Source organism: Paraburkholderia sp. GAS82 (assembly GCF_050436285.1).
GTDB classification, from domain to species: domain Bacteria; phylum Pseudomonadota; class Gammaproteobacteria; order Burkholderiales; family Burkholderiaceae; genus Paraburkholderia; species Paraburkholderia phenazinium_B.
On sequence record NZ_JBNDLX010000010.1, the window covers coordinates 115,344 to 230,284 of the forward strand.

The following is a 114,941-nucleotide window of genomic DNA, read 5'->3' on the forward strand; positions in this document are numbered from 1 at the left end:
CAAACGCGCCGGCTTTAGTGACGACCGTGAGATGCTCATGTCCATGCGGACGCGCAACCGCCACACCCGGTTCGATTTCCGAGAGCAAGCGAAGGCTTTCGATCCCAACCGCACCGAGCATGGCGCGCGCGGTCTCGCCGCCGGTGACGATCAGGCCGCCGAGATGCTCAAAGCACGGAGCGACGAGTGCCGCGAGCGCCGCGGACAATTGGGCGCCTTCGGCCGGATCAAACGCGTCGTCGCGGCCAATTCGCGCCAGCAGATCGGTGCGGCCAGCGAGGTATCCGGCAATGCGGCTCTGCCACGCTGCCCACTGCGGGTGGAGCGCGCCATCGCGCAACACCGCGGGCGGCACGATCACCTCGTCGACACCCGCGCGTTCGCGCAGCATCGCACACTGTTGCGCGGACACCGCCGACAGGCTGCCGACCAGAATCAGCACGGCGCCATCACGAGCGTGCGTGGTGGGCTGCGCTTCGGTATCGTCAACGGGTACAGCGGAGAAGAGCTCGTCCAATGCAGCAAGCTCACGCGCAAGACCACCTGAGCCAACCCAGAAGCACGGCGCTTCCAGCGCGAGCGTCGCTTGTGCAAGCGCTCTCAGGTCCGCTTCGGTGTGCGCGTCGACGATCAGTGCGTTCGTGCCGCTCTGCGCCACACTGGCGATCGCGGCACGCAAGGACTCCTGCTCACTGCGTAATCCATCGACGCCCAGCAATGCGGTAGTGAGGCCAGCCGACTCCAGCATCGCCCATAGATCGGCTGACTGGCCGGCGTGCTCGAGTTTCCAGGTCTCCGTGTCGCCGAGCGGCACGCCGCGCACGAACACTCTGCCGCCGTCTACCGTGCGGCCGGTGGCCGGAAAAGCGGGCGCCACGATCGCGAGACCGGCGAGCGGCTGCAAGGCCGCGACTTCGGCAGCCCAGTTGCCGCGCAAGGTGGAGTCGATCTTCTTGTACAAACGGCGCCCCGGCGCGCGCTGCGCCTGCCAGGCCGCACCGGCGCAATGCGCGGCCTCGGCTGGCGGCATCCGGCGCGTGTCGGTATCCACGGCGACCACGTCCGCGCCGCTCATCGCGCGCGTGGCCGTCAGCGTGACAGCAGTGTGCCTTCCTGCGCCCGCAAAGGCGATCGCGCAGTCCGCGGCGCCGGACAGGTCATCAGCAAGAATCAGAAGACTCGTATGACTCACCGCCTGGCTCCTGCTGTCGAATGGTTCGTGTCCTTGCTCTCACTCGTGCCTTTTGCTGCCCGCTTTGCTACGCGCTTTGCGACGGCCGCGGTCAGGATCGGCGAGAGGATCGCCGTCACCACCACGCAGGCGGCCACCAGCAGCGTTGCGCTTTTCGCAGCCTCCGCATAGACCGGATTGGCCGCGGCGATCAAGGCCGGCACCGCCGCCCCATTGCCGGCCGTATTCGCAGCGGCGACGCCTGCCACCCCGGTGCCGCCTGTCAGGCGATCAGTCAGGTACAGCGGAATACCCGTTACGACCACCACGGCGACGCCCAGACCAATGCCCAGCAAACCGGCCTGCCAGACCTTGTGCAGATCGAGACTGGCGCCGAGTGCGAGCGCAAAGAACGGAATCATGACCGGCACCGCACGCCCGAGAAATTCGCGCATTTCGCGGTCGAGATTGCCGAGCAGCATGCCCGCCACGAGCGGCAGGATGCTGCCCACCAGCGTTTGCCATGGAAACGCCGAGAGTCCCGCCACGCCCAGGGTGACCATGGTGAGGAACGGCCCCGATTCGAGCGACATGATGGTGTACGCGCCCACGTCTTCAGATTTGCCATATTGACCCATTAGCGCCATATAGAGGCCGCCGTTCGTGTCGTTCATTGCCGCCACCACGGCAAGCGTCGACATGCCGGCGAACAGTCCGGACGGCACCGGCTGCTCGCCAAGGAAATGCCCCAGCACCATACCCACCACGATCGCCGACCCCACCTTCGCCACAAATAGCGCCCCGCCCTTCTTGAGCAGGTATGGTGTGGCCTTGATGTCGATCGCCGCGCCCATGCAGACGTAGAACACTGCAAGGATAGGCAACGCGCCGGTAAACAAGGCACTGGTGAACGAGCCGAAGAACTTCGGCATGCCTGGAAGAAAGGTCGCGACGACTGCGCCGAGCAGCAGTGGGACGATCATCATTCCGCCGGGGACGCGTTCAATTGCGCGCTTGATAGGTATCTGGGCCATGGGTGTCTCCTGTCCGTGTTTGACCGATTCAATCATTTATTTTGACTACATCGATCAGTCAGAGTGTACGGCACAGCTCCATCGTCTGCAATCCGGATGCAAATAACCCTTCAATCCAGTAAGATTTTGCTGATACGCCCGCATGGCCGGGCAAAGACTAGAATGACCGAATCGATCATTTTTGTGGCGAAGACATGAAAGTTACCAACCGCCGCGAGGCGATGCTGCAGGCTGTCCTGTCCGGCATGACCGATGTCGGCGCGCTGTGCGAACACTTCGGGATGTCCGAAGCAACGGTGCGGCGCGATCTGCGCGCGCTTGCAGAAGAGCGGCGCATCGTGCGCACGTACGGTGGCGCTGCCGCTTCGATCGGCATGCACGAGCCGGAGGAATCGCTCGACAGCCGGCGCGAAAGTTTTCGCGAGCAAAAGGCTGCGATCGCCCAGCTCGCAGCGAACCACGTTCACGACGGCGACACGATTTTTCTCGACGGCGGCACCACCACCGCCGAAGTGGCGCGACTGCTGGCCGGCCGCCGCAGCATCCGCGTCGTCACCAATAACCTGCTGGCAGTCAACCTGCTGGCGGCAAGCGAGGTGCCTGTCACGCTGATAGGCGGCGATCTGCGCCCCACCAGCATGAGCACGCTGGGGCCGCTTGCGCAGCTCGCCTTGAGCCGCGTCTCGGTAGACAAGGCGTTTCTCGGGGCCGACGGCGTCGTCGCCGGTCGCGGATTGTGTGAGGCGAGCGCCGAGCAGGCTTATCTGAAGGAGTGCATCATCAGGCAGGCCGCCCATGTCTTCGTGCTGGTGACGTCGAACAAACTGGACCGCGCGAACCAGCAGCACTGGACTCCCCTCGAGCGCGACTGGACGCTCGTCACCGATGCCCGGCCCGACGCGCCGGTGTTGGAACAGTTCGCGTTGCGCGGCGAAGTGACTATCGAAACAGCGGCACCGCAAAAAGGCTAAGCGTTTTCTTGCCGTTTCGTGCATGACTGTTTTGCGAAAACCGTCTCTTATATAACGCCTTCTCGCCCGGTACTCTGCGTCGGCTCTCCGGCGCGCAGGGGGAAAGGTGCTGGTCTGCGCCGGTCATCGCGGCATTTTTGCGCGACAGGCCGGCGAGAGCAATGGCCCGGTTAGCGGCGTTCAGAAACCTGCAATGCGTTTTTGACGTTCAGCAGAATTCCCGGGCCTTGTGTACATTCGCGCTTTAGGTTTCATTGCGCAAGCGCTTAATAAATTGCAAACCACCTCTACGTTTTTCCAAGTCCTGGAATTGTCATGCTCGGCCTAGTCCGCATTGCCCTTAGGCGACCCTACACTTTCGTCGTACTCGCGATCTTTATCCTGATCATCGGTCCGTTGTCGGCCGTCAAGACGCCGACCGACATCTTCCCCGACATCAGGATTCCGGTCATCAGCGTGGTGTGGCAATACACGGGCCTGCCGCCGGACCAGATGGTCGGCCGCATCACCTCGCCATTCGAGCGCACGTTGACGACCACCGTGAACGACGTCCAGCACATCGAGGCGGAATCGGTCGCAGGCTTTGGGATCATCAAGATCTTCTTCCAGCCGGGCGTCAATATCAGTACGGCCAATGCGCAGGTGACCGCGGTTGCGCAAACGCAGTTGCGGCAGTTGCCGCCAGGCACCACGCCGCCGCTGATCCTGAACTACAACGCTTCGACGGTGCCGATCATCCAGCTCGCGCTGTCGGGTAAAGGACTGACCGAACAGAATCTCGGCGACCTCGGTTTGAATGCGGTGCGCCCGGTCCTCACCACGGTTGCAGGGGCCGCCATCCCCTACCCGTTCGGCGGCAAGACACGTGAAGTGCAGATCGACGTCGACCCGGCCGCCATGCAGGCGCGCGGCCTGTCTGCCCAGGACGTGGCCAATGCGCTGGCTGGCCAGAATCTGATCACGCCGGTCGGTACGGAGAAAATCGGCGACTACGAATACACGCTGCAACTGAACGACGCGCCATCGCAGATCAAGGCCCTGGGCGATCTGCCGATCAAGGCCGTCAACGGCACGACCGTCTATATACGCGATGTGGCGAACGTGCGTGATGGCAACCCGCCGCAGACCAATATCGTGCACGTGAACGGCAAACGTTCGGTGCTGATGTCGGTGCTCAAGAACGGCTCGGTGTCGACGCTGGGGATCATCTCCGGCATCAAGGCACAGGTCGCCGCAGGCAAGGCCTCGTGGCCCGACAACCTGCAGATCGATGCGATCGGCGACCAGTCGATCTTCGTGCGCGCCGCCATCAGCGGCGTGGCGCGCGAAGGCGTGATTGCCGCCGTGCTGACGAGCCTGATGATTCTGCTGTTTCTCGGCAGCTGGCGCTCGACGATCATCATCGCCACCTCGATTCCGCTCGCCATTCTCGGTTCCATCGCCACCCTGTCCGCGCTCGGCGAGACGCTGAACATCATGACGCTAGGCGGCCTCGCACTCGCCGTGGGGATTCTCGTCGACGATGCGACCGTTACCATCGAAAACATCAACTGGCACCTCGAGCATGGCAAAGAGGTGGAGACCGCGATTCTCGACGGCGCCGCGCAGATCGTGACGCCCGCGTTCGTCTCGCTGCTCTGTATCTGCATTGTGTTCGTGCCGATGTTCTTCCTCGATGGTGTCGCACGCTTCCTGTTCGTGCCGATGGCCGAAGCGGTGATCTTCGCGATGATCTCGTCGTTCATCCTGTCGAGAACGCTGGTGCCGACCATGGCCAAGTACCTGCTCAAGCAGCACGTGCAAGGCGAACATGGCCATGAGGCGAAGAGTCCAGGTCCGCTCGGACGTTTCCAGCGCGGCTTCGAAGCGCGCTTCGAAAAGGTGCGTTCCGGTTATCACGGCCTGCTCGAACTCGCGCTGAACCATCGGCGTCCGTTCGTCATCGGCTTCCTCGGCTTTGTGCTGGTGTCGTTCGCGCTGGTGCCGTTTCTCGGCCGCAATTTTTTCCCGTCGGTGGATGCCGGACAGATCCTCATGCACGTGCGCGCGCCGGTCGGGGTTCGGGTCGAAAAGACTGCGCAGATCTTTGCCAATGTCGAAGGGGCCGTCCGCCAGATCATTCCGCCGGCTGACCTCGGCGCGGTCGTCGACAACATGGGCCTGCCGGTGAGCGGTATCAATACCGCCTACAACAACACCGGCACGGTCGGCTCGCAGGACGGCGACATCCAGATCGCGCTCAACGAAGGCCACGCGCCGACCGCCGAGTACGTCCGCCTCATGCGCGAGCGCTTGCCGCGCGAATTTCCCGGCGTGACGTTCTCGTTCCCGCCGGCCGACATCATCAGCCAGATTCTGAACTTCGGCTCGCCCGCACCTATCGATCTGCAGGTCCGAGGCAATAACCTGGACGCCAACTTCGCGTACGCGGACCATCTGCTGCGCCTCGTGCGTGACGTGCCGGGCGTGGTCGATGCGCGTATTGCGCAGTCGCATGCCAATCCGACCTTCAACGTCGACGTGGACCGTACGCGCGCGCAACTGGTCGGCATCAGCGAGAGCGATGTGACCAACAGCATGGTGGTGAACCTTGCCGGCTCGAGCCAGGTCGCGCCGACGTTCTGGTTGAACAACGCGAACGGGATTTCGTATCCGATCGTGATGCAAACGCCGCAATACAGCCTCGATTCGCTTGCCGCGCTGCAAAACCTGCCGATCACCGCGCGCGGCGGCAGCACCTCGCAGATCCTCGGCGGCCTGGCGACGGTGCAACGCACCAGCACCAACGAAGTGGTCAGCCAGTACAACATCCAGCCGATGGTCGAGATCTTCGCGACCACCCAGGACCGCGATCTCGGCGCCGTGGCGGCCGACATCCAGAAGATCGTGCACGACAACGCCAGCACCTTGCCCAAAGGCTCGTCGGTCGCGCTGCTCGGTCAGGTGCAGACCATGAACAGCGCCTTCACCGGCATGCTGTTCGGGCTGCTGGGTGCGGTGGTGCTGATTTATCTGCTGATCGTCATCAACTTCCAGTCGTGGGCCGACCCGTTCGTGATCGTCACGGCATTGCCGGCCGCACTGGCCGGCATTGTCTGGATGCTGTTTGCGACCCACACCACGCTCTCGGTGCCCGCGCTAACCGGCGCCATCATGTGTATGGGGGTGGCGACAGCCAACTCGATCCTCGTGGTCAGTTTCTGCCGCGAACGTCTCGCCGAGCACGGCGATCCGTTCAAGGCCGCGCTCGAAGCGGGCTTCACACGTTTCCGTCCGGTGCTGATGACCGCACTGTCGATGATCATCGGCATGGCGCCGATGGCACTCGCACTCGGCGAAGGCGGCGAACAGAACGCGCCGCTTGGCCGCGCCGTGATCGGTGGGCTGCTGTTCGCTACCACCGCATCGCTGTTCCTCGTCCCCGTCATTTTTTGTATCGTGCACGCGCGCCCAGGGCGTGCGTCCAACCCGGCACCCGCCTCGGGAGATCCTGCTCATGTCGTCTGATTCCGCTTTCCCCGTTAATCCGCCCTCGCGCCGTCCGCTGCGCATAGCCGGCGTGGTCGCGCTGCTGGTTGCGCTCGGCATTGTCGCCGCCGGTCTCGTGCTGAGAGCCGACGACGCTCACAAGCTGAAGACCTGGACCGATGCCCAGGCCGTACCGAGCGTGAGCGTCATCCAGCCGATCCGCGATGCCAACGGTCCGTCGCTGCAACTGCCCTCGCGCCTCGAAGCGTTTACCCGGGCGCCGATTTTCGCGCAGGTAAGCGGGTATCTGAAATCGTGGAATGTGGATATCGGCACACGCGTCAAAGCTGGCCAGCAACTCGCCGAAATCGAAACGCCCGAACTCGATCAGCAATTGCTGCAGGCGCGCGCGGATCTGCAGAGCGCGCAGGCGAATGCCGTAGTCGCCGGCACTACTGCAAAGCGCTGGGAAGCACTGCGCGGCACGGATTCCGTTGCGCAGCAGGACGTCGATCAACGCACGGCCGACTACACGGCGAAGGCCGCGATTGTCGCCGCGGCGAAGGCCAACGTCGATCGCCTCGTCGCCACCAAGGCCTTCGCACGCATCGTGGCGCCGTTCGACGGCGTGGTGACCGCGCGCGATACCGACGTCGGCGCACTGATCAATGCAGGCAGCGGGGGCGTAGGCCAGGAGCTGTTCGAGGTTTCCGAAGTCAAGCAGTTGCGCGTGTACGTGCAGGTGCCGCAGAACTATGCACCGGCCATCCACAACGGCACCACCGCAACGCTGACCGTTCCCGAGTATCCGGACCAGCAGTTCACCGCGCACGTGATCGCCGCGGCGGACTCGGTCAACTCGAATTCCGGCACGACGCTGGTTCAGCTACTGGTGGACAATGCCGACGGCAAGCTGTTGCCGGGCGGCTTCGCCAGCCTCAAGTTCACCTTGCCGGTTGCCTCGGATGCGGTACGCGTGCCGGCCAGCGCAGTGGTCTTCGACAGCCGCGGCGTGGTGATCGCCACGCTCGACCAGGACAATCACGTGCACTTCAAGCCGGTGAAGATCGCCCGCGATCTGGGCGACTCCGTGGAAATCGGCTCGGGTCTCGCTGCGACCGATCGCATCATCGATACCCCGCCCGACGGCCTCAGCGACGGCGACAGCGTGCAGGTCGTAACGGTTGCGGACAAGAAGGCGGCAGCACATGGTTAAAGTTCGACGCAGCGTCCGGCTTCCCGCGCTTCCTCCAATGCGTCTTCCCGCGGTACTGGCGAGCGTCGCCGCGCTCGCCGCCTGCTCGCTCGCGCCGAAGTACGATGTTCCAGCCACCCCAGTCGCCGCGCAGTACAAAACGTATGGCCCCTGGACGAGTGCGCAGCCCGCCGACCAGATCGACCGCAACGGCTGGTGGAAGATGTACGGCGACACGCAGCTCGACGATCTGGAAACGCGCCTGCTCGCCAACAACACGGATTTGCGCGCGGCCTACGCACACTACGCGCAGGCGCAGGCATTCGTGGCGCAAGTCGAGTCCGGGCTGTACCCGACCGTGAGCGCGAACGCCGTACCGCTGCGCGAACGCCAGTCCGACACCGCGCCGTTGCGCGGTAACGGGCCCGCCGACTACAACTCCGTGACGCTCGGTGCGCAGGTCAACTACAACCTCGACCTCTGGGGCCGCGTGCGCGACTCCGTGCTGGCCGGCAAGGACGAGGCGCAGGCAACCAAGGCCGATCTGGCGTCGGTGAAGCTGAGCCTCGAGGTCGAACTGGCGGACAGCTATATCCGCCTGCGTGGTCTCGACCAGCAAACCGATCTGCTGAACGCGACCGAGACGGCCTTCGCGAAGGCCCTGCAACTCACGCAGACCCTGCATAGCCACGGCATCGTCTCGGGTCTCGACGTTTCGCGCGCGCAGACGCAGTTGTCCTCGGCACAGTCGCAGTTGTCGCAGAACCTTGCGCAGCGCGCGCTGATGGAGCATGCGATCGCGGTGCTGGTGGGCACCTCCGCGGCCGAATTCAGCCTGCCGCAACAGACCGCCGCCATCGCATTGCCGGCGATTCCGACCGACCTGCCCTCCACGCTGCTGCAACGGCGCCCTGACGTGGCCGCTGCGGAACGCCGGGTCGCCGAAGCCAACGCAAAAATTGGCGTCGCACGTGCCGCTTACTTCCCGAACATCGGGCTGACCTTGCAAGGCGGTGTGCAAAGCGCCGCCTACTCGGGACTGGTTAGTGCACCGAATCTGTTCTGGGCCATCGGGCCGCAGCTCGTGCAATACGTCTTCGACGGCGGCTTGCGCCGTGCGCAACTGGATGCCGCCAAGGCCGCCACCGAAGAGGCCGGCGACCGTTATCGCGGCGTAGTGCTGACCGCCTTCGAGCAGGTCGAGGACAACCTGGCGCTGCTGTCGTATCTGGGAACGGCGCTTGGCCAGCAACGGGACGCCGCGGCCGCCGCGCAGACCTCAGTGGACCTCGCGCTGCAACAGTACAAACAGGGCACCGTGGGCTACCTCGACGTGGTGCAGGCGCAGACGGTTCAACTCGACGCACAGCGCAGCGTGCTCGACATCCAGACGCGCCAGCTAAGCGCCAACGTGCAACTGCTCGATGCGCTCGGCGGCGGGTGGTCGAGCGATGAACTCGCTCAGGTGGCGGCTACGCCGGAACTCGTCGCAACGACAGGCCAACCCGGCAAAACGCAGTAAAAACAGCGGACCAATGGCAGCCCCTTGCTGCTCCGATGCCGCGTCGCCCGCTGTGATCAGCCCCGATCCTGCTCGATAGCCTGCGCTTCAGCAGCCAGGCTGTCGATCAGCGTCGCGATCGGCTGCCGGTTCATCGCCGCCAGCCTGACGAGAATGCCGATCTCGCGCGCGAGCGGCCTGCCCGGCAGGGGGATCACCATGATCCCCGCGGTGTGCGCCACGGGCACCAGTTCGCCCGGAATGATCGAACATCCCAATCCTTCGCTCACCATCTTCAGGATTGCGGCCGGTTCATCCACTTCCATGCTGTCCATAGTCCACAAACCTTGACGCTTCAGAAACTGGTCCACCAGATGGCCGCCGTGCGAACGGCGGTCATAGCGGATGAAGGGCCGTTCGCGAAAGAGCTTGGCCAGGTCCTCCGGCGAGCCTTCTGGCGCCACGCCCACGTAGCGTTCCTGTATCAACGGAAGCCACTTCAGGTCAGCCGGCAAGCCAAGCCGGGGCTTGACCATCACCGCGACATCCAGTTCGTGCGAGTCGATCCGCGTCAGCAACTGGATCGACGTGCCGGGGATGATATTGATCTGCGCCACCGGTTGCTCCTGCCGGAAGCGCAGCAGCGCCTTCGGCAGGAAGCTGTGTTGAACCGTGGCGATCGCCCCCAGGCTGACAGGCCCTCTTCCCGCACTACGCGGGGTCTGCTTCAGGCCCTCGAACGATTCAAGAATGTGCGCCGCCTGTTCGAGCACTTCGCGGCCCTCATCGCTTAGCGTGACCGACTTGCCCGTGCGATCGAACAGCGCATAGCCCAACTCCTCCTCGAGGCGCCGGATCTGCGTGCTGACAGCCGATTGCGTCAGGCCAAGCCGGTTGCCGGCCGCCGAAAACGATTCGGTTTCCGCCGCAACGACGAAGGTTCGGAGGTAGCGAATCATGTATCGAACTTTTCCATGCTCAGGTCAAAAATTCTCCGTTTCATATCGAACTTCTAGTTGCCTATACTAACCCGGCATCGGGCCGTCCGCTATCAAGCCGACCGCTCCATCATTGCCCCTCTTTTGGAGTCGAATTTTGGATCTGGGAATTGCTGGAAAGACCGCGCTCGTGTTCGGCGCGGCAGGAGGATTGGGCAGCGGCATTGCGCGAGCGCTTGCCGCTGAAGGCGCCCGTATCGCCGTCGCCGATATCAATGCAGACGCGTTGTCGCAAACCGTGGCGGACATCGAGGCGGCAGGCGCCACGGCACTGCCCCTGCAATGGGACCTGTCCGACCTGAGTGTGATCGAGAGCCGGATGCAGGCCATTGACGACACCTTTGGCGGTGTCGACATTCTCGTCAACAACACAGGCGGACCGCCGCCCACGCCGGCGGCAGGACAGTCCGTGGAGTTGTGGAGCAAAAGCTTCGAATCGATGGTGCTGTCGGTGATCGCGATCACCGACAAGGTGTTGCCAGGCATGCGTCATCGCAAATGGGGGCGCGTGATCACCAGTACCTCGTCCGGCGTAGTTGCGCCGATTGCGGGGCTTGGTATTTCGAATGCGCTGCGCATGTCGCTGGTGGGCTGGTCCAAGACGCTGGCACGCGAAGTGGGCCGCGATGGCATCACCACGAACATCGTGCTGCCGGGCCGTATCGCCACACCGCGCATCACCTTCCTCGACGAGCAGAAAGCGAAGCGCGAAGGCCGCAGCGTCGACGAAGTGAGCGCCGAGAGCGTCGCAACGATCCCCGTTGGACGTTACGGCGATCCCCGCGAATATGCCGCGGTAGTGACGTTTCTCGCGAGCGTGCAAGCTGCTTACGTCACCGGTTCGGTGATTCGCGTCGATGGCGGCCTGATCGCCAGTATCTAACCCGCCTCACGAGCCTGATTACGGATTAATTTTCATGACTACCGAAACACTCCCTCTGCATCCCGACATTGCCAGCGCCCTAGCCGGCATCACCACCGCGACCCTGTCGACGGTTCTGCTGGAAAAAGGCATACGCAAGATCTGGATGCGCGGTCCCGCACCGCTGACCGGCAACCAGAAGCGCCAGGTGGGACGCGCGTTCACGCTGCGTTTCGTGCCGGCGCGCGAAGACCTCGCGACACCCGCGTCGTGGGCCTCGCCAATTTCGACGCGTGCTGCCATTGAAGCGATGCCGGCGGGGTGCATTACCGTGGTCGACGCAATGGGCGTCACGGATGCGGGGATTTTTGGCGACATCCTGTGCGCCCGGATGCACAAGCGCGGGGTCGCAGCGCTGATCACGGATGGCGTGGTGCGCGACGTGGTCGGCGTGGTCGACACTGGCCTGCCGGTCTGGTGCCGCGGCACGGCTGCCCCCGCGTCGGTAGCCGCGCTGACCTTTGTCGGTTGGCAAGACCCGGTCGCTTGCGGCGGCGTAGCGGTATTTCCCAATGACGTCGTGGTGGCCGATACCGACGGCGCCGTTCTGATTCCCGCGGCATTGCTCGAAGAAGTGGTCGAACTCGCCGCGCGTAAAGAACGCTTTGAGGAATGGGTGCTGCAAGAGGTCAACAGCGGCGCCGCACTACCCGGCCTCTATCCGCCCAACGCCGAAACGAAGGCCCGTTACGAAGCGGAAATTGCCAGATCGAGCGGACAGTGACACGCTGAGATTCGATTAATGGCGCTCTATAGGAATCCTCAATAGAGGCAATCGAAACATCCAACTATACCTGCGCTGGGGACCTCGGAAATAATGAATCTCCCCCCGTCTCCAGCGCAAGATATCCCATGCCATGCATTACCCCCTCGAAGCGGTCCGCCCGCCCGCATGACCGGCAAGGTCACCCGCTCCGTCGCATCGCCAATGTGCTTTCGTACGCTGTCTGGCCGCATGCGGAGTCAACGCGCAAGACATCTGCAGTATCCGTTCGCGCGTTTGCTGCGATCACGCTAGTCGCAGGCCTGAATCTGCTCGGCGCCCCGCGCGCCTTCGCAGCATCTACGCCCCCTTCCGATCCCCACAGCGGCCTCGTAGCGACATGTGCCGCGTGCCACGGCGCCGCGGGAGAAGGCTCGCCGGCATCTGCAATCCCCAGACTCGCAGGACAGAACGCCGACTACATGGCGCACGCGTTAGCAATGTTCAAGGATGGCACCCGTGCAAGCCCGGTCATGCAAGCCGTCGCGCACAATCTGTCCGACAGCGACATGCACGACCTGGCCCAATACTTTGCTGCACAGAAGCCGCCGCTCGCGCATGCCGCGGAGCCTCCACAAGCCGCGCAGGTGGAAGCTGGACGACAACTCGCGCAAATGGGTGGCGGCACTGGCCTCGCCGCCTGTTTCTCTTGCCACGCAGCCGGTGGAACCGGCATTGGCGCGCGCTTTCCCAGCATTGCGGGTCAGCCTGCGAGTTTCACAGTCGCGCGTTTGCATGAGTTTCAGGCGCGCGCGAAGAGCGGCGCCGCCAAGCCTGGGTCAATGACTGCGGTCGCGGCGCATTTGACTGATGCGCAGATCGAAGCCGCAGCTGCGTATCTGTCGACGCTGCCTCGTTAAGCGCAGGTCAATCGCGCAATCAATACGCGTGCAGCACATTGATGACGCGGCTCGCGAGCAGCGAGCGAGTCTTGCCTGCATATTCGGCCATGTGCGGCGCGGCCGCGTGCGCCTTCAACGCTTCCGCGCTTTCCCACCGTTCGACGACAGCAAACGTGTCGTTGCCGAGCGGTGTCTGAAATCCGCCGAAGTCGGGGACGTCGACGACCGCCTCGTAACTGATGCATCCCGCTTCCGCCAGCACCGCCGGACGGTTCGCGTTAAAGAGTGCCAGCACGGCTTCACGCTGGCCGGGGTGGGCGGTGATCGTAGCAAAGACATGGATCATGTGGGTAGTCTCCTGGAGGGTTTCGGCGCCGATCGCCGCATCAAATCATAGCCGCGATTGGGGAGATTTGCCGGCACACGTGCATCGTGCAGAGTGCCTTGGTATCGATTTGCCCCGCCCGTCTTACGCGGGACTTTTTTATGTCCGACTAGTGATAGTCTCAATGTTGAGTCCCACTACCCTGCGCGGATCGATATGAATACACCGTGGACCACCGCCGACATTGCATCGCAGGCCGGCAAACGCATTCTCATCACTGGAGCGAACAGCGGGATCGGCTACCACGCAGCATTGATGCTGGCTCGCAAAGGTGCGCAGGTAATGCTGGCATGCCGCGTCAAACAACGCGGTGAGGATGCGTTAGCCCGTCTGAACGCCGACGTACCCGGAGCGCACGCCGAACTGGCGCTTGTCGATCTCGCCAGCCTCGCGTCCGTGCATCAGTTCGCGCAGCAGGAACTCGCCGCGCAACGCCCGCTTCATATTCTCGTCAACAACGCGGGCGTCATGGCACCGCCGAAGCGCCTCGAAACCGCCGACGGTTTCGAGTTGCAGTTTGGCACCAACGTGCTCGGCCACTTCGCGTTGACCGCGCTCCTGATGCCCGCGCTGGAACAGGCCGCGACCGGATCGTCCGAGCGGCCGCGTGTGGTCACGATCGCTTCGATCGCACACAAACAAGGCCAGATCGACTTCAATGACCTGCAATCCACGAGGCAGTATTCGCCGATGCAAGCCTACCGGCAGTCCAAGCTCGCGGATCTGATGTTTGCTTTTGAACTCGACCGTCGTTTGCGCGCAGCAAACTCGCGCGTGATGTCAGTCGCCGCTCATCCCGGCGTCGCGAAGACGAACCTGTTTCGCGGTGGCGATCGCTCCGCCATCTCGAGAGCGGCGCGAGACCTCCTGGGGGTTGTCATCGGCGCCATGTTCAACACCGATGATGCAGGCGCCCTGCCAACTCTCTATGCGGCCACTGCAGCCAATGTCCGCGACGGCGGCTACTATGGTCCGCAAGGATGGCTGGAGGCACGCGGCAGCAGCGTCGGCGAAGCGAACGTTGCCGCCCAGGCAGGCAATACCGCCAACGCCGCGCGCTTGTGGCAGGTGTGCGAGGATCTCACCCACACTCGCTTCACCCTCTAGTACCCCTACCCCAAGTCATGCCTTTGGCAGCGCATCGGCAAGGGAAATAATGCAATGGTATGGTGGTGCGTCATTCAAGACAGCACCCCGGACGCCTGACGCCAGGCGTTTTCATCAGAACCCGATGATGCGTTGGATTTGCACCGCAAATCCGCATCACTTCAATCAGTGTCCGCAAGGGACAAACAATACTATGTTGGTAGAGAGCAATCTGCCGGCGGGCATGCCCGCGCCGGAGAACGGTGATTCGTCGTCTTTACGCCAATGGCTTTCCGTCGGGGCCGTAGCGCTTGGTGCATTTGCATTCGTCACCACGGAGTTTCTGCCGGTCGGTTTATTGCCGCACGTCGCCAAAGAACTGGACGTCCTGCCGGGCACCGCTGGACTGATGGTCACCGTACCTGGTGTCATTGCTGCTGTCTCCGCGCCAGGGCTCATGCTGGGAGCGGGACGTATGGACCGCCGTCATGTCTTCCTGTTGCTAACGGGACTGTTGCTGGCGTCCAATCTGTTATCGGCCTTCGCACCCAATTTCGCCGTCATGCTCATAGGTCGCGCGCTGCTGGGGGCCGCATTGGGAGGCTTCTGGACGCTGGCGATTGCCGCTGCTGGGCGGCTCGTACAGCCCAAAGATGCGGCCAAGGCAACCGCGATGATATTGACCGGCGTGACGTGCGCTACGGTGATTGGCGTGCCTCTTGGTACGTTCATCGCCGGCTTCTCATCCTGGCGCTTTTCCTTCATGGCCACCGGTGTGCTGGTTGCTGTCGCGTTCGTCGCGCAACTGTTGCTGGTACCGTCCTTGCCATCGAGTGCCGCGCTGCGGTTTGCCGACCTGGTCGCGCTGATACGGCGCCCTTATCCGCGTAGAAGCATGCTGATGGTGGCGCTCGTGTTCGGCGCTCACTTCTGTTCTTATACCTACATCACGCCGTTTCTGCTGCATAACGCCAGTTTCAGCATGTCGACCATTACCTGGTTGCTACTGGGGTTCGGCATCATTGGCTTCTTCTCCAACTTCGTCGTTTCGAGCACGGTCAACCGAAGTCTGAAGGCATCTCTTGCGACCATGGTGTCGCTGTTGATGTTCGCACTTTTGTCGATGCCTTTGCTAAGGCACTCGCAACTGGCGATCACGGTTGACGTGCTCGCCTGGGGAATTTCATTCGGCGCGCTGCCGCTTTGTTTCAGCGTGTGGATTCAGCGCGCGACCCCCGATCTGCCGGAGGCGGGCTCGGCGCTATTTGTCAGCATCATTCAGGTCGCCATCGCGGTGGGTTCTCTGGTGGGTGGGACCATCGTCGACTCGGTCGGTGTCCCCGACGATTTCCTGCTTGGCAGTGCGCTCGCCCTGCTCGGTCTGGCCGCGCTTGCAAGCTTTGGGCGAAGCACCGCCAATGCCGGCAACGATTGCATCGCAAGTCAGGCGACGCCTGAATGATCCCGCATCGCTGTTCAAGGTTGATCTGAATGGCGCGAACCCGTTTACGCACAACTGTTTTGCGTAACGGGTAACTTTCGCAATGCTTCGCCAACCCCTACTCTGCTTTGCTTTAGCGCGGTGCATGCCTGGCAATTCGGTCGGAGCATCTATACCTGTCAATGGCATTACTCGGTTCAAGGAAACAGCATGGTACGGGCTAACGGGATACTCGCGTCAGACGCAGCATCTTCGGCCATGGATGACGATTCGATATACGAAAAGGTGACGCGGCGTATCGTACCGTTGCTGTTCATGTGCTACGTGGTTGCCTATCTCGACCGCGTCAACGTCGGCTTTGCGAAGATCCAGATGCTCGCGGATCTGAAGTTTAGCGAAACGGTTTATGGGCTGGGCGCCGGAATCTTCTTTCTCGGATATTTCCTTTTCGAGGTGCCGAGCAACATACTGTTGCATCGCGTCGGGGCGCGACTCTGGATTGCGCGTGTGATGATCACCTGGTCCATCGTCTCGGCAGTGACCCTGTTCGTCAAAACGCCGACGATGTTCTACGCGCTGCGCTTCGTGTTGGGTCTCGCTGAAGCGGGTCTGTTCCCTGGCGTGATCCTGTATTTGACGTACTGGTACCCGGCGCGCCGGCGTGCAAACATTCTCGCGCTATTCATCACCGGAATTCCCATTGCTGGAGTGGTGGGTGCGCCCCTGTCCGGCTGGATCATGAATTCAGTTTCCGGCGCACACAATCTGGCCGGCTGGCAGTGGCTGTTCCTGATAGAAGCAATTCCATCACTGGTGATGGGGATTGTCGTGCTTCTCTTTCTGGATAACAACGTGGAGAGCGCACGCTGGCTCAGCGCTAATGAAAAAGCGCTGCTTGCGCGCAACCTGGCAGACGACCGCCAGGGCGTACGGTCGCACAGGACGCGCGACGGTTTCACCAACCCGCGTGTCTGGTTGATGTGCATGCTGTATTTTTTTAACATGATGGGCCTATACGGTGTGGGTTTCTATTTGCCGACGCTGATCAGGAACACCGGCGTCAGCAATCCACTCAGTGTGGGGCTACTTACGGCGCTGCCCTATGCCGTTGCGGTGGTTGCCATGCTGCTCGTGAGCCGCCACTCCGATGCACACCAGGAACGGCGTTGGCATATCACGATCCCGGCATTGGCAGGCACGCTAGGCTGGATCGCAAGCGCCGTATTCATGCACGAGGCAATGCTCGCCACAATCGCACTTACGGTAGCGACGGCAGCTGTGTTAGTCACCATGACACAGTTCTGGGTGCTGCCGACCGCAATGCTGACCGGTGCCGCGGCCGCTTCAGGAATCGCGGTGATCAATTCGGTGGGCAATCTTGCCGGGTTTGTCAGTCCGTACCTGATCGGCGGGATCATCGACGCGACTCATTCGACGCTACTGGCCGTAATCGCACTCGCGATCAGCATGTTTTTAGTGGGCGCCCTTGCCCTGACGCTGCCCAAGCAGATGGTCAACCGTTAAGCGCCAGAACAGACGGTTCGATAAAAACGCGTACCCCCGGGCAGCACAGTCAGCCGTGAAGCCGCTAGCAGGCACGCAGCCCACTTGACCGGCATCACACGCTTCTCGCCACGATCGTTTCATTGTCTTAATCACATAGGGTTACTTATCGTTGTTGGTCGACGCCCATTTTCCCCTCGAAACGAAGACGGCTGAGGGCTACACGGCGCTCATTCTCAGCGCCTACGACAATCGTGGCGCACGGTGCGAACGTCAACCACGTCGATGCGCGCGGAGGGACCGCGCTGCAAATGGCCCTCGCGCAACACAACACGTCTGCAGCGGACGCACTACGCCAGGCGGGCGCGATACAATGAGCGCACTTGCCGTCCCGGAGCGCGTCGCGTGGCGCAGTGCCAGCGGACCATGCCCGTTTCATTGAGCCACGCAATGGCGTGCGAACCGGGCCCGTTCCAGCAAGTTCGATTTGCACCCCAAAAAATGGACTATTTTTCAGCGGTACACGCTTTCGTCCGTGCAGCGGAACTGCAGAGCTTCAGCAAAGCTGCGCGTGAAATGACGGTCAAGACCTCGACCATCTCGCGGTATGTGAGCGACCTCGAAAAGGATCTCGGCATCGCCCTCTTCAATCGCTCGACACGGGGTCTGGTGCTGACAGAGGGCGGCAGGGTATTTCGCGAGCGCGCGATCCTGGCACTCGAAGCACTCGACGACGCCCGGCAGGCCACGTCGTCCTTGAATAGCACGCCGCAGGGCCTGCTGCGCGTGACGATGCCATCCGCATTCGGGCGGCGGCATGTCGTGCCGCACCTGCCAGCATTCATGACCCGGTACCCGGACATTGACCTCGACCTCGTGCTGACCGGCGAGACCCTGAACATGATCGATGCCGGGATTGACTTAGCCATTCGCATCGGCGTCTTGTCCGATTCTTCATTAATGGCCAGACGTCTCGCACCCCATCGGCGGATCGTCTGCGGCAGTCCGAAATATTTCGATCGAAACGGTATGCCGTCCGTCCCTGCTGATCTTGAGGCTCACGAATCACTCCGCCTGTCGCTGCCACCCGCTGACAAGTGGTTTCTCACCCGCACGGGAAGTCCCAAAGCTGCCCTGGAGCAGACACTCGTCGGATTGAAAGGCCGGTTGCGCGGAAACGACTCCGAGGCTGTGCTCGACCTCGCGCTTTCGGGATGCGGTATCGCCCTCCTGCCGACCTGGCTCGCGGGCACAGCCGTACGCGAAGGGAGGCTGATCCACGCCCTCCCCGAATGGGAAGCACGCACAGGCAAGGCCGAACCGGCTATCTGGGCGGTCTATCCGCCGAAGAAGATCGTGTCGTCGAAGGTGCGCTCGTTTGTCGACTTCTATGCAGAGGCGATCGGCGAGCCGCCGTACTGGGACGACGGACTCGCACTGGAGCTTCAGCCTTAACGCGCAAAGCGGATGTCGAGCGTGCGTAGCCAGGTCTGCAAACCGGCATCCTGGATCGGAATCACATAAGCGTTTTCGTTCGTTTCATTGAAATGCGCATGCCAGTATCCCGGCGGCGTGACGAAGGCCATCCCGGCTTCCCAATCGACGCGAGTCGGATCCACGATATTGCCGTTCTCGTCCAGTTCGGTACCCACCAGCGTATAGACGCCCGGGGCGCCCCCAGCGATGAAGTCGAGTGCGATCGACTGGTGGCGGTGCGGCTTCTGAATCGAGTTGGGTGGAACTATGCCGAACATGGCCCATAGCACGTGCGTGACCGTTCGCGTTTGCGGGAAGTTGACATTGCCCATCAGCACGCTGATGCGGTTGCGGCGCCCCGCATTGGCTTCTTCAGCGACCTTGCGCAATTCTGCCTGCGCCTGGGCGGCCGGATAGAGCGTCGGCGCAAAGCGCGCCTGGACGCCGGTCGTACCCAGATAGGTGAGCAGCGGCGCGTCGTTGACGTAATAGAGCGTGGCCGTCGCGTTGGCGGACAGCACAGCTTCATCGCCGCCCGGCAGGGTAAAGAAATCGCCTTGCGCGAACGGGAAGCGGGTCTCGCCCTGCGTCACGCTGCCGGCCCCGCTGATGACATAGCAAAGCTGCGAGGTGGCGTTCGGGGCGAGCGTCAATGCGTCTCCTGCGTTGATGCGCAGGAAATTGGCGCTCAGACCTGGACCGGTCGCGGGGCTGGGGCAACCCAGTTCCGCAGAGAGGTCGAGCGGCACAATCCGAGTGGCGCCCTCTGCGTACAGCGAAGGCGAAAAATTGCGGAATGGCACGCGCGAGATGAGCTTCGCGCCGATCGGATTGGCTGATGACGTGTACTCGAAGTACTCGGCGTCCTGGTTCGCGGCCGCGGTTTCGACAGAGTCCGGTGAGAGCGTTCTGGTCAACATGGTCTGCTCCTGAAAGTGAGGGAAGCTTCGTGCAGGTCCGATCGAAGCGATGTGACGTGCGTTCGAGAGCTGATCTGACTATAGGTGCGGAGCATTGGCGGCAGAAGTGCCCGGCATCGATATCACCTTTGCACAAATGGGCGTGTCCTGCGGCCGGTCCGTGGTGCACAGCAGAAACGGGGAGCCGAATCGCGGGCCGGCACTTCCCCTTTTTTAGAAACGATCTTTTGTGCATCGGGATCTTCATCCCCTGCTTGGGATCCTTTAGTGTGATTGGTCATCTATCGGAGTCGACGAATCGGCTTGCCCTGTTCGTCCCGCGACACTCATGACCTCCGCGACAAATCGCTACTCAAGGAAAAGCTCTTCATGGAACCCATCGACCTGAACCGCCGCCTGATTCTGCTAACGTCCATGGTCAGCGCATTCGCACCTGAGATGGCGCATGCCAGTCCGATCGACGCCCATGAGACATTCGTACTGCCGCGAGAACAGATCACTTTCAAGCCTTGGACAGCCGGCCCGCCACACAGCGGCGAGATGGCGCCGCTCTACGGCGATGTCAACAAACCTGGCTTGTATCTCGTGATGATGAAATGGAATCCCGGTTGGTTCAGCGCACCGCATACGTACGCGACCGATCGGATCCAGGTCGTAGTGTCAGGCACCTGGTGGGTCAACAGCGGTCCTGATTTTGCACCTCAAGACGCAGTACCGGTCCCGGCTGGTGGCTTTGTCAAACGTGCCGCGCGCACGCCGCACTACGATGGCGTGCCGCGGCATGTGAAAGAGCCGGTCGTCGTCGCGGTGTTCGGGATGGGCCCGGTTGACCTGCAACTTTCAGATCCGGACAAGCCTGCATGGCGCCGGGTCTGATCGGCGCTTCGCAGGCTTGTCCGGCGGCCTCACGCGCCGGGCTGCTGCTTGTTCAGGCCCGCGTCGGACAACGCGCACAGTGCGACCGCGGACCAGTCGCTCTCCGCACCGAGACCTTGCGACCGTAACGTGAGGAATCGGTCGTGGACGAGGCTGGCAAGCGGCAGGGGGACCCCGAGCGACTCGGCGGCCGCCAGCATCAGCCGGTTGTCTTTCTGACCAAGAGGCAACGCAAAGCCGGGCGGCTGGAAGCGCTGCGATGCAATCAGCGGGCCGTAGATCTTGTACGGCGCTGCGTTGAAATTTGCACTGGTCAGCAATTCAACGAGATGCATCGGGTCAAGGCCTGCCTTGCCCGCTACCGCGCACGCTTCGCCCAGCGTTTCGATGATCACGGACAGCATGAAATTGCCGATCAGCTTGACGAGGTTCGCTTGAGAAGGATCCGAGCCGACGATGCCGACCGACTGCCCAAGGCCCTCAAGAAGCGGAACGGCGACCTTGAGATGCTCGTCGGCGCCCGCGGCCATGATAAAGAGTTTGCGTGCCGCGGCGGCGTCGGGTCGGCCAAAAACGGGCGCCGACACGAAGCCCAGACCTGCTTCGCGATACTTCGTTGCGTGGTCCTGCGCCGTTGCGACACTGATCGTGCTCATCGAGATGTGTACCCCGCCCGGCTTCAGCGTCGTGGCGATACCCGCTTCGCCGAACGTCACGGCTGTGTGCGCAGCATCGTCGGCCACCATCGTAAACACGACGTCGGCCGACCGTGCTGCACCCGCGGGACTGGCCGCAACCCTTGCGCCCGCTTCGCGCAACCGTTCAGCGCGTGCCGGGGTACGGTTGAAAACATGTACTTCATGTCCTGACTCGATGAGGTTCGCTGCGATTGCGGCGCCCATGGAGCCAAGGCCAATAAATCCGATCTTCATAGTGACGTTCCAAAGTAATGCACCAGACGGACACGGGCCTGCTCAGACCGCAAGTTGATAGACTCGGCGGCTGACCTCGGGCGTCACATCGCCGCGTTCGCCCAACGCAGTCATCCCGTGTTCTTCCAGTTTCGCGATCAGCTTGGCGACGGTCTGGCCGCCAATTTTGTAATCACGCAGGCGGGTACCGACGGTCATTCTCTCGAAGAACACGCGGGTCGCTGTGATCGCCGCGCTGATGCGTTCTTCCTCGCTGCCTTCGGTGATGTTCCATACACGCTCGGCATACTGCAGCAACTTCGCGCGTTTCTGTTCCTTGCGCACGGTCAGCATTGCCGGAAGCACGATTGCCAGCGTTTGCGCATGATCGAGGCCATGCAGCGCGGTAATCTCGTGACCGAGCATATGCGTCGCCCAATCCTGCGGCACACCGGCCCCGATCAAGCCGTTCAACGCCAGCGTCGCGGTCCACATCAGGTTGGCGCGCACGGCATAGTTATTCGGCTCGGCCAGTGCTTGTGGACCCACTTCAGTCAACGTGAGCAACAAGCCCTCGGCAAAGCGATCCTGCACCTTTGCATCGACCGGATAGGTCAGGTATTGCTCGACGATATGCACGAACGCGTCGACCACACCGTTGGCGATTTGCCGGACTGGCAGCGAATAGGTCGTCGTCGGATCCAGCACCGAAAAGACCGGATACGTCGCTTCACTGCGAAACGGCAACTTGTCGCCTTTCGCGCGGTGGCTGATGACACCGCCATTGTTCATTTCAGAGCCGGTCGCGGGCAGCGTCAGAACACTACCGAACGGCATCGCCTCATGCACTTCGACCTGCCTCGCCAGGATGTCCCACGGCTCGCCATTGAACTTCAGTGCCGCTGCGATGAATTTGGTGCCATCAATCACGGAGCCACCCCCGACAGCCAGCAGAAAGTCGATGTTCCGTTCGCGTGCGACAGCAACCGCTTGCATCAAGGTTTCGTAGGTGGGATTGGGTTCGATACCTTCGAATACGAACGAGGCACGCTCCCCGAGCGCCGCCTGCACTTGCGCGAGCACACCATTGCTCTTGATGCTGCCGCCGCCACAAGTGATCAGCACACGCGCTTCGCGCGGTACATGGGCATCAAGTGCAGCAATCTGGCCTTCGCCGAAAATAATGCGGGTGGGGTTATGAAACGTAAAATTTTGCATTGGATCTCTGTTCCTTACATTGATACGGCTTTCGCCGGCTCGACCGAGTTCTCTCTCAAGTTTCATGCGCAACAGGCTTCGTCACGCGCTGACTTTCAGATATCTTCCAGGTGAGTCACAAAAGGTCGAATATGTGCGTCATCGGGATTCACATACACAACATCGGTCGGTACACGACGCGGGGCGTCCACGGTAAAAAAGACCGCTGGCGACTCCAGTATTTCCGTTATTGCGTGTACGGTGTTCCGCTCGAAGGTGACCAGCTGGCCCGCAGTAAGGACGCGAGGCGCCTCGTCCTCGATCGCAAAGGTGACCTTCCCGGTCAGGAGGTAAAGATGCTCTTCGCACGTTTCGTGGTAATGGCGAGGGATTGGATAATAAACACGAAAAAGTCTTGAGCTCGCGGATGGTTCGTCGGTGAGATAGGTGTCGACGATTGTGCTAGCTGCCTCGTCAGGGAATTGGCTGATAATTTTTTGAAGGTCAAAGAATTTAAACAATTTGCACTCCAGAACAGGATAGAAACAGGCGGCACACCACAGCCCCTGCGCTAAATGACCATGCTTCCTGCGGCGTCAACTGCCCGTTGGGCTTGTGGTAGCCAGTTTCGCCGACGCTTTCCGACAATCATCCTGCGCCGCGATGGATCACGTCGGGCCCGCTGACCGCCCAACGCTCTTTCCTGCTCGTCCATTACGATGTTCCCGCCACTTAGATTCGTTGTACCAATTATCGATACTCAAATCTTGCCATGAGGTGAGCAGCGGCAAAATGACCGCCTTCGCAAATGACATTTGCGGAAATGAGGCAGGGCGTCGGATATGCGTTAGTTCATGCCGCGAGTGCGCGCTGGGGCGGCGTCATGAATTCCGGACCAACGGGATCGCGAGCAACACGCCACCAGTCGGTGTTGCTTCACATACGGTAAGGCCTCGCCGTTGATCTGCGGCAACGACCGCTCAGGCAGCCTTCGTCTGCGTATCTTCCGCAGTGGCCGCCCCTCGCCGGCCGATGACCAGCAGCATTGCCAGCACGCCGACCAGATCGACCGCCGCGCCGAGCACGAAGCCGCTGCTGTAACCGCCGAAGTACTGGACCGCCAGACCCATCATGGTCGGACCGACGATGCCCGAAATATTGCTCATCAGGTGAACAAAGCCGCTTACGCCGCCCAGATGCCTGCCTGGCACAAGCTCGTGCATGGTGGCCCAGCACGCTTGCGACGAAGCCGTCAGGAACAGCACGGCGGACGCTACGAGCAGTACTGCGGGGATCACGGAATCGACCGCGCTAACACCGAGCAGAGCGAGACCCGACAGCGCGAGCGGCACAGTCGCCGAGAGCTTGCGCGCCAGCAGCTTGTTGCTCATACGCTTGAAACACGCATCGGCAAGCAGGCCGCCGCCAAAGTAGCCGATCCCGCCGCATGCCCACGGCACCGCGCTCAGGATACTCATGTGCTTCATGTCCAGATGCAGCGCGTTGGTGAAATAGCTCGGCATCCACGAGATGAACACGAACAGCGTGTAGTTCACCGCGAACAGGCCGACGCCAAGTGCGAGCGTGCTCGGACGAAACAGGTAGCTGCGCAACGGCGTGCTTTCGTCTCCGCCCTCTGCCGGATGCGCCGCGCCGCGGCTCGCTTCGACCATCTCGCGTTCGGCCGCGCCAACCCGCGCGCTTTGCGCCGGCTTGTCGGTCGCGAATATGCGCCATGCGACGATCCACGTCAGCCCGAGCGCCGCGATGATCACAAACGACGTACGCCAACCGTAAGCGATGGCAATCAGCCCGACCACCGGCCCGGCGATCGCACTGCCTACCGTCTGGCCCGAAAACGTAAAGCCGACCATGGTTGCGGTCTCATGCCGGGGAAACCAGTTGGTGATGGTCCGGTTGGTCGTCGAATTCATTGGACCTTCGCCGAAGCCGAACAGCGCCCGGGAAATGAGCAGCGTGCCGAAGCCGGTCGCGGCTGCGGTCAATCCGCAGAGAATCGACCACGTCCCCATCGCCCAGGAGAAAACGCGGCGCGGTCCGTACTTGTCGGCGAGTTGACCGCCGACAAATGCAAAGATGGAATAGCCGAAGAAGAAACTGCTGAACACCACGCCGAGTTGCGACGGAGAAAGGCCCAGCTGCTTGTTGATGATAGGTGCGACCACACCAAGCGCGGCGCGGTCCATGTAATTGATCGCACCCGCAATAAACAGCAGCAAGGCGACAACGTAGCGATACTTCCCAGTCTTCATGTTGTCTCTATTCCGTATAAGTCGGGGTGACGGATTTTGTTATCTGGCACTTCTAACGAATGCCATGGAGGTACGACTTGTTGGCAGGCCTGGCAGGAAGCCGATTGAAAAACTCAACTCATGATGCCGATCTGCCACGGCACGAATTCGTGGTCGCCTAGCCCGAGCATTTCGCTCTTTGTTCGCTCGCCCGACGCGGCGGCAAGAATCGCGTCCAAGATTTTCTGGCCCGTGCTGCGAATCGACGCAACACCATCCAGAATCCCGCCGCAGTTCAGATCCATGTCTTCGGTGAGACGGTCGTACATCGGCGTGTTGGTGGCGAGCTTCAGCGAGGGCACGGGCTTGGCGCCGAACATCGAACCGCGGCCTGTAGTGAAGGCAATCAGATTCGCGCCGCCAGCAATCTGACCCGTCGCCGAGACGGGGTCGAAACCAGGTGTGTCCATGAAAACGAGTCCAGCCTGCTTCACCCGCTCGGCGTATCGATACACTTCCATCAGCGGGCCAGTGCCGCCTTTCATCGCGGATCCAATCGACTTTTCGAAGATGTTCGCGAGTCCGCCCACCTGATTGCCAGGGCTGACCTGGCCGTTGATCTGAACGTCTCGACCGACCGAATACTCGTCTTTCCACCAACGGATCCGCGCAACCAGCTTTTCGCCCACTTCGCGGCTGACCGCGCGCCGCGTGAGCGTATGTTCCACGCCGTAGATTTCAGGTGTTTCGGAGAGGATGGCCGTGCCGCCATGACGGACCAGCAGGTCCATCGCTGCGCCCAGCGAAGGATTGGCCGTGATCGACGAAAAGCCGTCCGAGCCGCCGCATTGCAGGCCGATCTTCAGGTGGCTCGCGGGAACCGTCGTGCGCTTCACGCGATTCGCGTCGGGCAGCAGGGCCTGGACCGCAGCCACGCCGGCCTCGATGGTCCGGCGGGTGCCGCCATTCTCCTGCATGATGAAGGTGTGCAGCCGCGAATCAACCTTCAGCTCTTCCTGATCCATCAGTCCGGCCAGCTGATTGCGCTCGCATCCCAGCCCGACGATCAACGCCGCGGCGAGATTGGGATGCCGCGCGTAACCCGCCATCGTTCGACGCAGCAACGCCATCGGCTCGCCGCTCATCTCCATGCCGCAGCCGATCGAGTGAGTGAACGCGACCACGCCGTCGACATTGGGGTAGTCCGCCAGCCGTTCCGGCGTGAACCATTCGGCGATCCGGTGTGCGACCGTCGCCGAGCAATTGACTGTCGACAACACGCCGATGTAGTTGCGCGTGGCAACCTCGCCGTTGTCACGCACGATGCCCTGGAACGTGGCGCGTTGCGCTTCGGGCACCATCTCCACGGGCTGATAGTCCGCGCCGAATGCGTAGTCCCGGTCGAACTCGCGGAACTCGACGTTATGGCTATGCACCATCGTGCCGGGCACAATATCCATCGCGGCAAAACCGATTACCACGTTGTATTTGCGAACCGGCTCGCCTTTTTTGATGGGCTTCGCTGCGATCTTGTAGCCCGCGCTCACCTGGCTGCGGCAAACAAAGTCTTCGGCTGGAACCGGCGTACCGATTGCCACGTCGATGCGCGCAATTACCACGTTGTCGGCGGGATGCAAGCGGATCACTGGCCCGCTCACGTTTTTGCTCATCGCCTCAGTCATCGGACACTGCCTTCTAAAAAATTTGCGCTCAGCGGCCGGACACGGGCGATACAAGTAATCGCTTTCTTTAAAGGGCCGCTACGAACGATGCTTCGCTGCTTGATATCCTTGGGTATCAGGCATCTTAGGGCACTTCACTTGCGAGTTCAATAGAAAGCGCTTACTTTGACGGGCAAATTTGGGGCCGTGCATTGAGAAAGTGTTTTGCGCAAAACGTCGTACTACAGCCTCTTAACTGTTGCGAGGACGTGCAGTCGTACCGCGCACGATCAGGTCGGTCGGCACGATGTACTGCGAACTTACGGGCCGCCCTTCGATCCGCGCGAGCAGATACTCGGCGCTGCGCGCGCCGATTTCATCGGCGGCGAGCCGCATGGTGGTGAGTGGTGGAGACGTAAAGCTCGAGAATTCGATATCGTTGATGCCCGCGATCGACAGGTCACCCGGCACGTCGATACCCGCCTCGCGCGCTTCCGCCAGCGCGCCGATTGCCAACAGATCGGTGCCGCAAATCACGGCCGTCGGACGCTCGGGGCCGTTCATCAGCGCCTTCATCGCCATCTGGCCTTCAATGATCTTGTGCGGCATCTCGATCAGATGCTCGTGGCGCAACTGCAGCCCGCGCGACTGTAGCGCCGCGCGCACGCCGATGATGCGATCAGCCGCACGATCGCTGTGCTGCGTCATTTGCGTAATCATGCCGAAGCGGGTATGCCCGAGCTCGAGCAGATAGTCGGCGAGGCGCCGCCCGACTGCAACGTTATCGAAACCGACATACGGATGGTCGTGATCGACGGTCCAGCCGTTGACGAGCGGAATCTGTTCCTTTTCGATCAGCTCATACAGCGCGGGCGAGTGGCTACGGCCAACGAGCATCAAGCCGGCGATGCCGTCCGCGATCAGGGCGCGCACCTGCTTGAGTTCGTCTTCCTGATCGTAATACGAGCATCCAAGCAGCAACGTATAGCCGGCTTCGCCGATGCGCTTTTGCAGCGCGAACACGCCGATCGCGAAGTTCTGGTTTTCCAGCGATGGGATCACCGCGCCGATCGTCTTGGACTTCTGCGATGCCAACGCACGCGCAGCCGCATGTGGCGTATAGCCGAGATCGCGCGCGATGTCGCGCACGCGGGTCTGCAGCTCGGCGGCAACCGTTGCGTTGCCATTCAATACGCGCGAAACCGTCGCTGTCGAAACGCCCGCTGCGCGAGCCACATCCATGACGGAAATCGCATTCGATTTGCGACGCGGCGCTCTTTTCTTAGTGTCTGTGGTCAACTTGCACCCTGCCCGGAGTCGAGGCGCACCATCGCGCCATCCCTGTGCCGCATTCTATAACGTGCGGCAGCCAGCAATGACGATAGCCGGGTCAGAGTACCTGGCTAGTCGATCCGCTGCGGATCGCCGTCGAACTCGACGAGACAGCCAAAGCCACCGTGAAACAGCGCCTCACGCGCGTCTTCGGTTTGCCCTGTTGCCGCGATCTGGGCGGCATACTGTTCGGCGTCGTCTTCCGGCGCATAACCGAGCCACCGCACATTCGCGTTGTCCCAGCGGTTACGCGCATTGCCCGAGACGCCATACACGATCAGGAAATGATAGTCAGGGTAGTCGATGCAGCGCTTCGTCAGTTGCACCATGTCGCGATGACTGATCCACGTGAACAGGTGCCGCGGCGCCGTCGGCGTGTTGTCGGGACGAAACGAGCCGATCCGCATGCATGCGACCGACATGCCGTGCTTGTCCGCGTACATCCGTCCAAGCGCTTCGCCGAACACCTTCGATACGCCATAGCGGCTGTCCGGCCGCGGCGCGACGGCATTGTCGATCATCCGGTCGCGCCGGTGAAATCCCACGGCGTGATTCGAGCTCGCGAACACCACGCGTTTGACGCCGGCCTGCCGCGCGGCTTCGAAGACGTTGTAGCAACCTTCGATGTTCATGTCGCGGATCTTTTCCCAACGGTCCTCGTCCGGAATGCCGGCCAGATGCACGACCACGTCGACACCCTGCATCACCGGCAACAGATCCTCTAGCCGGGTAATGTCGGCCGTGACGATTTCTTCGCCCTCGCCTGCTTCAGCTTGCGGCGCGATGTCCGCGAGACGCAACTGATATTGGCCACGCAAGCCGGCGCGCAATACCCGGCCAATATGGCCAGCTGCGCCGGTAATCAAAACCCGTTTCATTCGATGTCTCCATTCGGTGTCGATAAGTCAAACGCCGCGGCCGCGGCCGAGCGCTGGTGATACGCGTTGAGATAGGCGTCGCGGGACGGCACGAGATGCGCGCGGCACAGCGCGATCAGATCGTCGCGATCGCCGCGCCGCAACGCATCGATCATCTGATGATGTTCGGCGCGCGCTTTCTCCAGATAGACCGGAAATACGATCGATACGGAGCGGATCGCGTGCGTGCGCCGCTCATATTCATGAATCGCGTCGACGAGCACCTGGTTGCCCGTTAACGCGAAAAACGCCCGATGGAACGCCATGTTGACGCGAAACACGCGGCGCAGATCGCCTGCCTGCGCGGCGGCGTCATGTTGCGCCTGCAACGTTTCCAGTTCCGCGAGCTTCGCGGCGTCGACAGGGAAAACAATCCGGCTCGCCGCGTCGGTCTCCAGCAGCTCACGCAACGCGTACAACTGCGTCACTTCGCTTGCGGTGAACGACTTGACCAGCGCGCCGACATGCCTGCGACGTTCGATCAGGCCACGGCGCTCCACTTCTCCCAGCACCTGGCGCGCCACATGACGCTTCAGATTGAAGCGCTCGCACAGGTCGTCTTCAACCAGACGTTCGCGCGGATGCAGCAGGCCGAGCACGATCTCCTCTTCGAGCTGGTCCGCGACACGGCGTATCGTTTCATCGGTATTGCGGTCGCGCAGCACCGGCGCGACCGCACTGGGCCGCCGTTGCCCCGCACCGTTGCCGATCGGGTCTGACGTCACGGCTTGTTTCCAGGCACCGTGGCCACGGTCTGCGGCGCCTTCAGAAAGTCGAAGTCGCACCCTTCGTCGGCCTGCGTGATCGTGGTCAGAAACAGTTTTCGATAACCGCGCAGGTTCGGTTCGGCTTCGCGCGGCGGCAGCGCCGCCAGACGTGTGGCGATTTCCTCGTCGCTCACCAGCAGCTCAACCGAGCGCTGTGCCACACTCAGGCGAATCCGGTCGCCCGTGCGCACGATCGCGAGCGGACCGCCAATCGCCGACTCCGGCGTCACGTGCAGCACGATGGTGCCCGCCGCGGTGCCGCTCATGCGGCCATCGGAGATGCGCACCATGTCTTTCACGCCAAGCCTTCCGAGCTTGCGCGGAATCGGGATGTAGCCCGCTTCCGGCATGCCGGGTGCCCCGACCGGCCCAATCTGCTTGAGCACGAGCACGTCATGCGCCTCGACGTCGAGTTCGGGATCGTCGATGCGCAACGCGAGGTCCTCGGCATTCTCGAACACCACGGCGCGGCCTTCGTGTTCCATCAAGTCCGGATTCGCTGCGGACTGCTTGATAATCGCACCGCCCGGCGCCAGATTGCCGTGCAATACAGCGATGCCGCCTTGCGGAAAGATCGGCTTGTCAAACGGCCGCACGACCTCCTGCGCGAAGCTGGCGGGCGCCGCGTCGAGTTCTTCGCCCAGCGTGCGGCCCGTGACGGTCAAGGCATCGAGATGCAGCAGGCCCTTCATTTCGCGCATGACGGTAGTGAGTCCGCCGGCGCGATGCAGGTCTTCCATATAGTGCTGCCCCGACGGTTTCAGATCCACCAGCACCGGCGTCTCGCGTGCCATCCGGTCGAGCGCGTCGAGATCGATCTTGATGCCCAGACGCCCGGCAATTGCAGTCAGATGGATGATGCCGTTGGTCGAACCGCCGATAGCCAGCAACACGCGCAGCGCGTTTTCGATTGCTTTCGGCGTGAGGATTTTCGCAGGCGTGAGATTCGCGCCGATCATCGCGACGGCCTGGGCGCCGGTGCGCTCCGCAATGCGGATGCGGTCGGCGCTGACCGCCGGCGGCGAGGCGCCGCCCGGCAACATGATGCCCATCGCCTCAGCAATGCAGGCCATCGTGCTGGCGGTGCCCATTACCGAGCAGGTGCCGACCGTCGCCACCAGCTGGTTGTTGACCGCATCGATTTCGTCCGCGTCGATCTGGTCGCCGCGGAAGCTCGCCCAAAAGCGGCGACAGTCTGTACAGGCACCCACTCGCTCGCCACGATGCGAGCCGGTCAGCATCGCGCCTGTCACGAGCTGGATGGCGGGGACGCCCACGACGGCGGCACCCATCAGTTGCGCGGGCACAGTCTTGTCGCAGCCGCCGATCAGCACGACCGCATCCATCGGCTGCGCGCGGATCATCTCCTCGGTGTCCATGGACATGAGGTTGCGCAGATACATGCTGGTCGGATGGGAGAAGCTTTCCGCGATCGAAATGGTGGGGAATTCGACCGGCAGCCCCCCCGCCAGCATCACGCCGCGTTTAATGGCCTCGACCAGTTGCGGCGCGTTGCCGTGACACGGGTTGTAGGCGCTGCCGGTGTTGGCAATGGCGACGATGGGCCGCGCCAACGCGTCGTCGGTGTAACCCGCGCCCTTGATAAACGCCTTGCGCAGGAACAGCGAAAAGCCCGCGTCCCCGTAATTGGTCAACCCTTTGCGCAAACCGCGCGGCGCGTCGACGTCCGGCGTATCGACGCCCGGCTGGGCTTTATCGAGCTTGTCTGCCATCACTATGTCCCTTGATCAAATTATCGATAATCTTGACGATGATTCTAACGAGACTTATAGTGATCCGCAAGTAAGCGCTTTCTCAAAGTTAGCATTTTTTGGGCTACGCGCTCCTTTCTCTTTTCAAACCGGATGTCCCGATGAAAAAAAGTGTTGTCGCCTACCGCAAGCTGCCTGCCGCAGCCCTGCGCATCCTCGAAGCTCAATACGACGTGACCTGCGCCGACGCCGACACCCAGCGCGACGCCTTCCTCGCGGCCCTCGCGAACGCGCATGGCACGATCGGCAACAAGCTCAAGCTGAACGCTGAATTTCTCGATGCTGCGCCCAAACTCGAAGTGGTGTCGACCGTCTCCGCCGGCTACGACGACTTCGACGTGGCGGATCTCACGCGCCGCGGCATCGTGCTGTGCAACACCCCGGACGAAGTCACCGAGACGACGGCCGATCTGATGTTCGCGTTGATCCTCGCCACGGCGCGCCGCATCGCCGAACTCGACGCCTCCATCCGCCGCGGTGAATGGCAGAGCTCGTCGGGGCCTGCGCAATTCGGCGTCGACGTGCACCACAAGACGCTCGGTATCATCGGCCTCGGCCGCATTGGTGCCGCGGTGGCCCGGCGCGCGGCGCACGGCTTCGGGATGAACGTGCTCTATGCGAACCGCTCGCGCAATGTGGCCGCGGAGGAAGCGTTCGGTGCGAAATGGTGTCCGTTGCCCACGCTGCTGGCCGAAGCGGACTTCGTGTGCGTGCTGGTGCCGCTTTCCGCCGCGACCGAGAAGCTGATCGGCGCGGCCGAATTGCGTTTGATGAAGTCGAGCGCGATTCTCGTCAACTGTGCGCGCGGCCAGGTGGTCGACGAAGCGGCGCTGACGGACGCGCTACGTGAGGGCCGCATTCTCGGCGCGGGGCTCGACGTATTCGAACGCGAGCCGCTGCCCGCCGATTCGCCGCTATGCGCGCTGCCGAATGTGGTGCTCGTGCCGCATATCGGCTCGGCCACAGCCCAGACACGCGAAGCCATGGCGCGCCGCGCCGCGCAGAATCTGGCCGACGCGCTCGAAGGACGCCTCACGGCGACGTGCGTCAATCCGTCTGCAGTCGATGCCCGTTCCCTGCTGCATACGCCGGGCAACTGACGAGCCGCCGCTGTGCGGTCTCGTTGCGAGGTTCATCTTCGTCAGCAAGCGGCACGCTTCGCTCACAGCCGAAGCGCGCAGCGGAACCACACACTCGCCTCGCCTGCTCAATTCGGCGAATGAGCCGCCACCGCCGCACTGATCTGCGGCCGGCTGCGGATAAAGACCAGCATCGCGAGCACACCCGCGAAATCGATCAGTGCACCGAACATAAACGCGCTGTGATAACCGCCAAAATACTGGATCAGCATTCCCGTCAACGCCGGCCCGATGATCCCCGACAGGTTGCTCAGAAAGTGAATGAAGCCGCCCACGCCGCCCTGGCGGTGCAGCGGCAGGATCTCGTGCTGGATCGCCCAGATCGACTGGCACGATCCGGTCAGGAACAGCAACGCGGCGGCAATCAATGCAACCGCCGCCGTCAACGACCCGGCCGAGGTGATGCTCAGCACCGCGACGCCCGACAACGCCAGCGGAATCGTGGCGACCAGTTTGCGCGCCTTGATCGGATCGTCCATGCGCTTATAGACGATGTCGCCGATCACCCCGCCGCCGAAATAGCCAATCGCTCCGCAGATCCACGGAATCGACGTGATGATGCTCATCGACTTCAGATCGAGATGCATCACGTTGGTCAGATAGCTCGGCAGCCACGAGATGAAAACGTACTGCGTGTAGTTCACCGCGAACAGACCGGCACCGAGTGCCAGTGTGCTCGGACGGCGCAGATACGCGCCGAGCGTCATGCCGTCGTCTTCGACATTACGTGCTTCCGCGATGGCACGGCTATCGTTGATCAGTTTTGCTTCGCCCTCGCCGACGCGGCGGCTCTGGCTGGGCTTATCGGTGACGAACAGACGCCACAACAGCAGCCACAGGAAACCCAGTACGGCGATCACGATAAACGACGCGCGCCAGCCGAAGCCGATGGCGATCAAACCCACCACCGGTCCTGCAATCGCGTTGCCGAGCGTCTGTCCGGAGAAGGTGAAGCCGATCATCGTCGCGGTTTCATGACGGGGAAACCAGTTCGAGATCGTGCGGTTGGTGTTGGAGCTCATGGGCCCTTCGCCGATGCCGAAGAACACCCGATACACCAGCAGCGAGACAAAGCCGGTTGCGCTCGCGGTCAGTCCGCAAAACAGCGACCAGAATCCCATAGCCCACGTGAAGACGCGCAGCGTGCCGAACTTGTCTGCGAAATAGCCGCCCAGGAACGAGAAGATCGAATAGCCGATGAAGAAGCTGCTGAAGATGACGCCGAGTTGCGACGGCGACAGTTCGAGCGTCTTGCTGACGATTGGCGCGACGATGCCGAGTGCCGCCCGATCCATGTAGTTGATCGCACCGGCCATGAAGAGCAACCCGGCGACCACATACCGATACTTTCCCGTGTCCATATGTCTCCAATAATGTAATCGCTTTCTTTTGACGTATGAGTCGCACCGCCACCCAATCGAAAGCATCTAATATTCAGGCACTTTAGTAGAACCGGGATGGGAAGACAAGAGAAAGCGCTTACTCGTTTTACCGTATACTGAGCCATGATCCGCCATCCACTTACCCCCAACACGGAGACAAACCCATGTGGCAGCAGGCTGAGCGCTATCCCGACCCCCGCGTCATCTCGCTCGATCCATCCTTCGATCAATATCGCGTCGCGTTCTCCGCGGTCGAGCGCCTCGCCACCGGCTACCGCTGGACGGAAGGGCCGGTGTGGTTCGGCGATGGACGCTATCTGTTATGGAGCGACATCCCGAACAATCAGATGCTGAAATGGGAGGAAGAGACCGGTGTGGTCAGCGTGTTTCGCAAACCGTCGAACTTCGCCAACGGCAATACGCGCGACCGGCAGGGCCGTCTCGTCACCTGCGAACATGGCCGCCGTGTGACACGCACCGAATATGACGGCAGCATTACCGTGCTGATGGATTCGTTCGAAGGCAAGCGGCTGAACTCGCCGAATGACGTGGTGGTCAAGTCGGATGGCTCGATCTGGTTCACCGACCCGCCAATGGGTATCGCAGGTCACTATGAAGGCATCAAGGCCGAGCAGGAACTTCCGCATTCGGTGTACCGGATCGACGGTGTCACGGGAGAAGCTTCCGTTGTCACGCGTGATCTGAAGGGGCCTAACGGTTTGTGTTTTTCACCTGACGAACGCTTGCTGTACATCATCGAATCGCGCGCCGTGCCTGAGCGCCTGATCCACGTCTATGAGATGGCGCCGGATGGGAAAAGAATCGGTAAGGGACGCGTTTTCTACAATGCGGGGCCAGGTACGATCGACGGCATGCGCGCCGATATTGACGGCAACCTGTGGTGCGGCTGGGGTATGGGTAGCGACGAACTGGACGGCGTGGTGATCATCTCGCCGGCTGGAAAGCCGATCGGCCGCATCGCACTGCCTGAGCGTTGTGCGAACCTGTGTTTTGGCGGCCGCGCCCGCAACCGCCTGTTCATGGCTTCGTCACAATCCATTTACGCGGTCCACGTGAACACCCAGGGCGCCGTGGGCGGTTAAGGTGTTTACGCAGGATGACGGCGGCGGGCCGCGAGGGCCCGGCCCGCCGCCGTGTATTTAAGTGCGCACCGCTTCGGGTTCTTGCCGCTTTCTATGCTCGTGACGGATATCGGTGCCACGAACCACATACACGACGGATTCAGCAATGTTAGTCGCATGGTCGCCAATCCGCTCGATCGCCTTGGCGATAGACAGATAGTCCAACGCCGTCGAGATCGTGCGGGGGTTTTCCGTCATTGACGTCACGAGCTTGCGCACAAAGGCCCTGAACTCGTTATCGATCGCCTCGTCGTCCAGAATGATCTGCTCGGCGGCAGCCGTGTCCATGCGCGCAAATGCGTCCAGCGCGCGGCGCAGCACGCTCGCAGCCATGGCCCCCGAGATCTTGATCTCGGCGATGTTGACGTCCTGCGCACTGACCTGCGGCGCAATGCGGCGGATCCGCTTGGCGATCTTGCGCGCCTCGTCGCCCGCACGCTCGAGATTGGTGACGCATTTCGAAGCCGCCATTAGCAGACGCAGGTCGCGAGCGGCCGGCTGTCGACGCGCGATGACATTGCAGATTTCTTCGTCGAGCTCGATTTCCATCGTATTCAGACGGCGCTCGCCTTCGAGGACGAGTTCGACAAAATCGAGCTCGAAGGTATCCAGGGCCTGCATCGCATACGCGATCTGCGACTCCACCAACCCACCCATGGCGAGCAAGCGCGTGGAGAGCAGCGTGAGATCGGCGTCAAACTGGCTGGAGAGATGTTTATCCGGCATATATGCTCCTTAACCGATAAGGGCCGTTGACGTGTTTCGAAAACAGTATATACCGTATTATCTCTGCGCCAAATCTTACCTGGACAAGTATTCGAACGAGTGTGGTAACTACGCAGCAGGTTGAGCAAACAGCTCCGCGATGTAGCCTGCAGCCTTGATCCCTGTCCCCGTCAACAGCACGACCGTGCGCTCGTTTGCCTTGATGGTGCCGCGACGGCTCAACTCGTCGAGTGCGGCGGCGGCGTGCGCGCAGGTCGGTTCAACAAAGACGCCCTGACGCGCCAGCTTTTTAAGCGCGGCAACAATGTCGTCTTCGGAAACGGCTACCGTCGAACCACCGCTGTCCCGCAGTGCGGTAATCATTTCCCGCAGACGAAGCGGATGCGCAATCGCCGTGCCTTCTGCGACCGTCTTCAGGACCGGCCGGGCCACGGGCGTGTCGACCCCGGCATGGAACGATGCATCGAGCGGCGAGCAGTTCAGCGGCTGCGACGCAAACAGACGTGGCAGCTTTTTGATCTGCCCTGCCGCAAGAAGCTCCTTGAAGCCAATGTCACAACCGAGCAGGTTGCTTCCCGCTCCCACCGGAATGATGATGTTGTCCGGCGCCTCGAAATTGAAGTCTTCCCATAGTTCGTAAGCAATGGACTTGGTGCCCTGCAGAAAGAACGGCTGCCAGTTATGGCTGGAGTAGAAGATCTCGGCGGATTGGCGAATCGCCTCCGCCTGCGACTCTTCGCGCGGCCCCTCAACCAGCTGGATCTCGGCACCGTATGCGCGGACCTGAGCCACCTTGGCTGGAGACGTGTAAGCCGGGGCAAGAATCTTCACGCGCATGCCTGCGGCTGCACCGAACGCAGCAACCGATGCGCCACCGTTGCCCGAACTGTCTTCGAGCACAGCGTTCACGCCGATCTGGCGCAGGAACGACAGCATGACCGCCGTGCCGCGGTCCTTGAAGCTGCATGTCGGATTGAACCACTCCAGTTTAAAAAACGGACGGTGCTCATTCCATTCCTTCTGCACCAATGGGGTACATCCCTCCCCCATCGAAACCGGTTGAGCGATATCGACCGGCAGCGCAGCACGGTAGCGCCATAGCGAACGATTGCTGCGGTCGATATCGTCACGTCCGATGCCTTGCAGTGGCGTGATGAGAAGCGGTGTCTGGTTATCCGAGCACCAGCGCGGTTGCTCGAACGGATACAGCGCTCCAGTGAGCGGGTCGATGTACTGAGCTTTAGACATGTTCGTTCCTGACGTTAATGGTGTGGCGATCCGGCGTGTCGCCGACCCAGGCGCCGACCCCGGCTCCGAAAACACCCCAGCGGCGTGCATCACTTCGCATCGCTATACACCGTCGCTCGTGAGACACCCAGATACTGCGCCGTCACTTCCATCGCCCTGCGGATCTCCATTACACCGGAGTCCTTAAGTTCACGCAGGAGCGTACGGCGGTCTTCCGTCTTGAGAGCGCGCGGCGTGGTAGCGAGTCTGGCCGCAAACTCGTCGATGCGCGCGCGGATCAGGTCAGCCCCCGCCGGGTCCAGCGATTCTTTCATGGCCGAGTCCGCATCGACCCGGACAAATTGACCGACGGCGCTCTGCAAGCCGCGGAACAGCGTCAGGTCGATATTCATGCACAACGCGGCGACGTATTGGCCGGATGAATCCTTGATGCCGATCGAGGTGCTTTTTGCCGCACGGCCATCCGCAAACTGATTGGCGTAGTTCGCAATGACCTGGGGATATTCCGGGTCGGCGATGCGCGCCAGTCCGAGTTCGGTTGCCGGGTGGCCGACTTCCCGGCCGGACAGATTGTTGTGGATCGCCAGAACGGCATATTTGGGGTCGAGCAGATCGTGCACGACCACCTCGCAAAACGGCGCAAAAGTCTCAGCCAATCCTGCTGCGATCTGGCCGACCTGCGCGAGCAGTGCGCGCTGCTCAGGGGTCTGTTTCGTCATAGGGACGGCTCACGGGACATCGATAAAAGACAGATTATCCATTATTGGACATTTCGTCAATTTGAGCTCGATGCCCGCCGCGTCCGGTGCAGCGTCGGGTTTATCACTCCAGCAGATAAACGTATCGCATTTGCTTCGTTGCTCTTGACTGTACAGGCCGGTAAATTGGGGGCATCGCGCCACCACCGGCGCCTCCGCTGCGACCGACCAAAGAGTTTAGTGTGACGATTGCTACCGACCGCGCTGTGTCCGCGCACCACGCCGTTCCCCAGGCCATTGAAATTCGGGCCTTCGACGGCCCTGTGGGCGCCGAAGTCCTCGGGCTCGATCTGAGCCAGCCGCTGGCTGCCGAAGATTTTGCGCGCATTCATCGCGCGCACCTCGACCACCACGTACTGGTGTTTCGCGACCAGCGCATCACGCCTGAGGAGCAGATTGCCTTCAGCCGCCGCTTCGGTCCGCTGCAGATCCACGTGCTGCACCAGTTTCAGCTCTCAGGGCATCCGGAAGTGCTGATCGTCTCGAACATCGTCGAAGACGGCAAGCCGATCGGCCTGGGCGACGCCGGCCATTTCTGGCACTCCGACCTGTCGTACAAGGAAACACCGAGCCTCGGCTCGATGTTGCATGCCCAGGAACTGCCGTCCGAAGGCGGCGATACCCTGTTCGCCAACATGCACCTTGCGTGGGACACGTTACCCGCTCATCTGCGCACTGCTGTAGAAGGGCGCTCGGCGGAGCACACGTATCTCGCGAAGTACGCGGAATTGCAAAAGCGTAGTCCGTGGCGGCCGAATCTGTCTGCCGAGCAGATTGCCCAGGTCAAACCGGTCGTGCATCCGGTGGTCCGCACGCATCCGGAGACGGGCCGCAAGGCGCTTTTCGTCAGCGAGCATTTCACCACCCGCATCATTGGGCTGCCTGAAGACGAAAGCCAGCAACTGCTCGAAGAACTGTTCGCGCATAGCGTGCGCCCCGAGCATCTGTACACGCACAAGTGGGCGGAACACGACATGGTGTTCTGGGACAACCGCTCGCTGATGCATCTCGCCGCTGGCACACCCGACCATCTGCGCCGCAAGATGTATCGCACAACCATCGAAGGCGACGTGCCGTTCTGACGGCCCTGTTCGTCCGTCTGCGCCCGCTTGCGCACGCCCACACGCTGACCGGAGTTTCAATGCAGTCCACTTTTCGCCCGACGGCCGTTGGGCCGTCTTTCGCTCGCCGTTTTGCAGCGAGCATGCTCACGATCTCGATCGGCGCCGCCAGCCTCGCCGCTCCGACGCTAGCGCATGCCGAAGGGCAGATTCGCGTCGCCGAGCAGTTTGGCGTGGTCTATCTGCTGCTCAACGTGGCGCGCGACCAGCAGTTCATCGAAAAGGAGGGGCACAAGCAGGGCATCGACATCAAGGTGGACTGGCTCAGGCTCTCAGGTGGCGCAGCGGTCAATGACGCGCTGCTCTCCGGCGCGGTGGATATCGCCGGAGCCGGCGTCGGCCCCCTGCTGACGATCTGGGACCGCACGCATGGCAAGCAAAACGTCAAGGGTGTCGCCTCGCTCGGCAATCTGCCCTACTACCTCGTGTCCAACAACCCGAACGTGAAAACGATTGCCGATTTCACCGACAAGGACCGCATCGCCGTACCGGCGGTCAACGTGTCGGTTCAATCGCGGGTACTGCAGTTCGCCGCCGCAAAACAGTGGGGCGACAAGGATTACAACCGGCTTGACAAGTACACCCAGGCAATTCCGCATCCCGATGCGGCTGCTGCGATTATCGCTGGCGGCACGGAAATTACCGGGCATTTTGGCAATCCGCCGTTTCAGGATCAGGAACTCGCCGGCAATCCCAAGGCGCACATCGTGCTGAATTCGTACGACGTGCTCGGTGGACCGAGCTCGGCCACGGTTCTGTATGCGACTGAAAAATTCCGCGACTCGAACCCGAAAACGTATCGGGCCTTCGTCGATGCGCTTGCCGACGCGGCACGCTTCGTTTCCGCCAATCCGGATGCCGCAGCCGACATCTATATCCGCGTGAACCAGTCGAAAATCGACCGCAACCTGTTGTTGAAGATCATCAAGAATCCGCAGGTTCAGTTCAAGGTCGCCCCGCAGAATACCTTCGGACTGGCGCAGTTCATGTACCGGGTTGGCGCGATCAAAAACGAACCGAAGTCGTGGAAAGACTACTTCTTCGACGACCCAGCGACGGCGGCGGGAAGCTGATGGATACGATTACCGATACCGCGCCGGTCATCACGCGTCCGCAAACCAGTGAAAAACTTCTGGCGGTGGACCGCGTAAGCCTCGAATACCGCACGCGCGAACGGATCGTTCGCGCGACCCATCAGGTCAGTTTCGACGTCTACGGCGGGGATCGTTTCGTGCTGCTCGGTCCCTCGGGCTGCGGTAAGTCGACGCTGCTCAAGGCCGTCGCGGGGTTCATCCAACCCACCTCCGGCAGTATCTCGCTTGACGGACAACCCGTGCACGGGCCGGGCCCCGACCGTATCGTGGTGTTTCAGGAGTTCGACCAGTTGCCGCCGTGGAAGACCGTGCTGCAAAACGTTGTGTTTCCGTTGCGCGTGGCCAGGAAACTCTCGCGTGCCGAAGCCAATGAACGGGCACTGCACTACCTCGACAAGGTGGGGCTTGCGTCGTTTGCAAAAGCGTATCCCCATACCTTGTCGGGCGGCATGAAACAACGCGTCGCCATCGCACGGGCGCTGGCGATGCAGCCGCGCGTTCTGCTGATGGATGAGCCGTTCGCCGCGCTCGACGCCTTGACGCGCCGCAAGATGCAGGAGGAGCTGCTGCGCCTATGGGAAGAGGTCAATTTCACGCTGCTGTTCGTGACCCATTCGATCGAGGAAGCGTTGATTGTCGGCAACCGGATTCTGTTGCTGTCCCCGCATCCGGGCCGCGTGCGCGCCGAGCTCAATAGTCATCAATACACGCAGGACAGTACCGGTCGTAGCGATTTTCAGCGTACGGCCGAGCGCATCCATCATCTGCTGTTCGAACAGACGGACTCCGCGCAATGAGCACGCCCCCTACTTTGCTGCCCCCCGTTCGCGAGGAATACGAACGTCCATTGGAGCCGCTCGGCGATATCGCGGTCGAAGCGCCCTTGCCGATCGGCAAACGCATTTTCGCGCAGACATGGCTGCGCAAGACGCTGATCGCGCTGGTCCTCGTGATCATCTGGGAATTCGCGGCTCGCGCGGTCAACAACGATCTGTTACTGCCGACGTTCAGCGCCACGCTTAGCGCATTCGTGCAGGGCATCTGGTCCGGCGAGTTGCTGCAGAAGACTGCCGTGTCGATGTCGGTGCTGCTGCGCGGCTATCTGCTTGGCGTCGCATGCGCGTTCGTGCTGACTTCACTGGCCGTTTCGACCCGCATTGGCCGTGACCTGCTCACCATGCTGACCGCGATGTTCAATCCGCTGCCGTCGATTGCGCTGTTGCCGCTTGCGTTGCTGTGGTTTGGCCTTGGCACGGGAAGCCTGCTGTTCGTGCTGGTTCACGCCGTGTTGTGGCCGCTTGCACTGAACACGTATTCAGGCTTTCGGGCAGTGCCCGCGACACTGCGCATGACGGGCCGCAACTACGGTCTCACGGGCTTGCGCCACGTCGTGTCGATTCTGGTGCCGGCGGCGTTGCCGTCGATACTCGCCGGGTTGCGGGTAGGCTGGGCCTTCGCGTGGCGCACACTGATCGCCGCTGAACTGGTGTTCGGCACCAGTTCCGGTAGTGGCGGCCTCGGCTGGTACATCTTCGAGAACCGCAATGAGCTGTATACGGACCGGGTCTTCGCGGGCCTCGCGGCCGTCATTGTGATCGGCCTCCTGATCGAGCATCTGGTGTTCGATACGCTCGAGCGCATTACCGTGCGCCGCTGGGGCATACAGCACTGAGGGCCGGCCCGGCGCCTGCTCCTCTTGCCTGCCCCGAGCCATAGCAGCAGGCAGGCAAGACGTCGCAACAAGCGCCCGTTCTACGTCGTCAACACGTCCGAAAACACCCGCGAAGCGAGGCGATTCGAATCGGTGCCGCTGTTGAGCACATTGACGGCTTTCAGATCGTCGGCGTAAAGTGCAATTTCTTTCCTGAACACATCGCCCGTAGGGTGATGATGATCGGTGTGACTCTTCAGCATCGCGGTCAACTGGTTGACGTCCGCGGATGGCGCGTGCACCGAGAATATCTCCGCCGCCTTCTGCGGATTATTAGCAGTCCATTCGGTTGCTTCCAGCAACGCCTGTGTCAACGCCTGGGCGGTCGCCCGGTCTTTGCGGATCAGCGAACCGCGTACGCCGAGCACGCAGCACGAGCGCGTCTGATACTCGCCGCACAGGTTGTTCGACACTTCATACAGGTGATCCGATTCGCGAATGTTCCAGATGGTCGGATCGCCGTCCGCGATTGCGTGGACCTCGCCTTTCTTCAGCGCTTCGCCCAGCAGGTTGGCCGGATACTGCCGCCACGTGACCTCCGTGTCGGGATCGATGCCCTGCTTCTTCAGCACGATCGCAAAGAAGTTCTTGGTCGGGCTTGCCATGTCGCTCACGCCGACAATGCGCCCTTTCAGCCCGGCCACATCGACAATGCCCGAACTGCGCGTCGCCAGAAGCCGCATGCAGCCGCCGTGTATGCCTGCAGTCAGCTTCACGTCGAAGCCCTGCTCCAGGGGCTTCAGCCAGCGCAGCGCCATGCCGACGCCGGCGTCGGACTTGCCCGTCGCAATCGCCTCGAGGAGTTGATCGGTCGAACCGGCGAAGTTAACCAGTTCCACCTGCAGGCCATGACGGGTGAAAAAACCCTGCTTGTCCGCAACCGCGACTGGCGCCGTGCAGATCGCCCCTGCATTCCACGAAAGATTCAGTGGCTTGAGCGGCGTTTGCGCAGAGGCGAGCGGCACCGCCAGACCCAGCGAAGTGCCGCCAAACGCGGCCGCCCCGGCTGCCCAGGCGGTCTTGCGAAGCCACGCGCGGCGCGCGAGGCTCACGGGAGAAGTGTCGTTGCTGAATGTCATTTTGCGTTTTCGTCGTGTGGTCAATATGGTACGGATGCGTGCTCAGGTTTCCAGACCCAGTTGCGCAAGCACTTCGCGGCGCAGCGCAACCAGCTTCGGATCGTCGCGATGCCGTGGATAAGGCGCGTCGTTGCGAACTTCCGCGAGGATGCGTGCCGGCCGCTCGCACAACACGATGACCCGGTCGGCAAGCAGCAATGCCTCTTCGACGTCGTGGGTCACGAGCAGGACCGAGAAACCTGCGCCCTGCCACAGACGCGCCAGTTCACCCTGCATGCGGATGCGCGTCAGCGAATCGAGCTTGCCGAACGGCTCGTCGAGCACCAGCAACGCAGGATCGTTGACGAGCGCGCGCGCCAGCGCCACACGCTGCGCCATGCCGCCTGAGAGCTGATGCGGAAACGCGTCGGCGAATTCGCCAAGACCGACGAGTTTCAGCACGGCGTCGATGCGGTCCTGCGTCTGGTCGTGAAGCGCGTCGCGTCGCCAGCCGCGCCGGCGGCGCTGCGCCTCGGGGCCCACACCGACATTGCCGCGCACCGTACGCCACGGGTACAGCGTGGGATCCTGGAAGACAACGACCCGCGACGGATCGGGCCCGGTGATCTCGGTACCATCCGCGTGCAGCGTGCCTTGCGCCGGCTTATCGAGGCCGGCGACAAGCCGCAGCAACGTCGACTTGCCACAACCGCTCGGTCCCAGCAAGGCAACGAACTCGCCGGGTTCAACAGAGAAGTTGATGTCCTGCAGCACCGGCAAAGTCGCGCCACGCAGCGCGAACTGATGGCTCACACGACGCACATCGATACGCGCGCCGCCACGCAGCGCACGGCCACTGTCGGATCGCGCAAGCACTTCGGGTACGGCTACCATTTGAGCAATCCTTTCTGCCATCCGAGCAGCCGGTCGCGAACGCGGAACAGCAGCGTGATGAGGCCCGAGCACATCAGCGCCATCACGAAGAGCGCCGCATACATGTTTGCGTAGGCGGCCCAGCCTTGCGCCCACTGCAGATACCAGCCGAGCCCGGCCTTCACACCCATCATCTCGGCGACGATCAGTACTGAAAACGATGCGCCGAGTCCCATGAAAAGACCCACGAAAACCGACGGCAACGCCGCGGGAATCGCCACCCTGAGAATCAGAAACCCGGGCCTCGCACCCAGCGTGCGCGCGATGTCGTAATAGGCCGTGTTGACGCTGGCGACGCCCGACCACGTCAATACAGCTACCGGAAACGCGGTGGCGAGCGCGATCAGGAACACGCTGGCGCTGAAACTCGATGGAAAGAAGAAGAAAGCCAGTGGCAACCAGGCGGTCGCCGGCAGCGGGCCGATGAGACGCAGCACCGGATGCACCCAGTAGCCCACCGCCTTCGACCAGCCAATACTGACGCCCACGACAAAACCGGTCGCGGCACCGAGCACGTAGCCATAGGCAAGCAGACCAAACGAATGCGCGATGCTCGAACCGAGCCGCGGATAGTCCTCCGCGTAAACACCGATCAGCGCCTGCGGCGGTGCGAAGAAAGGGCGCGGCAGCCATTCGAGTTGTACGGTCAGCACTTCCCACGCCGTGATGCCCACGGCCAAGGCGAGCAGCCACGGCATCGCGTGTACCCATGCATCGACGCGCGCCTGCGGTTTGACATTATGTTGCGCTGCACGCGCATCGCCCGCTTTGCCGTCTTCGCCCGCCCGGCTGCGCCACCCGGCCACGCCGACGGCAACAGCCAATACCGCGAGCACCAGCTTGATGACGAGGTATTGCCGCGTGTAAGGCCAATCATCGGCGGCGGCCCAACATTGGGTCAGCCCCGCGCTGCCGAACCACGCCAGCGCGGCGAGCCACGTAATGGCCGCGCCACGCGAAAACCTGGTACGCGCCGATACAGCCGCCTTCACGCTGATCGCATCGCGCGTCGTAACCGATTCGAGCTGGGTGGACATGATGGTTTCAATCTCCCGCATGGTTTCGCAAGCAAGCCGCGAACGCTGCGCTGTTAAAACGCCTGGATGGCGAAGAGCTCTTGTCCGAAGAAATGGAGCGCTAATGCGAGGCAGGGGCCAACGTCAACCCGCGATAACCTGCGCTCTCTAGGCCCTGAGAAACCAAGTATCGCGGCGGTCCGCGCGAGCCCCAACCAACAAATTTCGCTTTGCTTATGTATTGGCGCCGAGGCTCTCTGTTTTAACGTTTGCGCGGCCAGCATGAGAAATGGACCCACGGGCTGGTGACATCAATCCAGGGCAATCCCGTGACAATCGACCGGTTTAAAGCTTGCCGCCACTTACATTGAAAGCATTTTGAAAACATATCGGGTGTCGACGCCTGTCGTTTCGTGCAGCCGCGATATATGCACATAACAAAGTAATAGGTGCCTCGCTTATGCACGTTGTGAGAACGAGACAGAGCAAAATTTTCCAGCCCTAAACAATTCTGTTTTGGATATATTCACGGCATTCTTACTGGCCACTGACAGCGGTACCCCGAACTGGAGACGGGGAGGTCCTGGCCGAGCAGAAAACGCGGGAACAGCATTGCTGTCGTCCGTTCTCGCTATCAGCCGGTTGTTCGAGCGCGGGGTTTATATCGTAGTCCATACGATTCGTGCACCGAACAGCTGACATAAATGGGGCTCGCCCGCCTTGCGAGCGATAGCCCTACTCACACAAAGTGAAATCAGATGAAAATGAAAAAGACCTCGGTGGCACTACTCGCTCTTGGCGCGTTTGCCGGCGCCGCACATGCACAAAGCAGCGTGACTCTGTACGGTATCGTCGACGCGGGTATTCTGTTCAATAACAACGTCAAAGGCTTGCACGAATACGCACTCTCGCAGGCAAACTCGTCGCGCTGGGGCTTGAAGGGCACGGAAGACCTGGGTGGCGGTCTGTCGGCAATCTTCACCCTTGAAAGCGGCTACACCACGGGCACGGGCGCACTGTCCCAAGGTGGCCTGGAATTCGGCCGTAAAGCCTTCGTCGGCTTGAGCAGCACCACGTTCGGTACGTTGACGGCTGGCCGTCAATACTCGGTCAGCAACGACCTGACCTCCGTGTTCGCCTCCGGCGCCGATTGGGCCGCTTCGGGCCTCAGCTACGGCACGCGCGCCAGCGACGTCGACAACGTCGATACGTCGAACCGCGTCCAGAACTCGCTCAAGTATGTGAGCCCGAACTACAACGGTCTGCAGGCAGGCGCGCTGTACAGCCTCGGCGGTCAGGCTGGCGACTTCACGAAGAACTCGGTGATCGACGCGGCAGTCTCGTATGCAAACGGTCCGCTCCACCTCGGCGCAGGCTACACGTTCGTGAAGGATCCGTACTACGCGACCTACGGCAACCAGGGTAATTCGTCGACGCCGACGTCTTCGACCACGGGTGCGAACGACAACATGAATAACAAGATCTACGGCGGCTACGCTTCGGCGGGTTCGCAGCAGATCATCGTGGCGGGCGGTTCGTATGCAATTGGACCGGCAACCGTCGGCCTGCTGTACTCGAACACGCAATTCGGCAACCTGGGTTCGGTCACCGCCGTCGGTCAGATCACCCCCGCTCCGAAGTACACGGGCAATGCAACGTTCAACTCGGGCGAAGTCAACCTGAAATACCAGGTGAACCCGGCTCTGCTGCTGGCAGCCGCGTATATCTACACGCACAACAGCGGTGCAGACGACCTGGGCAGCGCAAAGTACAACCAGTTCAACCTGGGCGCGATCTACTCGGTATCGAAGCGCACTTCGTTCTACGCGATCGGCTTCTTCGAAACCGCTTCGGGTATCGACTCGACTGGCAAGAAGGCGGTGGCCGATCTGAGCGGCAGCGCCTACTCGGCTGACAACCATCAGCTCGCCGCAATCGTCGGCATCACCCACCGCTTCTAAGTGGGTGAACACCGGCCGCTCCCTCGCGGCCGGTTAGTCAGAAGAACCGCAGCGCTCACAGTTCGATACTGCGAGCGCTGCGCGCATCGACGACCAAAGCGCTCATTCCAGAGCGCGCTTCCCCTCAAAACGATTCGCTGAACGGCCGCAGATCGATTTCCTGCGACCATGCGCTGCGCCGCTGCTGATGGAGATGCCAATAGGCCTCGGCGATATCGTCGGGATTGAGCAGACCATCCGCACCGCTTTCGGCAACCCGCTGCGGTGCCGATGTACGCAACCGCTCGCCGTCGATGCCTCCATCGATCACCACGTGCGCAACATGAATATTCTTTGGCCCGAACTCGCGCGCGAGACTCTGCGCAAGTGAGCGCAAAGCGGCTTTGGCAGAGGCAAATGCGGCAAATGGCGGACGGCCGCGCAACGAAGCGGTCGCACCCGTGAACAGCAGCGAGCCTCGGCCCGCGGCCAGCAGCGCAGGCAGCGCCGCCCGGGCGAACAGAAAGCCGCCGAGCGTCGTGACGCGCCACGCCGCTTCAAACTGCTCGGCAGTCAATTCGAGCGTCGGCACACGTATCCCGCCAGCGGCATTGAAAATTGCCGCTTCGAGCGTGCCTGTCTCAGCGAGTTGCCTTGCAATTGCGATCAGGTCACTCTCGCTTGTGACGTCGCCGGGGAATGCCAGAGCATGACCACCCGTACCGCGAATTTCATCGACGAGGGCATCGAGCCGCTCACGCGAACGGCCCGTCACGGCAACGCTAAAACCCTCGCGAGCAAAACGGCGCGCAAGCGCCGCACCGAGTCCAGCGCTCGCTCCCACACCGGCAATCCACGCGACACGCTTGCGCGCATCGCCTTGCCCGACAGCGTCGGTCATCGCGCCCTCCTTTGCGTTCTGGTCGTGAGCATCATCCCGGCGGGATGTCGAGCGGCACGACAAACATGCCGGCAGTGTATTCCATATGAAAATAGCCGCTGCGCGCGTAGGCGGCAATGCGTTCCAACCGCTCGGACGATTGGCCGCTGCGGGCTGCCGCCGATCTCTCGTCAGGGGATTGATCCAGATTCACGGGTACGCGTTTTGACAATTGCTTTTGCAGGCTTCGCACGGGGTGGCGAAGTCCGCCCCAGAAAAGCGTCGCTGAATGCGTGGCCATACGACCTCCGTCGAGTGAATACCATCCAGTCAAATCTAGTGACCCGCTCGAGCAAGTGCAAACAAGTTTTTGTGGATTGGTTTTCGGAGAACGTAGCAAAAACCGCATTGGCGATAAGGGGAAGCGGCCTGCTTCGCCTCGGCTCCGCTCAGAGTCGTCCCGGTCGGGGATCGGCTACGAAGCCGTCGCGGTTCGGCATTTTCACAGCGGGCAAAGACCGCGCGTCCAGACGGGTATCCGGTGGCACGATGCCGTTCTGGTTGAGCAGGAATGCGCAAACGGCATAGACGTCATCGGCTGAAAGCGACTCGGGCGCGGTAAAGGGCATTGCACGACGAATATAGTCGAACAGCGTGGTCGCATAGGGCCAGTAGCTACCGACGGTGCGCCTCGGCTTCGCACTCGCCAGCGTACCGCGACCACCCACTAACGCATCTCCGAGCAGCCCTTGGCCCTGCGCGCCATGGCATGCGGCACATTGGGCCGCAAACACGCGCGCACCGGTGGCGACGTCGCCGCTGCCTGCGGGCAAGCCATGGCCGTCGGGCGCGATGTCGATATTCCACGCCGCGAGGTCCTGGTCCGATAACGGTGTGCCGACGCCGTAGCCCGCGTGTGCGTTCGACGCGAGCAAACTCGCAACGACAAAAGCTGCAGGCGCAAGCGTACGTCTCAACACATTAAGCATTTCGCACCTCGCCACTCGCGTCGACACGCCACTGCTGAATCGCGTTGTAGTGATACTGCGAGTTCAACCCGCGTGCCGCCACTAGCGCTTCCCGCGTAGGCTGCACATAGCCGGTCGAATCCGTGGCGCGCGACAGGATCACTGCAGGCGCACCTTGCCACAACCAGTCCAGTTGGAAGCGCGTCAGCGCGCGATCGCCCGGGGTTCCGTCGATGCGCGCGAGTTGCCACGTAACGCCCGCATCCGTCGATACCTCGACCTTGCGAATCGTGCCGCGCCCCGACCAGGCGAGGCCACTGATCGGGTAGTAGCCTTGCGTGCTCAGACGATGCCCCGGTGAAGGCCGGGTGATCACGGACTTCGCATCCATTTCGAATGCGAACTGCCGCGCGGTTCCATTCGCCATCAGGCTCGTGTATCGAGAAGTTTCCTCGCGCGTCTGCAGCGGCGCATCGACGAACTTCAGGCGGCGCAGCCATTTGACGTTCGTATTGCCTTCGAAGCCCGGCACGATCAGGCGCAGCGGATAGCCGTTCTCCGGGCGCAAACGCTCGCCGTTCTGCGCATAGACCACCATGGCGCGCTCGAGGATGCGATCGAGCGGCAAGCTGCGCGTCATTGCCGCGGCATCCGCGCCCTCCGCCAGCACCCAGCCGCCGCGTCCACCTTGCCCATCTTTCGACGTCGACAGGCCCCCCACTTCTTCCAGCAAGGTCGAAAGCCGTACACCCGTCCATTCGCAGCACGACAGCAAACCGTGCGTCAGTTGCACCGGTTGACCGCTCGGTCCATTCCATTCGCCACCGGTATTGCCGGAACATTCGATGAAATGGATCCGCGATTCGGACGGCAGGCGAACCAGATCATCCATCGTGAACAGTTTCGGCTCGCGTACAAGACCATGAATCACGAGGCGGTGCTGATCGGGATCGATATCCGGCACACCGTTGTGATGCCGTTCGTAGACGAGGCCGTTCGGCGTGATCGTGCCAAACAGGTCCGCTAGCGGCGTCATCGACGAAGCGGCCCCGGGCAACGGCCACGCCTTCGCGCTACGACGCACCACATCGGCCTCGTGCGCTGAGGGCAAGCCATAGGGATGCTCGAGTATCGGCGCGCCCGGCGTGCGGCTCCATGGCGCGATATCAAGTGGCTTTAGCAGCGGGTTTGCGGCCGCGCCGGCACGTTGTGCGACCACCAGACCGCTCGCGGCGAGTCCGCCCAGCAAACGGCGACGGCCGCGCGAAGTGGGCCTATCGGGTGCATGGGGTGAAGTGTCGCGAACCTTTTTCATCGGTGTCAGTGCGTCATGGGCCAACTGGCCACTGTAGCAACTGAAGCGGCGCCGACAAAACGAGCAATCGTGATATCGATCGAACCCAATGTGTAGAACGCCCCTTGCCCCCGGCTTACCAGGCTCGCAAATAAACTAAACAGAAAAACGCCGATAAGGATTTGAGGATTCGTTATTGGAGTGCACCGTTGGCGATTCTTATACTCGATCACGGTCAGCACTCGCCAGCGAAGAGTGCCAAATCTCCACAGCAGGAATGTCTAAATGAGCCTACGTCCTTTGCATGACCGCGTGATCGTCAAACGCCTCGATCAGGAAACGAAAACCGCTTCGGGCATCGTCATTCCCGAGAGCGCCGCGGAAAAACCCGATCAAGGCGAAGTGCTCGCCGTCGGCCCCGGCAAGCGCGATAACGACGGCAAGCGTATCGAGCCGGACCTGAAAGTCGGCGAGCGCGTGCTGTTCGGTAAATACGCGGGCCAGCAGGTCAAGGTCGACGGCACGGATCTGCTCGTGCTGCGCGAAGAAGACATCGTCGCCGTAGTCCACCAATAAGGGAGCATCACAAGATGGCAGCCAAAGAAATCGTCTTTAGCGACAGCGCGCGTTCGAAACTGGTCGAAGGCGTCAACATTCTCGCCAATGCAGTGAAAGTCACGCTCGGCCCGAAAGGCCGCAACGTCGTGCTCGAACGTAGTTTCGGTTCGCCGGTTGTGACCAAGGACGGTGTGTCCGTGGCCAAGGAAATCGAGCTGGCCGACAAGTTGCAGAATATCGGCGCGCAACTGGTGAAGGAAGTCGCCTCGCGTACCAGCGATGCCGCCGGCGACGGTACCACCACCGCCACGGTGCTGGCGCAAGCGATTGTCCGCGAAGGCCAGAAATACGTCGCGGCAGGCCTCAATCCGCTGGATCTGAAGCGTGGTATCGACAAGGCCGTGACCGCGGCAATCGAAGAACTGAAGAAGATCAGCAAGCCAACTACCACGAGCAAGGAAATCGCTCAGGTTGCAACGATCTCGGCGAATGGTGAAGAATCGATCGGTCAGCGTATTGCCGAAGCCATCGACCGTGTCGGCAAGGAAGGCGTGATCACCGTCGAAGACGGCAAATCGCTCGCCGACGAACTGGACGTGGTCGAAGGACTGCAGTTCGATCGTGGCTACCTGTCGCCGTATTTCATCAACAATCCGGACAAGCAGGTCGCCGTTCTCGACAGCCCGTTCATTCTGCTGCACGACAAGAAGATCTCGAACATCCGCGATCTGCTGCCGGTGCTCGAGCAGGTTGCCAAGGCAGGCCGTCCGCTGCTGATCATCGCCGAGGACGTCGAAGGCGAAGCACTTGCAACACTGGTAGTTAACAACATCCGCGGCATTCTGAAGACAGTGGCGGTCAAGGCGCCGGGCTTCGGCGATCGCCGTAAGGCCTTGCTCGAAGATATCGCGATCCTTACCGGTGGTCAGGTGATTGCCGAGGAGACCGGTCTCACGCTCGAAAAAGCGACGCTGGCGGAACTGGGCCAGGCCAAGCGCATCGAGGTGGGCAAGGAGAACACCACGGTCATCGACGGCGGCGGCGACGCGAAGAACATCGAAGCGCGTGTCAAGCAGATCCGCGTGCAGATCGAAGAAGCCACCTCCGACTACGACCGCGAAAAGCTGCAAGAGCGCGTCGCCAAGCTCGCAGGCGGCGTGGCGGTGATCAAGGTGGGCGGCGCAACCGAGATCGAAGTCAAAGAGAAGAAGGACCGCGTGGACGATGCGTTGCACGCGACTCGTGCGGCCGTGGAAGAAGGCATTGTGCCGGGCGGCGGTGTCGCGCTGATCCGCGTCAGGAACGCAATCAAGGATCTGAAAGGCAGTAATCCCGATCAGGACGCCGGGGTGAAGATCGTGCTGCGCGCGCTTGAAGAACCGCTACGCCAGATCGTGACCAACGCGGGCGAGGAAGCGAGTGTGGTGGTGGCGAAGGTCGCGGAAGGCAGCGGCAACTTCGGCTACAACGCGCAAACCGGCGAGTACGGCGATCTGGTGGAATCGGGTGTGCTCGATCCGACCAAGGTCACGCGCACGGCATTGCAGAACGCGGCATCGGTTGCGGGCCTGCTGCTCACCACCGATGCGACCGTGTATGAAGCACCGAAGGACGCGCCGCCGCAGTCGCCGGCGGGTGGGCCGGGCGCAGGCGGTCCGGGTTTCGACTTCTGACGATCGATGAGCCCCGCGCGGTTCGCGCGCGTTGATTCTTTGGTCTTAACAACACGCATGCCTGCCTCGCGCAGGCATGCGTGTTTCTGCAATAACGTCCTTAAGCATTTTTTCGCAAATGCTTATCAGCATTTGTCGTTTCGGCCATATTCAGCAGACCATTAACATCCTGTCGTCCCGGCCCGAGCGCGCCGGAGGATTCACAGGAGAGCATCATGGTCGCTCATCACGGCGGAGCGCCAGAGATCGTCATCGTCGGTGGCGGTCTTTCCGGCACGGCGCTCGCCATCAAGCTGCTGCGCGAAGCACAGCAAGCCCTCGCGATCCGCCTCGTCGACCCGTGTACGCAGCCGGGTCGCGGCCTCGCTTACTCGACCCGGGAGCCGGGACATCTGGTCAACGGCCCCGCCCTCCTTTTCACGCTATATCCAGAGCAACCGGAGCATTTCGTCGACTGGCTTACTTTGCAGCCCGAGTTTGCCGGCCAGCCTCGTGATGCAGTCGCCCAGGCGTACGTGCCGCGCTGGCGTTTTGGCGATTACGTAAGCGAGCAATTGCGGCAGGCACAGCAGCAAGCTGCGCCCGGCGTCACGTTCGAACATGTCCAGGCACGCGTCGAAGATCTCGATGTTTCATCAAACGGCGTCACGCTCGCGCTCGACGCAGGCCGGGTGCTGCTCGCCGATCACGCGGTGCTCGCGCTCGGTGTGTTCCAGTCGCGGCCGCGTTTTGATGCGAACGGTCAGCTCACGCAAGCGGGTCAGTATGTCGCTAACGTGTGGGACTGCCCGCGTCTTGCAGCACTCGTCGACGCAGACGAGCTCGTGCTGGTGGGTGGAAGTCTGACGATGATCGACGCCGTCGTATCGCTCGAAAAGCTGGGTTATCGCGGTACCTATAAGGTGCTGGCGCGGCACGGCCTGACGCCAGTCGAACGGCGTAACCCCGCGCCTGATGAAGCGCCTTTCGGAAGAGTGGGACCGCCGCGCACATTGCGGCAGGTCGTGCGCGAACTACGCGAAAAAGCTCGAACCATCATCGCGCATGGCGGTGACTGGCAATCGCTACCGGGCGCGCTCAGGCCATATCTTGCAGACTGGTGGCATAACGCAGCGTTGATCGACAGGCAGCGGTTCTTCCGGCACGTGAGACCGCATTGGGACGTGTTTCTGCATCGCGCGCCACCCGTCAGCGCAGCGCTGGTCGACGCGCTGCGCACAAGCGGCCGTCTGAGCGTCGAGGCGGCCATCGTCAACGATCTCGCGGAAGCTCTGGGAGGAGGCGTGAACGTGCGTTACCGGCTACGCGGTAGCGAAGAAGAACGCACGATGGTCACCCAGGGTGTCGTCAACTGCACCGGGCCCGACTATCGCTGGCACGCCGGTTGTGAGCAGCCCCTGGTGCGCAATCTGTTTTCGCGCGGCCTTGTGCAAACGGGACCGGTAGGGCTTGGCATTACGGTCGATCCATCGCTAGCCGCGATCGCAGCGAACGGTGCTGCTTCGCCGTACATTTCGGTGCTCGGCGCAGCATTGCGCGGCACGATCGTCGAACCTGGGACAGTCATCGAAATCGCCAATCAGACCACGAGGCTCAGTGCGCGTCTGCTCGCAGCGTTAAGTGTTGCGCAGGCGCCTGCAGTGCTTCAGGTGTCCTGATCAGACACCTGAAGCACCTGGAAGCGCCAAACGCTAACGCCGCGTCGACAGACGCCGCACCACCGCAACCAGCGCATCGATCTCATCGCAGGTGTTGTAGAACGCGAGCGATGGCCGCACGGTAGCTTCGAGGCCGAAACGCCGCAAGATGGGCTGGGCGCAATGATGCCCCGAACGTACTGCAATGCCCTCTTCGTTCAGTGCCTGCCCAACCTCTTCCGTCTCATAGCCCTTCAATACGAACGACAATACGCTAGCCTTGTCCTTCGCAGTGCCAACCAGCCGAACACCGGGAACGGGTTGCAAGACACTCGTCGCATACGCAAGCAGATCGTGCTCATAGCGGGCGATATTCTCGATGCCCACGCGCGTCACGTAGTCAATCGCCGCACCCAGACCCACCGCATCCGCGATGTTGCCAGTGCCCGCTTCGAAGCGGTTGGGCGGCGGCTGGAACACAGTGCGCTCGAAGGTTACGTCGGCGATCATGTTGCCACCACCTTGCCACGGCGGCATGTCGTCGAGAATCGCGCGCTTGCCGTAGACCACGCCAATGCCGGTCGGACCGAACACCTTGTGGCCCGAGAACACGAAGAAGTCCGCATCGATTGCCTGCACATCCACGCGCATATGCGAAACCGACTGCGCGCCATCGATCAGCGCCTTCGCACCGGCACGATGGGCCATCTCGACGATCTCCTTCACCGGCACCACCGTGCCGAGTGCGTTCGAAACCTGGGTTACCGAAACGATCTTCGTGCGATCGTTCAGCAGCTTGCGGTATTCGTCGAGCAGTACCTGGCCGGAGTCATCGACCGGAATCACGCGCAGCTTCGCCCCGGTTTGCGCGGCAAGTTGCTGCCACGGCACGATGTTAGCGTGATGTTCCAGGTGCGACACGATGATCTCGTCGCCCTCGCCCACGTTCTGCACGCCCCACGACTTCGCGATGAGATTGATCGCCTCGGTGGTGCCGCGCACGAAGACGATTTCATCGGGCGAGGCCGCGCCGATAAAGCGCTGCACCTTGCTGCGCGCCGCTTCGTAGGCATCCGTCGCACGGCCCGCCAATGCATGGGCGGCGCGATGGATATTCGAGTTCTCGTGGGCGTAGAAATACGCGAGCCGGTCGATCACGGACTGCGGCTTGTGGGTCGTCGCCGCGTTGTCGAACCACACCAGCTGACGGCCGTTCACCCGTTCCGAAAGAATCGGAAAGTCGCGCCGGATTGCATTGACGTCGAACGGCGGGTGCGCCGAAGCCGCTGCGTTCGGCACGCCGTGAGCGGTTCTCGCCGGACCGGTAGACGGATGCGCTTCCTCGACGAAATAGCGTGACCCACCGCTATTGAAAGCGGCCGGTTCATACGAGCCGGCATCGTGCGGAAAACGCTGCACCGAGAGCAACGAGCGAAGCTCGTTCTCGCCTGGCAGGCCGAACGATTGGGCGGTGATCGAATCGCTCAACGGTACGACGATGTCCCGGCCACCCGCACCGCTACTGTGACGGTTATCCGCTTGCGGATCGAGAAAGTAATACGGCGACGCAATACCAGGCGAAGTAGCGGACGTACTTGAAGCCCCACCCGCAGACGGACGTTGCGCACCATGTCCCTCGGGCACGGCCAGCGCTGCGCCACCGAAGCGCGGCTCGAGCGCCGGAGCGATCGTCACCGCGCTATCCGGCAAGCCATTCTGCGCAGTGGCATGCGGTACGAGCGCCGGTACACGATTGCCGAGCGACAGCACATGAGTCGGCGCCGAGGGCAACAGGTTCGCCCCAGGCACCTTACCTTGCGGCAAAGCGGTACCCGGCACGCCCGTGCCGAAACCACCAGGACCCGCGAGCGGCGAACCCGCCGGCGCCGGATTGCTCGCCGTGGACAGCACCGGCGCAGCGACCGGCAATGCCGAAGCGAACGACGCCGACGACGAGGCGTCGCTCAGGCTATTGCCACCCGGCACCGCGGACGACACCCCGCCACCGGGCAGGGCCGAGAAAAACTCCGTCGCGAGACGTGCGAGCGTTGCCGGATCGGGCAAGCCGGCCGGCAGCGTCTGCGGTACATCGTGCGGCACACCTGCGCCTGGCGGATTACTTGTAGGTGTCTGGATAGTCATGGTACTTACCGATCTCCACGTCATCGAGAACCGCCAGCGCGTCCGGCGAATGCACCGCCAGCGAGCAGTACAGGGAAATCAGATACGACGCGATCGCATGACTGTTGATGCCCATGAAGCGCACCGACAACCCCGGACCCTGCTCGCCCGCGACACCCGGCTGGAACAGGCCCACCACGCCCTGGCGCTTGTCGCCCACACGTAGCAGCAGGATCTTGGTCTTGCCGTCGGCCACCGGCACCTTGTCGGACGGAACCAGCGGAATCCCGCGCCATGTCAGGAACTGCGAGCCGAACAGGCTGACGGTGGGCGGTGGCACACCACGGCGCGTGCACTCGCGGCCAAACGCAGCAATCGCGAGGGGATGGGTCAGGAAAAACGCCGGCTCTTTCCATACCTTGCTCAGCAGTTCGTCCAGATCGTCGGGCGTCGGCGCGCCGGTCAGCGGGAACACGCGCTGCTCGTCCGCCACGTTTGCAAGCAGACCGTAATCCGGATTGTTGATGAGCTGGCTTTCCTGCAGTTCCTTGATCGTTTCGATCGTCAGGCGCAACTGTTCCTTGATCTGATCGTGCGGACTGCTATACAGATCGGAGATACGCGTATGCACGTCGAGCACCGTGCTCACGGCATTCAGGAAGTATTCGCGCGGCTCTTCTTCATACGGCACAAACGTGCGCGGCAGCACCGTTTCGTCTTCGCGCTGTGTGCAGGCAACCTTCACGGCGTCCGGATTCTTGACCTGATTCAGGCGGTAGATACCCGCTTCGACCGGCACCCATTGCAGCAGATGCGTCAACCAGCGCGGCGTGATCGTCGCAAGTTGGGGGACGGTCTTGGTGGCGTTGGCTAGTTGCCGCGCGGCATTATCGCTAAGCGCCGTATGGCCGCTCGCTATGGTCGACATGTGTGGCTCCGGGTTCTATAGATGAAAAACAGGAAAGCTTATGACGAGCAGTGATTATGAGGACCGGATCCACTCTGGCTCAACATGCTATAGACGTCACGAGGACGTCTTCAGCACATTAGTGAGCGTGGGAACCGGCGCGGCGGACGGTGTTGGAGCGACTGCCGCACTGGCACCCGCGAACGACGAACGCAGCAAACTCGAGATCGGTACGCCGAGCGCGCGTGCGAGCTTGTCGACTGTGACGATCGACGCAATCGCGCCGCCGCGCTCGATCTCGCCGACGTAGGACCGGTTTAAACCGGCGTGCTCGGCGAGCTGCTCCTGCGACCACGTGCGAGCCTCGCGCAACTCGCGTACTGCAGCGCCGAAGTTTCTGACGATCGTGCTCATGACGTGGCGCTCGCAACAGGGTTCAACTGCGGCGCCTGTGGCACCAGCGTGACCTGCGCCGGCTGCGAAGCCTCGTTGCGCGACACGGCCTGGGTGACGTGACTACCCGGCTCGACATCCTGCGTCAGCCATACATTGCCGCCAATCACCGCCCCTCTTCCAATCGTCACGCGGCCAAGAATCGTGGCACCGGCATAGATCACGACATCGTCCTCGACGATCGGATGACGCGGCAAACCCTTCTCCAGATGACCCGCCGCGTCACGTGGAAAACGCTTGGCGCCGAGCGTCACCGCCTGATAGACGCGCACGCGCTGCCCGATCACTGCAGTTTCGCCGATCACGACACCCGTGCCGTGATCGATGAAGAACCCCGCGCCGATCTGCGCGCCCGGATGGATATCGATGCCGGTCTCGCCATGGGCCTGCTCGGCCACGATGCGCGCCAGCAGCGGCAACTCAAGCCGGTAGAGTTCATGCGCGAGCCGATGATGGATCATCGCCAGGATGCCCGGGTAGCACAGCAGCACTTCGTCCACGCTGCCCGCCGCCGGATCGCCATGAAACGCGGCCAGCACATCACCGTCGAGCAAACCGCGAATCTCCGGCAGCCGCGCGGCGAACTTGTGTACCGCTGCGCTGGCCTGTGCCTCGATCTGCTCGTCGGCGCGCGCGTGATGGCGGGCCTTGTAGTTCAATTCGAGCCGCGCCTGTCCAAGCAGTGCGTGCAGCGCCGAATCGAGCGCATTGGCCACGTAGAAATTTTCGCTTTCCTGACGCAGATCGGGTGGCCCCAGCCGCATGGGAAACAGCACGCCCTTGAGCGTGTCGACGATGTGGGCCAGCGCCTCGCGGGCCGGCAAGTCGCGCCCGCCCGGCTCGAGCGAACGCTTTTGCACTTCGCGCCAGCGCTGACGCACGGTCTGGAGCGATTGAACGATATCGTCGATGTCAAATACGGCCACAGTCAATGCTCCCCGTCCTGATGTTGATCTCGCTAGTCCTGCACCCACGGCAAGCCGTGAAAGCGCCAGCCGTTATGGCGGCCGCGCTGCTGCTGCGCGTCCAGTTCGCCCTCAAATCCTTCCAGCACATTGAAGACCTGGGTCAAGCCCGCCTTCGCCGCCGCCTCGGCAGCAAGTGCCGAGCGATTGCCGCTGCGGCACAGCAGCAGCACGACTGCCTCCTTGCCCGTTTTCGCTTCCAGTTCACGCGCGAAGCGCGGGTTACGGTTCAGACTCGTGCCGGTCGCCCAGGCGACATGCACGCTATCCGGCACGTAACCGACAAACTTGCGCTCCTCGGGGGAGCGCACATCGACCAACACCGCCTCACCCGCCGAAAACAACGCCCACGCATCTTGCGGAGAAATCCCGCCCGCATAGGGCAAACCCGCAGCTACGGCGGCCTCGCGGGCCGCTACCAGCGCTGCATGTGTAGTGTGTTCTGCCAGTTCAACTGTCATGACATCTCCTTGCTCATTCGTCGTACCTGTCCGGATCTCCCCCGAACGGCGATGCTGGCCGGCCGTTGCCCAACACCTGGGCTTCACCGCCTATAGCCATCAAAACGTACTATGCGAGCGCGTCATCGAAAGCAGAACCAATAAAAAGTGATTTCTAAAGAAGCACGACGATGGACGCTTGAGCAGCGAAGCTTCACGGTGGCCTTTCAACTCCTTGGTGCAGCGTCCGATCGCTCATCAGCATAAATTTTCGGATCTGTGTCGCACAACAAAGAAAACCATCTATCGATATGCGCGCCGCCCGATGCTTCCGCATGCGAATCTTCATCGAGGCAGAAGCAGGCACGCACCTCGTCTACGCCATGCGCCGAACACATAAACACACCCGGCAATATGCATAGCTCAAATCCTTTCTTGTCCTTAACAGTGTCGTCGGCAAAGAATGGCTGTGCTCTGGCGCGGCAGCAGCCTGCAATTCGCGGCTACAACGAATGCGGCCCCGGCGCACCCACTTCCCTATCCCCACTCGAATCGATGCGATATCTACGTTTGCTCAAGTCAGTACTCGCGACCGCTACATTGGCGCTAGCGGCCATGCATGCCTATGCCGACAAACCGACGGTGATCCGCATCGGCGTGGCGGAACAAGGCTCCGGGGACCCGCCGACCTTCGGAGGCTCACCAGCGGCCACGGTGCAGATTCAGCAGTTGCTCGAAAAGGAGTTCGCGCCCGACGGCATCAAGGTTGAATGGCTCTTCTTCAAGGGAGCCGGGCCGGCAGTCAATGAGGCGATTGCCGACAAGTCGCTCGACTTTGCCTTCCAGGGCGATCTGCCATCCGTCTTGGGGCGCGCCAATGGTTTGAAGACACGTATCCTGCTCGAATCGGGCGTGCGGGTAGGCGTGAAGATTGCCGTGCCAGTCGACTCCAGCATCCACAGCATCAAGGATCTGAAGGACCAGCGCGTGTCGATCTTTCGCGGTACGAATCTGCAACTTGTCGCCGATAACGCCCTCGCCGCCAATCAGCTCAACGAGCGCGATCTGCATGTGATCAACCTCGACACCGCTAGCGCGCTTGCTGCGCTGGCATCCAGAGGCATCGATGCATCGTTCAGCGACTATCACCTGTACAAGCTGCGCGACCAGGGTCTCATCAGGATCATCTACGAGTCGCAAAACGAGGGGCCGCAATTGACGCGTCAATCGCATCTGCTCGTGCTTGACGATTTCGATCACGCGCATCCGGACATCGTGCAGCGTGTCGTGACCACTTTCGTGAAAGGCTCGCAATGGTCGTCCGACGAAGCAAACCGCGACGCCCAGTTCAAGTTGTGGGCAAGAACCGGCGTCCCGTATGCCTCCTGGCAAGCCGAGTTCGCCAACCGGACCTTGAAAGAACGCAATTCGCCACTGATCGATCCGTTCATCGTGGCGCGCTATAGGGCGGTCTCCCAGGATGCTCTCAAGCTCAAGCTGATCCGTCAGCCCGTCGACGTGGATAGCTGGTTTGAGCCCAGCTATCTCGACAATGCGCTGCGCACGCTCAAGCTCGACCACTACTGGACGCGCTACGACGCAGCGGGCAAACCGCTCACCTGACGGACACGACGATGAGCGAAACCGCGATCAAGCTGCCGGCGAAATCGGCCATCCATTCCGACGCCGCAAACACCGCGCCGCGCAGACACGAGCGTTTGCGTGCCGTTGCGTGGCATTTGGCGCCGTGGTTATTGCCAGCGCTGCTGCTCGCCCTATGGAACACCGGGTGCGAGCACGGCTGGATTGCACCGCAGATTCTGCCGCCGCCTGAACGCGTGTATGAGACCTTCATCGATCTGGCAAAGAGCGGCGACCTTGCGCACAACACGCTGATCAGTCTGCAACGTGTGTTGATCGGCTTCGGCGTGGGGACCTTTCTAGGCTTCGTGATCGGCGCAGCGCTTGGCCTGTCGCGCACGCTGGAAGCCTATGTACTGCCAGGTTTTAACGCGCTGGTCCAGATTCCAGTACTCGGCTGGCTGCCCTTCCTGCTTCTGCTGGTGGGCGTTGGCGAGCCGCTCAAGTACATCCTGATCGCACACGCCGCGCTGGTTCCCGTCACGCTCAGCACCTTGCAGGGCTTTCGGCAAACACCCGTGGCGCTTGAAGAGGTGGCGCGCGTGTTCGCTTACAACCGCTGGCAACGCATTGCCTATGTCGTGCTGCCCGCCGCGGTGCCGACGCTTGCCACCGGCGTACGGCTCGCGTTCACCAAGGCATGGCTCGCGCTCGTTGTGGTGGAACTGGTGGCGTCGTCGGAAGGGCTCGGCTATCTGATCGTCTACGGACGGCAGCTGTTCCAGTTAGACCTGGTGATGGCGTCGGTGGTGATAGTCGGCGCCATTGGCCTGACGATGAACCGTCTGCTCGATGCGCTCGAAGCGCGTCTGCGGCGCGGCCAGCCATCCGCGTTTCGCGAGTGAGCCACCGACACGTCCCGGAGTCAGTTATGAGCCGAATCATCGATTCACTTGCGCGTCGTGCGGGTCTGCTCGAACAGGAAGGGTCGCCGCCGTGCAGTTGCGAATTGCCGGTTGCCGGCAAAGCAGCGGCCAGCAAACCTCCGTTAGCGTCGCGAAAACGCCGCCTCGATTTGCGCGGCGCGGTGCTGCCCATCGTTGCGCTTGCGCTGTGGTGGGCTATTTCAGAGGCTCATCTGGTGAAGAGCGGCTTACTTGTCAGCCCTGCCGACGTGGCGCAAACCGCATGGCAACAGATCGTCAGCGGGGCGCTGGTACGTGCGCTGTCCGCGTCGCTCGCGCGTGAAGCGAGCGGTTTCGTGATCGGCACCGTGGGCGGCCTGCTGCTCGGCAGCGTGCTCGGCCTCTCGCGCATTGCGACCCGGGTGATCGGACCGAGTTTCGACACCTTCAAACAGATCTCGCTGTTCGCGTGGATTCCACTGATCTCCGTCTGGTTCGGCCTCGGGGATGCCGCAAAAATTGTCTTTCTCTCGCTTGCCGCGCTGCTGCCGGTCACCGCGCATACCTGCGACGGCATCCACGCCGTGCCGCGTGCCTACATCGAAGTCGCGCGCGCCTTCCGCTATACGCGGTTGCAAATGATCCGCCACGTGATCTTGCCCGCGGCGTTGCCGTCGATTTTCACCGGCATCTATCTCGCGTTGATCTATTCCTGGCTCGCCACGCTCGGCGCCGAATATCTGCTGGTTGCGGGCAACGGGATCGGCAATACGCTGGTCGACGGCAGCGAGCAGTTCCGCATGGATCTGGTGCTGTTCGGGATCATTGTCGTCGGCATCACCGGGTGGGTGCTCAATGCACTGGCGCGTGCCGTCGAGCGAGCGGTGCTGGCGCGCCGCCACACCGCTTCGAATCCGGCGCGAGCCACGTTATAAAGAGGATTGCCGATCATGAGCACCGCCCTTTCCGAATCACTCGACATTCTTCACGTCAGCAAGCACTACGCGCAGCGTGGCGTGCCGCTGGCGGTTCTCGACGACATTACCCTGCGGGTGCGGCCCGGGGAATTCGTCAGCGTGCTCGGCTCGAGCGGCTGCGGCAAGTCGACCTTGCTGCGCCTGATCGCCGGACTCGACAGCGACTACAGCGGCGAGATCCGGGTTGCCGGAGAACGGGTGAAGGATACGTCGCTCGAGCGCGGCATCGTGTTTCAGGACCACCGTCTGTTTCCTTGGCTGACAGCCTCGCAGAATATCCTCGCTGCCTTACGCAATGCGCCATTGTCCGCTAAAGAAAAACGCGAGGCAGTCGCTGAACACATTGCGCTGGTGGGTCTGAACGGCTTCGAGAATGCCTATCCGCATCAACTGTCAGGCGGCATGGCGCAGCGCGTGGCGATTGCACGCGGTCTCGTGAACCGGCCGCGTGTGCTGCTGCTCGACGAGCCGTTCGGTGCACTCGATGCGCTGACCCGCGCCCGTCTGCAGAACGAACTGCAACGGATCTGGGAACGCGAGCGCATCACCATGATCCTCGTGACGCACGATGTCGACGAAGCCCTGTACCTGGGCGATCGAGTCGTCACGATGGCGCCGCGCCCTGGGCGAGTCAAACGGATTGTCGACGTCGCGCTGCCGCGGCCACGCCAGCGCAGCGATCCCCGCTTTATCCGCCTGCGCGACGAAGTGCTCGCCGATTTCGCCGAGGATGGCGCAGCAGCTCACAGCGATGGAGGCGGCGCGCCCTCTGGTGGTCAGCACGTGTCAGCCTCTCCCGTCGATTCGCCAATCACCGACTGGCGGCTTGCCTGGTGAAACCGCGCGCGCAAAGCAATCACGCCACAATCTCATGGAGCAAAGAATGAGCGAAAACAAGCGGCAAATCCGGTTAGGCGCATTCCTCATGGAGACTGGCCATCACATCGCCGCATGGCGCCATCCGGATACGCATGCGAGCGGCGGCCTCGACTTCGCCCACTACGCCCAAGTCGCGCAAATCGCCGAGCGCGCGAAATTCGACACCATCTTCTTTGCCGATAGCGTCAGCGTGCGCGACACGAATCTGGCTTCGCTCTCGCGCACCGCACGGGCCGATCACTTCGAACCGTTGACGTTACTCTCGGCGCTTTCCGTGGTGACGCGAAATATCGGGCTGATCGCGACGGTTTCGACCACCTTCAACGAGCCATATAACCTGGCCCGCAAGTTCGCTTCGCTCGATCACTTGAGCGGTGGCCGTTCGGGATGGAATCTCGTCACATCGAGTACCGAATCCGAAGCGCACAACTTCAGTTTCGAACAACATCCCGATCACGCGGTGCGTTATGAACGCGCCCGCGAGTTCTACGACGTTGTGGCTGGCCTCTGGGATAGCTGGGAAGACGACGCGTTTCTGCGCGACAAGGAGAGCGGTGTCTACTTCGATCCGGACAAGCTTCACGTACTCAATCACAAGGGCAAGCACTTCAAGGTGCGTGGACCGCTTAACGTCGCACGCTCACCCCAGGGCTGGCCGGTGGTTGTACAGGCAGGCGCCTCGGAAGCCGGCAAGGAACTCGCGGCGCAAACCGCCGAGGTAATCTTCGTCGCGCATCAGACGCTGGAAGAAGCCCAGGTGTTCTATCGCGACGTCAAAGGGCGACTGGCGAAATACGGACGGCAGCCCGATCATCTGAAGATCATGCCAGGTATCTTTCCCGTGATCGGCCGCACGCAGGAAGAGGCGCGCGCGAAATTCGACGAGTTGCAGAACCTGATCCATCCTACGGTGGGTCTATCGCTGCTATCGAATATGTCCGGCGGCGTCGACCTCTCGCAGTACCCCGTGGATGGCCCGCTGCCCGAGCTTCCCGAAACCAATGGCGGTAAGAGCCGTCAACGGTTGCTGTTCGATCTCGCACGCCGCGAGAATCTGACCATACGTGACCTGTATTTGCGCATCGCCGGCGCGCGTGGTCATCAGCAGGTGGTGGGCACGCCGCAAAGCATCGCAGATCAGCTACAGCAATGGTTCGAGGAAGAAGGTGCCGACGGCTTCAATATCATGTCGCCGTGGCTACCAGGCGGGCTTAGCGAATTTGCGGAGCTGGTGGTGCCCGAGTTGCAACGCCGTGGGCTTTTCCGCACCGAGTACGAAGGCCACACGTTGCGTGAGAATCTGGGCCTGCCGCGGCCCCAGAACCGTTATACCCAAGGCACGCAGGCACGGGCTGCGGTCCGCTAAACCGGTTTGGCTCGATGTCACGCCGGCCGTTGCGCCGCCGTGACATCAAATGATTATTTCGCCGCGGGCGGCGTCCAGATCCGGATGTCGGTCGCCTTCAACGTGTTCGGGATCAACCCTGCCGCAAAATACGTGTCCGCGATCCGCTGTTGTTCGCCAAGCTGGTCCCGCTTCACCGGCACGATGTCATAGCTGCGCCGGCTGTTCGCCAGCTCGACGGTCGGTGTCGGAATATCGCCCCACAACGGTCCAAGGATCTGTGCAGCCTCTTGCGGGTGCGCCTTAACCCACTTGCCTGTTTCGTTCAGCTCATCGAATACGACACGAATCACATCCGGGTGTTTGTCCGCAAACGCCGTAGTCGCCGTGTAAAAGCGGTTGTATTGCGCGACACCGCCAGTGCCGTCGGCGATCACGCGGACATGCGCGTCGCGCTGCTGTGCGGCAAGGAACGGATCCCAGATGGCCCAGGCGTCGATGTTGCCACCTCGAAACGCAGCGAGCGCATCCGGCGCTTCGAGGTAACGTACCTGAATGTCCTTGATCGTCAGCCCAGCCTTGGCAAGCGCTGCAATCAGAAGAAAATTGCAGCCGGAGCCTTTCGATACCGCCACGCGCTTGCCCTTCAGATCCGCGATCGAATGGATCGGCGAATCCGGTGGGACGATGACGGCTTGTGCACTCGGCGCAGAGGTCTCTTCGGCGTAATACGTCAGCGGCGCGTTCGCGGCCTGCGTGAAGAGCGCGAATGCATCTGCGACATCCGCATGCAGATCGACGCTCCCAGCGTTTAGCGATTGCAGCAGCCCCGTTGAAAACTCATGCCAGCTGACGTCATAGCCCATTGCGTTGAGCTTCTTTTCCAGCGCGCCGGTGCGCTTCAACAGGATGAATAGCGTCGACGAGCGCTGATAGCTGATCGAAACCGTTTCGTTGGCTTGCGCGGCGTTCGTGCACAGCACGCCGAACAGCACCAGTGCGCAAACGGAAAACCGGCGCAGTCCAGACAGACCGGCCAAAGCGGAAAGAGCGAAGCGCATCGGGGAGATTCAGAAGTAGGCCAAGCTTTCGACTATATAAAGAATCGGGGGGACGCCAAATACGTATTTCAGCAATCGATATCGTCACAAATTGGAACGCGCGGTTACGTTGCGGCGCAGTGCGTCAGGCATCATTGACGTTTCCCCGGCACATATACTTGTGGAGGTTCTAGCGCCATGCCGACATCACCTGCCCGCTTCGGTGTCTGGGCACTCGTTCATGGCAGCCGCGCCGCGCTGCAGGATCCCGACGAACCGTACGACGCATCATGGGTGCGCAACAAGGCGCTGGTACTGGAGGCCGAGCGTCTCGGCTACGACTCCGTGCTGGTCGCGCAGCACACGATCAATCCGCACCGCGAGGAGCTGGATCAGCTCGAGGCGTGGACGGCTTCCGCTGCGCTTGCAGCGCTCACCGAGCGTATCGAGATTATCGCTGCCATCAAGCCCTATCTCTATCATCCGGTCGTGCTCGCGAAGATGGCGCAGCAGATCGAACACATCAGCGGCGGCCGCTTCGCCATCAATCTCGTCAATGCGTGGAATCGCCCCGAACTCGAGCGCGCCGGCATTGGTTTCGCCGAGCACGACGCGCGTTATGCATATGGCCGCGAGTGGATTACCGTTGTCGATTCGCTGTTGCGCGGTGAACGAACGAGTTTTAACGGCGAACACTTTCATGTCGACGACTATTTTCTGCGGCCGACCGACCCATTCCGCAATCGCCCGCGCATTTATGTGGGAGGCGAGTCGGATCCGGCGCGCGAGCTGGTGGCCGATAAGGGCGACGTCTGGTTCATCAACGGCCAGCCGCTGGAGGATGTGCAAAAGCTGATCGCCGATGTCGCCGCGCGGCCGCGTCCGGCATCGTTGCCCGCACCGTTGCGTTTTGGTCTGTCGGCATTCGTGATTGCACGCGAAACCGAAGCAGAAGCACAAGAGCATCTTGCGCATCTGTTCGAACTGGCGGCCAAGGATGCGCCGTTACGCGAGCAGCAGAAAGCGAACATCGATCCAAACGTCGTCATGATCAAGACCTTCGCCAAGACGCCACGGGTGGGTTCGAACGGCGGCACGGCAGCAGGTCTTGTCGGCAGCTACGAGACGGTCGCGCAACGCATTGCCGCGTTTCATCGAGCCGGCATCGAACTGTTCATGCTGCAATTTCAGCCGTTTGAGGCGGATATGCGTGGCTTCGCCGAGCGGGTCATTCCGCGTGTGAAGGCGTTAACCGCGTGAGGTCAGCGCCTTCTGTTCTTCAGTTCAACGCCACAGCAGCCGCAGCCCCGACCGGCGATCCTTCCAGCGCGATCGATTGCCGGCCATCCGGGCCAACCGGAATATCGCCAACCAGCGTGGTGCGATATAGCTGACGGTCGAAGTCGAGATCGTAGATATCCGTAGGCGCCAGATGCGCGGTGGCGCGATTGTCCCAGAAGGCAATGCTGCCTGGCTCCCATTTGAAACGAACCGTGAATTCGGGGCGCGTCACGTGTTCCCAGAGCAGTTCCAGCAACACCTGATTTTCTCGCGGCGTGACGCCAACGATGTACTTCAGGAAGCCAGGGCTCACATAGAGCGCACGTTCCCCCGTTTCCGGATGCACACGTACCAGTGGATGCTCGGTCACGAGCGTGTGCTGCGATACGGCCTGCACGAATGAATCAGTGCCCTTCGCGCCTGCCGGCGGCGCAAACCGGTGCACGCCGCGCAAGCCATCGACCAACGCGCGCAAAGGTTCGGACAGCTTCAGATAAGCGGTGACGAGATTGGTCCACTGGGTGTCGCCGCCGAATGGCGGGATGGTGACGCCACGCAAAATCGACGCATACGGCGGATTGATCGCGGCGGTGACATCGGTGTGCCATCCCGTCCACGGTCTCAGCAGCGGCTCCCCCTCGAAGCGGGTGGCCTTGCGAAACTTGGAGATCGAGTAGATCTGCGGATGACCGTCCACGTGTCCGAAGACCGGATGCCCCACCGTAAGCTCACCGAACTGCGCGGAAAAGGCGACGTGCTGCTCGTGCGTCAAAAACTGCTCGCGGAAAAACACCACTCGCCATCGTAGCAAGGCCGCGCGAATCTCCGCGACCTGTTGAGCGGATAGCGGCCGGGTGAGATCGACGCCGTGAATTTCTGCGCCGATATGCGCCGAGAGTGGCGCGACCTGGATCGAGCCGATGTCGGCCGAGACGGCTGCACTCATTGAAGACTCCTGATCCTGAAGAAGGGGGACTTGCGCGATACCTCGCTAACAGTAAAGCCGGCCAGACGCCAGGCCAACCAATCTTTGCGCATATGCAAAACCTCTGCGGTGTGAACGCGCTGCAGAGCTGTGCCCGGCCGCGTCCTCGTCAATGGGAAAGCACCATCGGCCGCAGTTTGCGCGGTATGCCTCTCAGGCATGCCCGCCAACCTACAAAGTCTTTTATCTTTCCACGTGCTGCCACTAGATTACGCATCAGGCGGGACGCGACGACAGCCGCTTCGGCGAAGCGGACCGGCAATCGCACTCCATACCTGCCAGCTATATCGCCGAGGAACTGAAGCACCTGGAATCTGATCATGAGCCCTCTCAGTGGAAAAACAGCGCTCGTCACGGGCGCCTCTCGCGGGATAGGCCGTGCTAGCGCGCTGGCCCTCGCGAAAGCAGGCGCCCAGGTTCTGGTTCACTATTGCCGTGAAGACACGGCGGCCCACGAAGTGGTTACGCAGATTCGCGCAGCCGGTGGCCACGCCGACAGAATTGCTGCGGATCTGAGCGCCCCGGATGGGCCGCACCGGCTGGCAAATCGAGCGCGCGCCGTAATCGGTGCACGTCTGGATGTACTGGTGTGCAGCGCCGACATGACGAAGGGCGCGAGCATTGAAGACACCACCGTCGCCGATTTCGACGAGCTGTTCGCCTTGAACGTGCGCGCGCCCTACTTTCTGGTGCAGCAACTGATGCCGGCGATGTGCAAAGGCAGTAGCGTCTTGCTGGTCTCCTCGCTGGCGGCCCATGATGAGGTGGGCACCGTATCGTCACCGGCATCGGCCTGTGCGGCAAGCCAAGGCGCCGTCGACACGCTGGTGAAGTACTTTGCGACCACGCTCGGTGCCCGCGGCGTGCGCGTCAATGCGATTGCTGTGGACGTGGTGGCAATCGGAATATCAGACCCAAAAACAAAAAATAGTGGCCGGCTAACGCCAACGGCCCCCGAAATGCAGAGGTTCAAGCGTAGCGCGCAACCCGAAGACATCGGCGGGGCAGTCGTTTTTCTCGCCTCGGATGCGGCACGCTGGATTACCGGCGAGACGCTGTGCGTCGACGGCGGTTCGAAACTTTAATCAGCATACCCAAGGAATAGCCATGGACAACCAACCTGTCGTACTCGTCACCGGCGCACTGACTGGCATCGGTCGCGCTACCGCAATCGCTTTTGCTCGTGTCCACGCCCGTATCGTCGTTTCGGGGCGCCGCGCGGAAGAAGGCCGGCAACTCGCCGAGGCGCTACGCTCGCTCGGTGCCGAGGCAGAGTTCGTGCAGTCAGACGTGCGCTTCGAAGACGAAGTACGCAAGCTCGTCGACGCCACCGTCGCGCGATTCGGACGGCTAGACATCGCGGTCAACTCGGCGGGCACCGAAGGCGAATCGGCCCCGGTGATCGAGCAAACCCCCGAACGCTACGCCGCCGTGTTCGAAACCAATGTGCTCGGCACGTTGCTCGCAATGAAACACGAACTCCGTGTCATGGCACCGCAAGGTGGCGGTAGTATCGTCAACATCTCGTCGACGATGGGCGCGCGCGGTGCTGCAGGCGCATCGCTATATGTGGCCAGCAAGCACGCCGTGGAAGGTCTCACGAAGTCGGCGGCGCTCGAGGCCGCGGCGTTCGGTGTACGCGTCAATGCGGTCGCACCTGGCCCTGTCGAAACCGCGATGCTCGACCGGCTCACGGTGAATGCGGAACGCAAGGCTGCCTTTCTCGCCGGTGTCCCCCTCAAGCGTGCCGGGACGCCGGAAGAAATGGCCGACGCAATCCTGTTCGTTGCTTCGCCGCGCGCGAGCTTCATGACCGGTGAGGTGCTCAGAGTCAATGGTGGAAGAACTGCTGCCTAGAAGTGCCCGATCAACCGAGGCCAACACGCGAATCAGACGCCATCCGGCCCATACGGAGAGCTGCCATGCTTTACGAAATCCGCACTTGTACTTTCAGGCCGCTGCGTGCAACCGACTTCTCGCCGCTCAAGTAGCCCTTAAGTACCCTCAAACGTTCCCATGACTCTGGTATGACACCCCCATGCCATCAACCGACAAGGTGAAGACGATGTCTACTCCCGCTTTCGAAGACCTGCCCGCCGCGCTCCAGAGCATCCAGACGCGGCCGTTGTTCGTGATGCGGCTCGATGTCAAGCCGATCGTCATCGTCGGCGACACGCCGGGAACGTTTCGCCGCATCGGCATCGTGCCGTCCGGCACCTTTGCGGGCGAGCGCCTGAGCGGCAAGGTGCTCGACGGCGGCAGCGACTGGCAAAGCGCGCGCAGCGACGGCAGTACCACGCTCGATGTGCGCCTGATCCTGCAGACCGACGATGGTGTCAACATCACGATAGCCTACCGCGGCATTCGCCACGGCGCGGCCGACGTGATCCAGCGGCTCGAAAAAGGCGAACCGGTCGATCCGGCCAGCTACTACTTTCGCATCAATCCGGTCTTCGAAGCCCCCGCTGGCAAGTATGAATTTCTGAACCGGGTGATCGCGGTGGGCACGGGTCACCGCTTCAAGGACGGGCCGGTCTATAGCGTGTTTGAGGTGCTCTAGGCAAAGGACCGGCAGCCACGCCTTCCGCGTTGCCATCACCGACAAAAAACCGGAGTATGTCTAAACATGTGCAGCCACCCTTCAACAAAGAACTCAAAGAGTATGTATGAGCTAAATTCCAGGCCTACAATGCGCTGACAATGGACTCGTCGTCGATAGCCCCAGAGGAGGGAGAAATGACGGAACGGCCCGCATACATCTACACCAGTGGCTCACCGGTGCAGCACACGCCCATGCACCTCAACGCATCCGACATGTACGGCTTTTTTATCAAAGGGGATCTGAAAAAGCTGCAGGCTACCGTCGACGGGACGCTCAATCGGGTGGCTGCCGGCCGGATGACTTTTCAGGTGCTGTCGCCCTACATCATGCTGACATTCACACGCGTGGAGCATGCCCAATCGGGCTTCCCCGCGGATGAAAACAAGGGCTGGGGTAAGGAAACCGACATCATCACGTGGATATCGGTTGGGCAAATCGAAGAAAAAGACGGCGCCACGAAGTTGCAGCGCGTCTTTCTTTACCCGGCGTATACATGGGTCGACGTGCCTATGGCCATTTCCATCGGCCGTGAAGTCTTTGGCTATCCAAAGAGCCTGTGTCAATTCAGCATGCCGGAACCAGGCGGGGACCCGCGCGAATTCAAGTTTTCCTCCGAAGGCTGGCAACCCTACAGTCCTCAGACGCAACTAGGCATGCACCCTCTGATCGAGGTCACTGCAACCGATACGCAGAACGCGCATCGGCCCTTGCTTGGATTTATCGATGTGATACGTGAGGGTTTACACATTCTGCGCTCGGAGAAGGATCTGTTTGCACTCGACGAGGCGGGGATAGAGGATCTCGCAACACTCTTTTTGCGAACACGCGTCGATCAGCTATTTCTCAAGCAGTTCCCGGACGCCAGTGGCCTTAAGGCCGTGTACCAGGCCATTGTTGTTGCGCCCGCCACAGTCGACAAAGTGCACAGCGCCAGATTGCTTGGCTATACCTATGCGTGCACATTGCACAAGTTCGATACTTTCCGGCTAGACGAGACCTTGGGCCTCCAGCTCGGAGAACAGCCTGTACTCCTACCTTTCCACATCAATATGGACTTCACCATTTCAGCGGGTGAAGAATTGCTCCAGACCGCGGAGGCAAGCTCGCAGAAAATCGCCGTTCTCGGCGGCGGCCCAGGCGCGATGGCTGCCGCGTTTTATCTTACCGAGCAGCCCGGCTGGCAAGACCGTTACGACATAACTGTCTATCAGATGGGGTGGCGCCTGGGCGGAAAATGTGCCAGTGGACGTAATGCCGAGTTGGGCCAGCGCATCGAAGAGCACGGACTGCATATGTGGTTCGGCTTTTATGACAATGGCTTTACCGTGATGCAAAAGGTCTACGACGCCCTCAATCGGCCTGCTACTGCTCCGCTTGCGAAGTGGGAAGACGCTTTTAAGCCACAGAACTACATTGTGCTCACCGAGTATATCGACCACAGCTATAAGTTCTGGCCGATCGAGATACCGATCAAACCGGGTGTCCCGGGGGCGCACAACGAGGAAATCACATTTTCGGCAATATTGGAAACCGTAACGGCATGGATTGGGCAATGGCTGGACGATCTCGGCCATCATTTGTTACATGCCGCCAGGGAATCTGGAGGGGTTATCGAGGAAGCAGAAGCCATTCTGGCAAGCGTCATCGGATTCGTGAAGCGCCTGCCCGAAGTGTTCCACTTCCGGGAGAAGCAGCATCACCAGTTTGTACTAACCGAGTTGCAGACGGTTCAGGCTTCTCTGCCCCAGTACGTCTCCCATCATCTGGGCATTGACGACAAGGTGCGGCATCTCTTCATTTCCATCGATCTGGCCGTCACGAGCCTGATCGGCATGCATGCCGACGGCGTCTTGCACCATGGCTTCGACGTCCTCAACAACATCGAATTCCGCGACTGGTTGCGCAAGCACGGCGCCAACGAAGCCTATACGATTGATTCCGCGCCGGTCCGCGGACTCTATGACCTCGTGTTCGCCTTTATGGATGGCGACACCGCTCGCCCGAACATCGAGGCTGGCACGATGCTGCGCGGCATCTTGCGGTTGGCCATTGGTTATCACGGCGGCTTCATCTGGAAAATGCAGGCCGGCATGGGCGACACCGTCTTTACGCCGCTGTATCAAGTGCTAAAACAGCGTGGCGTGAGCTTCCAGTTCTTCCACAACGTGGACGAACTGATTCCGGACGCCGACGGCGTAGGCGAAATCGTCATGACTCAACAGGTGGCTCTTGCAGAAGGCGTCACCGAATACAACCCGCTGGTCAATATCGCCAATCTGGAGTGTTGGCCGAGCTGTCCGAACTACGAGCAGATCGACCCGGCACAGGCTCGCACACTGCAAGCCAAAGATGTGGACCTCGAATCCCACTGGAGCGACTGGGCGCAAATTTATAGCGCTGAGTTTGGCAAGCCATTACCGGTCAAGCGGCTAAAACGCGGAGTGGACTTCGACAAGATTGTCTACGGACTGTCGATCGGCTCCCTGCCGCATGTCTGCCCAAAGCTGCTAGAGAAGAGCGTTCCCCTCAAGGCAGCCAGCGACAACGTGAAGACGGTGGCGACGCAGGCCTATCAGATATGGCTAAACAAGAGCATCCGGGACCTCGGCTGGAATGTGTTCGGCTCTAACGGAGAGGAACCCGAGTTGAGCGCGTTCAGCAAGCCCTTCAACACCACGACGCCGATGAATCAGTTGCTGGCGCGTGAAGTGTGGCCGACTGGTCACGTGCCACAGAGCGTCTCTTACTTTTGCAGTCCGCTGCCTACGCCTGATTCGCCGCCCCGCACCGATGCCAACTACGCCTCGCGTTGCACGGAAGAAGTAAAACTGAGTGCGCTTGGTCAACTGCAGCACGAGGTCTTTAACCTCTGGCCCGCCGTGGCGTCTCCAGGTTTATTCGACTGGCGGATATTGATCGATCCGACTAACGGCAGCGGGCTGGCGCGTTTCGACGCGCAGTATTGGCGCGCGAATGTCAACCCTTCCGACCGCTACGTGCTCTCGACCGTGGGTAGTACGCAGTACCGCATAACGAGCGATGCATCCGGCTTTAGCAACCTGTATCTTGCAGGCGATTGGCTCAAGACAGGCATCAACGCCGGTTGCGTGGAGGGCGCCATCATGGGCGGCATGCAGGCTTCGCGTGCAATTAGCGGATATCCGCCCATCATCAAGGGCGAGAGTGACCACTGAGGGGTAGCGATCTTTCAGTGTCAGGTTTGCGGCAGTTTTCTCACGTCTGCAATGGCGGTGCACCAATGCGTTCGTGCTGAACACGCGCCTGCTCCAGAAACTCGGTTCTTTCAGAGCTATCGTGCGGACTGTGGTTGCCGAGTTCGTACAGCAACACCGCCTCGTCATAGCCGGCGCCGAGCGCGCGTGCGGCGGCAAGCCCTCTGCGCCAGCATGCGAGAGCGAAACGTCTGTCATGCCGGGTTGCCGCCAACCTGCCCGCAAGCAAGGCGGCACGCGGCGCGGCTACCTTCGTTGCGCGCGCATATTGCGCAAGGATATGACATGCGCGTTGCGCATCGCGCCGACTCGCCAATCCGCACTCCGAAGCATCGATCAGGGTTTGCGCAATGCCGGCAATTCCGTCCGTCACATACCACGCGACAGGCACGCCTGCCGACAGGTTGTCGAGGCCCGCTTGAGCCGACTCGACCGCGCGCACGCGATCGCCTAGCCGCCAATAGGACGCCGCGATCAAGCCCTGGCAGAATATCCGGTCGAACTGCGCCAGCTCGCGCGCGCCAATCACCTTGTCGAGGCGGATCACCAGCTCCTCCAACGGACCTCCTTGCGCCAGCGCGAGCGAGGTATCGAAGCCATGCAGGTAAGCCGCTATTTGCGCCGGCATGTCATGGCGTGCAGGACGCAATTTGTCCAGCCACTCCTTGGCATGGGTCAATTGCCCTCGCGCCAGAGCAACAGCGCACAAACCGGCAATCGATTGTTGCCAGCGCTCGATTGAGCCGAGACGCGCATAGAGCGACGCCGAGTAATTCAAACATTCCACGGCCTGTTCCCAGCTGCCAGCGGCCGCCCAGTACACGCCACTCACCACGTTAGCGTAAGCGATATCGTCGATACCGCCCTGCTCCTCTGCCAACGCCAGCGAACGCCGGTTGTAGACCTGCGATAGCCAGCGCAGGTCCGCGCCGGCGAAGCCGATCGCCATGGCGGCGAAGCCTTTCACAGCCTCACGCACGCTGCCGGAGCGTTCGGCAAGATTGAGCGACGTCAGCGTCGCATGCAGAAGCGACAGCTTTCCGCTGTTGAAGTACGCGATTTCGCTGAGTTTCTCGTGAATGTGCGAGATCCGCGGCAGCAGCGGATCTGCGCTCCGTCCTCGCATCAGGCCCGCACGCGCGCTCAATTGCTGGACTAGTTGCCAGGCAAGGTCCGCGACCATCGTCCCGGCGAAACGCGGTACCGCCCGGCCAGCGCACACGAGTGCACGATTGAAGTGATCCCTGGCCGCACCGTATTGAAACAGCTCGATATGCGCTTCTCCGAGCATCGCCTCGCAACGCATCTCGCCTTCCCGATCCGGCGGCAGCTTGTATTCGTTAGCAAGCCTGATCGCCCGCTCCGCCTGCCTGATAGCGTCGCGGTTCGCATAGTGTTTCAACGAAAGCTCTGCAGACCTCTCGAGATACGTCACGGCAGCAGGAATGTTCCGCGCGCGTTCCCAATGGGACGCCAGTGCCGCGAAGTGCGGCTCGAGATCGTGCGATTCGTTGCGTTCGACCCAGTCCGCTATGTCGCGATGCAGTTCCCGGCGCAGCGAGTACGGCAGCAGTTCGTACACTGCATCCTGCACCAGGACGTGCTTGAAACGGTAGCAGTCGTTCTCGTCGCCTACGGGGTACACGACGTCTTCGCGCTCAAGCACCCGTGCGAGGGCGATGAGATCGGCCGTGCCTTGCTCGCCAGGAAACAGATCGCGGAGCATCTTGAGCGAAAACTCCTGCCCGATCACGGCCGCGATCTTCAACATGAGCTGTTCGGCAGCGCCGAGCGTATCGAGCCGGCTGACGATCACGCCGCGCAATCCCTCAGGCAGCATGGCATTGGCTTCGCTCTCAGCCTCGGCAGAAAACGCTGCAACACGGTCGGTCATCTCGAGATAACCGGAGACGTGAAGCGCCGCAACAACCTCTTCGGCATACAGCGGATTTCCCTCCGTGCGCTCCACTACGAAATCGACAAGCTCGTGCGTTGCCTCCGCCGCACCCAGACGGTCGGCGATCAATACGCTCAAGGCCGCTCGCGTGAGAGCGGGTAAGTGAATACAGCGCGACTCGCGGACAACCTGATGCGCCTCGACAGCGGCTGAGTCGTCGAGCGGCCGCGTGGCGGCCAGCAGCAGAAGACCCGGCGGTCGCGCGATCGCGAGTTCCAGAAGCATGGCCGCGGATGCGCTGTCGAACCAATGCAGATCGTCGGCAATCAGCAATATGGGCGTATCGCGCGATGAGCGCGAAACAAGCGCCGTAACGAGCATCCGCAAGCCCTCGGCTCTCGCGTGGCCGACCATCTCCCGCGTGAGCTCCGTATCGGCGAGCTGGAACGGCATGACGTCGTTAAGGAGTGGCAACCATGACGTGAGGTTTTCGTCGTCCACAACAAGATTTGCGGCAGTACGGCTCGCCAGTACAGGGTCGAACTTGCCTGTGCCGCAAAGCAGTTGCGCGAGGATGTGTCGCCAGACGTAGAAAACCGACATCGATTCCAGCGCAAAGCCTGCGCTCCAGATGACTGAAGCGCCCCGCTCACGCGCATTGGCCGCCATATCTGCAATGAGCCGGGTCTTACCGAGGCCCGCCTCACCGCACAAAGCGATAGCGTCGCCGTGCCCTGCAATGACCTCATCGAGCGCAAGCGATAATTGTTGTGCTTCCTTCTCGCGGCCGACCGATACGCCCGCGAACGAATGTCCCTCACTCGCCGCACCTGCCCGCGGCTGCCAGACGGCGACAACTTCAGCGAAGCCCTTGGCCGAGACAGGGTCGCACGCTTCGAACTGAAATTCGCGCGCGGCGCCGTCGCGTGTTGCCCTGTCGCACAGTACGCGGCCATGCGCAGCGGTCATGAGCCGTGCGGCGCGGTTCACCACCCCACCCGTCAGTCCCGCATGGCGGCGCTCGTTGCCGCCGCGGTCGGCGTAAAGAGCCAGTCCCGAAGTGATGCCCATGCTGAGCGGAATTCCGCGCTCGCGCATTGCGGCGGCAAGCGCTCGCCCGGCGGCCACCGCGCGAACTGCGTCATCTTCGTGCGCCATGCCCGGCAAGCCGAATACCGAAAGTAGCGTGAGCCCCTTGTCATCCGCAGAGAGTTCGGTGAGGGCGCCGCCAAAACGTTCGTGTACTTTTTGCGTGCTGGCTACCGCAGCTTGCAGAAGGCTCAATGCATTCTCGCCAGAATAATCGACGATGGACGGCCCGATGAATAGCGTGGTGATATTCCTGAACTCTCCGAACCAACGCCCGCCGCCCATGCGTACGCGTTCCAGAAAGTGATGCCCGAAAAACTTTTCCAGCGTGCCGGATGGTGGACCGGGCTCCTCCAGCGGCGGCGGTAAAGGCGCCAATACGGGACCGTATTGTTCCGTGATGGAAGCAGCGCCGCACGGCAGTGCTCGGGCAACAAAATGCGCCTTCACCATGTCCCACAACGATTCACATACTACGACCTCGTCCGCACTGCCCTTATGATTGGCTGCCGCCGCCTCGGCCACTGGGCCGCCTGCGGTGAGGCTGTACCACTTCCCGCCGACCCCGCCGACAGTCAGATGCGTGAGCGTGCCCTCTGCAAGCGATACCCGTTGACGCATTTGCACACCGGTTTCCGCGATGATTTCCGGTAACGCACGTTGCAGCTGCAGGCCACACTGCACGGCGAGCCGCGCGGTCGCATCCGGTGTCGCGTCGTATTCCCATATCACGCGGATGGCGTCGCCGACGAAATCCAGAACATCACCCCCGTGCGCGATCGAGATGCCGGTCATTCTTCCAAAGTAACGGTCAAGGATCGCCGACAAGCGTTCCGCACCCGCTACCCCTTCGCGCGCAAATGTTTCGGTGAGCTCGGTAAAGCCCGCGATGTCCACCATCATCGCCACGCCCCGGAACTCACGCGCACTCGGGGTCTCACACGTTCCCGCCGTCAACAGGTGTCGCGGTACGTAGCGTGAAAGCCCCGTCGGAATGAATGCGCTGGTCTCGCCCACCTCTCCCCTCCCGCAGACAATAAAATACCTACATTTACTTTACATGCAATGGTGGCATTGCGCTGGAAATCTGTATTCGCCCAGCGTTCGCGTTCGCGCGCCGCGAATAGCATGTCTCGGCCTCGTTACGGCCGGGTTAATGGACGAATGCGAATTCGTTAAGTGTGTTGTATAACGAACACCGACGCGTCATCGGGCGCAGCAGGTTCTGTTTCTGTCTTAGTTCATACGAATACAGGTACGAGGCCCGCCAGGCGCAGACGCGGGTAAGGTTAACCGTTCCAAAAAAATCGAGGCTTATGCATATCATTTTCGTTGCGCCTGCCGGTCTGTTTCGCGAGGGCGTTGCGCGTCTGCTCGCCGAACTCGCGCCACGCACTGAAGTGACATGTGTGGACTACCGAACGGGCGCTTTCGACAGCGGCTCGAGCGCCGATCTGCTGGTACTGGACGGCGAGCACAAAAGCGAAGCGCTTGAAGCGCTGGACGCGTTGCGTTGCAACATTCCGCTTTTGCCTGCCCTCGCGCTGCTGAACGAGATTGGTCAGAAGACGATCAACACTTTCATTGCGGCCGGCGTGACAGGGTGTGTGAGCAAATCGGAGTCCGCCAGTGCGCTACTGGGCGCTCTGCGGATCGTGCTGGCGGGCGCCACGTACCTGCCGCCGGCGTTGCTCGCGTTCGCAAACAAGATCGTTTCGCCTACCGCTGCGCAGGCCGCCTCACGCGCCACCACGGCATCCGCCGCCAACGGCGCTGTGCTTACGCCGCGCCAGATCGAAGTGCTGGCGCTCGCGGCGCGCGGGGAGTCGAACAAGTCGATCGCGCGGCAACTCAACATTGCGGAAGGAACCGTGAAAGTGCACCTGTACACGGTGTACAAGGCGTTGAAGGTCGGCAGCCGCGGCCAGGCCAGCATCGCGGCCGCACGGCTGGAAAAGGTTGGCGATGCACAGCTTCATCATGCGCTCGACGCTCAGCTCACCATCAAGCGGTTGCTCTCGCACCTGTCTCCCAGCCACTTCAGACGTGGCGACGTGCTGTTCCACAAGAACGCGCCGAGCGATGCGCTCTACTATATTGTGCGTGGGACAATCGGTCTTCAGGAGATCGGGGTCGAAGTGGGGGCTGGCACCATACTGGGAGAAATTGGGCTGTTTTCCCCGGACCATCGCCGCACCTGCACGGCTGTCTGCAAGAGCGACTGCGAACTGCTGATGGTGTCGGCGACCGACGCCATGCGGATGTACTACCAGGATCCGGAGTTTGCCACCTACCTGGTCCGCCTCATTACGCGCCGGCTGGAGGCCGACAAATCGCGTCCCAAGCTCACCAGCTGAACCGGTAGCCCACCTGCCCGAACTCGGTGCGCCGAGAGTCCCTGCCGATCTTGTGGGCGTACGGCAAATCCGCGTATAGCTCCGAGCGTCGTAATTGGATATTTTTAGACACCAACGGTGGCGCTGGCGCGACTCGTATTGGACAGCGTTCCCAGGTAGTCCTGCTTACTTTCCATGGATCACGATGTCGCGTGGGCCGGCTGTCAAGCCACGACGCGACGGGTGTGATTTTCCCCATGAACGTCGATTCGGTCGACGAAGCAAAAGCGGAGCCGGACACGCTGCCGCCCGTGACAGGCGGCTTCGCGCAGTACGAATTCATCCCGGTCGGCCCGCTCGCGCCTCTGGGTCGGCAGATCCAGAGCAAATAGGCGTCTACACCGCCTTTACCCGGCAAGCGCTCAAGCCGCAGTCTGCTCGACTGCGTGCCGGTTCGATCTGCTTTCCTCGGTACGCAGCGGCGAAAAATCAGTGGCCTGGAGTTGAAGCGTGTCCGACCCCGCGATCGACCGTTTCGCAGTGGCTCGGGTCAGAATGCGGTTCAGGAATTGATAGAAAAGCTGGAGTTGTCTCGCGTCCGAAGCCCGCGGCTCGAGGTCGAATACATTCTCGAGCACCCGGCGCGACAGGTAGAAACGTTGAAGTCCATGGGCAATGCGAACCTGGAAGACGACGCCGTCGCCATTGTGCGGCACCGCTGCCCAACTGAGTACCTGGCTACTCATGGAGCCCCCCGTGGATCATGACCTTCAGATTAGAAGCTAGTTGATCCATACTCGCACACAGAAACGCCGGTGGATATTTTTTCAAAATTGTGACGCTGGACGTTTTGGCATTTTTACCACGGCTATGTGCTTCGACATGGCAAGCTGTCGATAACCGGAGTAAATCAGGCTGTCATCGATTCGGGAGATAAATGTGTCTACAACCCAGGCGCTTCATGTGAACGCACCTAGAGCGCAGGTGAATACGTTTGCGCGTGTGCCTTCGACGTTGCGCACGCTACGGGCCGGCATCGTCGCGCTTTGCCTGCTAGTGACAGCCACTGGCTTCTTCACGTGGCACGCATTTCATTCCATCGTCCAGACAATCGGCTACGAATCGGAACCGTCGATCGTCGCAGCCGAGAATATCCGCGGTACGTTAAGCGATGCGCATACCGATTTCCTCAGGGCGTTTGTCAGCGCAGAAGGCACAAACGGCAAAAGCATTAGCGATTATCGTGCGGCAATCGAGCTGGCCAATGACTATCTCGTCGCCGCGTCACAGAATATTGCCTACGGCGACGCGGAACGTCAGCCGATCCTGCGCGCCCTCGACAACCTCTCCCTGTATCAGACGCTCGAAGGTTCGGCACTGGCGGATGGCGGCAATATTTACGACATACGTGCCGCCGACGACGTTATCCGGGAGCACATCATTCCAGCCGTGGATGATCTGGCGGCAGCAAATTTCGCTCATCTGGACAACGCCTACTCCGACGGCCGGACGGCCGCGCGGATATGGCTGATAGCGTTCTGCGCGGTCTCCATTGCCCTCCTGCTTCTGCTCCTCCATACGCAGCGGTATCTGCTTGCCACCTTCCGGCGCGTCATCAACCCGTGGATTGCCGCCGGTACGGTAGCGCTGGTTCTATGCGCGATTGCATTTGGCGCATGCGGAACGAATTTTCTGTCGAACATCCAGATCGCCAAGGAAGATGCGTTTGACTCGGTGTTTGCCCTGTCGCAGGCGAAAGCGTTGGCCTACAACGCCCACTCGCAGGAGAGTATCTACCTGCTCACGCGCGACAAGGACGAAAAGGCCGAACCGGCAGGCAATTTCCAGCGTTCAGCGACAATGCTGCTGACGCCGGAGCGCGCCGATATGAGCCAGTTGTCGCCCCGTGCACCCCGCCCTAAAAGCGTCGGACTGCTCAACGAGGAGCTGGACAATATCACCTTTGACGGCGAGGAACAGGCTGCACGCGCCACCGTTGCCGCATGGCTCGACTATGCCCGGATCGATAGCCGGATTCGGGATCTCGAGTCGTCCGGGCTACACAGCAACGCGGTTGCACTCGATCTGGGCACAACCACGATGGAGTCCGAAGGCGCATTTGAGCGATTCGTGGCGACGTTAAATAAAACCACGGACATCAATCAGGATCAGTTCGACGCCGCGGTCGCGCGCGCCGCGAACGAGGCGCGCCTGCTGTGGATCCTTCTGATTCCGTTGCTGCTTGTGCCGCTTGTGGGATCGGTGGCCGGCATCCAGCAACGTCTCGCCGAGTTCCGGGAATGAACGACGTCGAAGATGAACGATCGGATCACCAACCGTAAAACCTCGGCCACTCCTCAACGTTCCCGTCCTCGACGAGCGCCTGATACGCGGGATGCTGCGCGCCAGTGGCGCAGGCATGATTGGGCAGAATACGCAGTCGCGTGCCGATCGGAAAGCGGCGGGCGATCTCATGATCGGGCTGCCCCGTTCGCGAGATTATTCCGTGCTCCTGATTTGCTCCACTCATCAGATAGTCACCCAATACTTCGCCGCTTTCCGCGCAGACAAGGCCGTAGCCAAAATCCCGCTTCTGCCGCTGGGTCCCGCGATCACGGCTCATGGCCATCCAGCCCGCGTCGACGATCGCCCAGCCTTTCTCTTCCTGGTGGCCGATCACAGTCGTCAAGACACTCAGCGCAATCTCGGATGTTTCGTTGACGCCGACGTTATGCATGACCAGATCGAACAGGACATATACGCCAGCGCGGACTTCAGTCACGCCTGCGAGATTTTCGGCGGACAGCGCCGTGGGTGTCGATCCGATGCTCACCACCTCGCACGACATTTCGGCAGCGCGAAGCCGCTCAGCCGCGCGAACTGCGCCAGCACGCTCCTGTTCCGCGATACGCACGAGCGCGTCGTGCGTATCGTATTCGTAGCTCGATCCCGCGTGGGCCATGACGCCACCAAGGCGCATACCGCTCTCAACCAGAGCTTTGCCGACGTTGATAAGCAGATCGTCGTCCGGAGCGATGCCCGAGCGATGACCGTCGACATCCACTTCGATCCATACCTCAAACGCTTCACCTTGCTCACGGCCGAATGCTCCGATGGCTTCGGCACACGCGACGCTGTCGGCAACGATCTTCAGATCGCAGCCTTTCCGGCGCAGTGCCAGCGCGCGGCCGAGTTTGTCCGGTGCCATGCCGACTGCGTACACGATGTCCCGAATGCCCGCCGCAAAGAACTGCTCCGCTTCCTTGAGCGTCGACACGGTGATGCCTCGTGCACCCGCGGCGATCTGTGCTTCAACCACCTGCAAGCACTTGGTAGTTTTGACGTGCGGCCTGAAACGCACAGCGAGCGAATCCAGGCGTTGTTGCATCCGTTGGATGTTGCGTTGCATGCGTGCGACGTCGATCACTGCTGCCGGGGTATTCAGGGACTGCAGGTTCATCCGGGACTCCTTACGAAAGGCGATTCGAAACTCGCTGCCGGGCTAGCGATAGTTAATCACGTTGATGATGTCATTGAGGAACCACGGCAGAATCAGTTGCGTGTCGGGATAGCTCACGCCGACGCTGAGCCTCGGTGGCCTCGAGGTGGAGTCACCCGGCATCAAACGGTCGGGCGTATGCAAAATGTAGCTATCCGTGTCGGCCGGGCCCGGCTGGGCGGTTTGACTATCGACGGGCGCCGACGTCGAGGCACAGCCGGCGATGAACACGACGAGAACCGCTGCGAAGCAAAAGGGCTTCATGATGGTGTGAACTCCAGCAACGTTACTTTCACAGTATGGCCGATGACGACGCCCGCTTCATCCGCCCACACTCACGCTTAATGAATCCCGGCGTCTAGCGCCGGCCACTCGTCACCTCGCACAGGCACTCGGCAAACTCAGCTGCCGCGGCCTGCTCATGACGGCCGCTACGCTCGACCAGCCCGATCTCGCGAAAAAACACGTCGTCATCGCCAAGCGGCAATGCGGCCACCGTGTCGGGCATATAGAGTCCGGCCGCCTGCGGCACAATCGCGACACCAACGCCTTGGGCCACCAACCCGACTATCCCTTGCAATTCGTCGAGTTCAACGACGTCGTGCACCGTCACACGGATCCTTCGTAGAAAGCGATCCACCAGCCGGCCGCCGAACGAATTGCGATCGTAGCGAATAAAAGGCTCCGATTTGAGCACCGAGCGCCACGGGCGAGCAGCCAGTTCACGCGGCACGAGCAAGACGAACGGTTCCAGAGTCAGCGTGCGCCACTTCAATTCGGCCGGCAGCGCGAACGGCGGTTTGATGATCACCGCCACGTCCACCTCCCCCGAGTCCACGTGAGCCAGCAGATTCAACGACACGCCCGGAATGACACGAATGCGCCAACCCGGCGAATCCTGCCTGAAGCGTTGAATGGCGCTAACCAGAAACGAACCTTGCGCCGACGCGATCGCCCCGACGCGCAGCAGGCCTGACTGCTCCGCCACACCGCCGCGATCGGCCAGGCGCGCGTACACCGAGAGCAGTTCCTCGGCCACCTCGACCGTATGTTTGCCGGCCGCATTGAGCGTCGCCGAGCGGCCGGTCCGCTCGAACAACGGATAGCCCAGGTCCTCCTCCAGACGCTGGATCTGCGCGCTCACCGCCGATTGCGTCAGCCCGATATGAGAGCCGGCACTTGCGAAAGTGCCGTAACGCACGACAGCCAGAAAGGTTTTGAGCTCTCGCATCATGGTGGGATTGATCGATTTTATTGTTGCTGAGGACAAAAATATATCGCTATTCCACTATTTTTGTCATCCCTAGACTGGTTTGCGTGGCACCACATTGAACTACCTGAGGATCCCAACATGAGCGACACCACGACTGCCGTGCCCCCCTTTCACCTCGCCTTCCCGGTGCACAGCATTGCCGCTGCACGCGAGTTCTATGGCGACCTCCTCGGCTGCCCCGAAGGCCGCAGCTCGGAAGACTGGGTGGATTTCAACTTCTACGGCCACCAGATCGTGGCCCATCTCGCGCCGGACGAAGTCGGCCATCGCCAGACGAGCGCCGTGGACGACCACGCGGTCCCGGTGCGCCATTTCGGCGTTGTATTGCCCATGGAGCAATGGCACGCCGCAGCGAAAAAACTCACGGACGCGGGCATGCAATTCATCATCGAACCGTACATCCGCTTCAAGGGCGAAGTGGGCGAGCAAGCCACGATGTTCTTCCTCGATCCGTCGGGCAACGCGCTTGAGATGAAGGCCTTCGCGAACATCGAATCGCTGTTTGCCAAGTAAGCCAATATAACCAGGCAGCAGCCCTTCCCCCTTTTACAGGCTCAAGACCCGTTTGCGGCAACGCAAACGGCTGGAGGAGTATTAACGTGAGCGCCGCGATACCCGTCAATGATGAAGTAAAACGCAGCGCGTCCGATGCAGCCGCATGGACGCTCCACGCTTCCGGCGAGCGTCTGCTGATCATCGAACTGCATGCCGGGGACCGCGTCGCCGCAAACCGCAGCGCGCGCGATTTCGCCGCGCGCATCGCGGCGGAAAACCTGCCGTACGTGACCGGTATCGTCCCGGCCATGACGACTGTCGGCATTCACTATGCGCCGCATCGGGTGCCGCTAGACAACACCAGTCTGGCACCCTATGACGCACTCGTCGAAGCGCTGAACAGTCTGTTGAAAACAGTCGACGCCACGCAAGAGGCAGCACGACGCGTGGTCGAGATACCCGTTTGCTACGGTGGCGAACATGGGCCGGATCTCGCCGAAGTGGCTCACGCCTGTGCCCTTTCTGAGCACGAGGTCATCGAACTGCACAGCGGAGCGCTCGTGGACGTGATGATGCTCGGCTTCGCTCCAGGGCATCCCTACCTCGGCATGCTCGACACCAGACTGAGTCCCGCGCGGCGTGCAACGCCCCGCACCGCTGTCGCCCCAGGTTCGATCGGTCTCGCTAACCGGCAATCCGTGATCTATCCGCTGACGTTGCCCGGCGGCTGGAATCTGATCGGACGGACCCCGCTTGCACTGTTCGACCCGGCGCGAGAAGCGCCTTGCCTCGTCAATGCGGGAGACCAGGTTCGCTTCGTGCCGATCACGCCAGAGCAGTTCGAAACCATCAGTCACAACGCAGGAGCGGCGCGATGAGTATCGAAGTCATCAAGCCCGGTGCGTTGAGCACCTTTCAGGATCTCGGTCGGACTGCTTATCGTCACCTCGGCATCCCCGTCAACGGCGTGATGGACGAGCGCGCGCATCGTCTCGCCAATGCACTGGTCGGTAATCTGCCGTCTACCGCGACGCTCGAGATTACGTTGATGGGCCCGACGCTCCGGTTTCACGAAGACGCGGTGATCGCGCTCAGCGGCGCGGACCTCGGCGCTTTGTTGAATGGCGAGCCTCTTCCTGTCGATCATATGGTTGCGGTTGCGAAAGGAAGCGACCTTTCGTTCGGCAAGCGCAGCTTTGGGACGCGTGCTTACCTTGCGGTGCGAGGTGGATTCGTCTTCGATCCGGTGATGGGCAGCGCCAGCACCTACACGCGCGGCGCTTACGGCGGCCACGCAGGACGTCCATTGAAAAAAGGCGATGTGCTTTCTTTGAGTCAACTGGCACCGTCCAGCAGGCTGGCAAAGCTGTCGCAAGCGGCACGAAGCCTGAGCCAGGCGTTCGACGATCAGGTTGCATTGCCGTCCGATTCGCCCATACGGGTGATTCGCGGTCGTGAGTGGTCCTGCTTTTCATCGCACGCCCAGCAAGCGCTCGAGGCTGCACCGTATCGGATCTCGCCGCAGTCGGACCGGATGGGTTATCGACTCGAAGGCGAGAAGCTCGAGCTGACGGCGCCGCGCGAAGTGATATCGGAAGCGGTCGATTTTGGTTCGATCCAGGTTCCCGCCGACGGCCAGCCAATCATTTTGATGGCAGACCGCCAGACGACCGGCGGCTATCCGAAGATCGGCCATGTTTGTGCAGTCGATCTGCCGCGGCTCGCACAAAAGATGCCCGGCGAGACCATTCGCCTCACGCTCGTCGACCTGGGTACCGCCCAACGACTGATGTTGTCCCAGCAAAGAAGCTTCGCAGCACTAGAGCAGCTTTGTGTGGCGTCAAGCTGACTACCCCCCACTCTGGAACCGATGATCATGCCGAACGCCTCAACTGCACACTTCGAAACAGACGCGATGCCTTCCGCATCGGCGACGAGGAGTGCCGCTCGCAAGGCAGCGCTTGCCGCGGCCGCCGGAACGGCAATCGAGTATTACGAGTTCGGTGTTTATGGATACATGGCATCCATCATCGGCCCGCTGTTCTTTCCAGCAGGCAACGGCACGGCCGCCCTGCTCTCGGTTCTGGCGATCTTCGGCACGGCCTTTCTGATGCGCCCGGTCGGCGGTATCGTACTTGGACGCCTCGGCGACAAGGTAGGACGCCGTAGCGTCTTGATCGTGACGGTGATCGGCATGGGCGTCGCCACCGGAGCGGTGGGTGTGCTGCCCACTGCTTCTCTCGTGGGAGGACTGGCCCCCATCGCACTCCTGATGGTCCGTCTCGCGCAGGGCTTTTTCGCCGGCGCTGAGGTGACCGGTTCCGCAGCGTACGTGGCGGAATGCGCGCCGCGCGGCCGGCGCGGTTTCTATGGCGCGGCGACGCCGGTGGGTGTGGCGATTGGCGGCGCACTCGCCGCAGCCGTCTGCGGCTTGACGAGCGGCTTCATGAGCAGCGCGCAGCTGCACGACTGGGGCTGGCGCATTCCGTTTCTGATGGCGCTCCCGCTCGTACTGGTTTCGGCTTACGTGCGCAAACGCATCGAAGAATCGGCCGTGTTCAGGAAGACCCTCGAACAGAGCAAGCCGGTGAAAGCCCCACTGAAAGAAGTCTTCACGCACCACCGTGCGGCGATGCTCAAGGTCTTCCTGATTTCGTTTGGACAGAATGCCGGGTACTGGGTGGGCTTTGTGTTCATGAACATCTACATGATCACCTACCTGAAGTACGACAAGACCAGTGTGTATTGGCTCATGTCCTTGGTCAGCCTCTCGATGGCCGTGCTGATGCCCGTATGGGGCGGCCTGTCCGACCGCATTGGACGCCGCAAAGTGCTGGCCATCGGCTTCGCTGCGTATATCGTGCTGGTCTTTCCGATGATGATGCTGATGAATCACCAGAACATCGGCCTCGCGTTCCTCGCGATGTTTATCGTGGCGCTGCCGATGCCGATCGTGCAATCGGTGGGCTACCCGACCTACGCGGAGCAGTTTCCAACCCGCGTCCGTTATACCGGCACCGCGTTCAGCTTTAACTTCGGCGCGATGCTCGGCGGCGGCGTGACGCCCTATATCGCCACCGCACTGATCGGCTCGACCGGCAACCTGCTGAGCCCGGCGTTCCTGCTGGTCGCGGCCGCATTGATCGGTCTTTTGACGCTCACCAGGACGCGCGAAACTGCGTCGGAGTCATTGCAGTAGCGCGATCGGATCGGGAGTGAGCTTCATGGAACGTCTCAAGCGCAATTCACCTGAAATCTCGCCGACGCCCGCATGGGCGCTGACTCCGCAAGGCGCACGCGCTGGAATCCGCGCGGGTTTCAATGGCAACACGAGCGGCATGGCGCCGGGCTACGCGCAAGGCAATCTGGTCGTCCTGCCGCAGACGTGGGCGGATGACTTCGCGGGCTACTGCCGGGCCAATCCCACGCCTTGCCCGCTGATCGGCATGACACGGGCCGGCACAAGCCTCGTCCCCATGCTCGGTGACGACGTCGACCTGCGCACCGACTTGCCGCGCTACCGGGTATGGCGCGATGGCGTCCTCGCAGAAGAGCTCGATGACATCTCCACCCTCTGGCAGGACGATTTCGTCGGCTTTGTGCTTGGCTGCTCGCTGTCATTCGAGCATGCGCTGGAAGTGGCCGGTTTGCGCGTACGCCATGTCGACGAGGGCAAGGTCGTCCCGATGTATCGCACCTCTATCCAGACGCAACCGGTTGGACGGTTTCGCGGCCCGATGATCGTGTCGATGCGACCCTACACGCCGCAGGAAGCAGCGATTGCATATGAGGTATGCGGCGGGCTGCCCGGCGCGCATGGTGCCCCCGTCCACATGGGCGACCCCGCGGCGATAGGAATCCGCGACGTGGCCGTTCCGGACGAGGGAGAACCCACCGAGATCCTCGACGGTGAGCAGCCCGTGTTCTGGGGCTGTGGTGTGACACCGCAGGCCGCGACCATCGAGGCGCGGCCCCCCATTTGCATTACGCACGCGCCGGGCTACATGCTGGTCTGCGATGTGCGCGTGGAAGACCTGGTTCTTCTTTAGGATGCCTTTGCTTGAGGCGCGTCGTCCAACGAACGCTGTTCTTCGTCCGCGTCGGTCCATTCGTCGCCGAACAGCTCCGGCTTGGCATAAGCCTGCAACGCCGCGTAATGCTCGTCGCAATCGTCACAGAACATGCGTGAGACGATGCCCTGTGCGAGCCGCTCGGCTCCGATGCTCACCGCCGGAATATCGCCCGACAGCTTGCCCTGACTGGCGAGCGCGGAGTAGTTGAAGAGGTGAATGCGGCTCACTGACGGACAGCTTCCCGCGACCTTTTCCTGACACTCGAACGCAGCACCAAGATAAGGCGAATTGGCCAGTTCGTGGTTCGGTCCTTCCTGCGAGGCGTCGAACGCATCCTTCCAGAGCCGGATGTTGCCGGCTACCGTCGCAAGCTCCGGGCGCACCTGCAGGTCTGTCGTGAAGCCCGTGGCGAAGATGATGAAGTCGAGCGTATAGCGGCCACGCGGTGTCTGCACCACCAACTCGTTGCCCTCTTCGACCACATCTTCAACCGGGCTGCCCAGATGGAAATATGCCTGCTCATGGCGTGAGACCCGCAGCGTGCTGCTGCGCGGAGGCGGGGTCTGGGTCGCCATCGCATAGCTATTGAAGCGCCATTTCCAGGCGTCGGGTAGCGACGCGAAGCCGTGCGCGAGACCCGGGCTGGAGACACCGGTCAGCTTGTTGATTCGCGGCAGGTCTTTGCGCCGGATAAACATGTCCAGGCGCGCGGCGCCCGCCTCCAATGCGGTCGCTGCATTGTCCATTGCGGAAGCGCCCGCGCCTACCACGGCCACGCGCCTGTCCCGCAACGCGGCGAAGTCGATTTCGTCAGCAGAGTGTGCCCAACGCTGCCTGCTCAATTTTTTCGCCATCGCCGGGACCTGTGGCTGGCCGCCGCCGTCGCGCCCCGTGGCAAGCACGACATGGCGCGCCAGCACCCGTTCTTCTCCAGTGGGCGTCGCTAATGTCACTTCGAGTACGCTATTCGCGGGCGTTGCAGGACGAATTGCCAGTACCGTCGTCTCGCTTTCGATTTCAAGGCCCAGTACGCGTCTGTACCAGACCAGATAATCCATCCACTGCACACGCGGAATCTTGTCGAGCAACTGCCAGGCATCTGTGCCGAACTGCGCCTCGTACCACGCCCGAAACGTCAGCGACGGCAAGCCGAGACACGGGCCGGTCAGATCTTTAGGCGAACGCAGCGTTTCCATGCGTGCAAAAGTAATCCACGGTCCTTCCGTGCCCAACGGCGCCTTGTCGACGATGCGCATGTTGTCGACGCCAAGCAGCTTCAGTGCTCCCGCCGCAGCAAGGCCACACATGCCGCCGCCGACGATCAGGACATCGGTCACGGCAGCACCGTCAATCGTTCTGCGCGGCGACCAGCCTGCCGGCGGCAGGCACAGCCACTGCAGATCTTGTGCTAGCCGCGCCTCCAGGTCATCGAGCGAGTTAAGGCGGGTCAAGGCGGATTCACGCATGACCCGCCCCTGCTTCGCCGCCGTCCCGCCGGTTGGGAAGAATGGGTGCGCCAAGCGTTTGCATCAGACGGTTTGCCCACGCAAAAATGGCCACAGCGTGCGAGTAGTCGAGGATCTCGCCATCACTCATGCCTTGCGAGCGAAGCCGCGTCACGTCGTCTACACCAAACTCACCGGACTCGAGCGTCAGCCGGCGTGCGTAGCGCATCAGTTCGCGCTCCCGCTCGTTTGCGCCGCCGTTAACGGGATCGGCAAACACGCGTGTGACGAGATCCGACTCCTTCGTCAACTGATTCAGTCTTTGTGCATGCACGGATGCGCAATACGGGCAGCCGTTTAAGGTGGAAACAACCAATGCCCCCAGTTCCCGGTCGGCGCGCGGCAGTCCGCCCGGCGCATACATGATGGCGTTATACGTGCCGCTACGTTGCCGCAGTACCGCGGGATTGTGAACGAGCGTCAGGTAGTAAGGTGAAGTGCGGGCCGTCGGGCCGCTTTCGTCGAGGACCGCCAGTTGATCGGGCGTGGCCGTGGCGAGATCCACCGGCGTGAGCCACGATGCCCATTCGATCGGCTCGGCGGTAAAGCCGCTATGACGAACGAAATTCCTAGAGCCACTCTTCGTGGTTGCCGTAGCACGTTCGACGCCGGCAAGCGCACGCACCGTGAGAATCAGACGCGCCTGAAACGATACGTAGCCGATCAGTTGCGAAAGCGTGACGATTTCGTACTCCGTCATACCCACTGCGTGCAAGGCGTCGAGCGCAGCTTGATCACACGATGCCGGGGCAGACGTTACGCGCGTGGTGTGTTCAAACACCGCTTTCTCCAACGCATCTTCTTTAGCGTCCGTATCGAGCGGCCCAATACCCTCAAGCGCGTCAAGATAAAAACGCGCCAGCCCTGCTTCCTCGGTCAACGCTGCGACCTTGGCGGCACATAAGAAGCGCAGACGCAAATCGAAGTTGCCGGGTTCGTCGACAAACAGGGCATCAAACGTAGCCTGGATAAAGTCGACGATCTTCGGCCGATGTTGCCGGATGTCCCGCGCGATCTGCGGATTTGCCGGATCAGCAATCTGGTCGACGACATCGCCTTCTGGATGATGGTTACTCACACTACACTCCTTTTAAGCTTGCTTCTGATCTGACTTTTACGCTGGCCTTCACGACTCAAGCGTCCCAAGCTGAGCCGTCGCGGACTCATCCCGCGATTGGCGTTTCATAAAAATTACCGATATCAGCCCCAGCGTCAGTCCAATCATCACGTAGAACACCGGCGCTAACGGCGAGCCAGTCAGCTTGATCAGGCCGGTCACGAAAAACTGCGCAAAGCCGCCGAAAATCAGCACTGCCACGTTGTTGACGATCGCGAGAGACGTGGCTCTCGTTCGCACCGGGTACAGTTCCGCAAGGGTCGTGCAATAGACGCCGAGAAAGGTGGCACTAAACACGCCCGCAATCACCTGAGTCAGCAGCAGGCGCTCGATTGAGGGAGCGGCCGTCACCCACGCATAGAGCGGATACAAGGTCACGAGATAGGCCCCTAACGACGCCAGCAGAAGCCGTTTCCTGTCGAAGCGGTCGGACGCCGCGCCGGCAATGGGCACCACGATCAGCATGACGATCGCCGCAATCATCTGCACCATGAAACTTTGTGCAAGCGGCAAGTGCAGCACCTGCTTCGCGTAGGTCACCGTATAACCGAACGTGACATAAAACGACACCGCACTGGCGACGACCATGCCCATGCCGATCAGGTACCTCGCGCCGTGCTGTTTCAGACCGGCGCTCATGGCCGTCGAGCGCGTTTTGGCGCGGCTCAGTACCTGGGTGAAAACACTCGACTCCATCACACTGCGGCGCATGTACAGCGCAATCGGCACGATCACGAGGCCGACCGCGAAGGGAATGCGCCAGGCTCCGGCCGCCTGTTGTTCCGGTGTAAAAAGCTGCGTGATCAGCATGCCGAGTGCGGCACCCAGAACCTGTGCCATCAATTGCCCGGTGATCTGCCATGAACCGAAGAAGCCGGCCCGGCCTGGCGGCGCGAGTTCGATCAGAAACGCGGTCGAGGTGCCGAACTCACCGCCCACTGAAAATCCCTGCAAAAGGCGCGCAATCAGCACAATCAGCGGTGCGACGACACCTGCGCTCGCATACGTCGGCGCGAAGGTGATCATCAGGACGGAGACGGCCATGATAAACATGCCGAGCGTCATGGCCGCCTTGCGGCCGCGGCGGTCGCCATAGAGCCCAAGCACGATGCCGCCGACCGGCCGCATGAAAAATCCCGCACCGAACAGCGCCGTTGTAAGCAGGATGGCATTGAGCTCGCTTCCCGGTATGGCTGAATTAACCGGGAAAAACAGCTTGCTGATTACCGGCGTCATCACCGCGAACACGGTGAAGTCGTACCACTCCATCGCGTTGCCCAACACCGCAGCGACCACACCGCGTCTACTGCTCGATCGTGATTCCATCGGTTCGATTCCTTGCTGTGATTTGCAGGGCAGGCGCTAGCATGCCGGCCTCAGCGACTATTTTGCCTTGAAACAAAGGCTTTCAGCGAAAGTCTGTCGACAGCAGAAAGAAAGAAGAAATTGACCGGACAGAAAATCTCCATGCATTGCGCCCGGCGGGTAGACTTGCGTATATCCGCATACACTTCGTATACTTAACATATAACTTCAGTGAGAGCGCGTGAATACTAATTCCACCTCCAGTCCCGAGAAGCTCGGCGAACTGGCCTATCAGACGCTGCGCCGCATGATCCTCGACAAGGCGTTGCGCAGCGGTGGTCCGGTCGTCGAAGGTCGGCTCGCCGAAGAACTCAACATCTCCCGCACCCCGATGCGCGAGGCTCTGCTGCGGCTCGAAGGCGAAGGCCTGTTGGCGCGCGCCGGCGCGCGCTCCTATTCGGTGCGTTTCGTCAGCGCGCAGGAATACTTTCAGGCCATGAAAGTGCGCGAACTGCTCGAAGCGGAAGCCATCGGGCTTGCAATCGGCAAGATCGACAAGAAGCTGGTGCATCAGCTGGTAAAGAAGATCAAGGCGCTCAGCAGCGGCCAGCAGGAACAGGCCCACTGGCAGCTCGACGATCAGGTGCATACGATGATGGCGCGCGCAAGCGGCAACGATGTGCTCGCCCATATGATCGACCTGGTGCGCACGAACAGCCGCCTGTTCGAACTGGTCACGCCGTTTAACCGTATCGAGGAAGATCGCGCCGAGCATCTGGCGATTCTTGAAGCGTATCTGGCGGACGACGCGGAAGCGGCGCGTACCGCCGTGCGCACGCATCTGCAGAACCTGCGCCGTTTCGTGCTCGACCGGCTTGCAGAAGGCACGTATAGCTGAGTGGTGCAGCAGCGCATGGGCGCTGCACGCGCGGGATTGTGTGCAACTTCCGTACTGCTTGCGTGCCGCTTCAGTGCCGCAAAATCTTCCCGACAAATTCCCGCGTGCGCGCTTCCTGCGGCGCATCGAATAGCTGCTGGGGCGTGCCGGTCTCAATCACGTGACCGCCGGCCATAAACACAACCTTCGACGACACTTCCCGCACGAAGCTCATTTCGTGCGACACGATGAACATCGTGATGCCATCGGAAGCGAGTTCACGGATCGTGTCGAGCACTTCGTTGACGAGCTCAGGATCGAGCGCAGCGGTCACCTCATCGAGCAACAGTACCTTGGGCTTCAACGCGAGCGCACGCGCAATCGCCACGCGCTGCTGCTGGCCGCCCGACAATTCGTCCGGATAGGCATGCAAGCGGTGCGCGAGCCCCACACGCGTCAGCAGATTGATCGCATTCTGCTCGACCTCGGCGCGCGGCCAGCGTTTGATCTTGGTCGGCGTAATCATCACGTTGTCGATCACGGTCATGTTCTGGAACAGGTTGTATTGCTGGAACACAATCGCGATATCCAGACGCAGCGCGCGAACAGCGGTCCTGTCCGCATAATTCACCTCGCTGCCGTTCAGAAGCACGCTGCCGTGCTCGGGCTGCAGCAGCCCCATCAGGACGCGCAGCAAGGTGCTCTTGCCCGACCCTGACGGTCCGATCAGGCTGACAATCTCGCCCTTCTCGACGGACAGGTTGATACGCTCCAGTACCGTGTGCGGACCATAGGAGGCTTTCAGATCAACGATTTCGAGTTGAGGCAAGATTCTTCTCCAGGCGCTTACCTAAGCGCGACAGGGGATACGACATCAGGAAGTACAGCGCCAGGATGCTCCCGTACACGAGCGTGGCGGAAAAACCCTTGTTGCTGAGCACCTTCCCCGCCGATGTGAGTTCCATCACGCCGATCTGCGAGGCAAGCGCCGTGTCCTTGATGAACATGACGAAGAAGCCGAAGGTGGGCGGCAAGATCACACGCCACGCCTGCGGCACGATCACGTAGCGCAGCGTTTGCAGATAACTGAAGTTAAATGTGCTGGCGGCCTCCCACTGATTGACGTGAACCGACTCCAGGCCGCTGCGCACGATCTCGCCGAGATACGCCGCGGCAATCAGGCAGACGCTGATCAGCGCAACCGTGAAAGTCGACAGGTTCGCGTTGAGCGCCTGGCTGGCAAAAAACACCAGCATCAGCGTGACGAGAAACGGTACGCGCCGCAGCAGCAGGCAGTATGCGAACATCAGCGCGCGCACTGGCGCCATCGCCCGCGAGCGCGTCACACGCAGGACTGCCACCGCAAAACCCGCAACGAATCCGGCCAGACAACCGATTACCGACAACACGAAGGTCGCGACCAGCCCTTCGAGCAGCAACAACAGGTTGTAGTACGAAAACAGGCCGGCGAGTTGCATCATCATCGAAGAGCCGGCCATCAAAACACCCTGATCTTCGCGCGGCACACATGGCGGCCGAACATCGCAAGCGCGAAAGTTGCCAGCAGCGTGATCGCGATATACATGACGGCCGCCACGCTAAACGCTTCGACCGACAGGTACGTCTGCGAGCTGATGTTATAGGTGCGCCCCGTCAGTTCCTCGACGCCGAAGATCGAGGCCATCGAGGTACCTAAGGTCATGACAATGAACTGATTCGACAGAGGTGCAAACATCACTTTCACTACGTGTGGAAAAATCACATACCGCACGATCTGCGGCGTCGAAAAGCCCAGTACTTCCGCAGCCTCGATTTCCGTCCACCGTACCGATGCGAAACCGGCGCGCTGGATTTCGCACAGGTAAGCGCCCGCATTAAACGTAGCGCCGATCAGAACTGCGGAGTACGGCGAAAGCGTAATGCCGATGTCGGGCAACGCGAAAAACAGGAAGAAAATCTGCACGAGCTGCGGGGTATTGGTCGCAAAGCTCACATAGGCGGTGACAACACGGCGCAAAATGGCCGGCCCGTACCGCAGGACCGACGCGCAGACAAGTCCGATCAGCATGCCAAAAGCGAACGCCAGTACCGCGATCTGCAGGCTGAGCCACGCGCCGCCCAGCAGATACGGCCATTGCTCGAGGATGGGCCCGAACTGAAGCGTCATCTAATCAGCACTCCTTGAAACGAAGTTGTGCAGCGCCCGTTGCAGTAAAACCGCAACGCGCGCTGTCAGTGACGCGAAGCCAAGCTTATTGCGCTGCAACCGCAGGCGGCGCAGCGGTCGGATCGTACAGCATCGGGCTGCCAAACCACTTCTTCCAGCTTTCCGCCACAAAACCGTTCTTCTGCAAGACGCCGATTTCCTTGTTCAGACGCTCGGTCAACGCGGTATTCCCCTTCTTGATGCCGATACAGTCGTAGTCCACTTCAATCGGTGCGTCGACGACACGCCATTTCGTCGGGTAGCTTTTCGTGAAGCTCAGCATGAAATCGAGCACGTCGATCAGCGCGTCGGAGCGGCCCTGCGCAATCGAGCGCACCGCGTCGGGATAGTTGTCCAGCAACAGCAGTTGTGCCTTCGGCAGCTTGTCCTGAATCAGCTTGACCGGTGTCGTGCCGCGCACCTGCACGAGCCGAACCGACGGATCGTTCAGTTGCGTCCAGTCCTTGTACGGCTTGTCTTGTGTGGTCAGTACACCGAGCACTTCAGTATTGACCGGGTCCGTGAAGTCGATCACTTTCAGCCGGTCGGCGTTGCGCGTCATACCGCCCATCACCGCGTCGATCTTGTCGGACATCAGAAACGGCACGCGGTCGGCCGAGCCAACCGGCACGATTTCCAGTTTGACGCCCAGCGAATCCGCAATCTTCTTCGCGATGCTCACATCGAAACCGTCGATATTGTTCTTGGCATCATAGACGCCAAGCGGCGGCAGGTTCGGGTTGATACCGAACACAATCGTCTTCGAGGCAAGAATTTCGTCCAGCGTGCGGGCGCTTGCATCGAGTGAGCCAAGCAGCGCGCAGGCCGCGAGGCCAGCGGCGAGCATGCGGCTCAGGGTGATCGAGGGTTTCATGCTGTAACTCCGTGAGAGGGGCGGCTAGGTGTGGGAAGGCTCGGTCGAGGCGTTCGCAGCGCCACTTGTTTTTGGCGACTTTGCGTATACGTATCGTATACGTTAGTATCAAAGCATCGCCTAAATTACTTGTCAAGCGAGGTTGGTGCCGATGTCTGCAGCGGATGCCATGCGTATTCACGACTCGAACCGTGTTGCAACCGTCGAGCTGTTTCTCGACGGGCAGCGCTTCACGGCACGCGCGGGCGAAAGCGTCGCGGTCGCCCTGTTTGCGTCTGACATAAAGGCCTTGCGCTCGAGCCCGCGTCTGCGCGAGGCACGTGGCATGTTCTGCCTTATGGGGTCTTGCCAGGAATGTCTGGTGATGGTCGACGGTCGCCGCACACTCGCGTGCCGAACACCGGTGACCAATGGCCTGCATGTCGAAACCGTCCCGGAGACCGGCGCCGATGGCTGAGTTCGACGTGGTGGTGCTTGGAGGCGGACCGGCGGGCGTGCATGCGGCGCTGGCAGCGGCATCGGCTGGGCTGAACGTCGCGCTGTTCGACGAGAACGCCAGCGCGGGAGGACAGGTCTACCGCGCCCCCCTGGAAGGCATGCGCGCCGCGAGCAACGCCGATCAGCAGGCAGGCGACGTATTGCGGCGTGAGCTGACCGCCAGTACCGTGACCACCTTCTTCGCCCACTCGGTGTGGGCCGTGACCGGCGATTACCGCATCGACGCCACCGGCCCCAACGGCCCTGTGCATTGCACGGCGCGCGCGCTGATCGTGGCATCGGGAACGACTGAACGGGTCGTACCGTTCGAAGGATGGACCACGCCTGGTGTAATCGGCCTCGCCGCTGCGACGATTCTGCTGAAATCGCAAGGAGTACTGCCTGGTCGCTCGACGCTCGTCGCCGGATGCGGGCCGCTGCTCGCGGCCGTGGCGGCGAAGACCCTTGAAGGCGGCGGCAAGGTCGAGGCAATTGCCGATCTCGCCGGCACCGCCGACTGGGCACGCACACTGCCGGCGATGCTCGCGCGCCCCGGTCTGCTGCGACAAGGTGTCGACTGGTGGCGCACCATCAACCGCGCCCGGACGCCGCGGTATGGACGTCACACCATCATTCGTGTCGAACCGGCTGACGAACGCTTGCGTGCCACGCTCGCCCCCTGCGACGCGGCTGGACGTCCAATCAGCGGACAGCGAACGACCGTGCTGGCCGATTGTATCGCCGTCGGTCACGGTCTCACGCCAGCCACGGAAATCACCCGTCTGTTGCGCGCGAAGCATCGCTACTCGCGCGCGGCGGGAGGATGGATCGCCGTCGCCGACCAGGACGGACGCACCTCGCGCCCACTGCTTTATGTCGCTGGGGACGGCGCCGGCATCGCCGGTGCGGCGGCGGCCGCCACGCACGGCGCATTGGCCGGACTGGCCTGCGCGCTCGATCTCGGCGCGGCTAATCCCGTGCGCCTGACGCGCGGCATCGGGCCTGCACGCAGCGCCCATCGGCACGCCGCGCGCTTTGGCCATGCGATGGCCAATCTGATAGCGCTGCGCCCGGGACACGTGGAAAGCATTACGCCAGAGACGATTGTGTGCCGTTGCGAAGACGTGACACGTGCAGAGATCGAGGCCGCCTGCGACGCCGGCGCTCGCGACATCAATCAGCTCAAGGCGTGGACACGCTGCGGAATGGGCCCATGCCAGGGCCGCACGTGCGGCGACGTAGCCGGCGAACTGCTGATGCGGCGTATGGGCACCGCTTCGCGCGAAACCGTCGGCTCCTTCTCGGCCCGCACGCCGTTACGGCCGGTGACGGTGGAAGCGTTGACCGGCAATTTCACGTATGACGAAATCCCCATTCCGAAGGCGGCTCCGCTATGAGCACGCCGGGCCAGACCGTACACGGACCATTCGACGTTGCCATCGTAGGTGGCGGCGTGATGGGTTGCACCACTGCGTTATTCCTCGCACGCGGCGGCATGCGGGTCGCGCTGATCGAGCGTGATGCCCTGTGCCGCGCCGCCTCGGGCGTGAACGCGGGCACGCTCACCCTTCATATGACGCGTGCCGCGCTGGTTCCGTACGCCAGGCGCGGCTGGCAAATGTGGATGGAATCCGAACAATGGCTTGGTTCCAGCGTCCTTGCGACCGCGGTGCCGGGGCTCTCGCTCGCGTTCACCGAAACCGAGCGCGAACTGCTGCGCGCTCGCGCCGCAGCACGACGCGAATATGGCGCGCAGATTGACCTGCTCGAGCGCGACGCCGCGCTAGCGGTCGAACAGGGGCTCAATCCCGCGATGCTTGAAGCCGCGTTCTGCCAGACGGACGGCTTCGCCAGTGCTTATTTAACCGGGCGCGCCTTTCACGCGGCGCTGCGGACAGCGGGCGTGCAGATCTTCGAGCAGACCGCTGTCACGCGCATCGATCACGCCAATGGGCACTACCGCGTACATGGCCCCGAACACCAGGGCGCCTCGGTTCGCATCGACGCCACGCGCCTCGTCATGGCAGGCGGTGTCTGGCTCGAACCGCTGCTCGCGATGCTCGATATCCGCATTCCCGTAAAAGCGCTGGTAAACCAGCTCATCATCACCGAACGGATGCCTCCCGTCATGCGCACGGTGCTAAGCATTGCGAACGGCTTGCTGTCGATGAAGCAGTTCGCCAACGGCACCGTACTGATCGGCGGCGGCTGGCAAGGTGTCGGCGATCGCGCGCGCGGCCCGGTCGAAACGATTCCGCAAAACCTCACCGGCAACCTGCGTCTCGCGCAGCACGTGATTCCCGCGCTGGCAAAAGCGCGCGTCGCGCGCATCTGGCTGGGTCTCGAGGCCGAGACCGCCGACGCCATGCCGATGATCGGCGCGCTGCCTGGACTCGCTGACGCATGGGTCATCGGCTGCGTGCATTCCGGTTATACGAGCGGGCCCTACATGGGCAAGCTGCTCGCTCAAACGATGCTCGGCGCGACGCCCGAGCTGCCGTTGTTCGATCCCGCCCGGCTCATCGCCGCCGCGCCCGAACTCCCTCAACGAGAACAGACCCAATGATTCCCTCGCACGACGCTCCCTTCAACGGCATCTACGCCTCCACACTGTGCCCGCTCGATGCGCACGGCCGCCATCTCGACGAGGCTGCGCTCGCGTCGCATCTCGAGGAAGTGACGGCGATCGATGGGATAGTCGGACTCCTGATCAACGGCCACGCTGGCGAGAACTTCGCTCTGTCGCGCGATGAAAAGCGGCGCGTGGTGGAAATCGCGCATAGTGTCTGCGGCGACCGCTCGATCATCGTCGCAGGGATCAATTCGGAGGATAGCTACGAAGCGCAGGCGCATACCGACGATGCCCAGCGGGCGGGCGCCGACGCCTTGCTGCTGTTTCCGCCGTACTCGTGGGCGCTCTCCACCGATCTGGAGACCGTCGTCACGCATCACCGGCTGGCCAACGCGAACGCCGGTCTGCCGATGATGCTCTATCAGGCCGGCGTCAGCACCGGTGGAATGGCCTATACGCCAGAAATGCTAACCGCGCTGGCCAGCTTGCCCGAGGTGGTGGCCATCAAGGAAGGCAGCTGGGAAACCGCCGCGTACGAGGCCAATCGCAGGCTTTTGAAATCGGTGGCGCCGCATATTGCCGTCATGGCGTCGGGCGACGAGCACCTGTTCCCATGCTTTGCCATCGGCACCGAGGGCAGCCTCGTCAGCCTGGCAGCGGTCGTGCCGGAGCTGATCGTCGCGCTGTACCGGGCCGTGCTGAACGGCAGCCTCAGCGAAGCACAACAGCTCCATGCGCGCGTCTATCCGCTGGCAAAGCTCATCTACGGCACCGCGCCCGGCTCGCACGCGAACGCACGTCTGAAGGCCTGTTTGCACCTGCTTGGCAAATTCCCGCATGCATCGATGCGACCGCCCATCTCGCGCCTGTCCGCTGCAGAAATCGGCCGTCTCGAGGACGCCCTCTCCTTTGCCCTTGCCACTGACCATGAACGGAGCGATTCATGACTCACGACCCGACACGCACGCTGATTCGCGGAGGACGCCTGATTACCGCCATTGACGACTACGTCGCCGATATCGTGATCGAAGGCGGACGCATCGTCTGTATCGGCCAGCAGCTCGAAGCCGGACCCGACACTCACGTAATCGACGCGAGCGGCCTGCTGGTATTTCCAGGCGGCGTCGACGCCCACACGCATATGGAGAATACCTTCGGGCCCTCGGTCACCTGCGACAACTTCGCATCCGGCACCCGCTCGGCGGCGTTCGGCGGCACCACGACGATCATCGACTTTGCGCTGCAAAACGCCGGCACCAGCCCACTCGATGCAATTGCGCGCGCGCAATCGAAAGCGGCCTCGGTTGCCAGTATCGACTATGCCTTTCACGTGATCGTCACGCAGGTCGACGACAAGGTCCTCGGCGACATGCAATACGCGATCCGTCACGAAGGCGTGTCGAGCTTCAAGATGTTCATGGCGTACCCCGGCACGGTGATGTCGGACGATGCGGCGATTTTCCAGGCCATGCGCATGGTGGGTCAGCATGGCGGCATGATTGCGTTGCACGCCGAGAACGGCACCGTGATCGATCTGCTGATTCGCGAAGCGATTGCCCAGGGTCATACATCGCCGCGCTATCACGCGCTCACACGTCCGGCCATCATGGAAGGCGAGGCGACGCATCGCGGCATCAAACTCGCAGAGCTCGCCGAGGCGCCGGTGTACTTCGTGCACCTGTCCGCCAAGGAAGCGCTAAAACACGTGATCGAAGCGCGCGACCTCGGCATTCCTGTGTTTGCGGAAACCTGCCCGCATTACCTGTTCTTCGACGAGTCGGCCTACGCCGACGAAAGCTTCGACACCGCACGCTATGTGATGAGCCCGCCGCTGCGTTCTAAAGACGCGCAGAACGCGCTATGGACGGCGCTGAAAACGGACGACCTGCAACTCATCTCCACCGATCATTGCCCCTACTGCATGAAAGAAGGCCATCGCGGCAACGTGAACCAGAAGCCGCTCGGGCAGGACGATTTTTCGAAGATTCCGAACGGCGTGCCCGGTGTGGAAACTCGCATGACCGTTGTTTACGACGGGGGGGTACGCACGGGCCGAATTTCGCTGAACCGCTTTGTCGAACTGACGTCGACCGCGCCTGCGAAACTGTTTGGGCTGTTCCCGAAGAAAGGCACGCTGGCGATAGGCAGCGATGCCGATATCGTGCTGTTCGATCCAGGTGAAGTACATACGATCAGCGCGCATACACAGCACAGCGATTGCGATTTCACGCTATTCGAAGGCCACTCTGTGACGGGACGCGTGAAGAAGGTATTGCTGCGCGGCGAGTTGCTGATCGACGACGGCGAGTGGGTGGGTCAAACCGGACACGGGCAATTCGTGCCGCGCGGCGAGTTGGGCGCGCACTGGTAACAGCGTCAGGCCTTCCTGGAAGGCTTCAACCCGTCACCGCGGTTGACGCTGCACTGTACGGCCCAACGGCCGCCGAGCGCGGGCGCGATGTAACCGATCTTCTCCACTGGTTGCTTCGTTACAGGATGCCGCCCGTTGAATTCGATCCAGCCGCCGCCCTGCTCGACCGCGCGCCAACTGGCCTCGCGGATCGCGCTCTGGTCGTCGCCGGGCAACGCATCTTTTCGCAGCTTGCCGGCCTTGCTCGGGTCGGAGCCGAAGGCACGGAAATAGTCGTCGCGATCCGCCACCACGATATAGAGGTCGCGGTCGCGAAAGCCGCCCTGCGGGTCGTGAAAACGACGCACGGCAACTTCGGGCCCCTCGCTGTCCACCAGTTGCGCCGCACGCTGCGCCATGGCGCGTGCCTCGTCGGCACAGCCCTGGCGTAGGCGGATATATTTGACGCCGTCGCTGAGCCGGTCGGCACGGGCCTGCAACTGACTTGCCGTTTCCACCGACCCGCCGACCATCTGGCCGTTGCGTTGGGTGATGTCGTCCAGCACCTCGACCGCCTGGGCGATCTCCTGCAAGCCGATGGTCTGCTCGCTGCTCGAGCGTGCGACGTCGCGCAGCAAGGCCGCTACCTGGCTGACCGCATCGACTGCACGCGTCAGCAGATTGCGGCTGCCTTCAATGGCTTGCACGCCGTCCGTCACCTCGTCGCGAGAATGCTGGATCAGTTTTTTGACTTCCGCGGCGGCCTGCGCGCTACGCTGTGCCAGGGCCCGCACTTCGGAGGCGACCACGGCGAAACCGCGGCCGGAATCGCCAGCGCGGGCCGCTTCCACTGCGGCGTTGAGCGCGAGGATATTGGTCTGGAAAGCGATGCCATCGATCACGCTGAGCATCTCGCCCATCTCGTGCGAGCGCTGCTCGATGCGCTCGATGCTTTCGACTGAAGCGCGCACCGCCTCCTGTCCCGCAACCGCATCGGCGTGTGCACGGGCGGAGCGCTCATCGGCTTGCTGTGTCTGATTGGTGTTATAGCGCACGGCTTCCAGCAAGGTCTCGAGCGAGGCACGGGTTTGCTGAAGGCTCGCAGCCTGCGATTCGGTGCGCTGCGACAGCGAGGTGGCGTGTTCAGTCGCCTCGGCGCCGCCCATCGCGATCAGTTCCGCTTCGCTGCGAATGCGAGCCACGATCTGCGAAAACTGGTGGGCCAGCAGACGCCCCTGTTCGCCGAGCGCCGCCAGTTCGTCGCGTCCGGGCAAGAATACGTCCCGCACCAGATCGCCTTCGCACAGCGCCTCGAGTTGGGCCCGCAAGACTGAGATGGCGCGGAACAGGCCTACCCCGAACCAGCCGAAAATCACCAGGAACTGCGCAAGGCCAAACGCGGCGCCATAGTAGCCGTACCAGCGGGCCGCGGCGACAGCGCCAATCGCGCTAAGCGCGACAATCGTCCATTGCACGCGCAGATTCCAGCGGCGCAATGCGGAGCCAAGCGGGAGAGGCGAGGATGATGAATGCGACGGGCCCGCGGCAACGCGTGGCGTCTGTTGACTGGCTGACATGGATCTCCCCCAAACCGCAGTGGCGTTGCCTCCGATCGCCGGCCAGATGCATGGGATGCAACCTGGAAGCACGTCGCGGTGGGCATATACGTTCTTCTGGCGATTCTGCCATAGCGGGTGTCGCGCGGTTATCCCAAGTGGCCTCATCTCGCATCTATTCTGTTTATCGGACGAGCGGGAGGTAAACAGAACGCGCGCACGGCAGCGTCGTCAGCGGTGCGCCGCAAGCAGCAGGTCCAGGAATGACTCAGCGCTGCGAGTCAGGGGTCTTGATTCCTCGACGATCGCGCAAAACGGTATGTCGTAGGACGGCGATTGCGGCAGCACCGCGAACTCATAACGCGGCGACAGTTGCGCCGCATAGTGTTCGGGCAGAAGACCGACGTAGCGCCCCGTCGCCACCAACGTTGCGACTGCTTCGAGCCCGCTGGCTTCCGGACCTTGCCGGAAGGCGTGAGTCGCGAGCGCGTCTTCGACGAACGGATGCGGGCGATACACGAGCGGCCACTCGCCCTTCTCGCCGGGTGCATCGCTAACCGCGCCCTGCGCCGGCCGGTAGTAGACGCGATGCGTTTCGGTGAACAACGGATAGTGACGGAAGGCCCGCGCACGTTTATAGACACCTCGAATCGCGATCTGCACGCGTCGCTCGGCGAGCGCCGTGCCAAGATCGCCGAACGTCATCACCTTCAGCGTCGGCGTGACCAGCGGTGCGATGCGGTTCAACTCGCCGAGCGCATCCGCGACCTTGCAGTCCTTGTGCGTCATCACGTGCTCGGACATGCCGAGCACCAGCGGCCCGGACAACAGGCCACGTACCGCATCGACTTCCGGCTTGATCCGCTCGAGTGCTTCGAGCGCCTGCAGCGAGACGCGCAACGCCACCTGGCCGCCTTCGGTCAGTTGGAAACCTCCGGGGCCCCGTTCGCAGAGCTTCAGCCCGAGGCGCGCTTCGACCTCGTTGATATGCCGGCTGATCGATGCTTTAGACATCAGCAACGTGCGTTCGGCGGCAGCGAAACCACTTGCTTGCGCGGCTGCGCAGAAGACCCGCAGCGAACGAAGGTCGCGCTCATCGAGAGGCATCTTTTTCATCGCGGCAACGTCGTCGAAAGGTCTTGGTTTTCGGAACCATATCAGCACAAAAATAGTTATTCAAAACTATTTTGACTGCCTACATTGGCTGCTCAGCAATCGCTTAACCCCTTGCCGGAAAATCCATGACCACGCTCAATCGACGCAAATTCATCACGCTGGCAGGCGGTGTTTCGCTTGCGTTGGCGGCGCCTTCCTTCGCGTTCGCCGAAGGCGGTTCGTTAGCCGACATCCGCAAGCGCGGCAAGCTGACGGTCGGCACCGAAGCCGCTTACGAGCCGTTTGAATTCGTCGAGAACGGCCAGGTGGTGGGCTACGGCCACGACATCCTGGGATACATGGCCGGCAAGCTCGGCGTGCCGCTCAACCAGGTCAATCTGCCGTTTCAGGGCCTGCTGCCGGGCCTGATGGCACACAAGTTCGACTTCGTCGCGACGAGCGTCGGCATCAACCCGGAGCGGGCGAAACGCTTTGCGTTTTCCGAACCCGTGGGCGTCGTCGATACCGTGCTGGTGACGCGCGCCAGCGACGCCGGCATCACCAGGCCCGAAGATGTTGCGGGACACGTGGTGGGCACGCAGATGGGATCGTCGTCGCAGCCTGTCGCGCAAGCCTTCGATACGCAACTGAAAGCCAAGGGCGCCGGCTACTCGGATCTCAAGCTGTTTCAGGCCTATCCCGACGTCATGGTCGCGTTATCCAACAAGACGGTGGACGTGAGCATCATGCCGTCGAATATCGTTGCGGTGCTGATGAAGCGCGAGCCGGGGCAGTATCGCGTGATAGGTAAAATCGGGGATCCGAAAGTGCTAGCGTGGGTCGCCCATCCAGACGACAAGGAAATCCGCGCGTTCATCAACACCTCGCTCGACGAGCTAACCAGGAACGGCCAGCTCGCCGGCCTGCAAAAAAAATGGTTTGGCTACACGATGAATCTGCCGACCAGCGGTTACCTGCCTGAAGGCGCGGTCTGACGCGGGACGCTCAATGCCGTCCTTTGTCAGCGCACAGATCACCGCGCTTGAGCCCTTCCTTCACGACGTGCTGGGTGGCGCGCTGATCACGATCGCCGCGAGTGCACTCGCATTTGCGATCGGCATTGTGTTCGGTTCGATCCTGCTGGTTGCGCGTCTGCTCGGCGGCCGTGCGCTGGCGTGGCTGGTAGTCGGCTACGTCAGCGCGATTCGCGGCACGCCCGCGCTGATCCAGATGATGGTGGCGTACTACGTGCTGCCGGCGGTGCTGAATCTGCCGCTGTCGCCGCTAGAAGCCGGCGTTCTTGCGCTTGCCATGAATACCGGCGCATACGTGTCGGAAATCCTGCGCGGCGCATTCAATTCCCTCAGTGGCGGCCAGTTGCCCGCCGCGCGCGCGCTCGGCATGCGCGCCGCGCAGGCCTGGCGCTACATCGTGTTTCCCCAGTTGTTCTATCGCTCCATCCCGCCGCTCACCAACGAATTCACCATGCTGCTGAAGGCGTCGTCACTGATGTCGATCATCGCGGTCCATGACCTCGCGACCGTGGCGCGCGACGCCACGCTGCAGACGAACTTGCCGCTGCAGGTGTTTTCCGCCACCGCAGTCGTCTATTTTGGAATCCTGTTCGTGGCGTCGTCGGCATCGCGCGGGCTCGAGCGCCGGGTGGCTAAGGTATTGCCCAATGTCCATTGACCCGTCCATCGTCGAGCAATCGGTCGGCCCGCTGCTGAAGGGCCTGAAAGTCACCGCACAGGTCTGCGGGCTCGGCATTCCGCTGGGCATTGCGGCGGGCACCTTGGCCGCGTATCTGTATGGATCCCCAGCACGTCTCGCGCGTTCGGCCGCGTTGACCTATGTCGAGATTGTGCGCAATGTGCCGTTTCTGATTCTTGTCTACCTCAGCTTTTTTGGCCTGCCGAAGCTCGGCATCTCGATGCCGGCGTTTGCGATCGGTGTGGCGGCGACGGCGTTTTATACCGGCGGCTATTTCTGCGAGATCCTGCGCGCCGCATTCGGCAGCCTGCCGCGCGGACAGTTACAGGCGGCGCGCTCGCTCGGCCTGTCGGAATGGGACGTGCAGTGCCACGTAGTCCTGCCGCAGATCTTCGGCTATCTTGCCCCGGCGACGACCAGCCTCACCATCATGATGTTCAAGGACTCTTCGATTTTCTCGGTGATGAGCCTCTCCGAGCTCACGTACCAGAGCAACCTGCTCACCGCCGATACCTTCGCCTACGTCGAGGTGCTCGGCACGACCGCGCTGATCTACTGGGTGTGCAGTGTGCTGCTGGACCTTGCCGGCCAGTGGTCGGAGCGCTACGCAACCCGTTACCGGCGGGCCTGAGAGGCAATGCTTTACGCCCCTTTTTTAATCCAGTTTGATAAGGAATACAGATGATGGAAAAGCCGCTCACCGTCGCACCGAAAACCGGCCATAAAACCCTGCTCTACGCTGACCTCGCGCTGGACCTCGACCACCTGGAAGCAGACATTGCCGTGCTCGGCATGCCCTACGGCGCTGCGTATTCGGCCGCCGATTTCACCAACGACCAGACCAACGCGCCAACAGCGATCCGCCAGGCGACTGATCGCGTCGTGCGTTCGCCCGGTCATTACGACTTCGATATCGACGGCCCGCTGCTCCAGGAGCGCGATGACATCCGCTTCGTCGATTGCGGCGACGTGATCGCGGACCTCGCCGCCCCCGGCAGTCACTATCAGCGCGTCGAAGCGGCCGTCCGCAAGATTCTCGCCGCCGGCGCGCTACCCATTGTGATGGGCGGCGACCACGGCATCACGACACCGGTGCTGCGCGCGTTCGATTCGCTGGGGCCCATCACGCTAGTTCACGTCGACGCTCATCTCGACTGGCGCGACGAGGTCAACGGCGTGCGCGAAGGGTTGTCGAGCCCCATCCGGCGAGCCTCGGAAATGGCCCATGTGGCGAAGATCGTGCAGATCGGTCTGCGCGCACAGGGTAGCGGACGCCCGGAAGAACTTCGCGCGGCAAAGGCGTACGGGTCCGAACTGATAACCGCGTACGAACTGCACGACATCGGCATGGATGCGGTGCTCGCACGCATTCCCGATGGCGGCAACTACTACCTGACGATTGACGCCGACGGCCTCGATCCCTCCGTGATGCCGGCGGTAGCCGGTCCCGCACCCGGCGGCGTAACTTTCGTGCAGGCCCGCAAGCTGATTCATGGCCTCGTGCGCAAGGGTCGCGTGGTCGGCATGGACATCGTCGAAATCCAGCCAGCCAAAGACATCAACCAGATCTCGTGCATGACGGCCGGGCGGTTGATCCTGAATCTGATCGGCAGCGCGATCCGCGCGGGCTACTTCGATCGCCTCAGCTGACAGTGGTAATCAATTGGAGACGCACAGCATGATGGAACATACCCGTATTCGTCCGTTCAATACCCGGGACACTTATCCGGAGCAATCTCTCGACAACGACCTCGCACAAGCTGTCGTCGCCGGCAATATGATTTTCCTGCGTGGCCAGATTGGCCAGAATCTCGACACGCATGAATCGGTGGGCATCGGCGACGCGGCCGCGCAGGCCGACCAGGCGATGGCCAACATCAAGATGCTGCTCGAAGAAGCCGGCAGCAAGCTGGCAGACATTTGCAAGGTAACGATCTATCTCACCGACGTCAGGTATCGCGAGGCGGTCTACCGCGTGATCGGCCGCTGGCTCAAGGGCGTGCATGCGGTATCGACCGGCTTGACGGTGGTGGCGCTTGCGCGGCCGGAATGGGTCGTCGAAGTGGACGTCATCGCCGTGAAATCATAAGAGGCCTGGTGCTAAAGAACCGCCGCCGCGCCGTCCGGCGGCGCACTCTCGCCCCCTGCCTGACCGGATTGCACCCATCGCCGCCCCAGAGAACCCGAAAACGAAACCCAGGCAGCCTCGCTTCACCCCCGTGCAAGCATTTGTGCGTCCCCGGACAAGTCCGCGAAATTTCCTCCACCTACGCTTGCACTAGTGCGATGCAACAAGGCGTGCATGGGGTACGCCTTTGACATCTGCCGCTCAGGGAGTCTCGGGATGCATACCAATCTTGTCGATCATAGGCATGGCTTGCGGCGTGCCGGCGGCACGCGTCGCCGCTGGCATGAACTGCTCCTCGGCGCCGTCTGCCTGCTGGCGCTGCTGATAACGGGCCACGCCAGGGCAGCCAGCGCGGCCGTGCCTGGCGAATGCAAGGCGCTGCAGGCGAAATATCCGCAATTCAAGGGCAAAACCTTCGTCAATGCGATCAACCCGCACACGCCCGGCTATGAAGCACTAGACCCGAACGATCCGAGTAAATACGTCGGCTTCGATATCGACCTGGGCGAAACCATCGGCAATTGTCTCGGCTTCACGATGACATACAAGCCGGTTACGTTCGCCGCGCTGTTGACGACCCTGCAAAGCGGTCAGGCCGATATCGTGATTTCAGATATTTACGCAACGGAGGAACGTGCCAAGGCTGCGGACTTCATTACCTACTCGAAGGTGTTTGACGGTGTGCTCGTCGCCAAGGGCAATCCGAAGAAGATTACCGGTATCAATCCGTCGCTGTGCGGCACGGCCGCCGCGGAAAACACCGGCTACGTCGAAGTGCCGCTGATCCAGAATCTCGCGCCGGCTTGCAAGGCAGCCAGCAAGCAGGAAGCTGCAGTGCAACTGTACGACAACAACGCGAACTGTATTCAGGCGATCCTTTCGGGCCGCGCCGATACGTACATCAACGACGTGAACACGGTAGATCAGGCGGTGAAGGCGTACCCGGATCAACTCGAAAAGACGACCGCGGTGACACTGCCGTATTCGGTCGGTATCGGTGTACCGAAGGACAAACCGGAGTTCCGCGCAGCCGTGATGGCGGCGCTGGTCGCGATCCAGAAGGCCGGCATCCAGACCGACCTTTTGAAGAAGTGGTCGCTCGGCGCTGAAAATCTCGAAACACCCAAGCTGATCGTCTCGAACTGATGGACCTGTTCCTGCACTATCTCGCGCTGCCGTATCTGCTCAAGGGCATCGGCTTCACGATCGCAGTCACACTCCTTGGGCTCGCCGGAGGGCTCGTCGTGGGGCTGGTGCTCGCCTGCATGCAACTCAGCAGAGTCGGGCCGCTCGCTCTTTTCGCGCGCGGTTATACGGTGATCTTTCGCGGCACACCACTGATCTTGCAACTGGTGTTCGCGTACGATGCATTGCCGCATATCGGGCTGAAGCTAAGCGCGATCGGCGCAGCAGGACTCGCGCTGGCGGCCAACGAAGGGCCGTTCATCGCCGAGATCCTGCGGGCCGGTGTGCTGGGCGTCGAACGGGGACAACTGCTCGCCGGACAGGCGCTCGGCATGACGCCCACCGTGCTGCTGCATCGCGTCATCGCACCGCAGGCAATCCGCATGATCGTGCCGGCGCTTGGCAACGAATCGGTGAGCGCATTGAAGAACTCATCGCTTGCATCGGTGATCGCAGTCGACGAGCTGACACTGCGCAGCACCCAACTCGCCTCGTCGACGTTCGACTTTTTCTCGATCTTCTTCGCCTCCGGATTGATGTACCTGTTGCTGACCGGTGCGATTGCCGCGATCCAGTTGATCGCCGAGGCCGCGCTCGACCTTGACCGCCCAGCGTCTGAACGCTTCGCACGCTTGCTGCCGTGGCGCCGCACGAGTGTCGCGGTGAGCACGTCTCGCGCGAGTATGCCGTCACCGGCCGATGCATCGCTCGAACAGCAGCCGCTCGCCACGCTCCGCAAGCCCGACCCACAGCCGGACCGCTCGAAACGCTACGCAGAACTGACCAGACAACGCGCGGCGGTTCAGGTCAGCAACCTATGCAAACGCTACGGCGACCAGACCGTGCTGGAAGGATTCGACCTGACGGTGCGCGCCGGCGAGGTCGTCGCGCTGCTCGGGCCGAGCGGGTCCGGCAAAAGCACGCTGCTGCGCTGTATCAACCATCTCGAACAATGGAACAGTGGTGAAATCCGCATTGATGGGCAACGGCTCGGCTTTCGTGTCGATGGCCGCCCGATGACCCCGCACGAGATCGCCAACGAGCGGGCAAGCGCCGGCGTCGGCATGGTGTTCCAGCATTTCAACCTGTTCAGTCACCTGACGGCCTGCGAGAACATTGCGGGACCGCTGCGCTGGGTGCACGGCATGGCGCCCGCCGACGCCGAGCGCCGTGCGCGCGAACTGCTCGAAAGTGTCGGTCTCTCGCAGCGCGCCGATGCATTGCCCCGTCATCTGTCCGGCGGTCAGCAGCAGCGCGTCGCGATTGCCCGCGCGCTCGCACCGCGACCGCGCGTGCTGCTGCTCGACGAACCGACCTCGGCGCTCGACCCCGAGCTCGTCGGCGAGGTGCTCGAAGTGATCCAGCGGCTCGCCATCGAAGGCGGTCTGACGATGATTATCTCGACGCACCAGCTGCGTTTCGCCGACGAGGTGGCCGATCGCGTCGTGTTCATGAGCGGCGGCGCGGTGGTTGAAGAAGGTCCCGCGCACGAAATCCTCACGCATCCGCGCCATCCGCTGACCATGCGTTTTCTGAACGTAATGGGCGCCGACAGCCGGCTTGCAGTCCCATCGTGATCGTCGCCGTCAATGCGCTCTTCCAGACCGCGCTCAATGCATGCGTCTTCGCATCGGCTGCGATCACCCACACGATTGTCCACCGCCCGGCTTCGCGCGCGGTGCTCCCAGCGAGGTTCAACCCAATATGAAGCACCACACCCTCCCTGTGTCGCCAGAGACCGTTCATTGGGGCTATTTCAGCAAAGCCGTCGCACCCGCATTGACCGTGCGCTCCGGTGACCGCGTCACGATCGAGACACTCACGCACCATGCCAACGACGACCACGAGCGGATGATCGATGGCGACCCCGGCGCAGAGAGCGTCTTTCACTGGACCCGCGAGCACAAGGCGGTCTCGCGACGCGGTGCCGGCGCAACCGAAGGCCCCTTCACGCTAGGCGCCGGCGAAGGCGTCGGCGTGCATCTGCTGACCGGGCCCATCGCTGTCGAAGGCGCTGAACCCGGCGATGTTCTCGAAGTGCGGATCCTCGACGTGCGGCCACGACCGAGCTGTCATGCATGCTATCGGGGCCGCTGTTTCGGTTCCAATGTCGCGGCTTCGTGGGGCTTTCAATATCACGATCTGATCGAGGAGCCGAAGCCACGCGAGGTGGTCACGATCTTTGAACTCGATACCTCCGGCGAGCCGTTTGCACGCGCCGTCTATAACTACGTGTGGACGCCGCAGACCGATCCGGACGGCATCGTGCACGCGAGCATCGATTATCCCGGCGTGCAGGTCGATCATGCGTTAGTCAAAAAGCGCGAGAACATCATGCCGAATGTGAAGGTGCCCGCCCGGCTGCACTTCGGCACGATGGGACTCGCACCTGCCGAATCCGACTACGTCAGTTCGATTCCACCCAGCTACAGCGGCGGCAATATCGACGACTGGCGAGTCGGCAAGGGAGCGCGGATGTACTACCCGGTCGCCGTCGAGGGTGCATTCTTCTCGGTCGGCGATCCACATGCGGCACAAGGCGACAGCGAACTCGGCGGCACGGCCATCGAAACATCGCTGACGGGCGACTTCGAGCTCGTACTGCACAAGAAGAGCGACCTGGACGGCACGAGCCTGGAGGGTCTCACCCACCCGATGCTCGAAACGGACGATCAATGGTCCGTGTACGGGTTCACGTTTCCCAACTACCTGGCCGAACTCGGCGCGAACGCACAACTCGAGGTGGCCCAGCACGCCAGCCTCGATAGGGCGATGCGCGACGCGTTCCGCAAGCTGCGCCGCTTTCTGATGACGGTGCACCGGCTCAGCGAGGACGAGGCCATCGCGCTGATGTCGGTTGCCGCCGACTTCGGCGTCACTCAGGTCGTGGACGGCAACTGGGGCGTACACGGCTCGATCCGCAAGAACGTGTTCGCGTGAGACACGCTCCAGCGTTCGAGGTGCCGATCGACGCAACAGGTCGCGTCAGGGAAATCAGATGCGCCAGCGCGGTGCATATGCGCGAGGCTGGCGCACGCGCGCGCACGACGAAGGTGGACCTTGGCTCGCTGCGCGTCGTGCAGACGCGCCGCAGCACCGTGATGCTCAATGGCGCGAAGGTTGCTTTCAGGTGCACGACATGACGCGCCCGACCCGTCTGATCCAGGCGCAAGGGTACCGGGCGCCGCGCGACGCAGGTGCGTCGTCAGCCACCGCCCTGGAGTCCACGTTGGATCTGCAGCGTTTCACCACCGAGTCCTATCCGGAAGTCGAACGGCCTCGCGCCTGGCGCGAGGCGCTCGACCGCATGGGCCTGCAAACCGGTGCGCTCGCCGCAGGCCGGCCCTTGCATGGGACGATCAAAACGCAGACATCGATTGGCGGCTTCGATCTGAGTCTGCTCGCCTCGGTGGCACAGACCCTGGAACTGAATACGTCCGCGGCTGATAGCCTGCTGATCGTGCTGAATGTCGACGGCGACGCCATGCTCATTGCCGATGGCAGGCGCGAACCCGTAGCGCCGAACGACCTGGTTTACCTGCCTTCGCGCGAACACGCATCGCTCGCTTTCGAAGCCGATTTCCGCGCCTTTGTCGTACGGGTGCCGCGCGCGACGATCAGTGCGCGATTGCTCGCGCCGTCGTCGATGCGCGCCGGGCGAATCGCGGCCGACGCCGGTATCGGTCATGTGTTCTCGGCGTTTCTCATGTCGATTGTGGAAAACCTCGATACCTTGTCGGTGAGCGAGTTACGCCCGCTCGAACTGGCGCTCGCCGAGTTCCTGATCGCCAGTCTCGCAGTGCATCAACGCGAGGAAAACATCGGTGGCCTAACTTCGACCCAGGCTGCGATTTTCTCGCGCGTATGCCGCAGCATCGATGCACGCCTCGCCGATCCGGACTTAAGCCTGGCGCCGATCGCGAAAGAGGAGCGTGTTTCGCCACGCTATCTGCAGAAGCTGTTCGAAACGGTCGGCCAAAGCTTCTCGGCGTATCTGCGCTCGCGCCGCCTCGAACGCTGCCGTGCCGAACTGATCGACCCACTGTACGAAAAGATGTCGATCTCCGACATCTGTTTCCGCTGGGGCTTTAACGACCCCGCCCATTTTAGCCGCGCGTTCCGCGAGCAATATCACACCACGCCGCGCGCCTTCCGCCACGAAGCCAGCCTTGAACTTGCGCGGCATCTGGTCCAGCGCATTTCACGCGGCCTGCCGTTCAACGCCGAGGCGTTGCTGATTCACGCGCAAGCCGGTGCACAGGCCGCAAGAACGAAGGCAGCACACGCCGATCATGCAGCGGCCAACGATACGGATACGCTCGTTGCGAATCCGCCGGTAAAGACGCATACCGGCCAAGGGAAAGGAATCGGCCGCGCGCCAGGCAAGCCACGGCATCATCTGCTGCGCGCGACCGCCAACACCGTTCACTGGGGCTACTTCTCCCATGACCTGAAGCCTGTGCTCGAAGTGGAGAGTGGCGATACCGTGACAATCGAGACGCTGACGCAGCACGCCTCCGACGATTGGGCACGCATGGTAGCGGGCGACCCCGGTGCCGAAAGCGTGTTTCACTGGACCGCCGAGCGCAAGAACGTGAACCGGCGCGGCGCCGGGCCGATCGATGCGTCGATCTATGGACGCGGTGCGGGAGAAGGCTTCGGCGTGCATATTTGCACAGGCCCGATCGCCATACGCGGGGCAGAGCCCGGCGATGTACTCGAAGTCAGGATTCTCGCCGTGCATCCAAGGCGTTGTGCCAATCCGCAGTTCAGCGGGCGTGCCTTCGGTAGCAATGCCGCCGCGTGGTGGGGGTTCCACTACCGCGAGTTGCTCACTGAACCGAAACCGCGCGAGGTCGTCACGATCTACGAACTCGATGCCGAGCTACCTGAGCACGGGGCATCGTATGCGCGCGCGGTCTACAACTACCGCTGGACGCCGCAACGCGATCCGTTCGGTGTCGTGCATCCGACTATCGACTATCCAGGCGTTCCCGTCGACCATTCGACGGTCGAGGAAAACTACGGCATCCTGAAGGGCGTCAAGATACCCGTGCGCCCGCATTTTGGGCTGATCGCAGTCGCGCCGCAGCAGAACGGCTTGATCGATTCGATTCCGCCGTCGGCCTTCGGCGGCAACCTCGATAATTGGCGCATCGCGCAAGGCGCGAGTGTGTATCTGCCGGTCGGGGTAGCGGGTGCCCTGCTCTCGGTGGGAGACCCCCACGCATCGCAGGGCGATTCGGAACTGTGCGGCACCGCGATCGAATGCTCGCTGACCGGCGACTTTCAGCTCGTACTGCACAAGAAGGCCACCCTTGCCGGCCAACCGTATCTGGACCTGACCTATCCGCTCGTCGAAACCGCGGACGAATGGGTGCTGCACGGCTTTAGCCACGCGAATTATCTGGCCGAGTTTGGCACTCACGCACAAAGCAAGGTGTACGAAAAATCGACACTCGACCTCGCAATGCGCGACGCGTTTATCAAAACGCGCCGCTTTCTGATGACCACCAAGGGGCTCAGCGAAGACGAAGCCATCTCGCTGATCTCGGTTGCGGTCGACTTCGGTGTGACGCAAGTGGTCGACGGCAACTGGGGCGTGCATGCCATCATTCGCAAGGCGTTGTTCGCGTCATAGCGAAGTCGATGACAGGCGAGTGCAGATTCAATGCCCCGCCTGGCCGGCTGTCGACCCACCCTGCGCGAGCCCTTCATCAGGCGCGTCCGTAACAATCGATTTCAGCGCCACCCGGCTCGCCGCCAGTTTGACGAAGTCGGGCATTGGCCGCCGCAACGCATCGTCGAAGCTGAATGCGCTTTCCAGCGCCTGAGCAATATCCAGCACGCGACGATCGCCGCGGAACGGTCCCACCAGTTGCAGCCCAAACGGCATGCCGGCATGGTCCGTTCCGGCCGGCAACGAGAGCGCGGGATGCGTCAGCAAACTCACCACGTAGGTCAGT

At 61.8% G+C, this 114,941-nt stretch carries 103 protein-coding genes and 1 pseudogene (2 of these 104 cut by a window edge); 57 read left to right on the top strand and 47 right to left on the bottom strand.

Translation table 11 applies throughout. The features are described from left to right. Positions 1–1,192, bottom strand: partial view of a four-carbon acid sugar kinase family protein gene (locus P3T17_RS28360; RefSeq protein ID WP_429409737.1) — the 5' portion only. It extends 74 nt beyond the left edge of the window; 1,192 of the gene's 1,266 nt are visible here — the first part of the coding sequence; it begins with the start codon at positions 1,190–1,192; the stop codon falls past the left edge of the window. Beyond that, the gene (locus P3T17_RS28365) at positions 1,189–2,205 is read right to left on the bottom strand and encodes a 2-keto-3-deoxygluconate permease (RefSeq protein WP_429409738.1); all 1,017 of its coding nucleotides are present in this window, start codon (positions 2,203–2,205) and stop codon (positions 1,189–1,191) included. Before P3T17_RS28365 ends, P3T17_RS28360 begins: the two co-directional genes overlap by 4 nt. Before the next feature lie 194 nt (positions 2,206–2,399). Here P3T17_RS28365 and P3T17_RS28370 point away from each other — a divergent pair, with 194 nt between their 5' ends. From P3T17_RS28370 to P3T17_RS28385, 4 genes are all read left to right on the top strand, one after another. Further along, a complete protein-coding gene (locus P3T17_RS28370) occupies positions 2,400–3,176 on the top strand; it encodes a DeoR/GlpR family DNA-binding transcription regulator (protein WP_074268078.1) in 777 nt (258 codons plus the stop codon). Between the two features lie 315 nt (positions 3,177–3,491). Continuing rightward, positions 3,492–6,683 carry an efflux RND transporter permease subunit gene (locus P3T17_RS28375; RefSeq protein ID WP_429409739.1) on the top strand — a complete coding sequence of 1,064 codons (3,192 nt, stop codon included), beginning with the start codon at positions 3,492–3,494 and terminating at the stop codon, positions 6,681–6,683. Continuing rightward, positions 6,673–7,860 (top strand): efflux RND transporter periplasmic adaptor subunit, encoded by a 1,188-nt coding sequence (locus P3T17_RS28380; protein ID WP_074268076.1) that lies wholly within the window; start codon positions 6,673–6,675, stop codon positions 7,858–7,860. Before P3T17_RS28375 ends, P3T17_RS28380 begins: the two co-directional genes overlap by 11 nt. Then, positions 7,853–9,361, top strand: a complete 1,509-nt coding sequence (locus P3T17_RS28385; RefSeq protein ID WP_429409740.1) for an efflux transporter outer membrane subunit — start codon at positions 7,853–7,855, stop codon at positions 9,359–9,361. The genes P3T17_RS28380 and P3T17_RS28385 overlap by 8 nt, the downstream gene beginning before the upstream one ends. A gap of 56 nt (positions 9,362–9,417) precedes the next feature. On the opposite strand, the gene P3T17_RS28390 is transcribed toward P3T17_RS28385, so the two are convergent. Beyond that, entirely contained in the window at positions 9,418–10,299 is an 882-nt protein-coding gene (locus P3T17_RS28390) for a LysR family transcriptional regulator (protein ID WP_074268074.1), read from the bottom strand. A 136-nt stretch (positions 10,300–10,435) separates the two neighbouring features. Between P3T17_RS28390 and P3T17_RS28395 the strand changes: the two genes are divergently transcribed. The 3 genes from P3T17_RS28395 (at position 10,436) to P3T17_RS28405 (ending at position 12,883) form a co-directional block, all read left to right on the top strand. Continuing rightward, a complete protein-coding gene (locus P3T17_RS28395; protein ID WP_429409741.1) occupies positions 10,436–11,221 on the top strand; it encodes an SDR family oxidoreductase in 786 nt (261 codons plus the stop codon). Between the two features lie 34 nt (positions 11,222–11,255). Next, positions 11,256–11,984 carry a ribonuclease activity regulator RraA gene (locus tag P3T17_RS28400; RefSeq protein WP_429409742.1) on the top strand — a complete coding sequence of 243 codons (729 nt, stop codon included), beginning with the start codon at positions 11,256–11,258 and terminating at the stop codon, positions 11,982–11,984. A gap of 128 nt (positions 11,985–12,112) precedes the next feature. Next, positions 12,113–12,883 carry a c-type cytochrome gene (locus P3T17_RS28405; protein WP_429409743.1) on the top strand — a complete coding sequence of 257 codons (771 nt, stop codon included), beginning with the start codon at positions 12,113–12,115 and terminating at the stop codon, positions 12,881–12,883. A 19-nt stretch (positions 12,884–12,902) separates the two neighbouring features. Here P3T17_RS28405 and P3T17_RS28410 read toward each other — a convergent pair whose 3' ends face one another. Continuing rightward, positions 12,903–13,211 (bottom strand): putative quinol monooxygenase, encoded by a 309-nt coding sequence (locus P3T17_RS28410; protein ID WP_074268071.1) that lies wholly within the window; start codon positions 13,209–13,211, stop codon positions 12,903–12,905. A 195-nt stretch (positions 13,212–13,406) separates the two neighbouring features. On the opposite strand from P3T17_RS28410, the gene P3T17_RS28415 reads away from it, so the two are divergent. From P3T17_RS28415 to P3T17_RS28435, 5 genes are all read left to right on the top strand, one after another. Continuing rightward, entirely contained in the window at positions 13,407–14,357 is a 951-nt protein-coding gene (locus P3T17_RS28415) for an oxidoreductase (RefSeq protein ID WP_429409744.1), read from the top strand. 193 nt (positions 14,358–14,550) lie between these two features. Next, complete coding sequence (locus P3T17_RS28420) at positions 14,551–15,798, top strand: MFS transporter (RefSeq protein ID WP_429409745.1); 1,248 nt, start codon at positions 14,551–14,553, stop codon at positions 15,796–15,798. Positions 15,799–16,035: 237 nt separating this feature from the next. Next, positions 16,036–17,301, top strand: coding sequence for an MFS transporter (locus P3T17_RS28425; RefSeq protein ID WP_429409746.1), 1,266 nt, complete (start codon positions 16,036–16,038; stop codon positions 17,299–17,301). A 233-nt stretch (positions 17,302–17,534) separates the two neighbouring features. Beyond that, positions 17,535–17,657, top strand: a complete 123-nt coding sequence (locus tag P3T17_RS28430; RefSeq protein WP_254369005.1) for an ankyrin repeat domain-containing protein — start codon at positions 17,535–17,537, stop codon at positions 17,655–17,657. Between the two features lie 124 nt (positions 17,658–17,781). After that, positions 17,782–18,735, top strand: coding sequence for a LysR family transcriptional regulator (locus P3T17_RS28435; RefSeq protein WP_074269385.1), 954 nt, complete (start codon positions 17,782–17,784; stop codon positions 18,733–18,735). Here P3T17_RS28435 and P3T17_RS28440 read toward each other — a convergent pair. Then, entirely contained in the window at positions 18,732–19,676 is a 945-nt protein-coding gene (locus P3T17_RS28440; RefSeq protein ID WP_429409747.1) for a cupin, read from the bottom strand. The two genes, P3T17_RS28435 and P3T17_RS28440, sit on opposite strands and share 4 nt — an antisense overlap. A 369-nt stretch (positions 19,677–20,045) precedes the next feature. Between P3T17_RS28440 and P3T17_RS28445 the strand changes: the two genes are divergently transcribed. Further along, positions 20,046–20,552, top strand: coding sequence for a cupin domain-containing protein (locus P3T17_RS28445; protein WP_429409748.1), 507 nt, complete (start codon positions 20,046–20,048; stop codon positions 20,550–20,552). A 29-nt stretch (positions 20,553–20,581) separates the two neighbouring features. Here the strand turns inward: P3T17_RS28445 and P3T17_RS28450 are convergent, their stop codons facing one another. The 9 genes from P3T17_RS28450 to P3T17_RS28490 all read right to left on the bottom strand — a co-directional run bounded on the left by P3T17_RS28450 (position 20,582) and on the right by P3T17_RS28490 (position 31,322). Then, positions 20,582–21,484: an NAD(P)-dependent oxidoreductase gene (locus P3T17_RS28450; RefSeq protein ID WP_074268066.1), complete on the bottom strand. Its 903-nt coding sequence runs from the start codon at positions 21,482–21,484 to the stop codon at positions 20,582–20,584. A gap of 42 nt (positions 21,485–21,526) precedes the next feature. Beyond that, positions 21,527–22,681, bottom strand: a complete 1,155-nt coding sequence (gene yqhD / locus P3T17_RS28455) for an alcohol dehydrogenase (RefSeq protein WP_074268065.1) — start codon at positions 22,679–22,681, stop codon at positions 21,527–21,529. Between the two features lie 95 nt (positions 22,682–22,776). Then, the gene (locus P3T17_RS28460) at positions 22,777–23,181 is read right to left on the bottom strand and encodes a cupin domain-containing protein (RefSeq protein ID WP_429409749.1); all 405 of its coding nucleotides are present in this window, start codon (positions 23,179–23,181) and stop codon (positions 22,777–22,779) included. 459 nt (positions 23,182–23,640) lie between these two features. Further along, the gene (locus tag P3T17_RS28465) at positions 23,641–24,933 is read right to left on the bottom strand and encodes an MFS transporter (protein WP_429409750.1); all 1,293 of its coding nucleotides are present in this window, start codon (positions 24,931–24,933) and stop codon (positions 23,641–23,643) included. A gap of 113 nt (positions 24,934–25,046) precedes the next feature. Beyond that, a complete protein-coding gene (locus P3T17_RS28470; RefSeq protein ID WP_429409751.1) occupies positions 25,047–26,582 on the bottom strand; it encodes a UxaA family hydrolase in 1,536 nt (511 codons plus the stop codon). A 243-nt stretch (positions 26,583–26,825) separates the two neighbouring features. Continuing rightward, positions 26,826–27,815: a LacI family DNA-binding transcriptional regulator gene (locus tag P3T17_RS28475; protein WP_429409752.1), complete on the bottom strand. Its 990-nt coding sequence runs from the start codon at positions 27,813–27,815 to the stop codon at positions 26,826–26,828. A 161-nt stretch (positions 27,816–27,976) separates the two neighbouring features. After that, positions 27,977–28,783, bottom strand: coding sequence for an NAD-dependent epimerase/dehydratase family protein (locus tag P3T17_RS28480; protein WP_429409753.1), 807 nt, complete (start codon positions 28,781–28,783; stop codon positions 27,977–27,979). Next, positions 28,780–29,547 (bottom strand): GntR family transcriptional regulator, encoded by a 768-nt coding sequence (locus P3T17_RS28485; protein WP_429409755.1) that lies wholly within the window; start codon positions 29,545–29,547, stop codon positions 28,780–28,782. The genes P3T17_RS28480 and P3T17_RS28485 overlap by 4 nt, the downstream gene beginning before the upstream one ends. After that, on the bottom strand, positions 29,544–31,322 hold the full coding sequence (locus tag P3T17_RS28490; RefSeq protein WP_429409756.1) for an IlvD/Edd family dehydratase: 1,779 nt from the start codon (positions 31,320–31,322) through the stop codon (positions 29,544–29,546). The genes P3T17_RS28485 and P3T17_RS28490 overlap by 4 nt, the downstream gene beginning before the upstream one ends. 140 nt (positions 31,323–31,462) lie before the next feature. Between P3T17_RS28490 and P3T17_RS28495 the strand changes: the two genes are divergently transcribed. After that, positions 31,463–32,461: a 2-hydroxyacid dehydrogenase gene (locus P3T17_RS28495; protein WP_429409757.1), complete on the top strand. Its 999-nt coding sequence runs from the start codon at positions 31,463–31,465 to the stop codon at positions 32,459–32,461. A gap of 107 nt (positions 32,462–32,568) precedes the next feature. Here the strand turns inward: P3T17_RS28495 and P3T17_RS28500 are convergent, their stop codons facing one another. Beyond that, complete coding sequence (locus tag P3T17_RS28500) at positions 32,569–33,861, bottom strand: MFS transporter (RefSeq protein WP_074268057.1); 1,293 nt, start codon at positions 33,859–33,861, stop codon at positions 32,569–32,571. 185 nt (positions 33,862–34,046) lie between these two features. Between P3T17_RS28500 and P3T17_RS28505 the strand changes: the two genes are divergently transcribed. Then, entirely contained in the window at positions 34,047–34,985 is a 939-nt protein-coding gene (locus P3T17_RS28505) for an SMP-30/gluconolactonase/LRE family protein (RefSeq protein WP_429409758.1), read from the top strand. A 57-nt stretch (positions 34,986–35,042) separates the two neighbouring features. On the opposite strand, the gene phoU is transcribed toward P3T17_RS28505, so the two are convergent. The 3 genes from phoU to P3T17_RS28520 all read right to left on the bottom strand — a co-directional run bounded on the left by phoU (position 35,043) and on the right by P3T17_RS28520 (position 37,717). After that, positions 35,043–35,750, bottom strand: coding sequence for a phosphate signaling complex protein PhoU (gene phoU / locus P3T17_RS28510; RefSeq protein WP_074268055.1), 708 nt, complete (start codon positions 35,748–35,750; stop codon positions 35,043–35,045). Between the two features lie 108 nt (positions 35,751–35,858). Next, entirely contained in the window at positions 35,859–36,998 is a 1,140-nt protein-coding gene (locus P3T17_RS28515; RefSeq protein WP_429409759.1) for a threonine synthase, read from the bottom strand. 89 nt (positions 36,999–37,087) lie between these two features. Continuing rightward, entirely contained in the window at positions 37,088–37,717 is a 630-nt protein-coding gene (locus P3T17_RS28520; protein ID WP_429409760.1) for a helix-turn-helix transcriptional regulator, read from the bottom strand. A gap of 221 nt (positions 37,718–37,938) precedes the next feature. On the opposite strand from P3T17_RS28520, the gene P3T17_RS28525 reads away from it, so the two are divergent. Genes P3T17_RS28525 through P3T17_RS28540 form a run of 4 tightly spaced genes read left to right on the top strand, consistent with a single transcriptional unit; the run spans position 37,939 to position 41,643 of the window. Further along, on the top strand, positions 37,939–38,838 hold the full coding sequence (locus tag P3T17_RS28525) for a TauD/TfdA dioxygenase family protein (protein ID WP_429288582.1): 900 nt from the start codon (positions 37,939–37,941) through the stop codon (positions 38,836–38,838). Positions 38,839–38,897: 59 nt separating this feature from the next. Further along, positions 38,898–39,950 (top strand): ABC transporter substrate-binding protein, encoded by a 1,053-nt coding sequence (locus tag P3T17_RS28530; RefSeq protein ID WP_429409761.1) that lies wholly within the window; start codon positions 38,898–38,900, stop codon positions 39,948–39,950. Further along, on the top strand, positions 39,950–40,768 hold the full coding sequence (locus P3T17_RS28535; protein WP_429409762.1) for an ABC transporter ATP-binding protein: 819 nt from the start codon (positions 39,950–39,952) through the stop codon (positions 40,766–40,768). Before P3T17_RS28530 ends, P3T17_RS28535 begins: the two co-directional genes overlap by 1 nt. Next, on the top strand, positions 40,765–41,643 hold the full coding sequence (locus P3T17_RS28540; RefSeq protein WP_429409763.1) for an ABC transporter permease: 879 nt from the start codon (positions 40,765–40,767) through the stop codon (positions 41,641–41,643). The genes P3T17_RS28535 and P3T17_RS28540 overlap by 4 nt, the downstream gene beginning before the upstream one ends. 80 nt (positions 41,644–41,723) lie before the next feature. Here P3T17_RS28540 and P3T17_RS28545 read toward each other — a convergent pair whose 3' ends face one another. From P3T17_RS28545 to P3T17_RS28555, 3 genes are read right to left on the bottom strand one after another with little or no spacing between them, the layout of a single operon-like run. Then, positions 41,724–42,761 (bottom strand): ABC transporter substrate-binding protein, encoded by a 1,038-nt coding sequence (locus P3T17_RS28545; protein WP_429288578.1) that lies wholly within the window; start codon positions 42,759–42,761, stop codon positions 41,724–41,726. 42 nt (positions 42,762–42,803) lie between these two features. Then, positions 42,804–43,634: an ABC transporter ATP-binding protein gene (locus tag P3T17_RS28550; RefSeq protein ID WP_429409764.1), complete on the bottom strand. Its 831-nt coding sequence runs from the start codon at positions 43,632–43,634 to the stop codon at positions 42,804–42,806. Further along, positions 43,628–44,710 (bottom strand): ABC transporter permease, encoded by a 1,083-nt coding sequence (locus P3T17_RS28555; protein ID WP_429409765.1) that lies wholly within the window; start codon positions 44,708–44,710, stop codon positions 43,628–43,630. The genes P3T17_RS28550 and P3T17_RS28555 overlap by 7 nt, the downstream gene beginning before the upstream one ends. A gap of 743 nt (positions 44,711–45,453) precedes the next feature. Between P3T17_RS28555 and P3T17_RS28560 the strand changes: the two genes are divergently transcribed. Next, complete coding sequence (locus tag P3T17_RS28560) at positions 45,454–46,650, top strand: porin (protein WP_429409766.1); 1,197 nt, start codon at positions 45,454–45,456, stop codon at positions 46,648–46,650. A gap of 124 nt (positions 46,651–46,774) precedes the next feature. On the opposite strand, the gene P3T17_RS28565 is transcribed toward P3T17_RS28560, so the two are convergent. The 4 genes from P3T17_RS28565 to soxC form a co-directional block, all read right to left on the bottom strand. After that, on the bottom strand, positions 46,775–47,530 hold the full coding sequence (locus tag P3T17_RS28565) for an SDR family NAD(P)-dependent oxidoreductase (protein ID WP_429409767.1): 756 nt from the start codon (positions 47,528–47,530) through the stop codon (positions 46,775–46,777). 31 nt (positions 47,531–47,561) lie between these two features. Beyond that, complete coding sequence (locus tag P3T17_RS28570) at positions 47,562–47,810, bottom strand: hypothetical protein (protein WP_074268043.1); 249 nt, start codon at positions 47,808–47,810, stop codon at positions 47,562–47,564. 148 nt (positions 47,811–47,958) lie between these two features. Further along, positions 47,959–48,498: a c-type cytochrome gene (locus P3T17_RS28575; RefSeq protein ID WP_429409768.1), complete on the bottom strand. Its 540-nt coding sequence runs from the start codon at positions 48,496–48,498 to the stop codon at positions 47,959–47,961. Next, the gene (gene soxC / locus P3T17_RS28580; protein WP_429409769.1) at positions 48,491–49,792 is read right to left on the bottom strand and encodes a sulfite dehydrogenase; all 1,302 of its coding nucleotides are present in this window, start codon (positions 49,790–49,792) and stop codon (positions 48,491–48,493) included. Before soxC ends, P3T17_RS28575 begins: the two co-directional genes overlap by 8 nt. Before the next feature lie 264 nt (positions 49,793–50,056). On the opposite strand from soxC, the gene P3T17_RS28585 reads away from it, so the two are divergent. From P3T17_RS28585 to P3T17_RS28595, 3 genes are all read left to right on the top strand, one after another. Further along, positions 50,057–50,347, top strand: coding sequence for a co-chaperone GroES (locus P3T17_RS28585; protein ID WP_074268040.1), 291 nt, complete (start codon positions 50,057–50,059; stop codon positions 50,345–50,347). A 14-nt stretch (positions 50,348–50,361) separates the two neighbouring features. Beyond that, on the top strand, positions 50,362–52,002 hold the full coding sequence (gene groL / locus P3T17_RS28590; protein WP_429409770.1) for a chaperonin GroEL: 1,641 nt from the start codon (positions 50,362–50,364) through the stop codon (positions 52,000–52,002). A gap of 215 nt (positions 52,003–52,217) precedes the next feature. Further along, positions 52,218–53,660, top strand: coding sequence for an FAD/NAD(P)-binding protein (locus P3T17_RS28595; RefSeq protein ID WP_429409771.1), 1,443 nt, complete (start codon positions 52,218–52,220; stop codon positions 53,658–53,660). Between the two features lie 33 nt (positions 53,661–53,693). Here P3T17_RS28595 and P3T17_RS28600 read toward each other — a convergent pair whose 3' ends face one another. From P3T17_RS28600 to P3T17_RS28620, 5 genes are all read right to left on the bottom strand, one after another. Then, entirely contained in the window at positions 53,694–55,781 is a 2,088-nt protein-coding gene (locus P3T17_RS28600; protein ID WP_429409773.1) for a family 2A encapsulin nanocompartment cargo protein cysteine desulfurase, read from the bottom strand. Beyond that, positions 55,756–56,688, bottom strand: coding sequence for a family 2A encapsulin nanocompartment shell protein (locus P3T17_RS28605; protein WP_074268036.1), 933 nt, complete (start codon positions 56,686–56,688; stop codon positions 55,756–55,758). The genes P3T17_RS28600 and P3T17_RS28605 overlap by 26 nt, the downstream gene beginning before the upstream one ends. Before the next feature lie 96 nt (positions 56,689–56,784). Then, on the bottom strand, positions 56,785–57,081 hold the full coding sequence (locus P3T17_RS28610) for a helix-turn-helix domain-containing protein (RefSeq protein WP_429409774.1): 297 nt from the start codon (positions 57,079–57,081) through the stop codon (positions 56,785–56,787). Further along, the gene (epsC, locus tag P3T17_RS28615; protein WP_429409775.1) at positions 57,078–58,046 is read right to left on the bottom strand and encodes a serine O-acetyltransferase EpsC; all 969 of its coding nucleotides are present in this window, start codon (positions 58,044–58,046) and stop codon (positions 57,078–57,080) included. The genes P3T17_RS28610 and epsC overlap by 4 nt, the downstream gene beginning before the upstream one ends. 32 nt (positions 58,047–58,078) lie before the next feature. Beyond that, entirely contained in the window at positions 58,079–58,546 is a 468-nt protein-coding gene (locus P3T17_RS28620; RefSeq protein WP_429409776.1) for a rhodanese-like domain-containing protein, read from the bottom strand. A gap of 534 nt (positions 58,547–59,080) precedes the next feature. Here P3T17_RS28620 and P3T17_RS28625 point away from each other — a divergent pair. From P3T17_RS28625 to P3T17_RS28645, 5 genes are read left to right on the top strand one after another with little or no spacing between them, the layout of a single operon-like run. After that, positions 59,081–60,148 (top strand): ABC transporter substrate-binding protein, encoded by a 1,068-nt coding sequence (locus P3T17_RS28625; protein ID WP_429409777.1) that lies wholly within the window; start codon positions 59,081–59,083, stop codon positions 60,146–60,148. 11 nt (positions 60,149–60,159) lie between these two features. Beyond that, positions 60,160–61,011 (top strand): ABC transporter permease, encoded by an 852-nt coding sequence (locus P3T17_RS28630; protein ID WP_429409779.1) that lies wholly within the window; start codon positions 60,160–60,162, stop codon positions 61,009–61,011. Positions 61,012–61,037: 26 nt separating this feature from the next. Next, positions 61,038–61,946, top strand: a complete 909-nt coding sequence (locus P3T17_RS28635; RefSeq protein ID WP_429409780.1) for an ABC transporter permease — start codon at positions 61,038–61,040, stop codon at positions 61,944–61,946. A 15-nt stretch (positions 61,947–61,961) separates the two neighbouring features. Beyond that, positions 61,962–62,825, top strand: a complete 864-nt coding sequence (locus tag P3T17_RS28640; protein WP_429409781.1) for an ABC transporter ATP-binding protein — start codon at positions 61,962–61,964, stop codon at positions 62,823–62,825. Between the two features lie 46 nt (positions 62,826–62,871). Then, positions 62,872–64,233 carry an LLM class flavin-dependent oxidoreductase gene (locus tag P3T17_RS28645; RefSeq protein ID WP_429409782.1) on the top strand — a complete coding sequence of 454 codons (1,362 nt, stop codon included), beginning with the start codon at positions 62,872–62,874 and terminating at the stop codon, positions 64,231–64,233. Between the two features lie 53 nt (positions 64,234–64,286). Here the strand turns inward: P3T17_RS28645 and P3T17_RS28650 are convergent, their stop codons facing one another. Further along, positions 64,287–65,273: an aliphatic sulfonate ABC transporter substrate-binding protein gene (locus P3T17_RS28650; RefSeq protein WP_429409783.1), complete on the bottom strand. Its 987-nt coding sequence runs from the start codon at positions 65,271–65,273 to the stop codon at positions 64,287–64,289. Between the two features lie 177 nt (positions 65,274–65,450). Here P3T17_RS28650 and P3T17_RS28655 point away from each other — a divergent pair, with 177 nt between their 5' ends. Next, positions 65,451–66,512 carry an LLM class flavin-dependent oxidoreductase gene (locus P3T17_RS28655; protein WP_074268029.1) on the top strand — a complete coding sequence of 354 codons (1,062 nt, stop codon included), beginning with the start codon at positions 65,451–65,453 and terminating at the stop codon, positions 66,510–66,512. A gap of 19 nt (positions 66,513–66,531) precedes the next feature. Here the strand turns inward: P3T17_RS28655 and P3T17_RS28660 are convergent, their stop codons facing one another. Beyond that, positions 66,532–67,479, bottom strand: a complete 948-nt coding sequence (locus tag P3T17_RS28660) for a TauD/TfdA dioxygenase family protein (protein ID WP_429409785.1) — start codon at positions 67,477–67,479, stop codon at positions 66,532–66,534. A 359-nt stretch (positions 67,480–67,838) separates the two neighbouring features. Here P3T17_RS28660 and P3T17_RS28665 point away from each other — a divergent pair, with 359 nt between their 5' ends. The 4 genes from P3T17_RS28665 (at position 67,839) to P3T17_RS28680 (ending at position 73,314) form a co-directional block, all read left to right on the top strand. After that, a complete protein-coding gene (locus P3T17_RS28665) occupies positions 67,839–68,603 on the top strand; it encodes an SDR family NAD(P)-dependent oxidoreductase (RefSeq protein ID WP_429409786.1) in 765 nt (254 codons plus the stop codon). Between the two features lie 22 nt (positions 68,604–68,625). Continuing rightward, the gene (locus P3T17_RS28670) at positions 68,626–69,375 is read left to right on the top strand and encodes an SDR family NAD(P)-dependent oxidoreductase (protein WP_429409788.1); all 750 of its coding nucleotides are present in this window, start codon (positions 68,626–68,628) and stop codon (positions 69,373–69,375) included. Positions 69,376–69,583: 208 nt separating this feature from the next. Next, a complete protein-coding gene (locus tag P3T17_RS28675; RefSeq protein WP_074269379.1) occupies positions 69,584–70,078 on the top strand; it encodes a DUF3237 domain-containing protein in 495 nt (164 codons plus the stop codon). 176 nt (positions 70,079–70,254) lie between these two features. After that, entirely contained in the window at positions 70,255–73,314 is a 3,060-nt protein-coding gene (locus P3T17_RS28680; RefSeq protein WP_429409789.1) for an NAD(P)-binding protein, read from the top strand. 40 nt (positions 73,315–73,354) lie between these two features. On the opposite strand, the gene P3T17_RS28685 is transcribed toward P3T17_RS28680, so the two are convergent. After that, entirely contained in the window at positions 73,355–77,356 is a 4,002-nt protein-coding gene (locus tag P3T17_RS28685) for an AAA family ATPase (RefSeq protein WP_429409790.1), read from the bottom strand. Between the two features lie 299 nt (positions 77,357–77,655). On the opposite strand from P3T17_RS28685, the gene P3T17_RS28690 reads away from it, so the two are divergent. After that, positions 77,656–78,696, top strand: coding sequence for a LuxR C-terminal-related transcriptional regulator (locus tag P3T17_RS28690; protein WP_429409792.1), 1,041 nt, complete (start codon positions 77,656–77,658; stop codon positions 78,694–78,696). A gap of 191 nt (positions 78,697–78,887) precedes the next feature. After that, positions 78,888–79,067, top strand: a complete 180-nt coding sequence (locus tag P3T17_RS28695) for a hypothetical protein (RefSeq protein WP_429409794.1) — start codon at positions 78,888–78,890, stop codon at positions 79,065–79,067. A gap of 30 nt (positions 79,068–79,097) precedes the next feature. On the opposite strand, the gene P3T17_RS28700 is transcribed toward P3T17_RS28695, so the two are convergent. After that, positions 79,098–79,421: a hypothetical protein gene (locus P3T17_RS28700; RefSeq protein WP_429288573.1), complete on the bottom strand. Its 324-nt coding sequence runs from the start codon at positions 79,419–79,421 to the stop codon at positions 79,098–79,100. Between the two features lie 217 nt (positions 79,422–79,638). Between P3T17_RS28700 and P3T17_RS28705 the strand changes: the two genes are divergently transcribed. Then, complete coding sequence (locus P3T17_RS28705; protein ID WP_429409795.1) at positions 79,639–80,979, top strand: hypothetical protein; 1,341 nt, start codon at positions 79,639–79,641, stop codon at positions 80,977–80,979. A gap of 25 nt (positions 80,980–81,004) precedes the next feature. Here the strand turns inward: P3T17_RS28705 and P3T17_RS28710 are convergent, their stop codons facing one another. From P3T17_RS28710 to P3T17_RS28720, 3 genes are all read right to left on the bottom strand, one after another. After that, the gene (locus P3T17_RS28710; protein ID WP_429409796.1) at positions 81,005–82,135 is read right to left on the bottom strand and encodes a DSD1 family PLP-dependent enzyme; all 1,131 of its coding nucleotides are present in this window, start codon (positions 82,133–82,135) and stop codon (positions 81,005–81,007) included. A 42-nt stretch (positions 82,136–82,177) separates the two neighbouring features. Beyond that, entirely contained in the window at positions 82,178–82,438 is a 261-nt protein-coding gene (locus tag P3T17_RS28715) for a hypothetical protein (protein ID WP_074268019.1), read from the bottom strand. A gap of 94 nt (positions 82,439–82,532) precedes the next feature. Next, entirely contained in the window at positions 82,533–83,408 is an 876-nt protein-coding gene (locus P3T17_RS28720) for a LysR family transcriptional regulator (RefSeq protein WP_074268018.1), read from the bottom strand. Positions 83,409–83,525: 117 nt separating this feature from the next. On the opposite strand from P3T17_RS28720, the gene P3T17_RS28725 reads away from it, so the two are divergent. The 5 genes from P3T17_RS28725 (at position 83,526) to P3T17_RS28745 (ending at position 87,991) form a co-directional block, all read left to right on the top strand. Next, positions 83,526–83,960 (top strand): VOC family protein, encoded by a 435-nt coding sequence (locus tag P3T17_RS28725; RefSeq protein ID WP_074268017.1) that lies wholly within the window; start codon positions 83,526–83,528, stop codon positions 83,958–83,960. An 86-nt stretch (positions 83,961–84,046) separates the two neighbouring features. Next, a complete protein-coding gene (pxpB, locus tag P3T17_RS28730; protein ID WP_429409797.1) occupies positions 84,047–84,820 on the top strand; it encodes a 5-oxoprolinase subunit PxpB in 774 nt (257 codons plus the stop codon). Beyond that, positions 84,817–85,791: a biotin-dependent carboxyltransferase family protein gene (locus P3T17_RS28735; RefSeq protein WP_429409798.1), complete on the top strand. Its 975-nt coding sequence runs from the start codon at positions 84,817–84,819 to the stop codon at positions 85,789–85,791. Before pxpB ends, P3T17_RS28735 begins: the two co-directional genes overlap by 4 nt. A 27-nt stretch (positions 85,792–85,818) precedes the next feature. Further along, positions 85,819–87,141, top strand: a complete 1,323-nt coding sequence (locus P3T17_RS28740; RefSeq protein WP_429409799.1) for an MFS transporter — start codon at positions 85,819–85,821, stop codon at positions 87,139–87,141. A 25-nt stretch (positions 87,142–87,166) separates the two neighbouring features. Next, positions 87,167–87,991, top strand: a complete 825-nt coding sequence (locus tag P3T17_RS28745; protein ID WP_429409800.1) for a putative hydro-lyase — start codon at positions 87,167–87,169, stop codon at positions 87,989–87,991. On the opposite strand, the gene P3T17_RS28750 is transcribed toward P3T17_RS28745, so the two are convergent. The 3 genes from P3T17_RS28750 to P3T17_RS28760 are packed head-to-tail and all read right to left on the bottom strand — an operon-like array spanning position 87,988 to position 91,963. After that, the gene (locus tag P3T17_RS28750) at positions 87,988–89,481 is read right to left on the bottom strand and encodes an NAD(P)-binding domain-containing protein (protein WP_429409802.1); all 1,494 of its coding nucleotides are present in this window, start codon (positions 89,479–89,481) and stop codon (positions 87,988–87,990) included. The two genes, P3T17_RS28745 and P3T17_RS28750, sit on opposite strands and share 4 nt — an antisense overlap. After that, positions 89,474–90,598 carry a CMD domain-containing protein gene (locus tag P3T17_RS28755; RefSeq protein ID WP_429409803.1) on the bottom strand — a complete coding sequence of 375 codons (1,125 nt, stop codon included), beginning with the start codon at positions 90,596–90,598 and terminating at the stop codon, positions 89,474–89,476. Before P3T17_RS28755 ends, P3T17_RS28750 begins: the two co-directional genes overlap by 8 nt. A 48-nt stretch (positions 90,599–90,646) precedes the next feature. Continuing rightward, complete coding sequence (locus P3T17_RS28760) at positions 90,647–91,963, bottom strand: MFS transporter (RefSeq protein ID WP_429409805.1); 1,317 nt, start codon at positions 91,961–91,963, stop codon at positions 90,647–90,649. Positions 91,964–92,183: 220 nt separating this feature from the next. Between P3T17_RS28760 and P3T17_RS28765 the strand changes: the two genes are divergently transcribed. After that, on the top strand, positions 92,184–92,840 hold the full coding sequence (locus tag P3T17_RS28765) for a GntR family transcriptional regulator (protein ID WP_074268011.1): 657 nt from the start codon (positions 92,184–92,186) through the stop codon (positions 92,838–92,840). Positions 92,841–92,910: 70 nt separating this feature from the next. Here the strand turns inward: P3T17_RS28765 and P3T17_RS28770 are convergent, their stop codons facing one another. The 4 genes from P3T17_RS28770 to P3T17_RS28785 form a co-directional block, all read right to left on the bottom strand. Continuing rightward, entirely contained in the window at positions 92,911–93,648 is a 738-nt protein-coding gene (locus P3T17_RS28770; protein WP_074268010.1) for an amino acid ABC transporter ATP-binding protein, read from the bottom strand. After that, complete coding sequence (locus tag P3T17_RS28775) at positions 93,626–94,318, bottom strand: amino acid ABC transporter permease (protein ID WP_254369002.1); 693 nt, start codon at positions 94,316–94,318, stop codon at positions 93,626–93,628. Before P3T17_RS28775 ends, P3T17_RS28770 begins: the two co-directional genes overlap by 23 nt. Beyond that, positions 94,318–94,986 carry an amino acid ABC transporter permease gene (locus tag P3T17_RS28780; RefSeq protein WP_429409808.1) on the bottom strand — a complete coding sequence of 223 codons (669 nt, stop codon included), beginning with the start codon at positions 94,984–94,986 and terminating at the stop codon, positions 94,318–94,320. The genes P3T17_RS28775 and P3T17_RS28780 overlap by 1 nt, the downstream gene beginning before the upstream one ends. 85 nt (positions 94,987–95,071) lie before the next feature. Then, complete coding sequence (locus tag P3T17_RS28785) at positions 95,072–95,899, bottom strand: transporter substrate-binding domain-containing protein (RefSeq protein ID WP_074268008.1); 828 nt, start codon at positions 95,897–95,899, stop codon at positions 95,072–95,074. Between the two features lie 169 nt (positions 95,900–96,068). On the opposite strand from P3T17_RS28785, the gene P3T17_RS28790 reads away from it, so the two are divergent. The 5 genes from P3T17_RS28790 to hydA are packed head-to-tail and all read left to right on the top strand — an operon-like array spanning position 96,069 to position 101,319. Beyond that, positions 96,069–96,356 carry a (2Fe-2S)-binding protein gene (locus tag P3T17_RS28790; RefSeq protein ID WP_429409810.1) on the top strand — a complete coding sequence of 96 codons (288 nt, stop codon included), beginning with the start codon at positions 96,069–96,071 and terminating at the stop codon, positions 96,354–96,356. Beyond that, the gene (locus P3T17_RS28795; RefSeq protein WP_429409812.1) at positions 96,349–97,773 is read left to right on the top strand and encodes an FAD-dependent oxidoreductase; all 1,425 of its coding nucleotides are present in this window, start codon (positions 96,349–96,351) and stop codon (positions 97,771–97,773) included. Before P3T17_RS28790 ends, P3T17_RS28795 begins: the two co-directional genes overlap by 8 nt. Further along, positions 97,770–98,942 (top strand): NAD(P)/FAD-dependent oxidoreductase, encoded by a 1,173-nt coding sequence (locus P3T17_RS28800; protein WP_429409814.1) that lies wholly within the window; start codon positions 97,770–97,772, stop codon positions 98,940–98,942. The genes P3T17_RS28795 and P3T17_RS28800 overlap by 4 nt, the downstream gene beginning before the upstream one ends. Then, positions 98,939–99,895 (top strand): dihydrodipicolinate synthase family protein, encoded by a 957-nt coding sequence (locus P3T17_RS28805; RefSeq protein ID WP_429288560.1) that lies wholly within the window; start codon positions 98,939–98,941, stop codon positions 99,893–99,895. The genes P3T17_RS28800 and P3T17_RS28805 overlap by 4 nt, the downstream gene beginning before the upstream one ends. Further along, positions 99,892–101,319 carry a dihydropyrimidinase gene (hydA, locus tag P3T17_RS28810; protein ID WP_429288559.1) on the top strand — a complete coding sequence of 476 codons (1,428 nt, stop codon included), beginning with the start codon at positions 99,892–99,894 and terminating at the stop codon, positions 101,317–101,319. The genes P3T17_RS28805 and hydA overlap by 4 nt, the downstream gene beginning before the upstream one ends. A gap of 5 nt (positions 101,320–101,324) precedes the next feature. Here the strand turns inward: hydA and P3T17_RS28815 are convergent, their stop codons facing one another. Both P3T17_RS28815 and P3T17_RS28820 read right to left on the bottom strand, forming a co-directional pair. Next, complete coding sequence (locus P3T17_RS28815; RefSeq protein WP_429409816.1) at positions 101,325–102,875, bottom strand: methyl-accepting chemotaxis protein; 1,551 nt, start codon at positions 102,873–102,875, stop codon at positions 101,325–101,327. A gap of 210 nt (positions 102,876–103,085) precedes the next feature. Further along, positions 103,086–103,970, bottom strand: coding sequence for a LysR family transcriptional regulator (locus P3T17_RS28820; RefSeq protein WP_074268002.1), 885 nt, complete (start codon positions 103,968–103,970; stop codon positions 103,086–103,088). A gap of 125 nt (positions 103,971–104,095) precedes the next feature. Between P3T17_RS28820 and P3T17_RS28825 the strand changes: the two genes are divergently transcribed. The 10 genes and pseudogenes from P3T17_RS28825 to P3T17_RS28870 all read left to right on the top strand — a co-directional run bounded on the left by P3T17_RS28825 (position 104,096) and on the right by P3T17_RS28870 (position 114,616). Continuing rightward, entirely contained in the window at positions 104,096–104,944 is an 849-nt protein-coding gene (locus tag P3T17_RS28825) for a transporter substrate-binding domain-containing protein (RefSeq protein WP_429409818.1), read from the top strand. A 13-nt stretch (positions 104,945–104,957) separates the two neighbouring features. Continuing rightward, positions 104,958–105,641, top strand: coding sequence for an amino acid ABC transporter permease (locus tag P3T17_RS28830; protein ID WP_429409820.1), 684 nt, complete (start codon positions 104,958–104,960; stop codon positions 105,639–105,641). Beyond that, positions 105,631–106,293, top strand: coding sequence for an amino acid ABC transporter permease (locus P3T17_RS28835; RefSeq protein WP_074267999.1), 663 nt, complete (start codon positions 105,631–105,633; stop codon positions 106,291–106,293). Before P3T17_RS28830 ends, P3T17_RS28835 begins: the two co-directional genes overlap by 11 nt. A 53-nt stretch (positions 106,294–106,346) precedes the next feature. Then, a complete protein-coding gene (locus tag P3T17_RS28840; RefSeq protein ID WP_429409960.1) occupies positions 106,347–107,312 on the top strand; it encodes an agmatinase in 966 nt (321 codons plus the stop codon). Between the two features lie 31 nt (positions 107,313–107,343). Then, positions 107,344–107,751, top strand: coding sequence for a RidA family protein (locus P3T17_RS28845; RefSeq protein ID WP_429409962.1), 408 nt, complete (start codon positions 107,344–107,346; stop codon positions 107,749–107,751). A 255-nt stretch (positions 107,752–108,006) separates the two neighbouring features. After that, a complete protein-coding gene (locus P3T17_RS28850; protein WP_429409822.1) occupies positions 108,007–108,936 on the top strand; it encodes an ABC transporter substrate-binding protein in 930 nt (309 codons plus the stop codon). Then, on the top strand, positions 108,936–110,552 hold the full coding sequence (locus P3T17_RS28855; protein WP_429409824.1) for an amino acid ABC transporter permease/ATP-binding protein: 1,617 nt from the start codon (positions 108,936–108,938) through the stop codon (positions 110,550–110,552). Before P3T17_RS28850 ends, P3T17_RS28855 begins: the two co-directional genes overlap by 1 nt. Positions 110,553–110,682: 130 nt before the next feature. After that, positions 110,683–111,915 (top strand): annotated as a pseudogene (locus tag P3T17_RS28860) (acetamidase/formamidase family protein); the annotation flags it as partial. Beyond that, complete coding sequence (locus P3T17_RS28865; RefSeq protein WP_429409826.1) at positions 111,912–112,118, top strand: hypothetical protein; 207 nt, start codon at positions 111,912–111,914, stop codon at positions 112,116–112,118. The pseudogene P3T17_RS28860 and the gene P3T17_RS28865, both read left to right, overlap by 4 nt. Positions 112,119–112,204: 86 nt before the next feature. Next, positions 112,205–114,616, top strand: a complete 2,412-nt coding sequence (locus P3T17_RS28870) for an acetamidase/formamidase family protein (protein WP_429409964.1) — start codon at positions 112,205–112,207, stop codon at positions 114,614–114,616. Between the two features lie 27 nt (positions 114,617–114,643). Here P3T17_RS28870 and P3T17_RS28875 read toward each other — a convergent pair whose 3' ends face one another. Beyond that, positions 114,644–114,941 carry the 3' portion of an amidase gene (locus P3T17_RS28875; protein ID WP_429409828.1) on the bottom strand. It continues 1,229 nt past the right edge of the window, so the window shows 298 of its 1,527 coding nt (coding positions 1,230–1,527); its start codon lies beyond the right edge, outside the window; the stop codon is at positions 114,644–114,646.

What these genes read in the sequence shown, in the direction of transcription:
- P3T17_RS28365 (WP_429409738.1), bottom strand. Translation starts at nt 2,205, where the DNA reads ATGGCCCAGATACCTATCAAGCGCGCAATTGAACGCGTCCCCGGCGGA.
- P3T17_RS28370 (WP_074268078.1), top strand. Translation starts at nt 2,400, where the DNA reads ATGAAAGTTACCAACCGCCGCGAGGCGATGCTGCAGGCTGTCCTGTCC.
- P3T17_RS28375 (WP_429409739.1), top strand. Translation starts at nt 3,492, where the DNA reads ATGCTCGGCCTAGTCCGCATTGCCCTTAGGCGACCCTACACTTTCGTC.
- P3T17_RS28380 (WP_074268076.1), top strand. Translation starts at nt 6,673, where the DNA reads ATGTCGTCTGATTCCGCTTTCCCCGTTAATCCGCCCTCGCGCCGTCCG.
- P3T17_RS28385 (WP_429409740.1), top strand. Translation starts at nt 7,853, where the DNA reads ATGGTTAAAGTTCGACGCAGCGTCCGGCTTCCCGCGCTTCCTCCAATG.
- P3T17_RS28390 (WP_074268074.1), bottom strand. Translation starts at nt 10,299, where the DNA reads ATGATTCGCTACCTCCGAACCTTCGTCGTTGCGGCGGAAACCGAATCG.
- P3T17_RS28400 (WP_429409742.1), top strand. Translation starts at nt 11,256, where the DNA reads ATGACTACCGAAACACTCCCTCTGCATCCCGACATTGCCAGCGCCCTA.
- P3T17_RS28405 (WP_429409743.1), top strand. Translation starts at nt 12,113, where the DNA reads ATGCCATGCATTACCCCCTCGAAGCGGTCCGCCCGCCCGCATGACCGG.
- P3T17_RS28410 (WP_074268071.1), bottom strand. Translation starts at nt 13,211, where the DNA reads ATGATCCATGTCTTTGCTACGATCACCGCCCACCCCGGCCAGCGTGAA.
- P3T17_RS28415 (WP_429409744.1), top strand. Translation starts at nt 13,407, where the DNA reads ATGAATACACCGTGGACCACCGCCGACATTGCATCGCAGGCCGGCAAA.
- P3T17_RS28420 (WP_429409745.1), top strand. Translation starts at nt 14,551, where the DNA reads ATGTTGGTAGAGAGCAATCTGCCGGCGGGCATGCCCGCGCCGGAGAAC.
- P3T17_RS28425 (WP_429409746.1), top strand. Translation starts at nt 16,036, where the DNA reads ATGGATGACGATTCGATATACGAAAAGGTGACGCGGCGTATCGTACCG.
- P3T17_RS28435 (WP_074269385.1), top strand. Translation starts at nt 17,782, where the DNA reads ATGGACTATTTTTCAGCGGTACACGCTTTCGTCCGTGCAGCGGAACTG.
- P3T17_RS28440 (WP_429409747.1), bottom strand. Translation starts at nt 19,676, where the DNA reads ATGTTGACCAGAACGCTCTCACCGGACTCTGTCGAAACCGCGGCCGCG.
- P3T17_RS28445 (WP_429409748.1), top strand. Translation starts at nt 20,046, where the DNA reads ATGGAACCCATCGACCTGAACCGCCGCCTGATTCTGCTAACGTCCATG.
- P3T17_RS28450 (WP_074268066.1), bottom strand. Translation starts at nt 21,484, where the DNA reads ATGAAGATCGGATTTATTGGCCTTGGCTCCATGGGCGCCGCAATCGCA.
- yqhD (WP_074268065.1), bottom strand. Translation starts at nt 22,681, where the DNA reads ATGCAAAATTTTACGTTTCATAACCCCACCCGCATTATTTTCGGCGAA.
- P3T17_RS28465 (WP_429409750.1), bottom strand. Translation starts at nt 24,933, where the DNA reads ATGAAGACTGGGAAGTATCGCTACGTTGTCGCCTTGCTGCTGTTTATT.
- P3T17_RS28470 (WP_429409751.1), bottom strand. Translation starts at nt 26,582, where the DNA reads ATGAGCAAAAACGTGAGCGGGCCAGTGATCCGCTTGCATCCCGCCGAC.
- P3T17_RS28475 (WP_429409752.1), bottom strand. Translation starts at nt 27,815, where the DNA reads ATGGATGTGGCTCGCGCAGCGGGCGTTTCGACAGCGACGGTTTCGCGC.
- P3T17_RS28480 (WP_429409753.1), bottom strand. Translation starts at nt 28,783, where the DNA reads ATGAAACGGGTTTTGATTACCGGCGCAGCTGGCCATATTGGCCGGGTA.
- P3T17_RS28490 (WP_429409756.1), bottom strand. Translation starts at nt 31,322, where the DNA reads ATGGCAGACAAGCTCGATAAAGCCCAGCCGGGCGTCGATACGCCGGAC.
- P3T17_RS28495 (WP_429409757.1), top strand. Translation starts at nt 31,463, where the DNA reads ATGAAAAAAAGTGTTGTCGCCTACCGCAAGCTGCCTGCCGCAGCCCTG.
- P3T17_RS28500 (WP_074268057.1), bottom strand. Translation starts at nt 33,861, where the DNA reads ATGGACACGGGAAAGTATCGGTATGTGGTCGCCGGGTTGCTCTTCATG.
- P3T17_RS28505 (WP_429409758.1), top strand. Translation starts at nt 34,047, where the DNA reads ATGTGGCAGCAGGCTGAGCGCTATCCCGACCCCCGCGTCATCTCGCTC.
- phoU (WP_074268055.1), bottom strand. Translation starts at nt 35,750, where the DNA reads ATGCCGGATAAACATCTCTCCAGCCAGTTTGACGCCGATCTCACGCTG.
- P3T17_RS28515 (WP_429409759.1), bottom strand. Translation starts at nt 36,998, where the DNA reads ATGTCTAAAGCTCAGTACATCGACCCGCTCACTGGAGCGCTGTATCCG.
- P3T17_RS28520 (WP_429409760.1), bottom strand. Translation starts at nt 37,717, where the DNA reads ATGACGAAACAGACCCCTGAGCAGCGCGCACTGCTCGCGCAGGTCGGC.
- P3T17_RS28530 (WP_429409761.1), top strand. Translation starts at nt 38,898, where the DNA reads ATGCAGTCCACTTTTCGCCCGACGGCCGTTGGGCCGTCTTTCGCTCGC.
- P3T17_RS28535 (WP_429409762.1), top strand. Translation starts at nt 39,950, where the DNA reads ATGGATACGATTACCGATACCGCGCCGGTCATCACGCGTCCGCAAACC.
- P3T17_RS28540 (WP_429409763.1), top strand. Translation starts at nt 40,765, where the DNA reads ATGAGCACGCCCCCTACTTTGCTGCCCCCCGTTCGCGAGGAATACGAA.
- P3T17_RS28545 (WP_429288578.1), bottom strand. Translation starts at nt 42,761, where the DNA reads ATGACATTCAGCAACGACACTTCTCCCGTGAGCCTCGCGCGCCGCGCG.
- P3T17_RS28550 (WP_429409764.1), bottom strand. Translation starts at nt 43,634, where the DNA reads ATGGTAGCCGTACCCGAAGTGCTTGCGCGATCCGACAGTGGCCGTGCG.
- P3T17_RS28555 (WP_429409765.1), bottom strand. Translation starts at nt 44,710, where the DNA reads ATGTCCACCCAGCTCGAATCGGTTACGACGCGCGATGCGATCAGCGTG.
- P3T17_RS28560 (WP_429409766.1), top strand. Translation starts at nt 45,454, where the DNA reads ATGAAAAAGACCTCGGTGGCACTACTCGCTCTTGGCGCGTTTGCCGGC.
- P3T17_RS28565 (WP_429409767.1), bottom strand. Translation starts at nt 47,530, where the DNA reads ATGACCGACGCTGTCGGGCAAGGCGATGCGCGCAAGCGTGTCGCGTGG.
- P3T17_RS28570 (WP_074268043.1), bottom strand. Translation starts at nt 47,810, where the DNA reads ATGGCCACGCATTCAGCGACGCTTTTCTGGGGCGGACTTCGCCACCCC.
- P3T17_RS28575 (WP_429409768.1), bottom strand. Translation starts at nt 48,498, where the DNA reads ATGCTTAATGTGTTGAGACGTACGCTTGCGCCTGCAGCTTTTGTCGTT.
- soxC (WP_429409769.1), bottom strand. Translation starts at nt 49,792, where the DNA reads ATGAAAAAGGTTCGCGACACTTCACCCCATGCACCCGATAGGCCCACT.
- P3T17_RS28585 (WP_074268040.1), top strand. Translation starts at nt 50,057, where the DNA reads ATGAGCCTACGTCCTTTGCATGACCGCGTGATCGTCAAACGCCTCGAT.
- groL (WP_429409770.1), top strand. Translation starts at nt 50,362, where the DNA reads ATGGCAGCCAAAGAAATCGTCTTTAGCGACAGCGCGCGTTCGAAACTG.
- P3T17_RS28595 (WP_429409771.1), top strand. Translation starts at nt 52,218, where the DNA reads ATGGTCGCTCATCACGGCGGAGCGCCAGAGATCGTCATCGTCGGTGGC.
- P3T17_RS28600 (WP_429409773.1), bottom strand. Translation starts at nt 55,781, where the DNA reads ATGACTATCCAGACACCTACAAGTAATCCGCCAGGCGCAGGTGTGCCG.
- P3T17_RS28605 (WP_074268036.1), bottom strand. Translation starts at nt 56,688, where the DNA reads ATGTCGACCATAGCGAGCGGCCATACGGCGCTTAGCGATAATGCCGCG.
- P3T17_RS28610 (WP_429409774.1), bottom strand. Translation starts at nt 57,081, where the DNA reads ATGAGCACGATCGTCAGAAACTTCGGCGCTGCAGTACGCGAGTTGCGC.
- P3T17_RS28620 (WP_429409776.1), bottom strand. Translation starts at nt 58,546, where the DNA reads ATGACAGTTGAACTGGCAGAACACACTACACATGCAGCGCTGGTAGCG.
- P3T17_RS28625 (WP_429409777.1), top strand. Translation starts at nt 59,081, where the DNA reads ATGCGATATCTACGTTTGCTCAAGTCAGTACTCGCGACCGCTACATTG.
- P3T17_RS28630 (WP_429409779.1), top strand. Translation starts at nt 60,160, where the DNA reads ATGAGCGAAACCGCGATCAAGCTGCCGGCGAAATCGGCCATCCATTCC.
- P3T17_RS28635 (WP_429409780.1), top strand. Translation starts at nt 61,038, where the DNA reads ATGAGCCGAATCATCGATTCACTTGCGCGTCGTGCGGGTCTGCTCGAA.
- P3T17_RS28640 (WP_429409781.1), top strand. Translation starts at nt 61,962, where the DNA reads ATGAGCACCGCCCTTTCCGAATCACTCGACATTCTTCACGTCAGCAAG.
- P3T17_RS28645 (WP_429409782.1), top strand. Translation starts at nt 62,872, where the DNA reads ATGAGCGAAAACAAGCGGCAAATCCGGTTAGGCGCATTCCTCATGGAG.
- P3T17_RS28650 (WP_429409783.1), bottom strand. Translation starts at nt 65,273, where the DNA reads ATGCGCTTCGCTCTTTCCGCTTTGGCCGGTCTGTCTGGACTGCGCCGG.
- P3T17_RS28655 (WP_074268029.1), top strand. Translation starts at nt 65,451, where the DNA reads ATGCCGACATCACCTGCCCGCTTCGGTGTCTGGGCACTCGTTCATGGC.
- P3T17_RS28660 (WP_429409785.1), bottom strand. Translation starts at nt 67,479, where the DNA reads ATGAGTGCAGCCGTCTCGGCCGACATCGGCTCGATCCAGGTCGCGCCA.
- P3T17_RS28665 (WP_429409786.1), top strand. Translation starts at nt 67,839, where the DNA reads ATGAGCCCTCTCAGTGGAAAAACAGCGCTCGTCACGGGCGCCTCTCGC.
- P3T17_RS28670 (WP_429409788.1), top strand. Translation starts at nt 68,626, where the DNA reads ATGGACAACCAACCTGTCGTACTCGTCACCGGCGCACTGACTGGCATC.
- P3T17_RS28675 (WP_074269379.1), top strand. Translation starts at nt 69,584, where the DNA reads ATGTCTACTCCCGCTTTCGAAGACCTGCCCGCCGCGCTCCAGAGCATC.
- P3T17_RS28680 (WP_429409789.1), top strand. Translation starts at nt 70,255, where the DNA reads ATGACGGAACGGCCCGCATACATCTACACCAGTGGCTCACCGGTGCAG.
- P3T17_RS28690 (WP_429409792.1), top strand. Translation starts at nt 77,656, where the DNA reads ATGCATATCATTTTCGTTGCGCCTGCCGGTCTGTTTCGCGAGGGCGTT.
- P3T17_RS28700 (WP_429288573.1), bottom strand. Translation starts at nt 79,421, where the DNA reads ATGAGTAGCCAGGTACTCAGTTGGGCAGCGGTGCCGCACAATGGCGAC.
- P3T17_RS28710 (WP_429409796.1), bottom strand. Translation starts at nt 82,135, where the DNA reads ATGAACCTGCAGTCCCTGAATACCCCGGCAGCAGTGATCGACGTCGCA.
- P3T17_RS28715 (WP_074268019.1), bottom strand. Translation starts at nt 82,438, where the DNA reads ATGAAGCCCTTTTGCTTCGCAGCGGTTCTCGTCGTGTTCATCGCCGGC.
- P3T17_RS28720 (WP_074268018.1), bottom strand. Translation starts at nt 83,408, where the DNA reads ATGATGCGAGAGCTCAAAACCTTTCTGGCTGTCGTGCGTTACGGCACT.
- P3T17_RS28725 (WP_074268017.1), top strand. Translation starts at nt 83,526, where the DNA reads ATGAGCGACACCACGACTGCCGTGCCCCCCTTTCACCTCGCCTTCCCG.
- P3T17_RS28735 (WP_429409798.1), top strand. Translation starts at nt 84,817, where the DNA reads ATGAGTATCGAAGTCATCAAGCCCGGTGCGTTGAGCACCTTTCAGGAT.
- P3T17_RS28740 (WP_429409799.1), top strand. Translation starts at nt 85,819, where the DNA reads ATGCCGAACGCCTCAACTGCACACTTCGAAACAGACGCGATGCCTTCC.
- P3T17_RS28745 (WP_429409800.1), top strand. Translation starts at nt 87,167, where the DNA reads ATGGAACGTCTCAAGCGCAATTCACCTGAAATCTCGCCGACGCCCGCA.
- P3T17_RS28750 (WP_429409802.1), bottom strand. Translation starts at nt 89,481, where the DNA reads ATGCGTGAATCCGCCTTGACCCGCCTTAACTCGCTCGATGACCTGGAG.
- P3T17_RS28760 (WP_429409805.1), bottom strand. Translation starts at nt 91,963, where the DNA reads ATGGAATCACGATCGAGCAGTAGACGCGGTGTGGTCGCTGCGGTGTTG.
- P3T17_RS28775 (WP_254369002.1), bottom strand. Translation starts at nt 94,318, where the DNA reads ATGGCCGGCTCTTCGATGATGATGCAACTCGCCGGCCTGTTTTCGTAC.
- P3T17_RS28780 (WP_429409808.1), bottom strand. Translation starts at nt 94,986, where the DNA reads ATGACGCTTCAGTTCGGGCCCATCCTCGAGCAATGGCCGTATCTGCTG.
- P3T17_RS28785 (WP_074268008.1), bottom strand. Translation starts at nt 95,899, where the DNA reads ATGAAACCCTCGATCACCCTGAGCCGCATGCTCGCCGCTGGCCTCGCG.
- P3T17_RS28790 (WP_429409810.1), top strand. Translation starts at nt 96,069, where the DNA reads ATGCGTATTCACGACTCGAACCGTGTTGCAACCGTCGAGCTGTTTCTC.
- P3T17_RS28795 (WP_429409812.1), top strand. Translation starts at nt 96,349, where the DNA reads ATGGCTGAGTTCGACGTGGTGGTGCTTGGAGGCGGACCGGCGGGCGTG.
- P3T17_RS28800 (WP_429409814.1), top strand. Translation starts at nt 97,770, where the DNA reads ATGAGCACGCCGGGCCAGACCGTACACGGACCATTCGACGTTGCCATC.
- P3T17_RS28805 (WP_429288560.1), top strand. Translation starts at nt 98,939, where the DNA reads ATGATTCCCTCGCACGACGCTCCCTTCAACGGCATCTACGCCTCCACA.
- hydA (WP_429288559.1), top strand. Translation starts at nt 99,892, where the DNA reads ATGACTCACGACCCGACACGCACGCTGATTCGCGGAGGACGCCTGATT.
- P3T17_RS28815 (WP_429409816.1), bottom strand. Translation starts at nt 102,875, where the DNA reads ATGTCAGCCAGTCAACAGACGCCACGCGTTGCCGCGGGCCCGTCGCAT.
- P3T17_RS28820 (WP_074268002.1), bottom strand. Translation starts at nt 103,970, where the DNA reads ATGAAAAAGATGCCTCTCGATGAGCGCGACCTTCGTTCGCTGCGGGTC.
- P3T17_RS28825 (WP_429409818.1), top strand. Translation starts at nt 104,096, where the DNA reads ATGACCACGCTCAATCGACGCAAATTCATCACGCTGGCAGGCGGTGTT.
- P3T17_RS28830 (WP_429409820.1), top strand. Translation starts at nt 104,958, where the DNA reads ATGCCGTCCTTTGTCAGCGCACAGATCACCGCGCTTGAGCCCTTCCTT.
- P3T17_RS28835 (WP_074267999.1), top strand. Translation starts at nt 105,631, where the DNA reads ATGTCCATTGACCCGTCCATCGTCGAGCAATCGGTCGGCCCGCTGCTG.
- P3T17_RS28840 (WP_429409960.1), top strand. Translation starts at nt 106,347, where the DNA reads ATGGAAAAGCCGCTCACCGTCGCACCGAAAACCGGCCATAAAACCCTG.
- P3T17_RS28845 (WP_429409962.1), top strand. Translation starts at nt 107,344, where the DNA reads ATGGAACATACCCGTATTCGTCCGTTCAATACCCGGGACACTTATCCG.
- P3T17_RS28850 (WP_429409822.1), top strand. Translation starts at nt 108,007, where the DNA reads ATGCATACCAATCTTGTCGATCATAGGCATGGCTTGCGGCGTGCCGGC.
- P3T17_RS28855 (WP_429409824.1), top strand. Translation starts at nt 108,936, where the DNA reads ATGGACCTGTTCCTGCACTATCTCGCGCTGCCGTATCTGCTCAAGGGC.